Source organism: Achromobacter sp. K91 (assembly GCF_003576205.1).
Taxonomy (GTDB): Bacteria; Pseudomonadota; Gammaproteobacteria; order Burkholderiales; family Burkholderiaceae_B; genus Achromobacter; species Achromobacter aegrifaciens.
On the sequence record NZ_QWFB01000052.1, the window covers coordinates 1 to 114,652 of the forward strand.

A 114,652-nucleotide genomic window follows, 5' to 3' on the forward strand; every position below is an offset into this window, starting at 1 on the left:
GGCCTCGACCAGCGAAGCCAAGTACAAGACCATACGCTACTCGGGCAAGGAGCGTGACGCTGCAGGCCTCTATTACTACGGCATGCGCTACTACCAGCCCTGGATCGGGCGATGGATCAACCCCGATCCGGCCGGCACGGTGGATGGACAGAATCTGTACTGTATGGTGGGGAATAATCCGGCGACGCGCAGGGATGCTGACGGCCTCATGACGAGTGATAGCGGCCGCGACGACGGTCAATATCCGGCGGCGATGGATCAACGTGAACTGGCAAGCAAAAACGATGACACGGAGAGTCGCCGCGAGACGCAGTATACGGTCAAGAATATTAATGACATTCCGGAGGAGGAGCGCTGGAGATATGTCCATACTCCGGATTGGCCAGAGCCTGAAAAAAGGTGGAGCAGTTTTGAAGCCGAAGGTTTCCCTGTGACCGCCTATCGCTATGATAGTCGCAATCCTACTGTCATCGAAAAGGCGGGCTTTGTTGCCCGAGAGGTCCACCCCATGCTAACCCATTCGGCGTGGCCCACCATGCTGTTTGGAAAAGATACAATTTACGCCGCATTTTCCCGCGCAGGTGTAGATAGATTTCTTAAAGAGGATAAAGTTAGTGTATTTAATTCAAGAGAATTTAGCGCAATAGGACCCCAGTGGGATAGCGAAAGAAAAAACCTAGAAAAGGTTGCTGAATTTTTTAAAAACACACCTCGCGCATTCAATGCTGAAGATAAATTGGCACAGAAAAGAATTGCGATTATTGGCAATGAGAGCAAGGAATATCTTTACAAGATAAAATCAGATACAAATAAATTTTATCCATTAAAGGATTTTGCCAGCCTCTATGGCAAGCGTTTCGTTCAAATGATAGTAAATCAGGGGAGGTCATTTAATAATTCCCGTGCAAATGACCCATCCAAACCAATTCCTTCAATAAAAGATGAAAGGACGCTTCTCGACGCGCGTGCGGTTTTGATGGGCGCGCATTCTAACAACGATGAGGTGCACCTGCACGGACCGATAAGTGCCAGAGCAGTCACGATCTCCATTGGGGGACGCCCGCTTACAGCTCTCGGGCGCGATATAAGTTTCGTCAAGCTTGAACACTTGGATTTGGCTGTGCCCCTATGACCGGGCCAATGGCCTCAATCTCCTGACGGCAGCAATCATGTTGTGGAAGACCGTCTACTCGGAACGGGAGGTGAACGTGTTGCGTGGCCATGGCCACGTCGTTGATGACGCCCTGTTGCAGTATCTGTCGCCGCTCGGCTGGGAGCACGTCAACCTGCCCCCGTCCTTGCGACAGAGCTAGCTATCGATCTGAGGGGAAATCTTGGCGGTAGCAAGTTTCGGTCGATCATGGAGCGAACGACATGGGCGTCTGCTATTGTAGAGCAGGCAGATACGGCATATGGGCCCGCACCGGCTCGCCCAATGTCGTAGAGGTGGCGTCGGTGCCTGTGCTGCGGTTCATTTAAAGCTCTCTTTTATTGTGATTGAGCGTATTAAATAACTCTTTAATATGGTTGACCTGCTCCCCCCGAATAGTAGTTCCAGCCTGGAACCGAATTAGGGTTCCCGCAGCAAGATCGTCGACCTGTTTGTTTACCGCGATTTCCTGATGCGCATGAGCGGCTGTGCCCCCGAAATCCAAGGTGATTGTTTAGAGAGAACAAGTCGTGCTCCGGTCGGGGAAGTAGGATGCCCCGATCCTTGTCTCTTCCGCAAATAGGGACTCATGGGCAATTTGTATGTAGGCACCCCCAAAATCACGGTGCGCGACAACCGCGGGCAGACGGTGCGCACGCTGCGCTATAACCGCAGCCGGGCCAGCGACGCGACCACGCAGTACGTGGACGCCCAGGTCTATAACGATCTGGGCCAGCTCACATCCAGCCAGGACGCGCGCTTCTTCGGCACGGGCATCAGCAATTTCGAATACGCGCCGGCGCTCTCCGGTCAGGTGCTGCAGACGATCAGTGCCGACGCGGGTACCTCACAAACGTTTGCCGACATCGAAGGTCGTCAGGTCTGGCGCCAGGACGCCCGCAGCACCACTCAGACGTATGCCTTCGACGCCCTGGGCCGTCCGCGCTCACGTGCCGAAACCCTGGACAGCCAGTCAGCTGAGGTACGTGAGCGCTGGGTCTATGGCGATCTCGCACCACCGCCGAGCACGTACGAGGCGACCGACAAGACCGATCCACGCAATCTGAACCAGCGTGGTCAGGTCGTGCAGCACTACGACACCGCAGGCCTGCTCGATACCGGTGCGATTGGCTATGCGCTGCAAGGGGCCGCGCAACAACAAGTTCGTCGCCTCTTGCCGCCGGAAACCCCCAGCGACTGGACAATCGGCACGGGCGCTGACTGGCAGGCCAAGCTTGCTCAGGGAGATTACCCCACGGCTTGGGCCTACAACGCTTTTGGCCAGGTCCTGGAGCAGACCGACGCCCGGGGGCATAGGCAACGCAGCGCCTACGACGTCACCGGGCGCAAGAGCGCGGGCTGGGTCACGCCCAACGGGGCCGGGGAGCAAAGCGTTACCACGGCGACCACCTACGCCGCAGGCGGCGAGATCGAGACCAAGGCCGATGCCAACGGCATTACTACTGTCTACACCTACGAACCGCAGAACACCCAGCGGGTGCTTGAGATCAAGGTCACCCGGCAGGGCGCACCCACAACGGTGCTGCAGGACCTGAACTACACCTATGATCCGGTGGGCAATGTGGTGGGCATGACAGACAACGCCGCGCAGATCGCCTACTTCAACAATCAGGCGATAACGCGCAGCCGTGCGTACATCTACGATGCGCTCTACCAGCTCCTGAGCGGCAGCGGGCGAGAAAACACGGTGAGTAGCATCCCACGCAATACCGACAATCCCGGGGTCTCCGCGCCACCTACGCCCAACCCTGTGAACTACCGCAACTACAGCCGTAGTTACACGTACGACCTGGGCGGCAACCTGACGGGCATCACACCTGGCAATGGCGCGTCGATTCGCTCGATGACCGTAGCGGCCGCGAGCAACCGTGCCGTGAGCAATCTCAATGCGACGAGTGTGACGGCTGCCACGGTCGAGAACTACTTCGACGCGGCGGGCAACGCCAACTGTCTGGATGGCAACACGAATCAGCCGATGTACTGGAGCGGGCTCAACCAGCTCCAGCATCTGGTGACGATCCAGCGCAATGCCGCCGACCCGGCGCAGGGCGACGATCGCGAGAGCTACGCCTACGGCGGCGACGGCCGGCGCGTGCGCAAGACTGGATATTCCTGGACGGGCAGCATCTGGAACCAGGCCGACGCGATCTACCTGCCAGGGCTGGAAATACGCAGCCGGAGCGCCGGCGAGCAGTTGGAGGTGATCGTTCTCGATGACGGCGCACGGGTACTGAACTGGACGGACAACAAACCAGACGACATCGCCAACCAGCAGATCCGCTACCGCTATGGCGACCGGCAGGACTCGTGTCAGATCGAAACGGACCAGACGGGCGCGATCATTACGCAGGAGGAGTACTACCCGTACGGCGGCACGGCGGTGTGGGCCGCGACGACACAGAGTGAAGCCAAGTACAAGACCATCCGCTACTCGGGTAAGGAGCGTGACGCGGCGGGGCTGTACTACTACGGCTTTCGCTACTACCAGCCCTGGATCGGGAGGTGGATCAGTCCGGATCCGGCCGGCACTGTCGATGGGCAAAATCTGTACTGCATGGTGGGCAACGACCCCGTGATGCGGCAAGATTTGGCGGGATTAATGGGGGCGGACAATGATGATGAGCCTGAGAAGAAGCGCGCAAAACTCGCTCATGTTCCGGGGCATGTCTCGCCAGGTAGCTCGACGGGCGTGCGCATCGCCTCAGTAGACTCTGACGTGGCCGAAATGCTAACGCACCTAAGCGGTTTGCCTTTTTTTGAGTTCGAAGAAAAGAAAGATGAGCGATCACAATCGGCACTTGACCGTCAAGTAAAGATCATCGGTGCCACACCCGACGAGATTGACGCACGTGGATACGAGTTCGACGAGACAAAACGCGGTTCCTACCAATCCTCGGAATTGAGCGACGCTATCGGGAGATATACCTTTAACAGTGGAGTCGTGAATCGCTATCTACGAAGTGGTCCAGAGGAGGGGGCAACGCTTGACGAAATTTCCCAGACCAAGTCATTGGCTATGAAACTGCAAACTGCGCTTGAGACATTACCGGGCGAATCGACGGATGAACCGTCCGTCAAGATCTATCGTGCAGTAACGACCGATACACCCGATCAATACCCTCACTCTGGACTGGAGGTCGGAGATATATTGATCACCAGGGACTTCATCTCATTTACGGAGAGTCCCCACTCATTGTTGGATTTCTCGGAAGTTGACGTACGAGGCAAGATTCGAAACACAACAGCCTACTTCATAGCCGCCTATGCCCCTAGTGCCAAGCCGATTTCTCCGTTTGCCGAGGATGGTGGTCTGGAAGCCGAACGCTTGGTACCAATAGGAGTCGCCTTTCAAGTCGAATCGATCGGTAAGATTGACCACGACGGGCACGAGTTTACGCAAATCATCGTTGGTGAGGTCAGCGGCTTCTCGATTTCTGATGGCCGTTCCCAATCAGGTTTGGAAAGCACTTCCTCTTTGAACGGCAAACGAGCCCTGAAGATCGGTACAGGCGAGCCATACGACATGAATGAAGTTCGGTCCAGGCTCGGTAGTGGCAGTGATCGCATATTGCGGCGATATGCTCCCAGCTAGAAGGCACCGCCGCTACCGACGCAGTACGTGGACGCGCAGGTCTATAACGATCTTGGGCAGCTCAAGGCCAGCCAGGACGCGCGCTTCTTTGCCGAAGGCAAAGGTACTCTCAATTTTCAGTACACCCGGGCGCTGTCCGGCCAGATGCTGCAGACGGTTAGCGTGGACGCTGGCACGAGCCAGGAGTTTGCCGACATTCGACGGCCGTTGTGTGGCCGCGGGATTCTGGAACAGAAGGCCAATATGATGTCTACTACATATCTCGAAATTCCGATCGACGCTGACCTTCATGAGAAGCTTAGGCGTGCTACCGAACTTCAGAGGGGCTCGATGACCGACTTCATCATTTTTGCCCTGAGGGACGCGGCACAGCACGTGCTTGAACAAGGCGAAATCGTCAACCTTACGCTTGCGGATCAACAGTGCGTCGCCCAAGCCTTGTGGTGCAGCCGCCGCAACCCAATGAGGCGTTAGAACGCGCTTTCGCGCGTAGGCATGAGCTCCTAAGTGAAAAATGAATGACGTTCTTGTCCTCACACGAGGACCGTCGTTGAATTCCGCGCTTAGTGAAAGTAGGGGGGAACACAATTCTAGGGCACCTACTGAAGAAAGCCTGGTGCGCCGCCGGTTGGCTATCGAAACGGCTTTCTAAGCCGACCCGTTTTATCCAGAATCCCCGCACGCTGTGCAATGGCACGGGCCAGTTCAGGAGACCCAACCAAATAAGGGTTCGGTGGTCTATGAACCTGAAGCACGGTTTCAAAACGCAACGGACGCGAACGCGTTTCCGGCAACACCAACTGATAAAGAACTAGCTCGCCTCCTTCTGGAAGCGGACGCGTCACTGTACGAATGGTGGTTGGCTTCATACGCGGATTGTGACATGAACGTAGATCTTCAGCTCGAAGAACTGTCCGAACAGCTTCTTGCTGCGCGAGAACCCCTGACTTAACGTCGCATTTAGCGGAGCTGGATGCCTATGCGATGAGCTACAAAGCTATCAATTCTTGCTCGACCAACTTGGCTGTAGTGCTGATGAAGTGCTGTTCGTTGGAGACAACGCTATTGCCGATCTAGAAGGGCCTAGAGGGCCTTCGGCATGCAATCTAGCCTCATAAATCGATCAAGAGGGCAGTTACTTCTAGCTGTTCTGCAAACTGCGCGGTCTTAGCTCCTAAAGCGGGCAGAGACATCTTGGTAAGCAGCTTACCAATTCGCCGTGTGGGATGTCGTGTCCTTGACGAATCGAGTGGAGAGAGCCTATGGTGAATCGTGATAGAGGATGCTCCGCAGCCTGCCAAGATACCTCCCTGTACAGCTCTGAACACCCTGTCTTAAAAAGTGTCGTCGCTTGGAACCAGTGTCTTAGGAAGTGTACGGTGCTTCTCTTAAATAGACGCATTTACTTGCGATTGAACGTGGAAGGCCAATCTCGCTAGATCTATCACTTTACATAATACACATTATGCGTATTAAGCCCGTAGCGCAACTGAACCTTACTTCTGCACAATGGATTCCGATGCCAGGCGGCCGGTTTCGATGCACGAAACAAGGTTGGCCCTTACCAACGTGTCCACAGCGGCGTCTTCACGCTGACTCGCTATTTTCGCGAGCGCACCGCGAGCACTATCGAAGGCCTGCGCCAGATCACTTGCGCTGGGCCATTTGGGCTGCAACGCCGACAAGCTCGACTGGACATTGCCCAAGATGCGATTACTGGCATTTTTCAGCTCGGGGACCAGTCGGCTGGAACCCAGAACCGGACTTGCCGCAGCCACGACACAAGTCAATTGAGCCGCTGCCGCCGAAAAAATGGCGTCCTGCGCCGTCAGGGAATACTGCGCCATTAACAATGCGGAGCCCGTCGCGATGCCCGCTCCCACTGCGGTCGTAGCAACATTGCCGATAATCGCGCCTACGGCTCCCGTCACAGCGCCGCCAATCGCGCCCGTACGCAGCTCAAGCCCCCCGGTCCGCGCCCTTTCCGAACGGTAGCGGTAGTATTCGGTCTGCACTTGCAGCTTCGCAACGACGTCGTCAACGGTGGTTTCGGACGACAGGTCGAATGCCTTTTGCGCATTGGTTTTTTCTCCTGTGTTCGTCTTGCTGGGATCGCTCCAGACGTCCAGAACCGGATAGGCATTTGGCGGTGTCCAGGCGCATCCGGATATACCACCCGCGAAGCTCACCAACGCCAATCTGACGGCTGTTCGGACGATGCAACGAGATGTTGGGTATGACACGCGCCCTCCTCTGTCGAACTCGATGGTCGCGACACCGCCGAGACAACTGAATCACTGATACGCCTTTTTCATTTTCCGAGTTGACCGATCCCTTGTTCGATGACACTGGTACGCACTCGGACGCCCTGCTCCTGCAATGCCAGATTCCGAAGCACAATTGTCAGATTGGGCAGAGGCATACCGGCGGCATCGAACAATTTCAAGTCCGCATTGATATCGAGGTTCAAGTCGCGCACCAACACGCTCGCGATTTCAGGCGGGCAATTGCAGCCCGCAGCGCAATCGGCCGTCCCGGGCGCCGCTTTCTTTGGCGCTTCGCACCACGGGCCCGCGAAGGTCGCAGCCGGCTTTGCCCGTCCATCCTTGCAGGTCCTGCCATGCCCGTTGACGACAGCTTTTGACCCCAGCGTGTCGCACCATGGCGAATGCGCTGCGGCAATATCCACGGCAGACACCAGGCCCCGCCGGTACTTGGACCGAAGGTCCATCGCAATCGCGCGGGCCGACCAGGCCGGCGAATCGAAGATCGCATGCCCGTCCACGTCGCGGTTGCCGTCGTTGCCCTGCGCGTCGGTCGTTCCCCGCCAATAGCTGGCCCCATGTTTCTGGCACCAGTAGTTATTCATTTTGATGCAGCGCTTCGCAACCGCGGCGCACTCGACCGCGTTGCCATTGGCATCTGTCAGCGCTTTCCTGGCTTCTTTGCACCAATTCGAGGCCTCGGCCTGGGGGGGTGGCATCGACTGTGCGCCCACGGAAAAGGACAACACTGCCGCCATCGTGGCAGGCGCAACGAGCAGTGACCAGGATACGAGTTGTCGCATGGCAGGCACCTGAAGAGACGGCATACCCGGCAGCCAGACTTCAGCACCGTTGCGCTTCAGAGAGCGCGGAAAGCTACTGGGAGCATGGATCGTGGGAGCGTTGCTCTCGAATTTTTACCACGCGTGGATTCGTTCAAACACCACCACAACATCCTCCAAATTGAGTATGACGCAGCCCGGTTTTTTCCGGAGGAACGTCACCGCAACTGGAGTCCGCTCAGGGCTGCCCCCCAGTCGCCTTGGCCACATATGCCGCCAATACCTCGATTTCCTGATCCGACAAGCTCGTATAAGCCGGCATCTGGCCGATGCCATTGCGGATGGCCGTCGCCACGCGCGCCGCATCGGGCTTGATTTCGTCGAGCTTGGGACCGATGGCGCCGCTGGATTGCGCGTCGTTCAGGGTGTGGCATATCGCACAGGCTGGCGTCGCGCCGACGAACAAGGCGCGGCCCGCCTCCATGTCGGGCTCGGCCGCCTGCACGGGACCAGACAGGATGGTGCTCAGCAATCCGGCGCTCAACGCGCTCTTCCAAGGCGATGCCGGCGTTTTCGCCGTCATGCCTTGGCCACCACCGTCACGGCGTGATCGCGCCAACTGCTATTGATGTAGCCGCCGGAATTCTGCGGACGCTCTTCTTCCTGCACGCGGCCCTCGGTATCCGTGGCCCGGCTGACCAGCACGTGTTCGCCCGCCGCCAATTCCACCGGCAACGCGAACTGGCGCCAGGCATAGCGCCCGAGGTCCGGGCCGACCAGCTCCGCCTTCTGCCAGTTCTTGCCGCCGTCTATCGAGACCTCGACCTGCTTGATGCCGTTGGTGCCGCCAAACGCCACGCCCTGCACCACCACGCGCCCGGCCTTCAGGGTGGACGCAGCCGGATTGGGCGTATTGATCCACGACTTCACGCCCATGGCCCAGACAGAGGGCTGGCTCGGATTCCCTTTCTGCCCAGGTGGCGCGAGGCGATAGCCGGTCTGCTGGATCGCGGCCGGGCTTTCCTTTTCAGTGAAGGCCAGCCGCTTGATGTATTTGACGCTGTTCACGCCTGTGTAGCCCGGCACGATCAGGCGCAAGGGGCCGCCATGAGCCAGCGGTATCGGTTCGCCGTTGAGCTCCCAGGCCAGGAGCGCATCCCGCATCGCTTCCTTTGGCACCGAGCGCTCGACCATGACCATGTTCGGATCCAGGCCGTCAGGCAGCTTCTCGCCGCCGGTGCCGGTCATGTACACGGCGGCCGCCTCCAGTCCGCCGCAATGCTCGACCAGGACGCTGACCGGCAAGCCGCTCCAGATCACGCAACCGGCCGCGCCGACCTGCCAAGGCGTGCCGCTGGGTTTGTTGGGGAAATAGCCGCGGCCATTGCCCGAGCACTGCAAGACCATCGCCAGCGTCTGCAGGCCCATGCTCTTCAGCTGCCCCACGCTCAGCGACATGGGTTTTGCCACGCCGGCAATTTCAAGGACCCATGCGTCGCGGTCGGCCACGATGGACTCGTCGGGCGGCGGCAGATTGTTGCGCACGTAGAGTTGGCGCAGCGGCGTGACCACCCCGCTGCCGAATGCCTCGCGCCGCGTTTCTATGGTGTTGGCGCTGTGCACGATCATCGCATCGGGCTGCTTCCAGGCCGCGTAGGCCGGCAGCGGCTTGGCGGCGGATGCCGGGGCCGGTGGCGCGGCCGCGGCTGGCGCGGCTTTCTGTTCCGCGGCCAAGGCCGCGCGTCCCAGGCCCGCTGCGGCCAGCGCGCTGGCGCCGCCAGCCAACAGGCGCCGCCGCGCCGCGCTCTCGATCAGGGATGAACGCATTGCAGTCTCCTCGTTGGGTTCCGGAATCGTTGGTGTTCCAGAACCCTGCCGGCCTGCTACGACGTGGCTGTCTACCCCGCACGCACGTGTCCCAGGCCGCCAATAGTTATGACTGCGATGTTGGTTGAGCGATCTTTTCGTGTCAATTAGTTATTTGCAATACCCTGCCCTAGCCCATTTGGATAGGACGAGCCCATGCCAACCAGCGCGGCCTAGGCCCGCCGGGCCAGGCTGTACACCGACGCCGGCGGCAGGTTCAGCGGCACGAACCCGACCTTGCTGGCCTGCAAGCCGCAAGCCTCCAGCACACTGGCGGATATCGGACAACGCACGCCATAGGTGAATAGCGCCATCGAGCCCTCTGCCGGCAGCGCGTCGAACACGGCGGCCAGCAGTTGCTGGTGATGCGCATGGCTCATGTTGCGCAACGGCAGGCCGCAGATGGCGGCGCCGATGCCATCCATCTCGGGATGGCGCTTGCGGCAGAGTTCCTGCGCCGGCACCCGTAGCACCGCTGCCTCCGGAAACTGCGCCTGCAAGCTGCTGCTCATGGCCATGTCCTGTTCGACCAGCACCAGGTTGGCCGGATCCACGCCCCGGCGCAGCATTTCGCGGGTAAAAACACCTGTGCCGCAGCCCAGCTCCAGGACTTTGCCCGCGCCGGGCGGTATGCAGGCGGTGATGGCCGCTGCCAGTGCCGGGCCGGACGGCGCCACAGCGCCTATGGCCGCGGGATTGGACAGCAGCGCCCGGACGAACTGCGTACGCTCCTGCAGCCAGCCCAACGGCGAGCGGCTCGCGGACTGGCGCGGGATAACGGTCTTGTAGGATTGCGTGGAATGCATGGGGGCCTCAGTCTCCTGGATCGGGAATGCCGTGCGACCCCAAAACCTTAACTGCGCAAGCCCCGCCGCACCCGCAACCGTCGGTAAGCACCCTTGTCAATTCGGACATCGACGGAGTGCCTGCCCCATCCGCGCCCGCACGCGGACGGACAGCTTAAGTTGCATGACTCTCCCCTGCGCGGCGCTACTGAGCCTTACCGCCGGCCGGAACTTCAGCCAGATCGTGTTTGGCCGCCGCCAGCACCGCCGGATCCAGCTTCTCGGAATACTTGCGTACGACCGGCAGCGTCTTCTGTCTGATCAATGCCAATTCGGAGGCAGGAATCTCGTTGATCACCATGCCGTCCTGTTTCAGCTGGTCCAGCACTTTGGCAGCCTCCTCGCGGACCAGCCGCCGCTGGAACATGGCAACCTCGCGCGCCGCGCCGCGTACGATGCCGCGGTCGGTTTCGGAAAGCCCATCCCACCATTTCTTGCTGGCCATGACCACGCTCGGGTTGTAGACGTGGTTGGTCAGGGACAGATACTTTTGCACCTCGTTGATCTTGGCGCTCTGAATGATCCCCACCGGGTTCTCCTGCGCGTCGATGGCGCGGGTTTCCAGCGCCGTGTAGACCTCGGTGAACGGCATCGGAACCGCATTGGCTCCCAGCGCCTTGAAACTTTCGAGGAACACCGGACTTTGCATGGTACGTATCTTCAGGCCCGCCAGGTCTTCGGCCCTGACGATGGGACGCTTGGAATTGGTGACTTCGCGAAAGCCGGTTTCCCAGTACGCCAGGCCGACCAATCCCGCACCTTCGAGCTTCTGGAACAACAGCGCGCCGGTGCGGCCGTCGAGCAGCGCATCGGCCTCCTGGTAGTTCGTGATCGTGAAAGGCAGATCGAAGATGGCGAAATCGCGCACCACGCCCACCAGGTTCGATGGCGGGCCGAGCATCATCTGCTGCACGCCCGCCTGCAGCGCCTGCTGCATCTGCGGATCAGATCCAAGCCGGTTGCTGCTGTAGGTCGCAATGGTCAGCCGCCCGGCGCTGCGCTCTTTCACCAGGTCGGCGAATTTCCGGGCGCCTACGGCCAAGGGGTGGTCATCGGCAATGCCCAGCCCGAACTTCAGCTCGGCGGCATGCGTAACCGCGGGCAACAGCGCTGCCAGCGCCAGGCACACGGAAGCAATTCTGGTTTTCATGGTTTTTCTCCAGGGTAGATCATCAATACAGCCAACTTGCCGGCACGGTTACCAGGGCCGGGAACACGATGAAGAGCGCCAGCAGGAATAGCTGCGCGACGAGAAACGGCGTCACCCCCCTGATCGCGCCGGACAGCGGCACCTTGCCCACGCCTGAAACCACGTTCAGAACCGTGCCGACGGGTGGCGTGAGCAAGCCGATGGCGTTGTTCATGATGAAAAGCACGCCGAAATAGACGGGATCTATCCCCGCCTGCTTGACCAGCGGCATCAGCACCGGCGTCAGGATTAGCACCGTGGGCGTGAAATCCAGGGCGGTGCCGACCACCACCACGATCGCCATCATCAGGAACATCAGCAGCATCTGATTGCCGGCATAGGGTTCCAGCAATTCCGCAACCTGCTGCGGAATGTTCGCCACGGTGATCAGCCACGCCGAAACCATGGCCGCGGCCACCAGGAACATGACCACGCTCGAGGTCTTGGCTGCCGCCAGCAATGCCTTGGGCAGCATCGCCCAGGTCAACTCCCTGTAGACGAACATACCCACAAGCATGGAATAGACCGCCGCCACCACGGCGGCCTCGGTAGGCGTGAAGACTCCGAGCTTCATCCCGCCGATGATGAGCACAGGCAGCGCCAGCGCCCATACGCCTTCCCGCAAGGCGCTGAGCAGCCTGGAGATGCGGAACGGCTCGGACCGGTGATGCTTGAATTCGCCGCGGGCGCAGAGCCACCAGGTGACGGCCAGCGCCAGCCCCATGGCCAGTCCGGGCGCGATGCCTGCCATGAACAGCTTGGTGATCGATACCTGGCCGATCACGCCAAACACCACGAAGCCTATCGACGGCGGGATGATGGGCGCGATGATCCCGCCCGCGGCGACCAGCCCCGCCGCGCGCGGCAGGTCGTAGCCCGCACTGCGCATGAGGGGGATGAGTATGGCCGCCAGCGCGGCGGTGTCGGCCACCGCCGACCCGGATATGCTGGCCATCGTCACGGCGGCGATGATCGCCACATAGCCCAGGCCGCCGCGCACATGGCCGACCAGTGCGCTGGCCATGCGGATGATGTTGCGCGACAGTCCGCCCATGTTCATCAATTCTCCGGCGAGCATGAAGAACGGCACGGCCATCAGCGGATAGTTGTCCGCGCCGGCCAACATGTTCTGCGCAAGAATCTGCGTGTCAAAGAGATCGAGGTGCAGCATCAAGGCGATGCCGCAAGCCAACAGCGCAAACGCCACCGGCACCCCCACGGCCATGGCTCCGCACAGGGAAAGCAGGAACACGGCGAGCGTCATGGCCGCTTCTCCGCCATGTCCGCGCGCCCGGCGTCATCGACGCCCGCCCGGCCGGCAACGGCGCGCCACAGGGCCTGTAGAAAAACAAAGGCCATGAACGACGCGCCCAACGCCGCCGACAGATACACCACGCCCAGCGGCAAGTCCGTGACCGGCGCCAGATTGCCCATGCCTGTGATGGTCTCGCGGCATGCGCCCACTGCCAACAGGCCGGAAGCCGCCGCGCCGATCGCGTTGCTGAGCACGCGGCAGACTTGGCGCCCCCGCGGGGGCAGCGCATCGAGCAGGCCGGTCACTCCCAGATGCCCGCCCTCCTTCAACACCAGCGCCGCGCCGGCGAACGTCAGCCAGACAAAGAGAAAACGCGACAACTCTTCTGATATGTCCAGGCCTGAATTGAATCCATAGCGCAGCACCACATTGCCGAACACCAGCAACACCATCAAGCCAAGCGTCAGGATGATCAGCCATTCGACCGCCGTTCTACATTGGTTCGCCATTTTTCTTGTCTCCTGTTGCAATGGGAACGGCGCATGGCTCGCCCTTCCCTGTCCCGATGCGTCGGGTATTCGATTCCCGCTAGGGCAGCGCGCTCGCTGCAAGAATGGCCGCCTGAACCTCGCCTACCGTCAGCGGCCGGCCGAAGTGCTTGATGTGCGGAGATGTCTCCACGCTGATCCGGGCGATCGCCTCTGCGCGTTGGGAGATACGCTCGCGGGGAACGCCCAGCTCCTCGAGCGTCGCGGGCAAGCCGATGCGGCGATAGAACGGCAGCAACTGCGCCAGCATCGCCGCGTTGGCCTCGCGTTCCAGCAGCAGCTGCACGATCAGCCCGAAGGCGACTTCCTCGCCGTGCAGACTTCCCAGTATCTCGGGCACCGCGGATAGTCCGCGCGTCAGGGAGTGCGCCACGGAGAGGCCCGCGTTTTCAAAGGCCAGGCCGGAGAGCAGGATGCTGGCTTCAATCAGCCGCTCGAACGCCGGAGTCGGCCTGCCCGCCGCCTGCGCAGCCAAGGCCGCGTCGGCATCGTTCATGAGCACCTCGAAGCAATTCGCCGAGATCATTTTCGCCAGCATGCCCTGCCGGCCGCCGTAGAAGTTCACGCCGCCTGCCCCTATGCACTGCTCGGCCTCGAAACGCTTGGACAGCGCATCGCCGATACCGGACACCAGAAACCGGCGCGGAGCGCGGGCCAGGAGCTCCGTGTCCACGAGTACGAGATCGGGATTGGCGCGCATCGATCGCACCTCGGAAATCCGGTGGTCATCGCCGTACAGCACCGCCACCCTGCTGGTGGGCGCATCCGTGGACGACACGGTAGGCACGACGAATATCGGTAGTCCAGACTGGATTTGGGCGCCCTTGGCGGCATCGATGGACTTCCCGCCGCCAGCGGCGATCAGCAGGTCATGCCCGCCGGAGCGGCACGCGCCGACAATTGCATCCACTGCCTCGCGCGTGCACTCGCCTTCGAACCGGATCCAGGCGAGTTGCCCGGCCTCTGGCCATGCGCTGCACAGCAGTTCGCGCACGAACGAGTCGGCAACCAGCGCCGGCCGCTTCGCCCCAAGGTCGTCGACAGCCTGGGGCAGTTGACGCAGTGCGCCCGGTCCTTGCACGTAACGGGACAAGGAACCGAAGATGATCGGTACGGTCTGCATGATGCTTCTCACATGGAGGCGGTGAAGCCGCCGTCTACGTAAATAACCTGGCCGTTGACGAAATCGGCCGCTCCCGATGCCAGGAACACCGCTGCGCCGCCCAATTCATGCACCTCGCCCCAGCGCGCCGCTGGCGTGCGCTTGGCAAGCCATCCGGAAAAGTCAGGATCGTCGGCCAAGGCTTGGGTCATTTCGGTTCGGAAGTAGCCTGGACCGATCCCGTTCACCTGGATGTTGCGCGACGCCCATTCCACGCACATGGCCCGGGTCAGCATCTTCAGGCCACCCTTGCTGGCGGTATACGCGCCGGTGGTGCCGCGGCCCAGCTCGCTCATCAATGAGCAGATGTTGATGATCTTGCCCGCGCGCCGTTCGATCATTGCCGGCACGAAAGCCTTGCTGACCAGGAAGGCGGAGGTCAGGTTCGTGTCCAGAACCAGCTGCCACTCCGGCAAGGTGAATTCCTCGAGCTTCCTGCGCACATTGATGCCGACGTTGTTCACGAGGATGTCCACCTGGCGTCCGCTTGCGGCCAATCGCGCGGCGGCGGCATCGATTGCAGCGCAGTCCAGGGCGTCAAAGCCGATCGTGTCCACCGTTACGCCTCGCGCCCTCAGTTCGAGAACCGCCTCCTCCAGGCGCGCCACGTTCCGGTCGTGCAGGATGATCGCCGCGCCGGCGTCGCCCAGCGCCTTCGCCAGCGCCAGGCCTATGCCCCGGCGCGACCCCGTGATCAAGGCCGTGCGGCCTTGCAAGTCAAAGAACCCGGATTTGATTGTTTCGTGTTGCATGTCAAGGATTCGCCCAGTGCGTCGGTTGCCCGGTAGTGAGAATTTCCAGCGCGGCCTGCGCGGCGCCTTCCTGCAGCGCCGCCACGGTCGCCTCGGAGTACCAGCCCATGTGATCGGTCAGGATCACGTTGGGCAGCGCGCGCAGCGGATTGTCCGCAGCCATGGGCTCGACTTCCTGCACGTCGAGGGCGGCGCCCAGCAGCCGTCCGCCGGCCAGCGCCGCGGCCAGCGCATAGGTATCGACGAGAGCCCCCCGCGAGGTGTTTACCAGGCAGGCGTCGCCGCGCATCAGCGCAAGCGCGCCGGCATTGACGACGTGGCGGTTCTCGGGCGTCGATGGAGCATGCAGCGCGACGATGCGCGAGCTTGCGAACAATTCATCCAGACCGGCGCGCCGCACACCGGCGCCAACCAGGGTGGCATCGTCGACGTGGGGATCGTGCACCAGCACACGTCCGATGCCGAACCCACGCATGCGTTGCAGGTAGGCTCGTCCGATGCGTCCGAAACCGATGAGGCCCAGCGTGGCGTCCGCGATGCGGTGTATCGGCTCGCGCTGGCCTATGTCCCAAGCGCCCGCCAGCACCTGCTGGTGACGTGAGACCACCCGGCGCAGCAAGGCCAGGGTCAGCGCCGCGGCATGGTCGGCCACCTCGATGTCGGCGCCGTACTGCGGCACATTGGCGACCCGCACGCCACGCTCGCGGGCCGCCTGCAGATCGATGGTGTCCACCCCCACTCCGTACCGGACGATGCCGCCGCCCATGGGCAGACGCTGGATCGCCTCGCGATCCAGCGGCGTGTCGCGCACCAGCGCCACGGACACCCCGCCGAGCAGCTCCAGCAGGCGCTGCCGGTTTCCGCCCCAATCCAGCTCCCGCACCTCGGCGCCTATCGGTCCGAGGATGCGGCGTTCGATTTCATGGCTGGCGTAGCCAGGCGCCACGATGCCCACCACCGGTGGCAAAGGCGTGACTTTCCCCATTTCTCTTCTGCTCCTGACTCTCAAATTTAGATCGATCTAAATTTATTAGATCGATCTAAATTTTCCCATCTGGTACAAACCCTAGGTAATTGGCGACGGGCTGGCGGCCGGAGCGGGCGAGGTATTTGGGGACGCCCGAAAATGGGCAGAATGGTATCTTCCAGCTTTTCCGGTACCCGCACCCCCATGACCACATTGAAAGACGTAGCCCGCGTCGCGGGCGTGTCCCGCGCCACCGTATCGCTCGTCTGCCGCAACAGCCCCCTGGTCGCCGCGAAAACGCGCGCGCGCGTCGAACAGGCCATGGCCGAAGTCGGCTACGTCTACAACCGCAGCGCCGCCAACCTGCGCTCTTCGCGCACCGACACCATCGGCCTGGTCATCCCCGAAATCGCCAATCCGGTCTACGCGGAGATACTTCAGGGAATCGAGGAGTGCATGGCGCCGCTGGGCAAGCAGGTCGTCATGGCCAGCACCAGCGAATCGCTGGAGGTGCAGGACCGCATCCTGCAACGGATGCTCGAAATGCGCGTCGATGGACTGATCATCAGCGCGGCAACCGGCTCCGCCCCCTCGACCTTCGATGCCTGCATCCGCGCCGGCGTACCTGTGGTGCAGGTATTGCGCTCGGTCGATTCCGCGCGCCTGGATTACGCGGGTACGGACAACCGCGCCGGCGCGGGCCGCGCAACGCGGCACCTGCTATCGCTGGGGCATACCCGCCTGGCCTTCCTGGGCAGTTCCGTGGCCACGTCCGTAAGCCATGACCGCTATCTCGGCTATTGCGACGCGTTGCAGGCAAAGGGGCTGTCCGTGGATCAGGAACTGGTGGCCAGTTGCCTGCCCAAGATCGGCGATGCGGCAGCCGCGGCGCATCGCCTGCTCTCTTCCGCGAATCCGCCCACCGCGCTGGTTTGCTTCAATGACATCGTTGCTTTCGGCGTGACGATGGCCCTGTACGAACGCGGTCAGGAGCCCGGCAGGGATGTCGGCGTGATCGGCTTCGACAACATCGAATGGGCGGAAAACTGGCGCCCCGCGCTCAGCACGATGTCCATCAGCGCACTCGAAATCGGCCGGCATGCGGGCGAACTTCTCAGCCGGCGCCTGCAGGACAAAGAGGAAGCGCCGCAACGCATGATCAGCGAGGCCACGCTGATCGAACGGCGCTCCACGGGCGGCCTGGCCGGGCCGCGATAGCGCGCAGGCTCACCGCATAAGGGCAGCAGAGCACGCGTCTAGCGCCCTCAAGGCGTCTGCCTCTACTCCGCTTTGACCTGCGCGGTGGCGATGACGCCGCCCCATTTCCCCTTTTCGTCATGCACGAACGCGCTGGCCTGGGTTCGGCTTAGCGGCATGACGAAGGTTCCCAGGTCCGCCAGACGGCTCTGCACCTCCGATTCCTGCAGGGCTTTGTTGATGGCCGCGTTCAGGGTGTCCAGAACCAGCGCCGGCGTCCCCTTCGGCGCAAAGACCGCGAACCAGCCCAAGGTCACCATGCCGGGCAAGGTGTCCTTGACCAAGGGAATGCCTTCGAAGCCCGGCAGCGTCCGATCCGCGCTCATCGCAACCGGCACCAGCTTGCCCGCGCGCACCAGAGGCACAAGCGGCGCGACGCCGTCTATGTAGACAGGTATGTCGCCCTTGATCAGGGCTTGCAAGGCTTGCGAGGTGCCGCTGAAGCTGACCTGCCGGAACTCGCGGCCGCCAAGTTGGCCGATCAGGTAGACCGACAGGTTGGGTATCGAACCGCGGGTCGGACTGCCTATCACCAGGTCCGAAGCCTCTCCCCCTTTGGCGGCCGCGATCAGGTCGGCGACCGAACGGTAAGGCGTGCCGGGAGTCGTGACCAGCATCATGGGCGTATAGGCCAGCGTGGCAACCACTTCGGTATCGCGTTCGATGTCGAACTTGGCGGCTTGGTACAGGAACGGCGTGGTGACGGCCGCGGCTGCGTGGAACATGGCCAGTGTGTAGCCGTCCGGGTCGGCGCGGGTCAGCGCGTTCATGCCGATGATGCCATTCCCCCCGGGGCGGTTCTCGACGATGACCTGGTGCCCCCATTGGCGGCCCAGCCTGTCGGCGATCAGGCGCGTGATGATGTCCGGCGCGCTGCCCGCGGCCGTGGGCGCAATGATCCTGACCGGCTTGTCGGGGTACTGCTGCGCGCCTGCAGCGCTGTAAGTCGCGCAACCCAGAACAATAGCCAACCCCGTCAGCCAGCGTGCTGCTTTCATGATGTCTCCTTATGGGCGCGTGCCGGAAAAGGTCCACGGCCGCTTATTAATTGCCACTATATCAATTAAATATAAATTTAATTGATATAGTGTTAAATAAGGGTTTACACCACGCGCTCGCGCACTTGCGCGCCGGAATCGGGGAGGACTATCGGGTGGCCGTCTTGCGTTTGGGCTTGGCCTGCACGCCAGGCTCCCGGGCCCATTGCGCGATGCCGTCGAGCAGGATCCGCAGGCCGGCTTCAAATGCCAATTCGGTACTTAGTCCTGAGAACGCCTCTGCGACGTAGCGGGCTCCGGGATAGCGGTCCGCCGGCATGGCATCCAGCCGTCCGCGGATGAAATCGCGATGGTAGACAGGCAACTGCTTGGACGCTTCGGCACGGCTGCTTGCGACCAGGAATTGCGCCAGCAGGTGGTAGGCCAGGGCCACCTGCTCAGCCGAAAAGCCACCTTGCATGAAGGCCGTGGTCACGTGGTTGAAGAACACCGCGCCAAAATCGGTTTCACCTGAATCCACGTCCTGGAACAGGCGGAAGCGGTTATGGGAGGCGACATAGGTGCTGACGCCGGGATTCTCCACCGCAAAGGCCAGGCTGACTCGCGCGATGGTTTCGATGTCGGCGCGCCAGTCGCCGGTCAGCGCCGGCATCCGTGCCAGCCGCTCCCTGTAGTAGTTGTTGAGCACGCCCGATATCAATTTGTCGCGCCCGCCCAAGTAGTAATGGATCAGGCCGGGCGCGACGCCGAAGTCGCGCGCCAGTTGCACCATGGAGATCTGATCCAGCGAGGTTTCGCGTGCCAGCGCGATCGCGCGTTCGATGATGGCAGCCCGGCTGAGCGTGGCTTCACCGTTGATCGGCGACTCGACCCGGGGTGGACGGCCACGCTTGCGCGGTGCGGCATCGGTGGCGGGCTTTTTTGCGGTGGGCATATCGGCACACTCTGGGAAATCCGGATGACCGGGGCATCCTAAGGTTTTATTGCCTCCCTGGCAAATATCCCGCCCGTCCCGCCTCTTCAGCCATCATGCGTCGTGGCGCCGTGCCGCAACAGCACCTCACGCAAGGAGGCGGGAATGGGCGTGCCCACCCTTGCGTCCTGCCGTACGCAGATGGGGGAAAACACCGCCGCAAATACCGGGCTTCCGTCAGGCCGGGTGGCGTGCGCCCGGATATCGAATGAACGCGTGCGCAGCGCTCCTAGACTACATGCGATATGGACTACGTCTCCCGGCCAGAGCGTACCGGTAAAGTCTAAGGACATGCCCCGGCACGGCGTGCCGACCTCATGCGCCTCGCCCAAGCGCTTCCCTTCCCCGAGATGCTCTGTATACAGCCCCACCGCGCCCAACAGGTAGTCGGTAAAGCGCCCGGTATAGACCACCCCCGCCGGATCGCAATCCCCCCATCGCACCTCGCGCCGGACCACGAAGGGGTCGAGGCTCAGGACCATCTCGGTGGCTTTCATGGTTGTCCCTCGCACTCGGCAGGCATCAGCCCGGCCGCTTCGAATTCCCGCACCAGGGCCGGATATTGCTCACGCAGCCGGCCGACGTCGACGCGCCCGGTGCGCGTCATGAAACGCAGCACGAACTCCCGCGGTCCATACTGATCCATCCAGTCCCGCATGCGCTCGTACCAGTTGAAGGAAGCTTCCGACGCGCCTATCAGCTTTTGCTTTTGCGGCTGGCGCGTGGCGCAATATGAAGCCAGCGCACCAGGAATATCGCCGGGCGAACCATTCAATGCATCGGCCAGCGCGATGGCGTCCTCCATGGCGATACGCGTGCCCGACCCGATGGAAAAATGTGCGCTGCTGAGCGCGTCGCCTATCAGCACCCGGTTGCCCACGCACCAGTTGCGCGCGCGTATGACCGGGAACTGGCGCCAACTGGAATGGTTCGAGACCAATGCGTGCCCGTCCAGTTCGGGCGCGAATACCTGTTCGAACAGCTGCTGCCGCGCCTCGGCACTCATCGCCTCCATGCCCAGGTCCTGCCAACTGCGGTGATCGCATTCCGCGACGAAGGTGCTCATGGATGCCGAATAGGGGTAGTAGTGCGCCACAAAGTAACCCGCGCCGTGCTTGCGGAACACCAGGCTTGGGGATGGGAAGGCCTTTGCGACGCCATACCAGGCGAAATGGTTTGTGAGGCTGTACCGGTGCACGTCGAACCCGCACTCGTCACTGTCACGCACCCGGGAATTGATCCCGTCCGCGCCCACCACCACATCGGCATCGAGCGCCTGGAAATCATCGATCCGTTCCTGGTAGCGCACATCCACGCCCAACCGCCTGGCGTGTACGCCCAGGATGCGCAGCAGCTCGATGCGCGCAATGGCGCCGCCGCTGCCGGGGCGCTGCACCGTGACCGGCGTCTCGTTCGACACGATGACCTGCCGGTCGCTGAAGCGCATGGCGCCGGCGAGCGCGTCGAATACCCCGGGGGAGGCATCCCGCAATCGATCCAGCCCCTTGTCGGCCATGACTACGCCGAAGCCGAAGGTGGCATCGGCCGGGTTCTGTTCATACACGGTGACGGCCGCGGCCGGTTGGCGCTGTTTCAACAGGATGGCAAGAAACAGGCCCGCCGGCCCGCCTCCGATGATGGCGGCTTTCATGCGAGCTCCAGAGGTGCAATGGACAGGACGTCCATGTCGAACTGTTCGATACGGCCGCTCAACCCGCCGGTCAAGGCGCCATACCAGACGGCCGGTTTAAAGCCCAGTTCCTTACGCTCGAACCGCAGCCCAGGATTGCCCAAGATGCACAGATAGCCGTTTCCGGCGGGCTGCGTGGAATAGCCCGCGCTGCCGCGGGCGGCATCCAGCAAACCCTTGAATTCGGGCACGTCCAGTACATAGATGGCCGCCTTGTCCTGCGCCTGCCTGCCCAGCGCGGCGCCCTTGGCCCGCCACACCGGCTCGATGGAGTCAAAGCCGCCCTCCTCCAATGCCATCGCGGCTTCGAGCGTATTCTGGGCGTCCTGCGCGTCTTCCGCGCTGAAGGGCCGCACCTGCCAGGTGATTTCGATGGGATAGCCGTTGGGATCGTTGAAGTAGATGGATTCGATCACCTCGTGGCGGATCTGGTAACGCAAGGGAATCCCGACCGCCTCCACGCGAGCGCGCCATCGCAGCAGCTCGGCCTCGCTTTCGACCCGCCAGGCGGTGTGGGTAGCGCGGTCCTGGTAATGATCCGTGGGCGTCAGGCGCTCGGGACGCTGCGTGCCGATGTAGTAGAAGAAGGCGATGGTGCTGCCATTGCCGCTGTCGAAAAAGAAGTGCAGGAAATCAGGATGGTTCTGCGGGCCCCATCCCTTGGCGGAAATGGCATGCACCAGCGGCAAGCCCAGCAGGTCGCGATAGAAGCGCACGGTTTGCGCGAGCTTCCAGGTCGGCCTGGCCGTGTGGTGCACTCCGTGCAGCCGCACCTTGGGGATGGAAGAAAGTTCAGGCAAGGACGGGCTCATTTGGCGTGTTCTCCATTCGTTTGCTGGCCGCGTTCGGCCTCGAGCGTGGCGGCGATCTGGCCGCGCAACGCTTTTTTGCTCAGCTTTCCAGATGCGGAAAGGGGAAATTCGTCCACGACTTCCAGGCGTTCAGGCCACTTGAACTTCGCTAGCCCGACCTCTTGCAGATAGCCGCAGACCATGGGTAGCGTGAGCGCCGCGCCAGGGAGGCGAGCTATCACGAAGGCACAGACGCGTTCCCCGTAGACCGGATCCGGCATGGCCACCACGGCCGAGGCCAGGATGGCCGGATGCCCGTTAAGCACGTTCTCGACCTCCTCGGCGTTGATCTTTTCGCCGCCGCGGTCCACCACGTCCTTGATCCGCCCGCAGAAGTAGTAGTAGCGCCGGCCGTCGTGCACTTCGCAGCGCATCAGGTCGCCCGAGCGGTAGAAGCCGTCGGCCGTGAAACGACCGACGTCCTCCGCCTCCGACTTGTAGTAACCGCGTATGGTGTAAGGCCCCTTGAACAGCGCTTCGCCGGTTTCACCTACAGGCACTTCGGTGTCGGTGCCGGGCGTCACGATCCGGACCTCGTCGTGGCCCGAAACCGGCCGGCCGACCGAATTTTCGAGCACGTTCGCGCTGTCGCCCTCCTTGGCGAACATGATGACGCCCTCGGTCATGCCGAAGATATGGAATGCGGGCGATCCGGTGGTTCTGGCCAGGCCCGCGGCGTTGCGAGGCGTAATGAAACGGCGGCGCGCCTTTACGCTGGCGTCCGCGCGGTCCAGCTCGGGCAGGATGCGGGTCAGGATCGGGCCCGCCACGCCGAACCAGGTGGGCCGGTAAGTCCGCACCAAGCCCTGCAAGGTGGCTTCGTCCAGGCTGCGGCATACGGTGACCTGAGCGCCGCTCAACAGGAATGGACCGAAGAAGCAGCCCATGTTCAGGTTGTGCATGTAGGGCGTGGGAAAGAACAGCACGTCGTCGCTGGTGTAGCGGTTCCAGGCTGCCACCGCCCGCATGTTGTAGAGATACTCGGAATGAAAGCGCGGGATGATCTTGGGCACCCCGGTCGTACCGCCCGACAGCTGGAACACCGCCACCTGGAACGGATGCGCCTGCACTTGCGCAAGGCGCGCGCGGGCGGCTGCCAGCGGCGTGGCCGCGATCAGGCCGTCTATCGTGACGGCACATCCGCGAGCGGACCCGCGCGCCTGTACGACATGCGCCAACGTCGGCACATGCCGCTGCATCTCTTCTGCGAAGGCCACGTCGTCGAACTTCGGATCGTCGCCCTGGACAAGGTGCAGCCGTGCTTGCGCCAGGTTTCCCAGATATTCGATCTCCAGTTTGCGGAAGGCCTGCAAGGAGCAGATGGGGATGATCCCCGCCTTCAGGCAGGCGCAGAACGCCACCAGCAGTTCATGGCTGTTGCCGCACTGGAAGATTGCGCGGTCCAGCGGCCGCAGGCCCAGATCCAGCAGCGCCGCGCCCAGCCTGTCGCTGCGCTGGTCCAGCTCACGGTAGGTGTAGTGACCGTCCGGCCCTACCAGCGCCAGCCTGTCGGCGTGAACGGCAAAGGCATCGCGCAGGCCGCCCGCCAGGGTTTCCCCAGTAAGCACGCCCTGGCGCACATACTCGCGCACCCTGTCTTCATCCGGGTAACGCACGCCCAGCAGGCGCTCGGCCGGCAAGATCCTTTCCAGACTCGTCATTGATCGTTCCTCTTGCGCCCGTGGCGGGCGTGTCTACGGATTGCCCGGTCAGAAATGCGCGCGCAACCACGCTTCCAGGTGTTGGGCCGCTACCGTCCTGCCGGCGGGCTCGTCCTTGGCCAGCGCCATGCCATGGTGGTTGCCGCGCACCCGCACATGGGTCTTGGCCTGTGTACCGATCTGGCCGTGGATGGCGACGATGTCGGCCGGGAACGTGCATTGGTCTCCGGTGTACTCGATCAGCAGCGTCGGCTGCCGCACGGCCGGCAGGGTCTGCTCCAGCGCGGCATTGGACGAGAGTCCCGACCAGGTCGACAGCCAGGACTCCGGCGTTACTATCCGGGCAAAGCCCACGCTGCCCCAGTTGGACACGAAGGGATCCTTGCCCCAAAGCGAGCCGGTCTTGCGGTCCGAAGGATCCAGCGTGATATCCCAGGCCCTGGGGTCCGCATCCGTGCGCCAGACGTGAAAGATCGGCGCGAATGCGGCCTGCTGCCGGTCCAGCGGCTGCAGCGAACCGGCCTTGACCTTGCCGCGGGCATCCTGCTTGGCGGCGAGCAAGGCGCGCGCTTGCTGGTCGATGCGCCGCACACGCTCGACCTGCGCGGCACGATACTTATCGAGAAACGCCTGGTCGTACCGCGCCTGCCCCGTCCGCGCGTCATAGCCGTTCTCGGCGCTGAACGGATCCAGCGCCGGATCGGTACGCATCGGATCGGCTTCGTCAACGACCGAGGGATCCAGACCAGACATGAGCAGCCTGCCTTGCCCCGGATGCGGCGACAGCAACACCAGTCCGTCCACCACCGGCATGGCGAGTTCGTTCAGCTTGGTGGGGCGGCCGGCAGGCGTTTTGCCGATACGGGAATCCGGCGCCAAAAGGGACTGCTGGTTGTACAGCGCATACAACCCGGCGCCGCCCGAATTGCCCAGGAGGACGATGCGCTCGTAGCCAAGATCCCGCAAGTGCTGCATGCCCGCCGCCACATCGAACAAGGCGATCTCATGCTCCAGCCTGAGGTCGTTGCCGATCGAGCGCGGCCCCTGCACCCAGCAGGCGCAGCCCGCATCGAGCACCGTCGGCACCATATAGTGCGTAACGGACATCTCGCGCGGATGCATCAGGGATACGACCGTACGCTCCTTGCCTGTCGCCGTGAACAGGAAGCCCAGGGTCCGCTGGCCGTCGGCCGTGCCCAAGGCGTAAGGCACAACCTTATAGGGCCGCTGCATCAACTCGGCATCCCAGGATGCCCCCCGCATGCCTGCCGTCACTGCGGCCATCTCTTTCTCAGCCACGAGCCTCTCCAATTAATTAACACCCAGGCAATTAATTTATGAGATATTTATCTGGGTGTCAATTAATTCTCGATAAGGCCAGCGCGGCGCATAAAAAAGCGCCGGCAGACGCCAATTATTGGCGCTTGCCGGCGTGGTCTTTCCTGGCCCTCTCCGTCAGCGCTGTACCGGACGCAGATTCAAGGTACCCGCCTTCTCGCTATCCACCTTGGCGCGGCTGAACGCCATGGGGAAATACTCGCCCGTTGCCCAGTCCTTGAGCAGGTTCTGGTAATACGGGCTGCGCGGGTCGGCGGATTGTCCCGGCACGTTCTGCATGCGCGAGTTGTCCCAGTCGGCCACGTCGATCACCTGGCGGTATGACGCGCCGCTGGTCTGGCGGAAGTCGCTGGCGCGGAAGGTGGCGCGGTGCACGGTGTCGTTGTCGCCGCTGACAGGGTAGCGCGGCGTGCCGTAGGCATTGGCGGTGGCCTCGGGCAACAGGCTGGCCAGGCTGTGCTCGAACTGGATGTGATGCAGCTTGCCCCACTGCCATTGCGAGGAATCCGGTCCCAGCTTGGCGCGCAGCTTCTGCAAGCCGTCGTTCAGCGCCTGCAGCAGCAGCGCGTCACGGCCCTGCTGCGGCTGCGCACCGAAAGCGCTGTCCGGCGTGGCCAGCTTTTCCAGCGTTTTGGCGGTGGACAGACTGCCGAAGACGGCCCGGCCGTTGGCAGGCACGTAGAGTTCAGTCACGCGCTTGACGACCTCGGGCAGCCAGAACTCGTACACCGTGGCCGCGCGCGATTCCGTTCCCACCCGGGCGTCCCAGTCCTTCAGCATGCTCAAGGCCTGCGACGTCGCGGGATCGGCCGAATTCAGCGACTTCGCGTAGCCCGTCAGCGTGCGCGCCGGAATGGACAGGTTGTCGTACTGCAGCGCCTGCGAACTCTGGACCGTCTGCCCCTTGCTGTCGGCCAGCACCTCGCGTATGCGCTGCACGCGGTAGGGTTCGGCCCAGGTGCGGGCGGACATGTCCTTGTAGCGGTAGTCGGCCGGCAGGTTGTATTCGTTGGCGGTGGCGACATAGCCCTCGGGAGGGTTGTAGGCGCGGGGCAGCGCGCTGCCCGGCAGGACGCCGCGCCATTCGAACTCGCCATTGCCGGGCACGGGGAGCATGCCGGACCAGTCCGCGCGCGGGCGTATCGGCGCGATGCTGCCGCCGAACCAGCCGATGTTGCCGTCCACGTCGGCATACACCATGTTCTCGCTGGGCGTGTAGTGCTTCTCCATGCCGGCGACGAATTCGTTCCAGTTCTGCGCCTGGTTCAGCCGCAGGCTGGCCAGATAGGCCGCGGTTCCGGGGAATTCCAGGTAGGCCGCGCGCAAGGCATAGGCCTTGCGCTTCACCGGATCCACGTAGATCACGGGGCCGTGGCGGGTGAACTTCAGCTGGCGCGTTGCCGCTGCCTGTCCGCGCACGGGGATCGACTCATCCACCTGGCGCATCTTTTCCCAGCGGCCGTTGTAGCGGTATTCGTCCGGCCTGGCTGGATTGGTGTCGTAGACGTACAGGTCTTCTTCGTCGCCAAAGGCGAAGATCGTCAGCCCGAAAGCGATGCGGTCGTTGTGGCCCATGGACACGCCGGGCAGCGCGGGCTCGCCCGCGCCGATCACGTTCCAGCCCGGCGCGTTCAGGTGCACCATGTAGCGCAGCGACGGCATGGTGATGGACCGGTGCGGATCGCCCGCGAGGATGGGCTTGCCGCTGGCCGTATGCTGGCCGGCTATGGTCCAGTTGTTGCTCTCGTAGCGGGTCGCCATGGGGTCGAACGCCGGATCCAGCGACGCCAGCAGATTCGCGGACAATTCCTGCGCAAGTTTTTCGCGCTCGGCGGCCGCGAGCGGGCTGCGCGGGAAGTCGGCGGCGACGAATTTCTGGCCGTTGCGCGCCAGGTTGTAGTCGCCCAGGACCTTGCTGTCGACGTCGCGCACGTCCAGTCCGGCAGGCACCTGCAGCGCCAAGGGCGGCTCGAAGGTGCTGAGTCCCTGCACGGCGTTCAGGCCCAGCGCCGCGACGCGTTGCGCCATCCGCACCTCTTCGTTGAGATTGCGGGTCAGGCCATAGATGCGGATGAGCGAGGTCTCGGGGCTCCAATAGCCGGGCTCGGTGCCGGTCAGCTTGAATTCCGGCGGCATCTGATCGGGATTCGCCTTGACCCAATCGATGTAGGCATTGATGCCCGCCGCGAAGGACGTGAGGATCGCCTTGCCCTGCGGGTGGTAGCTGGCGAATTCGGCCTGCATGTCGCCGCGGTACAGGAACAGGCGAGCCGCGCGGTCCTGCTCGACAAAGCGCGGACCGAATTGTTCGGCCATCTTGCCCTCGCCCTGGCGGCGCCAGAGGTCCAGTTGCCAGAGGCGGTCGCGCGCCGCGTTGAAGCCTTGGGCGAAGAACAGGTCATCCTGGTTCTGCGCGTAGATGTGGGACACGCCGTGGCGGTCGCGCACGATCTCCACTGGCTGGGACAGCCCCTTCATATCGACGGTTTCTTTCTTGCCTCCGGGCGACGCGCAGCCTGCCAGCACTGCAATCAGCCCGCTCGCCAGGAATGCCGCGGCCCTGCGATTGAACGTACGCATTGACTCCTCCTCGGGTTTATTTGTCTTCTATGTGCCTGCCGGCATCGAGGGGGCCATGCCGCCCGACGCGACAGCTAGCAATATGTACAGCGAAATTCCAAAGGCGGCGAACGCTGTTTCATTTGAACAGGCTTGCCAGAATCGGTAACGTCTGCGCCAGGTCCGTGTTGAAGCCCGATGGCAGAGCGGCACGCCTCTTGCGCAAGCATGCTTTCAAGCCTAAATTGATCTGGTCGCCTGGCGCTTGGCCATTGCAAGCGAACTGCGCGCATGGCGTTCTGGTTGTTTTTCTGTCTTTTGTTCCACCAAGGAGCGATATGATGAAAGTGAAACACCTGTTAGGCCCGGCAGCCCTCGCGCTGTCACTGCTGGTCGCCGCGCCGGTGGTAGCGGCGCCTACCGACCCGGCGCCCATCATCACCGGCAAGCAATGGTCGGAGTCCGACGCGAATCTGAAGAAGGCCTACCTGCTGGGCATGGCGAACCTCATCCAGGTGGAGCAGGCCTATCAGCAGCGCCGCGCGCCGGCGGACAACCAGACGCTGATCCCGCGTTTCGCCAAGGGTTTGCAGAGCCATACGCTCGATTCGGTGCGCGAACGGCTGGATAGCTGGTACGCGGCCAATCCGACCCGGATGGACCGCCCCGTGGTCGAAACGCTCTGGTTCGAAATCGTCGCGCCCGCGGCGCCGGCCACGCCGGCCGCTCCCGCCAAGCGCGCCCGCTAGGAGTCAACCATGAAAGTCATCCGATCGATCGCCATAGGCCTCATGATGGGGTCGCTGGTAGCCTGCACCAACATGAGTTCCAAGCAGCAAGGCACCCTGTCGGGCGCGGCCATCGGCGCCGCTGCCGGCGCGGGCATTGCCGCCATCGCGGGCGGCAGCGGCTGGACTGGGGCCGCCATCGGCGCCGCAGCCGGCGGCATTGCCGGCAATATCTACGGCGACAAGCACTAAGCCTCTGCCCTTGCGCAATGGCCAGTCCCGGGCCGCGGCCCGGGACTGCGGCTACAGATTGCCGGTGGACTTGCCGATCCGCCAGTACACGCCTCCTCCCGTCATGCCGCCGTCGACCGGCAGGTCCGCGCCGGTGATGAACGAAGCCTCGGGCCCCAACAGGAACATTACCGCCGCCGCGATCTCGTCGGCATCCGCGCCGCGCGACAGCGGCGTGGCGTCGCGGTTGCCTTCATAGAACAGGCGCGCCCGGCCGGCGTCATGCACGGCATTGGGCTGCATGATCATCGGAGTTTCCACCAGGCCGGGGCATACGGTGTTGACGCGTATGCCCCGCCCCGCCAGTTCCAGCGATGCCGCCCGCGTCAGGCCGCGCAGGGCCCACTTGCTGGCGGTGTAGGCTGCGCTGAAGTAGCCGGTAAGCCCCGCCGTCGACGACGTATTGACGATGGCCGCGCCCTGCGGCATCAGTGCGGCCAGGTTGCGGATGGCGAGGAATGGCCCGTCCAGATTGATGTCCAGCAGGCGCCGCCATTCCGCGTGCGTGGTCTCGGTCACGGTTTTGCGCAGGGTCACGCCGGCGTTGTTGACCAGGCCGTAGAGCGGCACGCCCGCAGCCGAAATCTCGTCGGCCAACGCCAGCCAATCGGATTCGCGGGCCACGTCCGCGACCCGGATGCGCAGCCGTTCGGCATCCGCGCCCGCCGCCGCGCGCAACTCCGCCCAGGTCGCATCGCTTTCGGGCAAGACGTCCAGCGCGTAGACGGTTGCGCCGGCCTGCAACAGGCGCAGCGCCTCGGCCGCGCCCTGCCCTCTGGCCGCGCCCGTCACGACGGCCGCCTTGCCGTTCCACCACGATGCCACGTCCTTGTCGTCGCTCATGTCTTGGACACTCCGCCGTCGACCATCAGCACGTGACCAGTGACATAGCCGGATGCCTGCGAAGCCAGATACAGCGCCGCGTCGGCGATCTCGGACGGCTGGCCCACGCGGCGCGCCGGCAGGCGTTCCACGTATTCGGCAAAGGTGGCGGCGTCGGCGTGCATCCAGCTGCTCATCGGCGTTTCGATGAAGCCGGGCGCAATGGCGTTGACGCGCAGCCCCTTGGGGCTCCACTCCAGCGCCAGGCATTGGGTCAGATGGGCCACGCCGGCCTTGGCAGCCGCATAGTCGGCGCAGTTCGGGCGCGGCTTGACGCCGGCATAGCTGGACAGGTTGATGATGGCGCCGCTGCCTTGCGCGATCATGTGGCGCGCAGCCGCCTGCGCGCCGAAGAACGTGCCTTTCAGGTTGATGTCCATGGTGCGTTGCCATGCGGCTTCGTCCAGGTCCAGGGCGGGCATGCGGGCCATGAAGCCGGCGTTGTTGACCCACACGTCCAGCGCGCCGTACTGGGCAGCCACCGCGTCGGCCAGTGCGCGTACCGCCTGCGCTTGCGTGACGTCCAGTTGGCGGCAATCCGCGTCCACGCCGGACAGCGCCTCAAGGTCCAGGTCGGTGGCGACCACGGTCGCGCCCTGCTGGCGGAACGCCGCCGCCATGGCGCGTCCAATACCGCCCCCGGCCCCCGTGACAACCGCGATTTTCCCTGCCAGATCCGGATAGTTCATTTTGCTCATGTGATGATGAAAAAATTGGAGTTCAGTTGAATGCCGCGCGCTTGGCGGCCTTGTTGACTGCGGTGTTGCCGGCTTCCTCGCCCGGCAGGCGGATGTCGTTCAGGTCCATGCCCGCCGTCTCCTTGATGAGGAAGGCGCCGGCAAACGCCATCAGCCCCAGCGCCCCCACGTAGGCCGTGTAGACCCAATCCAGCCCTTGGGCGCCCAGCCAGGCATTGATGTAGGGCGCGGTGCCGCCAAAGATCGCGACCGACAGCGAAGAGATGAAGCCCACGCCCATGGCGCGCGCGCCGGTCGGCACCTGTTCGGCCACCACGGCGGGGAAGATCGCCGCCAGCAGCGCCCAGACCAGGAGGCCTATCAGCTGCCCCACGAACAGCGTCCAGGGCTGGTCGGTCACGATGTGCGATACCGGGAACACCGCCAGCGCCACGCCCAGGCCGAAGGCCATCACCATGGGCTTGCGGCCGTAGCGGTCCGCCAGCCAGCCGCAGACCGGCAGCCACAACAGGCACACCAACTGCGCGATCAGGCTGGCCGTGTAGGCGCCCGCCGGATCCATGCCCTTGGTCGCGATGGCCGTGGCCGGCGCGAAGGTGACCCAGGTGTAATACGTGGCGTTGGACGCCGCGGCGATCATCACGATGTTGCGGGCGATCTTCAAGGCCTGCCGTGCCGACACCTTCTGCGTGCCGCCCTGCTCCGCGCTGTGTTCGAAGACCTCGCTTTCGCTTGCGCTGCGGCGCAGGAACAGCGCGTAGACGCCCAGCAGCGCCCCCACGCCAAAGCCCACGCGCCAGCCCCAGGCTTCCATCGCGGGCTTGCCCAGCCAGGACGTCAGCAACGCCGCCAGCGCGGTCGCGGCCATGACGCCGATGGTCACGCTGACGAACACCGAACTCGACCACAGCCCGCGCCGCGCGGGCGGCGCGATTTCGGCAACATAGGTATAGGCCACCCCGGACTCGCCGCCATGCGCCAATCCCTGCATCAGGCGACAAATGAAGAGCAATACCGAAGCCAGCACCCCGGCCTGCTCATAGGTGGGCAGCAGCGCGATTGCCAGGCTGGTCAGGGCCAGCAGGCACATGGTCAGAACCAGCGTGAACTTGCGGCCGTAGCGGTCGCCGATGCGGCCAAACAGCCAGCCGCCGATCGGCCGCGCCAGGAATCCGCCCGCGAACACGGCCAGCGTGGCCAGCAGCGCCGAACCGCGGTCGGACGGGTCGAACAGGTTCATGGCCAGATAGGCCGAGAACGTGCCGTACAAGGTCCAGTCGAACCATTCCAGGGCATTGCCCACGGCCGCCGCGCGCAGCGAAGCGTGGCGGCGTTGGCGGTCCTGTGTCTCCATCATTATTGTCGTCGTCATTTTTTTATCCGTGCTGGTCTTGGCCGAGGTGCCGCGCGAACCAATTGGCCGCGGCGTTGCTGGTGCGTTCGAAATGTTCCGTGTAGACCGAGTAATGGCCGCCGGGCAGCAGCAGCAACTCCTTGGGCTGATGCGCCGCGTTGAAAGCGTCCTGCTGCAGATCGGCAGGCGTCAGGCCGTCGCCGGTGGCGATGATCATCAGGAGCGGCGTAGGCGCGATGCGGCGCACGTACATGCCGGGCTCATAGGCGCGGGCCAATTCCAGCGACCGCAACGTGACCTCATTGACCCAGCTTGGGCAGCGGCGCGCTTCGCCCGTCATGTAGTTGTAGGAGTCCGGGCCCGGATAGGCGACTGGCGCGTCGGGATCGGCATCGACCATGCGCAGCATCGCAGGCGGCTGGCCCGCGTCGCGTGCCTCGCGGTCGGCTTCGAACGCGGCCTGCAGCGCCTGCGCCTTGTCGTAGCGCACGCGCCGTTGGGCCGCGGAGAAACCGCTGGTGGTCGGAACCTGGCTGACCACGCACTTGACGCGGCGGTCGATGGCGGCCACCGTCAGCGCGTGGCCGCCGCTGTAGCTGCTGCCCCAGATGCCGATGCGCTCGCGGTCGACTTCCGGACGTTGGCGCAGATAGGAAATTGCCGAACGGAAATCCTGGATCTGCCGCTGCGGATCGATCTCCTGGCGCGGCATGCCCTCGCTGCGGCCGAGATTGCGGAAGTCGAAGGTCAGCGCGGCCAGGCCCCGGGCCACCACAGCGGCCGCGTACTCTTCCAGGTCCCCGCCGGCGACCATGGACCAGCCGTGCGCGAGCGCGACCGCGCCGACCGGGCCGCTGGCCTGCTCGGGCCGGTAGAAGGTACCGCGCACCAGATCCCCTTCGACCAGGAATTCAATCGGTTCTGCCGATCCTTTTGGACCTGATCGTTCTGGCATAGATGAACTCATGCCTGTCTCCTTATCGCTCATCAATGAGCTAAGCTTGTGTGAACAGGTCGAATTCTGCCCATCGGGCCTGGCGCGAACAAGCGCTATTATTCAAGCCATCAATCGTTAATCCCGATTGATATAAGAACGACTACTACGCGCACGGAAGGTGCCCCGGAGCCATGGATCTACGCCAATTCGATTGTTTTCTGGCCGTTGCGGACAAGCTGCATTTCGGCCGCGCGGCGGAAGCGCTGCACATGAGCCAGTCATCCGTATCGGAAGCGGTCAAGGCGTTGGAAAAGACGCTGGGCGCCCCCTTGTTCGAGCGCAGCAGCCGCCGCGTCGCGCTTACGCCGTTGGGCGAAACCCTGAAGCTGGGCGCGGGACCGGCCGTGGTCATGCTGAAAGCCGCGCTGGACGACTGCAAGCGCCAGGCCGCGGGCAAGCCGCGCCATCTGCGCATCGGCTTCCTGGGCGGCGGTTTCTACGAGCTATACCGCCCGCTGGTCTCGGAATTCAAGGCCGCGCATCCCAACGTGGAGCTGGAGTTCGTGGAACTGACCTACGTCACCCACTACGCGGCGGTGGCCGACGGCTCGGTCGACATTGCGTTCTGCCGTTTGCCGCTGGGCGCGGACGGCCTGTGCCATGGGCCCATCGTGTTGCGGGACCAGCGCATGCTGTGCGTCCCGCTTGATCACCCGTTTGCCGCGGCGACCCTGCTGGACCCCGAGCTGCTGGCCGAGGAACGGCTGGTGCGCATGGTGCCGGGATCGGTCAACCAGGAATGGCAGGACTACCACTTTCCGCGCCACACGCCCAAGGGCAAGCCCATCGGCGACGGCCCGGTGGTGCGCACGATCCGCGAGGGCATCGCGGCCGTGAACACGCGCGAAGGCCTGCTGATGCTGACCAAGCGCGCCGCCAGTTATTACGCGACGCCCGAGATCGCATTCGTCGAGATCGACCTGCCCGCCATGCCTTCTGCCCTGGTCAGGCGGGTGGACGACCACCGGCCCATTCTCCAGGAACTGGAAGCCTTGCTGCTGCGCATCGCCGAGCGGCATGGCGTGGCGGCTTGATCCGGGCCGCGAGGCCCGGGCCTCCGCTTATATCGAAGCGGATCAGCGCTGCGAATCCAGGACTTCGTTGTTCTTCACCACTTCCTGCGCCTTGGAGTAGCTTTCGATCAGCAACTGGTAGGCCGGGAACACCTTGGTGTAGACCTCGGCCCACTGCATGGCGTCTTCGCGGTTCCAGGTCTTCTGCAGTTCCGAGGCCACGGCGGCAGTGTCCATCGGCACCACGCCGGCCTGCACCACGCGCGCCAGCGTGATTTCCTGGGCCATCTTGGTGTACGTGCCAGAGGCGTCGATCACCGCGAACACCTTGTAGCCGTCGGCGACGGCGCTGATGGCCGGGAACGCCATGCACACGCTGGTGATGGTGCCGGCGATGATGAGCGTCTTGCGGCCGGTGGCCTTCACGGCGGCAACGAATTCGGGGTTGTCCCAGGCGTTGATCTCGCCCTTGCGCGCAATGTATTGCGCATGCGGGGCGTTGGCGTGGATCTCGGGAATCAGCGGACCATTCGGGCCTTGCGGCACGGAAGCCGTGGTGATGACGGGCATCTTGGCCAGCGTGGCCATCGACGCCAAGGCGCCAGCGCGGGCACGCAGCTCCGGCATAGGCATGTCGCCCACGGTCTGGAACAGGCCGCTCTGATGATCGATCAGCAGCATGACGGCGTCGTCGGCGTCGATAACAGGACGTTGGCCGTTGAAGTTGGCGGGTGCGGACATGGTGTACTCCTAATTTGAAAGGTCGACGGCTTGTGGCCGAATCAGAAGCCTTATGGCTGCACAAATATTAAAAATAGAACAAAATTGTCGGAAGACCGATTTTTTGCTTTCAGCGTTCTATTTTTTGAACCAAAGGGATGCCCATGCAGGATCTCAACGACCTTTTCTATTTCGTGCAGACCGTCGAGCACCAGGGCTTTGCCCCCGCGGGACGTGCGCTGGGCATGCCCAAGTCCCGCCTCAGCCGCAGGCTGGCCCTGCTGGAAGAGCGCCTCGGCGTGCGCCTCATCCAGCGCTCGACCCGGCATTTCATGGTCACGGACATAGGCCAGACCTACTACGAGCGCTGCAAGGCCATGCTGGCCGAAGCGGAAGCCGCGCAGGAAGTGATCGACGCGGCCCAGGTCGAGCCGCGCGGCGTGGTCAAGCTGACCTGCCCGATCGCCCTGCTGCATACCCATGTGGGCGGCATGCTCGCCGACTTCATGATCAAGTACCCGCGCGTGGTCATACAGTTGGAGGCCACCAACCGCCGGGTCGACGTGCTGGGTGAAGCCGTGGACGTGGCGATCCGCGTCCGCCCGCCTCCGCTGGAAGACAGCGAACTGGTCATGCGCGTGCTGTCGGACCGCGGCCAGAGCCTGATCGCCAGCCCGGGCCTGACGGCCCAATGCGGCCAGCCCGCAACCCCGGACGACCTGGGCGCCTGGCCCAGCCTGGCGCTGGGCTCGCCCAACCAGGCCTATCGCCTGGAGCTGTACAAGCAGGACGGCCAGCAGGCCACCGTCTCGCTTGCCCCCAGGATGATCACCACCGACATGATCGCCTTGCGCAACGCGGCGGTGGCCGGCGTGGGCGTCGTGCAACTGCCCACCATGATGGTGCGCGAACAGCTGCAGGCGGGACAGCTGGTCCGGCTGCTGCCTGACTGGGCCCCGCGCCGCGAGCTGATACATGCGGTGTTCCCGTCGCGGCGCGGCCTGCTGTCGTCGGTCAGGGCCTTGGTGGATTATCTGGCGGAGCGCTTCGGGAAGTTGCAGGAAGACTAGCCCAGCGTTCCGTTTTCAGGACAGCCAGGGCTAAAAATGGCGACTACCGACGCCATTGTCCTTAATCTATCTTGCCGCCTGGTCACTTCTACCGCTGTCGACGCTTGCACGCGTCGGCTGCAGCCCAGGCAACTTGAACTTCCACAGACTCGCAATCCTCCCGCTGGCCGCGCTGGCAATCGGCGCCGCGCAGGCCGCCGGGTCCGCGCTGCCGCCCATCGATCCCTGGCGTTATACCGAGGACTACAGCTACCTGGACGACCCGACCAAGCGCACGGGCGCCTGGGGCGAAGCCGGCAAGTGGATCCGGCTGGGCGATTCCTCCGCGCTGACCCTGGGCGCCGAGCTGCGCGCCCGCTATGAGCGCTACCGCAACAACGAATTCGGCGACGCGGCCGTACCCGACGAGGGTTACCAGCTGTACCGTTTCCTGCCCTATGCCGACCTGCAGCTGGGCCGGCAGGTGCGCGCCTTCGGCCAGTTGAACCTGACCCATGCCGAACGCGACACCGGCTCCATCGGACCGCCCGACGACACCGGCAGCGACGTGCTGCAGGCTTTCGTCGACGTCTCCCTTGCCGGCGCTGCGGGCACCTGGACCGCGCGCGCGGGCCGCCAGGTCATGGCCTATGGCAGCGAACGGCTGATCTCGGCGCGCTACGGTCCCAACGTGCTGCGCTCGTTCGACGGCGGCGCGCTCAGTTGGCAGAGCCAGGAACTGCGCGTGGACGGTTTCCTGGTGCGCCCGGTGCGCAACGATCCGGACGATTTCAGCGACCGCGCCGACTCCCAGCGCCGGCTCGGCGGCCTCTACGGCACCTGGTCCGCGCCCGGCGGCCTGGGCGACACCGGCCTGGATGCCTACCTGCTGTCGCTGTCCAGCGACTCGGCCACCTACAACCAGGGCAGCGGCCCCGAAACCCGCAACGCGCTGGGCGCGCGCCACTTCGGCCAGCACGCCTCCTGGCGCTGGGACCTGGAAGCGGTCTACCAATACGGCAGCTTCGCCGGCGCGCCGGCGCGCGCCTGGTCGCTCGCCAGCGACGTGAGCTACACCTTCCGCGGCACGCCATTGCAGCCGCGCGTAGGCCTGAAGGCCAACATCATCAGCGGCGACCGCAATCCGGACGATCCCAAGCTCCAGACCTTCGCCGTCTTCTTTCCCAAGGGCAAGTACTTCGGCGAAGCGGGCCTGATCGGCCCTTCCAACCTCATCAATCTGCATCCCTCGCTCACGCTGGACCTGGGTTCCGGCTGGACGCTGGGAACCGCGGCGGTCTTCTACTGGCGCCAGAGCCTGCAGGACGGCGTGTACGGCGTGGCCGGCAATCTGCTGCGCCCGGCCGGCGCCAGCCGCGCGCGCTACATCGGCACGCAGGCCGACGTGGTGCTGGGCTGGGAAGTGTCGCGCCACCTGAGTTTCGAAGCCGCCTACTCGGTGTTCCGGCCCGGAAGCTTCATCCGCGATACGGGGCGCGCCGAAACCGTCCATTTTTTTGGCCTGGAAGCGCTATGGCGCTACTGACCCCCCTCGATGACCGGAGACTACACATGAGAAGAACCACGGCGCTCGTCCTCGCATTGGCAGCCGCGCTGCCCTGCGCCGCCCACAGCCGCGACGCCGACCTGGTGCTGCGCAACGGCCAGATCATCACCATGGATCCCGCCGCGCCGCGCGCCACTGCACTCGCGATCCAGGGCGAACGCATCGTGGCGGTGGGCGGGGACGGCGATGTCGAGCAACACGTCGGACCGGCCACGCGCCAGTTGGACCTGCAGGGCCGCACGGTGATACCCGGCCTCATCGACACGCATATCCACGCCATCCGCGGCGGCCAGACCTATGCGTTCGAAACCTACTGGTACGACGCGCCCAGCCTGGCAGACGCGCTGGGTCGGTTAACCCGCGACGCCGCGCAACGCCCGCGCGACCATTGGGTCGCGGTGGTCGGATCCTGGCATCCGCGGCAATTTCGCGAGCGCCGCGCGCCCACCCGCGCCGACCTGGACCAGGCGGTCCCCGGGCATCCCGCCTATGTCCAATACCTGTACGACTACGCCCTGCTCAACAGCCGCGGCATCGAAGCCCTGGGCCTGGACGGCCCGCAGCCGCCGGAACTGCACGGCATCACGGTCGAGCGCGACGCGCAGGGCCGCGCCACCGGCAGGCTGCTGGGCGGCATCGGCCCGTTCAACGCGCTGTTCGCCCGCCTGAGCCATACCGCCGACCGCCCCGCCGGGCTGCAAGCCTTTCTGCGCGCCATGAACGCGCGCGGGCTGACGGGCTTCATCGATCCGTCGGCCGGCGGCGCTGAAGCCTACGAGCCGCTCTACGCGCTGCGCGACCGTGGCGAACTGACCGTGCGCGCGGGTTACCGGATCTCGGCCATGCGCGCGGGCGGCGAGGCGCAATGGTTCCGCGACATCATGGTCTTCCGTCCGCCGCGCCATGACGACGGCAAGCTCGCGTTCCTGGGATTGGGTGAAAACCTGGTATCCGCCATGAACGACGGCGTGCGCATGGGCCCGGGATTCAACCCGCCGGCCGAAGCGCGCCAGGAACTCGCCCGCATCGCCCGCTACGCGGCCGAACGCCGCATCCCGCTGGAGATCCACGCCTACACCGACGATGCCGCCAGCGCCATCCTCGACGTGTTCGAGGAAGTCGGCCGCGACCACGACCTGCGCCCGCTGCGCTGGTCCATCGCCCACCTGAACACCGGCTCGCGCCGCACGCTGGAACGCATGGCGCGTTTGGGGCTGGCCTATACGGTGCAGATGGGTCCGTACTTCGAGGGCGAGGCGATACGCGAGGCCAATCCCAAGGGGGCGGAGCAGGATTCGCCGCCGGTGCGCACGGCGCTGGACCTGGGTCTGCCGGTCGCGGGCGGCACCGATTCGACCCGCATCGGCGTGGCTGGCGTCTGGCAGGCCGTGGAGTACCACGTGCAGGGACGCGCCATCGGCGCCACCGTGCTGCGCGAGCCCGGCGCCTTGCTCACGCGGGAGGAAGCGCTGGCGCTCTACACGCGCCAGGCCGCCTGGCTGGCATTCGACGAAGACGACCGCGGGCAACTGAACGCCGGCAAGCTGGCCGACCTGGCGGTGCTGGACCAGCCCTACCTGACGATGCCGGCGGACCAGATCCACGCCATCAATTCGGTGCTCACGCTGCTGGGCGGCAAGCCGGTGCATGATTCCGGGGTGTTGCCGGCGGCGCCTGCCAAGGCGGTCCAATAAAAAATTGCGGCCCCGCACTGAGCGGGGCCGCAGCGCATCACGCTCAGAACGAGTGGCTGATCCCGACCTGGAAGCCCTTCGAGTTCGCGCCCGGCACGCCTTCCGGCGCGACGTCCCCGGTCACGAAGGCGGCATTGCCCTCGTTCTTGATGAAGGACGCCGCCGTGTACAGCACCGTGCGCTTGCTGAGCGCGTAGGTGTAGCCCAGCGCAAACTGCTGGGCGTCGTCGCCTTCGTACTGCCCGCTCTGGGTGGAACGGGAGTACGACAGCTTCACGTGGCCGCCGCCCACAGGCACCGACGCGCCCGCCAGGGCCACGTGCTGCTTGTCCGACCCGATCTTCTGCCGCAGGTAGTTGGCAAACAGCTTCACCACGCGGAAGTCATAGCTGGCGCCCAGGGTCGCGGTTTCGTAGTGCTCGCCGCCGCCCATGGAGGTCCTGCCGTACGCGGCGGCGACGTTGAGCGGACCAGACTGGTAGCCCAGACGCCCGCCGGCATAGTCGGCGCCGCGCAGGTCTTCTTCGCGCGCATAGTTCAGCTGCCCATAGATCCCGCCGAGTTTCTTCGGCAGGAAGTACGCCACCATGTTGCTGGCGCGCGAGAGCGTGGTGGCGCCCTCCATCCCCAAGGGCCAGCCCTTGATGATGTTGCTGCTGCCGCCCACGCCCACGGTGCCGAAGGGCGAGAACGAGGACACGTTCCAGAACGCCGCGGTGTAGTCCCGCCCCAACCGCAGCTCACCATAGCGCTCGTTGCTGAGGCTGATGGTCGAGCGCCGCGTCCAGTTCAGGCCCTGCGGCCCGCCGCTATTCGGCAGGATCGGCGCTTCCAGCCAGAATCCCACCGAGTTGCCGTTGCCCAGGTTCTCGGTGCCGCGCATGCCGATGCGGCTGGGCAGCATGTAGCCGCCCTGATCCATGCCGATCTTGGACGTGCTGCCCGCGGTGGCGCTGGTCACGTTCAAGTCGATGTGGCCGAACAGCGTCAGCGACGACGATTGCGCCAGCGCCGGCCCTGCCAGCGCACAGGCTCCCAACAGCCCGATTCCTCTAATTATTGACATATTCCCCCCAGCCCCCCGGCTCAATTGCCGACACGTATGCCGGCGCCGCGGATCAGGCTGCCGGTGCTTTCCATTTCCCGGCCGATCAGCTCGGCGAATTGCTGCTGCGGCATGGGCGCGGGCTCAGCCCCCAGGTTGTCGAAGCGCTCGCGCGTGGCGTCCGAGCGGAGCGCCTGTTCGGTGCCGGCATGCAGCTTGGCCAGGACCGCCGGCGGCGTCGCGGCCGGCACGAACATGGCCACCCAGAACAGCTGGTCCACGTCGCGGTAGCCAGCCTCTGCCGTCGTGGGGACGTCCGGCAGCGCGGGCGAACGGTGGTCGGCGCTGATCGCCAGCGCGGTCAGCTTGCCGGCCTTGACCATGGGCAGCGCCAGCGGCAGCGGCAGGAAGAACCAGTCGACCCGCCCGGCGATCACATCGTTGACCGCCTCCGGCGTGCCGCGGTACGGCACGTGGATGGCCTGGATGCCGGTCGCGGCCCTGAACTTTTCGCCCGCGATGTGCGCGCCGCTGCCGCTGCCGGACGAGCCGTAGGTGTATTGGTCGGGTTCGGCGCGGGCGCGCTCCACCAGATCCTTCAGCGACTTGAAGTTGCGCGCGTTCGACGCCACGATCACGTTCGGCATCGAGGCCAGCATGGTCACGGGCGTGAAGTCCTTGAGGGTGTCGTACTTGAGGTTGGCGTAGAGCGACTGGTTGGCCACGTGGGCGGCGGAATGCACCAGCACCGTGTAGCCATCGGCCGCGGCGCCCGCCACCATGGTGGCGCCCAACACGCCGCCTGCGCCCGGCCGGTTCTCCACCACCACCGGCTGACCGAGCGTCTTCTCCAGCTGCTCGGCCACCGTCCTGCCGATGACGTCGGTGGTCGACCCCGCCGTGAACGGCACCACCATTCTGATGGGACGCGCCGGATAGTCCGGCTGGGCCTGCAACGTGGCGCTAAGCCCCACGACGCCGGCCAGGGCCGTCGCGTATTGAAGAAAATGTCTGCGGTGCAGTGTCATGGTTTGTCTCCTTTTATGCTTCTGCTGCGCGAAAAAAAGCCGATCGCCCATGACGGACAGGCGATCGGCCGGATAAAGCGGGTCGCGGATCAGGGCGCGAGGACGGGCCGGTCCTGCGCGCCTTCCAGCACCTTGATGTAGGCCTCGCGGGCTTGCGCCAGCGGCACCACGGCGGCCGGACTGACCGGGAAGGACTGCAGGCTGCCGTCCTCGAAGCCGGGCAACAGCTCGCGGAACACCGCCGCGCAGCGGGCCGAGTCCAGCTTCAGGCTGTCCACGCCGATCAGTTGGAGGTCGCGGCGGTAGAAGGCCTGGATGTCGAAGGGCACGTTGCGGTCTGGCGTGGAAATGACGATTTGCCGGCCGCCCACCTTCAGCGATTCCAGCGCCGCGGCGAAGTACGGCGAGCCCACCGTGTTGTAGGCAATGTCCGCGCCCGTCTGGCTGGTCAGCTCCATGACACGCTGGGCGATCCCGTCGCGGCTGCCATCGATGACCGACACGCCTGAAACCGCATGGCCGACGTAGCCTTCGCCGCCGCGCTCCACCCCGATCACCCGGGCGCCGGCGCGGCTGGCCAGCTGGATGGCGGCCTGCCCGACCTTGCCGTTCGAGCCGAACACCACCACCGTCTGGCCCGGGCCAGACAGGCCGGCGCGGCGCAGCCCTTCATAGGCGGTGACAAACGGCACGCCCGCCATGGCGGCGCTGGCCGCGGCGATGTGGGCAGGCCTGCGCACCAAGGCGGCCACAGGCAGCACCAGGTAGCGCGCGTGGGTCCCGTCGCGCGTAATGCCCAGGTCGCCGCCCGTGCCCCACACCTCCTGCCCCATCCATTCCGCGGGTCCGGCTATCACCTTGCCCGCGTAGTCGCGTCCGGGCGTGCGCGGCCAGATCGCGTAAGGCATCATGCCCATCGCCGCCTTGACGTCGCTGGGATTGATCCCGGCCGCGCTGACTTCGACCACGGCATGGCCTTCCGGCGCCTGCGGCACGGAGATGTCGACCAGGGCCGGCCGCAGCTCGGCGACGGTGGAAACGCGTTCGATCACGCGCAGGGCTTGGATTTTCTTGCTCATGTCTGTCTCTGGTTCTGGTTGTTGCGGGCAAAGGCTGCCCAAGGCGCGGCAAGCCGCGCCGGGATTGAGGTCGAAAGCGGGGAAAGCCGGATCAGGAAAGCGGCGGCTTGGGCATGCGCGTTTCGCCCGGCTCGAGCTTGAGCTCCACGTCCAGGCGGTAGGTGCCGTCGCCCGTCGCTTCGAACTTCCGCAGCAGCGACCCCACCGCGCCGAATGCCGCATCGCTATACGCGTAGGCGTCGTTGGCGTCGAAGATCTGGGTGGTCAACACCTTGTGGCCGGGCGCCGAGGCGATGAAGTGCAGGTGCGCGGGCCGCATGTGGTTGCGCTGCTGCAGCGCCAGCAGGTCGCCGCAGGGGCCGTCGATGGGCACGCCGTAGCCGGCGGGCTTGACGCTGTCGAACCAGAAGCGGCCGTCCGCGTCAGTCATGAACACGGCCCGCAGGTTCATGTCTTCCTGCTCGGGATCCTGGTTTTCGTACAGGCCGCTGGGCGCGGCCTGCCAGGTTTCCAGGCGCGCGCCGGCCAGCGGCTGGCCATCCAGCGTGCAGATGCGCCCCGTCACCAGCAGCCGATCGCCAGTCGTATCCTCGGTGGCGATCTTGGAACCGTTTTCGAGTACGGGCTGGTTGGCGCGCCAGAACGGCCCGATCAGCGCGGGCTCCGTGCCGCCGGCCTCCAGCACGCCCTCGGCGTCCATCAACAGGACCAGCGTGGCCACGCCCAGGATGTCGGCCAGCAGGATGCCTTCGTGCCGCAGCGGATTGGTGGCCTGGCCCACTCGCACCATGAAGTCCAGGCCCTGGTGCAGTTCCTCGTAGCTCAGTTTCACGTCCGCCGCAAACGCGTGCAGGTGGCGGATCAGGGAATCAAGAACCTCGCGGGTGCGCGGATCCGTGGCCTGGTTGGCCGCAAGAACGGCTTGCAGCAATGCTTGCGGCGTGGCGGGTATGGCGCGCTGTTCGCCGGCGGCGCGCGTGTCCGCGCAGGAATTGGCATGACTCATAAACATTCAACCCTGTAGTCTGACTAATGAAATTTGCGTGCCGCGCTTCAGTCGGCGCTTATTCCCGCCTGGGCCGCCACGGCAGCCCATTGCGGGACCTCCTGCGCCACCCTGGCCTTCAGCGCCGCTGAAGAACTGGCGATGACGCGAAATCCGAGCCCGTCGAGCTGCCTGCGCACCGGCTCCTTGCCCAGCGCTTCGGCCACCGCCTTGTTGATGCGTTCGACCGTGGTGGCCGGCGTGCCCGCCGGGGCGAACAGCGCCTGCATGGTTTCCGAGCGGAAATCGGCGAAGCCGGCTTGCGCGATCGTCGGCACGCCGGAAAGCGCCGGCCAGCGCTCTTCCCCGCCCACGGCCAAGGCCCTGAGCCGGCCGTCGGCGAGAAACGCCTGCGCCGCGGGCAGCGCGGCAAAGGCGCAGTCGACCTGGCCTCCCAGCGCCGCCAGCACTGCGGGCGCCGCGCCCGAGTACGGGACGTGCAAAGCCTTGACACCCGCGCGCCGCCACAGCAGTTCGGCAGCCAGATGCACGCTGTTGCCGTTGCCCGGCGTGGCGTACGTGAGCGTGCCGGGATCCCGGGCGGCAGCGTCCAGCAGATCCTTGAGCGTGGCCATGCGGCTTTCGGCGCGGACCACGATGACGTCCGGGGAACTCACCGCCAGGCTCACCGGCGCGAAGTCGCGCACCGGATCGTAGGCGGGCCGTTCTGCGGCGATGGCAGGATTCGTGACGAACGAGGACGACACCAGCAGCAGCGTGCCGCCGTCCGCCTGCGCCCGGGCGACCGAGGCCACGCCGATATTGCCGCCTGCGCCTGGGCGGTTCTCCACGATCACGCTCTGCCCCAGATAGGCCGGCAGCTGCGCGGCCAGCAGGCGCGCGACGATGTCCGTGGAGCCTCCGGGGGCGAACGGCACCACCAGGCGCACCGGCGTGCGCGAACTCCTGCCGAAGAACGGAACGAGCTGCTTGGCCTGGCCCATCGCAGGCACCGCGCAAAGCGCGCCCGTACAGGCGACGGCCCGCAACACGCGTCTTCTTGCAATCAGCCGGGATACGCCATAGTCATCGCTCATTCCATGTCTCCTCTGTTGTTCTCTTTGTTATCGATGGCGCCGCACCTGGCCGGCGCAGGCCATCGTCCGGCATCAGCTTTCCGCTTTCTCTTTCAGGAAGCCGTCGGTGCCGTAGACCAGGCCGGTGTTCTCGGCGGCGCGCACCACGTCGGGATGCCAGGCGATGCGCCCGCATTCCTCGTCGGTGCCGCCGACGACGGAATAGACGACCAGGGCATGCGGGTTGGGATTGCGGAATCCGCGCATCACGCCGATGGGGCAGGAAATCACGTCCCACTGGTTCAGCATCACCGAGTGCTCGCCCTTCTCGCCCCAGATCACTTCCATCTGGCCGTTCAGAGGGCAGAAGACTTCCTCGGTCTTGTGCGCATGCAGGCTGGCGCCCTGCCCCACGGGAATTTCGATGAAGGTCACGCCAAAGCGGTGGTTGCCGGGGATGGCTGGCTCCACGCCTTTGTTCTCCAGCACGCCGCGGTTCATGATCTTGTAGATGTTCTTCTTCATGCCGGGCAGGCGGCTTTCGATGAAGGTCTCGCGGTAGGGTTCGACCTTGCCCCAGCGCGCGATGCGGGTGGCTTCCATTTCCTGAGCATTGATATCCATGTCATTCCTTTTTCTGATGAGCTTTAAAGAGAGAGGTGCTGCGGCTTTTCTCGCGGCTGATGCAAGTTAAAGCTCACCCCGATGCAGCGTCCACTACCATTTTCTTACCGCTCCCATATAATTTTGTTATGACTCAATCCGCCACATAGGGCTGCTACGGAAATGGATCTGCGGCAACTTCGCTACTTTGTCGTTCTGGCCAACCAGGGGCATTTCGGCCGCGCCGCAAGCGTCCTGCATGTGGCGCAGCCCGCGCTTACGCGCCAGATCCAGCTGCTGGAAGAAGAGCTCGGCGTCCAGCTCTTCGTGCGCCATTCGCGCGGCGCGTCGCCCACCGAAGAAGCCGCCTTCCTGCTGGAACGCGCTTCTTTCCTGCTGCGCTACGCCGAACAGCTCAAGCAGGACATGTCTGCCCTGCAACGCCATCCCAGCGGCCCCGTCGTCATCGGTCTTTCTCCCGGACTCGCAATGACGCTGGCCGTGCCCCTGACTCGCGCCGTGCAGGAACAGCTCCCCGAAGTCCGGCTGCGCTTCGTTCAAGCCTTCTCTCCCACGCTGCACGAAATGCTGCTCAAGGGCCAGGTGGACCTGGCCATGCTCAACGGTCCGGTTCCCGTCGCCAACCTGCTCACCTATCCCTTCCTGACCGAAGGCATGTGCCTCATCGGACCGCCCTCACATCGCAAGGCCCGGCCCGCGCGGATCGGCGTGCGCGACCTGGCCGAGCTGCCGCTGGTGATGACCGGCCTGGCCAAGTCCGGCGTGCGGCTCGAGCTCGAGGCCCAGGCGGCGCACGCCGGGGTGCATCTGAATCCGGTGGTGGAAGTCGAAACCATGGAAGTCGCCAAGCGCCTCATAAAGGAAAAGGTCGGCGTGACCGTGCACTTCGCCGCAACCGTGCTGGAAGACATCGAGGCAGGCCGCCTGTCCGCCCAGCCCATCGACGGCCTCAGCCTGCGCCGCATCCTGGCCCACCCTTCGGATCGGCCGGCCTCGCGCGCCACCAAGGCGGCGGTCGAGATCCTGCGCCAGGTAGCGCGCGAGCTGGTGGCGACGAAGCGCTGGCCCCACGCCACGCTGGACTTCTGAACCCGCCCCCGCAGGTTGCGGCATTTTTATCATCGTCCCGCGTTCCAGACGCGGGACGCAGCGTACGGTTGCCGCGCCTTCCAAAAGACCCCGCGATCGGGCAGGCATGAACCGCCGCGGCGCGGCTCTCGGCATACACTGCTACGCGCCAAGCCTGTCCCGGACCCCGCCATGCACACGCTCAATCCATGATGTACCTACTGTGGTCGCTACCCGCCCTGGCCGTCATCGGCGCCATCGCCAGCGGACGCCTGAACACCACGGCCGCCGCCTTGCTGGGCCTGCTGGCCGCCGTGCCCATCGCCCTGTATGCGGCGCCCGCCTCCTTCACCACCGGCCAGCTCGGGGTGGCGCTGGAACGCGGCCTCTGGATAGGCGGGATCATCACGCCGTACATCCTGGGCGGGCTGCTGTTCTGGAACATGGCGGCACAAGGACGCGCGCCGCACGCGGCGGCGGACGGCGCAAACACCGCACTGGCCCATCCGCTGGCGCGCCGCCGGCTGCTGTTCTTTGCCTGTTTCCTGGTCGGCCCTTTCGCCGAAGCGGCCACCGGCTTCGGCGTGGGCATGCTGGGAACGGTGCTGCTGATCCGGCCTTTGAATTTGAAGCCGCGCGAAACCATGGTGTTCGCGCTGCTGAGCCAGACCCTGATCCCTTGGGGCGCCATGGGCAGCGGCACGCTGCTGGCGTCGGCCTATGCGCGCGTCCCGGCCACGGAGCTGGCGCTGTACGGCATGGCGCCGGTCGCCTTGCTGACGGTATTGTGGATGCTGCTGTACTGGCGCACCGCCAGGCGCGCAGGCTTGCGCGCTGAACCCGCGGAGCATGTGCGCGAAGCCGTCTGGATGATCGCGAGCCTGGCCGCCCTGAGCGCCGCGACAGCGCTATTGGGACCGGAAACCGCGCTGCTGTCGGCCTACGGCCCGCTCATCGTGCTGCGCTTCCTGCTGGACCGTCGGCCCGACCGGCCCCGGATGATGGCGGCGGCGCGCAAGGCGCTGCCCTATATCCTGATGATTGCTTGGCTGGTGGCCACGCGCTTGCTGCCAGGCTTGAACGGCGGCCTGGCCGGACTGGCTGCGTTCAAGCCGTTCCCGGACCTGCCCGGCTGGATGCCGCTGCTGCATGCCGGCAGTTGGCTGATCGTGGGCGCCGTGCTCATGGCCGCCATTTGCCGCCAGCGCGACCTGCTCGCGACGCAGGCGCGCGCGGCCTGGACCACGGGACGGCACGCGGTGTACTCCGTGTTCCTGTTCGCCATGATGGCCGAAGTCCTGGCCGGCGCCGGCATCTCGCAAGCGTATGCCGACGGCCTGTTCGCCAGCCTGAAGGACTGGACCATATTGATCACGCCGCTGCTGGCCGGCGTATTCGGCATCCTGGCCAACAGCGGCAACGCGCCCAACAGCCTCTTCATGCCTGCGCAACTGTCGCTGGCCTTGAATGCGGGCCTGAGCGTGCCGGCTGCGGCCGCGCTGCTGCATGTGTCGGGCACGTCGATGGGAATTTTTTCACCGGTGCGGATGTCGATCGCGGCTGGCCTGGCGCATGGCCGCGGCGAAGAGCGCGGCGTGTATGTGCAGTTGCTGCCCTACGCGCTGGCGGCGTTCGGACTGCTGCTGTGCCTGGCAGTGCTGGTGGTGCTGGCGGGAGCGTAAGCCACGCCGGCGCCGAGCCTCAGGCATTTGCGCACTGCGTCAGGGAGCCATGGCCGATTGCGTCCTGGCTTTGTGCGTATTGGCCAAACGCGTCCAGCGGCATGGGCCGCCCATGGTAGTAGCCCTGGGTCACCTGCACGCCCAATGCGCGCACCATCTCGTGCTCTTCCCTGGTTTCGATGCCCTCGGCGACCACCGTCATGTCCAGCGATCGCGCCATCTCGACGGTGCATGCCAGGATGCTTTGGGCATAACCCAACCGGCCGGCGCTGGCGATCAGGCCGCGGTCGATCTTGAGTTCATCGAAGGGCGCGCAAAGCAGCCGGTCGAGCGACGAGTCGCCGGTGCCGAAATCATCGATTGCGCAACTGAACCCTCGCAGACGCAGTTGCGTGATGGCGCCGGCCAGCGCCCCATTGGAACGCGCGCCGCCGTCCTCGGTGATTTCGATGACGATGCGGGCCGGGTCCACGCTGGCGTGCACGGCGCGGTCGGCGACGTCCTGGGCCCAGGATATCGAACTGGCGACTGCCGCCGGCACATTGATGCTGATGATTCGATCGGGCCTATTGCCAAGTGCGCGCTGCGCCTCAAAGGCACGCTCCAGCATATAGTCGGTAAACGGCTCCAGCAGGGCAGCGGATTCGAAGGCCGGCAGAAAGGCAGCGGGGGAAACCGCGACGCCCTCGCTGCGGATCCAGCGAGCCAGCATTTCGGCACCGCGCAGCTCGCCCGTCGACGCGCAATGCTGTGGCTGAAAATAGGCAACGATCTCCCGCCGCGCCAGGGCGGCGCGCAGGCGAGACCGGCTCAAACCGCTCCGCATATCGCCGTGGCCCTGCGTCGCCACGCGGATGACGGCCGGCTCGTCCGCAAACACCGCGCCGAGCAGCGACTCGATCGTCGAAATCAGGCGGGCCGCTTGCAGCGGTTTGCCCAGCGCGGCGATGATGGGTACGCCGCGGTCCCTGGCGTACGTCGCCGCCGCCTGCAGGATGCGGGAAGGATAGTTGCTGGCAATCGCGATGCCGCCGCAACCTCCAACTTCGGCCAACGCATCGATCATCTGCAACCCGGTGCGGTCGGCCATGTCCAGATCGACGATGACCAGGTCCCATTGCCGCCGCCGGATCGACGCCAGGGCCGACGCGCCGTCATGCGCCGCGTCCACCTCCGCCACGCCGATCTGCGCCAGCATCCTCACGAGCGAGCAACATTGGAGTTCGTCTTGATCTACAACCAGGGCGGATTTGAGCATGGTGCTCCCGATGAGCGTAGGGGCCTGGAGCTCCGCCGTCCAGCAATGAAAGCTGGCGACAGAGGCGGCAGATTGCCGACGAATTCATTGTTCCACCGGCCACCACGAACGGAAATCAGCCCAGTCCTATTTTGCTGAGTGCAAGCGCAAGAGACGCGCGGCAACGCGGTCGGCCATTCCGTTGCAGGCAACGCCATGCTGCTTTCGCTTGCGCGGCGGCCGGCGTATAACGTCGTCTTGGCCGCCTGCCCGGGACGACAGACCCGGCCGGCGTCGCGTCAACCCGCAACCAGGTGTCACCCCGCATGAAGGCATACTTCCACGACGACCAGAAACTGCACCATCCGCAGACCTATTTCTCGCGCGGCAAGATGCGCACGCCCCAGGAAGTGCCATCGCGCCTGGACGCGTTGGCCGAGGCCGCGCGCAAACTGGGCTTTGACGTGCAGGCGCCGCCCGACCAGGGCGCGGGCGCGATCTCGGCGGTCCACACGCTGGACTACCTGCGTTTCCTGCAAGGGGCGCACTCCGCCTGGAAGCAATTGCCCGACGACTGGGGCGACGAGGTCGTCTCCAACGTCTTCGTGCGCCAACCCAACGCCTTGCGCGGCGTGCTGGCCCAGGCCGCGCGTTACCTGGCCGACGGCAGCTGCCCGGTCGGCCAGCACACCTGGCACTCTGCCTACTGGTCGGCGCAATGCGCCATCGCCGGCGCCGATGCGCTGTTGGCGGGCGAGCGCCACGCCTACGCCATCTGCCGTCCGCCCGGACATCACGCGCGGCGCGACGCGGCCGGCGGCTTCTGCTACCTGAACAACGCCGCGATCGCCGCGCAGCGCCTGACCTCGCGCTTTCCGCGCGTGGCGATCCTGGACACCGACATGCACCACGGCCAGGGCATCCAGGAGATCTTCTACGAACGCAGCGACGTCCTGTACGTGTCCATCCACGGCGATCCCGAGAACTTCTATCCCGTCGTCGCGGGCTACGAGGACGAGCGCGGCGCCGGCCCGGGCTACGGCTACAACATCAACCTGCCCATGCCCCATGGCTCGCCGGAATCGGTGTTCTTCGACAAGCTGGGAGAGGCGCGCCGCGCCATCGAACTGTTCCAACCCGACGCCCTGGTGCTGTCGCTGGGCTTCGACATCTTCGAGAAGGACCCGCAGGCCATGGTCGCCGTCAGCGAAAACGGCTTCGAACGCCTGGGCCGGGAAGTCGGCGGCCTGGCGCTGCCCACCCTGATCGTGCAAGAGGGCGGCTATTACATCGAAGGCCTGGAATCGAACGCCTCGCGCTTCTTCGGCGGACTGGCTTCGGGCTGACCCCGCGCGCCGCCGGCGTCCCGCCGCGGACGCCGGCCGCAAGTCCGCTGCCGTGGCGCAAAAGCCGCGCTAGTGGTTTTCCCTAGAAATGGAAAAGCCCGGTTCACAAGCCGGGGCGCCTCCGGTACATTTCGTCCAGTGGCCTGACCACTGGGCCACCAGATATCCAGGCACCCTCGGTGATCGCCCGGGGGGGCACGCAAGACAAAGCCCGGGCAGACCCATTACCCTCTACATCCCGACCATTCATCCAAACGCAACAATGACCTCTCTCCAGGCCGTCGCCTCCACCCGCCTCTACCGCATGATTGCCGACCAGATCGCCGCGCGCATCAAGGCGGGCGACTTCCCCGCGGGCGGGCGGCTGCCGGCAGAGCGCGAACTGGCTGAACAGTTGCAGGTCAGCCGCGCCTCGGTGCGCGAGGCGCTGATCGCGCTGGAAATCGAAGGCTATGTGGAAGTGCGCGTAGGCACGGGCGTGTTCGTGAACCCGGCGCGCGAAGACGGCCAGTACCTGTCGCCGCAGCAGGCGCCGGTTGCCGCCAACGGCGTCGAAGCCACCGACATCGGCCCCTTCGACCTGCTGGAAACCCGTTTGCTGCTGGAACCCGAGTGCGCGGCCCTGGCGGCGCAGAAGGCATCGCCCGCCCAGATCGCGGCGATCCGCGCCGCGCACGAAGGCATGTCCCTGACCGAATCGCCCAGCGTGCACGACCGCGCCTTCCACAGCGCGATCGGCGCGGCCTGCGGCAACGCCGCCCTGGCGGCGGCAATTTCCCATATCTGGCACCTCAGCACGCTGAGTCCCGTATTCAACCGTCTTGAAGAGCACTTCGTGACCACCAAGGTGTGGAGCGAAGCCCAGCAGGAACACGAACGCATCCTCGCGGCCATTTCCGACCGCGATCCCATCCGCGCGCGCCACGCCATGCACGACCACCTGGTCGGCATCCTGGCCCGCCTGCGGGAAGACTTCGGCAGCGCTGGGATCCGATGATTTGATGAACGCCTGAACCCCGGCCTGAACGCCAGGCCCCTCCCCTTACCGACGGAACAAGCACCGCCGGCGCAGAACGCGCCGCCTGCGGCAAGGGGAGCGGCTTGCCCGCCGATACGCAAACAGCAGTTCCGCAGTACCCGTAAGTCCCATACCTAAAACACATCAAGGTGAAAACATGCAGCTGACCCGTACCGTGAAGCTTTTGAGCGCGGCGCTATTGGCGCTTGGCGCCCATGCCGCCCAGGCCAACAAGGCTGACAACTCCCTCAACATCGCGTTCGACGCGGCGCCCGCCACGCTGGACGCCTACAAGGAATCGGACCGTCCCGGCCTGGCGCTGGCGCGCATGGTGTTCTCGGGACTGCTGCAGAAGAACCAGGACACGGGCGAATTCGGTCCGGCCATCGCCACCGGCTACAAGTTCGTGGACGACACCACGATCGAACTGCCCATCCGCAAGGACGTGAAGTTCCATGACGGCTCGTTGCTCACCATCGACGACGTGCTGTACACCCTGAACCTGGTGTCATCCGAAGGCTACAAGGCGCGCTTCCAGAACCAGGTGGCCTGGATCGCCAAGGCCGAAAAGGCTTCCGACGATACCGTCCGCATCAAGATGAAGACGCCGTACCCGCTGGCGCTGGAAATGCTGTCGGAAAACCTGCCGATCTATCCGCGCAAGTACTACGAGGCCAACCAGTCCGACATGGGCGCCAAGCCCATCGGCACCGGCCCCTACCGCCTGGTGGAAAGCCAGCCCGGCAGCCGCTACGTGTACGAGCGCTTCGAGGACTACTTCGGCCCCAAGCCCGCCGTGCAGAAGCTCGTGGTGCGCGTGCTGCCGGACGCCAATACCCAATACGCCGAGATGTTGTCCGGCGGCCTGGACTGGATCTGGCGCGTACCGCCGGACGTGGCCAAGCGCATGGAAAAGCAGCCGGCCGTCACAGTCAAGAGCAGCAGCATCATGCGCATCAGCTACATCTCGCTGAACCCGCGCGCTGACGACGGCAAGTCGCCGCTGGCCAAGCAGGAAGTGCGCCAGGCGATCAACTACGCCATCGACCGCGAAGCCATCCGCAAGGCCCTGGTAGGCGGCGCCTCCAAGGTGATCAACGCGGCCTGCAACCCGGCGCAGTTCGGCTGCGCCGCTGACGTGCAGTCCTACAAGTTCGACCCCGCCCGCGCCAAGCAGCTGCTGGCCCAGGCCGGCTACCCCAACGGCGTGACGCTGGACCTGGTGATCTCTGCCCCGCCGCGCGCCATCCTGGACGCCGCCGCCGCGCAGATGGCGCAGGCCGGCATCAAGCTGAACCTGGTCGAACAGCAGTACGGCACCGCCATGACCAACTGGCGCGAAGGCAAGATCGCCATGCTGTCGTCCAACTGGGGCTCCTACGGCATCGCCGACGCGGCGCTGTCGACCAGCAACTTCTTCCGCGGCGGTCCGGACGACCAGGCGCGCAACCCGGAAGTCATCAAGTACCTGGAAACCGCCGACACCTCCGTGGACCGCGAGCTGCGCGCCAAGAACTACGCCGCCGCCCAGAAGATCGTGGCCGAACAGGCCTACTGGGTGCCGCTGTGGAACCACTCGCTCAACGCGGTGCAGTCCAAGGACCTGAACTTCTCGGTCGACGGCGACGAGTTCCCGCGTTTCTACAAGGCCCGCTGGAACTGACCGGCGCCGCCGGCGCGGCCCCGTTCCCACGCCCGGCCGGGCGGGAGCGGCGGCCTCTCCGGCGCATTCCGTCATAGGTAGCCCCATGATTGCATTCCTGTTCCGCCGCCTGATTGTGTCCGCGCTGCTGGTGGTGTTCGTCTCGCTGATCAGCTTCTCGCTGGTGTTCGCTTCCGGCAACCCGGCGGCGCGCCTGGCCGGTGAAGGCAGCGCCGCCGACGCGGCCCGCCTGGCGCAGCTGCACGGCTTCAACGACCCCATCCTGGTCCAGTACGGCCGCTGGCTGGGCGGCGTCGCCCGCGGCGACTTCGGCGACAGCCTGTACTTCAGCCGCCCGGTGGCCGAACTGCTGACCCAGCATTTCCCCGCCACCGCCAAGCTGGGCCTGGCCGCCATGCTGTTCGCGCTGCTGCTGGCGATACCGCTGGGCGTGGTCGCCGGACTGCGCCGCGGCTCGCTGATCGACCGCGCCACCATGCTGCTGTCGGCCTGCGCCCAGGCCATGCCGCCGTTCTGCCTGGCCTTCCTGCTCATCATCCTTTTCAGCGTGCGCAACCAATGGCTGCCGGCCTCGGGCTTTGACAGCTGGAAGCACTACGTGATGCCGGTGACCGCGCTGGGGCTGTTCGCCATGCCGGCAATGCTGCGGCTGATGAAATCCGAAATGGAAACCGTGCTGGCCACCGACTACATCCGGACTGCGCGGGCCATGGGCCTGGGCGGCCCGAGCGTGGTGCTCAAGTACGCGCTGCGCAACGCCTTGCGGCCGCTGGTGTCGCTGGCCGCGGCCCAGATGGGCACGCTGCTGGCCGGTTCCGTCGTCATCGAGACCGTGTTCGCCATCAACGGCGCGGGCCTCCTGGCCTGGACCTCGATCCTGCGCGGCGACTTTCCCACGATGCAGGCGCTGATCCTGATCTTCGCCCTGATCTACATCGTCCTGACCCTGGTCGCCGACCTGATCAACGGTTGGCTCGACCCCCGCGTGCGAGTTTCCTCATGAGCAGCGTCATCGCCTCCTCCTTTCCCGTCCGCTCGCGCGGCGCACGCGCGGCCCGCCTGGGCCGCAACCTGGGCCTGGCCGTGCTGGCGCTACTGGTGCTGGCCGGCCTGCTGGGCCCCTACCTCGTCCCGCACGACCCGTACACGCAGGACCTGCTGGCGCGGCTGCAAGAGCCCGTCTGGGGCGAAGACGGCAACTGGAACCACATCCTCGGCACCGACCAGCTGGGCCGCGACGTGCTGGCGCGCGCGCTGTACGGCGTGCGCGTGTCGGCGCTGATCGGCCTGTCGGTCGCGCTGATGGGCGGGCTGATCGGCACCACGCTGGGCGTGGCCGCCGGCTACTTCGGCGGCGCGGTGGATCGCGCCGTGTCCTTCCTGATCACCGCGCGCCTGGCGCTGCCCATCATCCTGGTGGCGCTGGCGGTGGTGTCGGTGGTGGGCGCCTCGCTCACCGTGGTGGTGCTGGTGCTGGGCCTGTTGCTGTGGGAACGCTATGCGCTGGTGGCCCGCACCATGGCGGCCGGCCTGCGCAACGCCGAGTTCGTCACGGCCTCGCGCCTGCAGGGCTGCACCCATCTGCAGATCATCTGGCGCGACATCCTGCCCAACCTGGTGGGCAACCTGCTCATCATCGGCACCGTGGACGCCGCCATGGCGATCACGCTGGAAGCGTCGCTGTCGTTCCTGGGCCTGGGCGTGCCGGCGCCGATGCCGTCGCTGGGCCTGATGATCGCCGAAGGCAAGGAAAACATGCTGTTCCAGCCCTCGCTGGTGGTGATCCCCAGCGTGGTGCTGTTCGTGCTGGTGCTGTGCGTGAACCGCGCGGGCGAATCGCTGCGCGCCGTGCAAATGAAGAAGGGCTGACCCCATGACCGATACCAGCCATCCCCTGCTGCGGGTCCAGGATCTGCACATCGACATCCAGACGCCCACCCACGTCAAGCACGTGGTGCGCGCGGTGGACTTCAGCCTGGAGCGCGGCAAGACACTGTGCATCGTGGGCGAATCGGGTTGCGGCAAATCGTTGACCGCGCTGGCGCTGCTGGACCTGCTGCCGGCGGCCGCGCGCCGCCGCGTGGCGAAGCTGGAGTTCGCCGGCCAGGACTTGGCGGCGCTCACGCCCGCCGAACTGGCGCAGCTGCGCGGCGCGCGCATCGCCATGATCTTCCAGGATCCGATGACCTCGCTGAACCCGGTGTTCCCCATCGGCACCCAGCTGGTCGACGTGCTGCGCCGGCACAAGCGTGTCAGCCGGCGCGCGGCAGAAGAACGCGCCGAATACCTGCTGCGCCGCGTCGGCATCGCCAATCCCCGCGACCGCATGCGGCAGTATCCCTTTGAACTTTCGGGCGGACTGCGCCAGCGCGTCATGATCGCAATGGCGCTCATGTGCGGTCCCGAGCTGCTGATCGCCGACGAGCCCACCACCGCGCTGGACGTCACCGTGCAGGCCGAGCTGCTGGACCTGCTGCGCGACATCCAGGCCGAGTTCGGTCTGGGCATGGTGTTCATCTCCCATGACATGGGCCTGGTGGCGCGCATCGCCGACCATGTCATCGTCATGTACGCGGGCGACATCGTCGAAGGCGGCAGCGTGCGCGACGTGCTGGAGCAACCCAGCCATCCCTATACCGCGATGCTGCTGAACTGCATCCCCCAGCCCGGACGCACCGCGCCGCGCGCCGACCTGCCCACCATCGCCGGCGCCGTCCCCTCGCTGGACACCGCCATCCGCGGCTGCGCCTTCCGCGAGCGCTGCCCGGCGGCCGAAGCCCGCTGTGCCCAGCCCTTCCCCGCGCGCGTGCAGGGCGGACACCGCTGCCTGTGCATCAAACCCGGCGCCTTGCGCCTAGGAGCCACGGCATGAGCAGCCCGACCGCCACTTCCGCCAGCATCAGCCTGAACGCGCTGTGCTTCCAGTATGGCCGCGCCGGCCTGTTCTCGCGCCGGCCCGCGCCGCGCATCCTGCATGACATCGACTTGCACGTGCCCGCCGGCCAGACCATCGGCCTGGTGGGCGAATCCGGCAGCGGCAAGTCCACCATCGCCAAGCTGATGCTGGGCCTGTTGGCGCCGACCCAGGGCCAGGCGCTGCTGGACGGCAAGCCGCTGGCCGCGATGCCGGCCCGCGCCCGCGCCCGCCGCATCCAGATGGTGTTTCAGGATCCTTATTCCTCGCTCAACCCGCGCCGCACCATCAGCGAGATCCTGACCGCGCCGCTGCGCACGCATGGCATCGGCAATGCGGCCTCCCAGGCCGCGTCGGTGCGCCGCATGATGGACGCCGTGGGCCTGGTGCCGGCCTTCGCCGCGCGCTATCCGCGCGAGCTGTCCGGCGGCCAGCGCCAGCGCGTGGCCATCGCGCGCGCCCTGATGCTGGAGCCGCAGTTGCTGATCTGCGACGAACCCACTTCGGCGCTGGACGTATCGGTGCAGGCGCAGATCCTGAACCTTTTGATGGAGCTGCAGCGCGAACGCGGCCTGGGCTATCTGTTCATCAGCCACAACCTGGCCGTGGTGCAGCACATTGCCGACGAGATCGTAGTGCTGCAAGGCGGCCGCGTGGTCGAACGCGGTCCTGCCAGCCAGGTTTACTTCGAGCCGGTCCACCCGTACACGCGGCAGCTCATCGGCGCCACCCTGGCGGTACCGCAGGCGCAGGAGCTCGCGGCATGACCACACCCGCCACCCGCCACCTGCTGCTGGTCGGCAACGACCAGAAGGTCACCTGGGACGACGGCCAGATCCGTTTCCTGGCCCCAGGCAATGACAGCCTGTGCGTCTACGACGCCGGCGCGAATCCCGCCGCGCCGGAATTGGTCGCCACCTTGTCCCTGCCCAACTCCCTGTTCGGCCCGCCGGTCAACCTGGCCGTCACGCCCGACCAGCGCCTGGGCCTGATCGCGGATTCGATGGATTGGCCCGCGCGCGCCGACGGCGCCGGCTGGCAGCCCAAGCCGGGCCGCGGCCTGTACGTGATCGACCTGCAAGCCAGCCCGCCCGCCATTGTGCAGCGGCTGGAGGTCGGGTTGCAGCCCTCCGGCCTGTCCATCAACCGCGCCGGCACGCTGGCGCTGGTGGCCAACAAGGCCGGCCGCTCGGTGTCGGTGCTGCGCATCGCGGGCAAGCGCGCCGAGGTCTGCGGCGAAGTGGACGTAGGCACCCCTGTGGTGGCCGTTTCATTTTCCGCGGACGGCCGCCGCGCCTTCGTGGTCAAGACCGACACCCATCGCCTGGGCGTGCTGCGCATCGACGAGAGCGGCGCGGCCCCCATCGTGACCCACGATCCGGCCGAGGACCTGACCACCGGCCTGGTGCCGTTCAACCTGGTAGTGTCGCCCGACGGCGCGCTGGCGCTGGTGGTGGACATGGGCAGCCCGACCGCGTCGGACGGCCACGCGGATTCGGTCAGCGTGGTGGACCTGCGCGCCGATCCGCCGCGCGTGATCGACCGCGTCATGGTCGAGGACGGCCCCGAAGGCATCGCCATCAGTCCCGACGGCCGCCATGGCGCGGTCGCCATCGTGCAAGGTTCCAACAACCCGTCCAGCGTCTGGTTCCACCACCCGCGCGGACAGATCGTATTGCTGCGCATCGACGGGCAGTCCGTGACCCGCGCCGGCGCCATCGAAGTCGGCGCGCTGCCCGAGGGCCTGGCCTTCAGCCCCGACAGCCGCTACCTCTATGTCGGCAATTTCCTCGATGCCGAAATGCAGATTCTGGCCGTGGGCGACCACGGCCTGAGCGACACCGGCACCCGCATCGCCCTGCCCGGACGGCCCGCTTCGATGCGCGCCCAATCCTACTGACCCTACCCATCCCCCCTGCTCCCGGAGTTCCGCCATGACCACCGCTCCTCAAAAGAAACCGGCCCTGCTGGCCGCCGCCCTGCTCGCCCTCGCCGGCCTCGCGCCGTTGTCGGCCCACGCCCTGGATATCAAGCTCGGCCACGTGCTGGCGCCCAGCCACAGCTGGAACAAGGCCGCCGAAGGCTTTGCCGCCGAGGTCAAGGAAAAGACCGCCGGCCGCGTCAATTTCGTGCTGTTCCCCAGCGGCCAGCTGGGCAATGAAAAGACCATGCTCGAAGGCCTGCAGATCGGCAGCCAGGGCGCGGCCATCATCGGCTCGGGCTCGCTGCAGCCCATCGAACCCAAGTTCGGCGTGGTCGAGCTGCCCTATACCTGGTCGACCTCGCAACAGGCCTACAAGGCCTTCGACGGCGAACTGGGCGAGGCGTTGGCCAAGCTGGCCGACAAGAAGAACCTGACCATCATCTCGTGGTGGGAAAACGGCTTTCGCCACGTCACCAACAACCGCGGCGCGGTGGCCAAACCCGCCGACCTGGCCGGCCTGAAGACCCGCGTCACGCCCGACAAGATGCGCCTGGACACCTTTACCGCGCTGGGCGCCAACCCCGCGCCGCTGGCCTTCGGCGAACTGTATTCGGCCCTGCAGCAGAAGGTGTTCGACGCCCAGGAGAACCCGCTGTCCATCATCTACACCTCGTCCTTCTTCGAGGTGCAGAAGTACCTGTCGCTGACCGGCCACGTCTGGGGTCCGGCCAACCTGATCATCTCCAAGCCGGTGTGGAACCGCCTCTCGGCCGAGGACAAGAAGATCGTGCAGGCCGCCGCCGACAAGTGGCGCGACGCCCAGCGCCAGATGATCACCGACGGCGACCAGCAATACATCGCCCAGCTGAAGGACAAGGGCATGCAGGTCAACGAGGTCGACAAGGCCGCCTTCGCCGCCGCGGTGGAGCCGGTGTGGAAGACCTACTCGGTCACCTACGGCCCCGAGCTGATGGCGCTGGTGCAGAAGTACCGCGAGGCCAAGTAATGCTCAACCGACTGTCCGCGATCCTGTCGGGCATCAGCAAGGCCTTCGCCGCCCTGGCGGTGGCCTTGCTGGCGATCCTGATCTCCTACGTGGTGTTCGCCCGCTTCGTCACCCACACCACGCCGCACTGGGCCGAGGAACTGCCGCGGCTGGTGCTGGTGTGGTCGGCCTTCATCGGCGGCGTCGTCTGCAGCCATGAGCGTTCGCACCTGATGGCCGGGCTGCTGCCCTTCGTGGTGCGCAATCCCCGGATCCTCAACGCCTTTGAACGCATCAACCAGGCGCTCATCATCGTCGGCCTGGCGGCGCTGGGTTATGCCGGCTGGCAGCTGGCCGAGCTGACCATGGACCAGACCCTGCCCGCGCTGGACGTGTCCGCCGGCACCGTCTACCTGGCGCTGCCTTTCGCCTGCGCCATCACCATCGTGGTGCACCTGGCGCAGCTGTTCTCTTCCGCTCCCGCCGCTGCAAAGGATTAACAAGATGTCTACGGGTGCTCTCTTCCTGATGGGCGTGTTCACGATCACGGTGCTGATCGACATGCCCATCGCTTTCGGCCTGGTGCTGTCCTGCCTGGCCTATCTGGCGGTCTTCGACTCCGCGCCCATGATGGTGGCGGCGCAACAGTATGTGGTGGGGCTGGACAGCTTCACGCTGCTGGCGATTCCGCTGTTCATCCTGGCCGCGCAGCTGATGAACGGCGCCGGCCTGACCCAGCGCATCGTGCGCCTGTGCGCCGCCATCGTCGGCGACATCAAGGGTGGCCTGGCGGTGGTGGCCGTGCTGGCCTGCCTGATGTTCGGCGCGCTGTCCGGTTCCGGCGTGGCCGACGTGGTCGCCATCGGCAGCCTGCTGCTGCCCGCCATGGCCCGCAGCGGCTACGACAAGGGCTTTTCCTGCGCCCTGGTCGGCAGCGCCGGCGCCACTTCCACCATCATCCCGCCCAGCATCGTGCTGATCGTCTACGGCACCATCACCGACACCTCGGTGGGCAAGCTGTTCGTGGCCGGGATCATTCCGGGCATCCTGCTGGGGCTGTCGCTGATCGGCGTGGCCGTCTGGCAGTCGCGCAAGCACAACTGGGCCGGCGGCCAGCCATTCAGCTGGCCGGAACTGCGCGCCGCCGCCATCGACGCGCTGCCTGCCCTGATGGTGCCGGTGCTGATCATCGGCGGCATCCGCTTCGGGATCTTCACCGCTACCGAGGCCGCCTCCAGCGCCATCATCTACGCCTTGCTGATCGGCTTCTTCTGGTATCGCACGCTGAGCCTGAAGTCGCTGTGGGACAACCTGAAGTCCACCGGCGAAAGCAGCGCGTCCATCCTGCTCATCATCGGCGCGTCGGGCCTGTTCGCCTGGGTGCTGGTGGCCGAGCAGGTGCCGCAGGCGCTGTCCACGCTGCTGGTCGAATGGACCGACAGCAAGACCGCCGTGCTGCTGGTGCTGACCGTGGTGCTGCTGCTCCTGGGCACCTTCATGGAAGCGATCCCGGTCATCATCATCGTGGCCCCGGTCGTGATGCCGGTGCTGGCGCACTACAACATCGATCCGGTGCACTTCGGCATCCTGCTGTCGATCAACATGGCCATTGGCGCCAACACGCCGCCCGTCGGGGTCGACCTGATGGCCGCGTGCAAGATCGGCGGCATCAACATGATGCAGACCCTGCGTCCTCTGTCCTGGATGATGCTGGCCATGACCGCGGTCATGCTGCTGCTGACTTTCGTACCTGAACTGGTGCTGTTCCTGCCGAGGCACGTGCAATGACCCCTATCACCCCCTCCCGCCGTCCCCCCTTCCTGCGCCGCAGCTGGATGTTCGTGCCCGGATTCGACCCCAACGCCCAGGCCGACGGCCTGGCCAGCGGCGCCGATGCGCTGGTCGCGGACCTGGAAGAGTTCACCGCCCCGGCGGACCGGCCAGCCGCGCGCCCCATCATCGCCGAACTGTTCGGCCGCTGCCGCGCCCTGGGCGTGGTGGCCGCGGTGCGCATCAACAAGCTCGAAGACGACGGCCTGGCGGACCTGCGCGGCGTGATGCCGGGCGCGCCGGACGCGGTGTTCCTGCCCCACGCCGAAAGCGCGGCGCAGATCGCCGCGCTGGACCAGGCGATCACCGCGCTGGAAGCCGAACTGGGCCTGCCCGCGGGCAGCACCGAGATCGTGCCCACGCTGGAGTCCGCGCTGGGCGTGCACCGCGCCTATGACATCCTGACCGCCAGCCCGCGCGTGTCCGCCTGCCTGCTGGCCGCCGAGGACCTGACCGCCAGCCTGGGCGCCGAACGCGGCAAGGACGGCATCGAACTGCATCACCTGCGCGCCCGCTTCCTGCTGGATTGCACGGCGGCCGGCTGCCTGCCCATCGACTGCCCCTTCAACTACCGCGACATGCCGGCGCTGGAAGCCGATGTGCGCTGGGCCCGCCGCATGGGCCTGAAGTCCAAGTGCGCCACCGTGGCCGACCAGGTCAAGCTGATCCACGCGGTGTTCACGCCCGCCCCGGACGAAGTCATGGCGGCCCATGATTGCGTCGCCCGCTATGAAGCCCAGCGCGCCGGCCGCCACGACGCCGAGCGCATCGATCCGCCTGTCTACAACACCGCGCGCCGCCTGTTGGCGCGCCATCACCAATTCGAACGATGGGCCGCCGAGCGCCGCGCGCAGGCCGTCCCGCAACAAGGAGACTCCGCATGACGTCAGCAGCAATTCCCGAACGCAATGGCGGTCAGATCCTGATGCAGCAGCTGCGCATCCATGGCGCGCGCCGCGTGTTCATGATCCCCGGCGAAAGCTATCTGCCCTGCATCGACGCGCTGAACGACCACACCGATGCCATCGAGGCCATCGTCTGCCGCCAGGAAAGCGGCGCGGCCTACATGGCCGAAGCCTATGGCAAGCTGACCGGCGAACCCGGCATCTGCTTCGTCACGCGGGGCCCGGGCGCCACCAACGCCAGCATCGGCGTGCATACCGCCTTCCAGGACTCCACCCCGATGATCCTGTTCGTGGGCCAGGTGGGCAACGACTTCATGGAGCGCGAAGCCTTCCAGGAAATCGACTACCGCCGCATGTTCGGCCAGATGGCCAAATGGGTGGCCCAGATCGACCGCACCGACCGCATCCCCGAGTACATCTCGCGCGCCTTCGCAATTGCCACCAGCGGCCGTCCCGGCCCCGTGGTGCTGGCGCTGCCCGAGGACACGCTGTGGGGCCGCGCCCGCGTGGCCGACCTGCCGCGCTACCCGCGCGTGCACAGCCATCCCGGCGCCGCCGACCTGGCCCGCATGACCCAATTGCTGGACGCTGCCGAACGTCCCTTCCTGCTGCTGGGCGGCAATGGCTGGCACCAGACCGCCATCGACCAGATCGCCGGCTTCGCCGAACGCTTCGAGCTGCCGGTAGGCACGGCCTGGCGCCGCCTGGAGTGCTTCGACCAGCGCCACCCCAACGCCGCCGGCCACGTCGGCTGGGCCATGACGCCCGAGCTGCGCCAGCGCCTGCACGACGCCGACCTGGTGCTGGCCGTGGGCACGCGCATGGGCGAGGCCACGACCGAAGGGTATACCGTCATCGAAAGCCCGCTGCCGCGCCAGCAACTGATCCACGTGTATCCGGACGCCGCCGAACTGGGCCGCGTGTTCTCGCCCACCCAGGCCATCGTGGCGGACGTGGCCAGCTTCGCCGCCAGCGTGGCGGGCCTGGTCCCCGGCCACAAGACGGCGCGCGGCGAGGCGGTGCGCGCCGCGCACCAGGAACTTGTCGATAGCCTCAAGCCGCTGCCATCGCCCGGGCCGATGAGCCTGGACCAGGCCGCCGCCTACGTCGACGCGCACGTGCCGGCCGACGCCTGCATCACCGTGGGCGCGGGCAACTATGCGCTGTACCCCCACCGCTACCGCCGCTATGCCGGCCCCGGCACCAGCCTCACGCCCACCGTGGGCTCCATGGGCTACGGCCTGCCGGCGGCGATCTCGGCGAAGCTGGAAGACCGCAAACGCACGGTGGTCTGCTATGCCGGCGACGGCTGCTTCCAGATGAACATGCAGGAACTGGGCGTGGCGCTGCAATACCGCCTGGGCGTGGTGGTGCTGGTGTTCAACAACGGCATCTGGGGCACCATCCGCGCGCACCAGGAACGCGAGTTCCCGGCGCGCACCATCGCCCTGTCCTTCGAGAACCCGGATTTCACGCAGATCATCCGCGGCTACGGCGGCTACGGCGAAGCCGTGGAAGACACCGCCAGCTTCGGTCCCGCATTCGAACGCGCGCTGGCCTTTGCCGAACGCGAGAACATGCCGGCCCTTCTGGAAATCCGCTACGACGCCAATGGCATTTCGCCGGGCGAAACCCTGATGGGCATCCGCGAAGCCGCACTGGCCCGCAATGCCACCGCCAGCCACTGACACAGAGGAACTCCAACATGACGACGATATCGATCAACGGACAGCGGCTGTGGCAGTCGCTGATGGACCTGGCGCAGATCGGCGCCACGGCCAAGGGCGGCAACTGCCGCCTGGCGCTGACCGCGCTGGATGGCCAGGGCCGCGACCTGGTCACCGGCTGGATGCGCGATGCCGGCATGACGCTGCGCGTGGACCAGGTGGGCAACATCTTCGCCCGCCGCGCCGGCCGCAACAATGACCTGCCGCCGGTCATGACCGGCAGCCATATCGACACCCAGCCCACCGGCGGCAAGTTCGACGGCTGCTATGGCGTGCTGGCGGGCCTGGAGGTCATGCGCAGCCTGAACGACCACGGCGTGGTCACGGAGGCGCCGCTGGAAGTCGCCATCTGGACCAATGAGGAAGGCTCGCGCTTCGTGCCCGTGATGATGGGCTCGGGCGTATTCGCCGGCAAATTCCCGCTGGAAGTGGCGCTGACCGCGACCGACCGCGACGGCAAGTCGGTGGCCGACGAGCTGGCAGCCATCGGCTATGCCGGCACGGACCCCGTGGGCGGGCGCCCGGTGGGCGCCTATTTCGAGGCCCACATCGAACAAGGCCCGATCCTGGAGCATGAAGAAAAAGTGGTTGGCGTGGTGACCGGGTCGCTCGGCCTGCGCTGGTACGACGTGACCGTGACCGGCATGGAAATGCATGCCGGCCCCACCCCCATGCCGATCCGGCGCGACGCGCTGTACGCCTCCAGCTTCCTGCTGCAGGCGGTGGTCGACATTGCCAACGATAACCAGCCGCATGGCCGCGGCACCGTGGGTGAAATCCACGCGCACCCCGGTTCGCGCAACGTCATCCCGGGCCAGGTGCGTTTCACGGTGGACCTGCGCCACGAGGACGAGGCCACGCTCACCCGCATGGACCAGCGCTGGCACGAAATCTGCGCCGAAATCGCCCAGCGCCACAACGTGGAAGTGGACGTGAAGCACGTGCAGTACTTCCCGCCCACCCCGTTCGACCCGGACCTGGTCGGCAAGGTGCGCGACGGCGCCGCGCGCCGCGGCCTGGCCGCCATGGACATCGTCACCGGCGCGGGCCACGACGCGGTCTACATGGCCGCCGTCACCCCAACCGCCATGATCTTCGTGCCGTGCAAGGACGGCGTCAGCCACAACGAGATCGAGGACGCCAAGCCCGCTGACCTGGAAGCCGGGTGCAACGTGCTGCTCGACGCCATGGTGGCGCGCGCCAACGCCCAGGAGGTCCGCTCATGACCCAGGACGCCGCCTACTGGCGCGCCCGCGCCGCCGCGCTCGCCTTCAATGGCCAGGCCTACATCGACGGCGCCTATTGCGACGCGGCCGATGGCGCCACCTTCCCCGCCACCAGCCCGATAGACGGGCGCAAGCTGGCCGACGTGGCGTCTTGCGGCGCGGCCGACGTGGACCGCGCCGTGCAGGCCGCCCGCCGCGCCTTCGAAGCCGGCGTCTGGAGCGCCTTGGCGCCGCGCCAGCGCAAGCAGCATCTGCTGCGCCTGGCCGCGCTGATCGACGAGCACCGCGAGGAACTCGCGCTGCTGGAAACGCTGGACATGGGCAAGCCCATCCGCGACGCGCTGGCCTTCGACGTACCCGAGACGGCGCGCTGCTACGCCTGGTACGCCGAGGCGATCGACAAGATCTACGACGAGGTCGCCCCCACCGGCCCGGACGCGCTGGCCACCATCACGCGCGAAGCGCTGGGCGTGGTCGCGGCGGTGGTGCCGTGGAACTACCCGCTGATGATGGCCGCCTGGAAAGTCGCGCCAGCCTTGGCCGCCGGCAACAGCGTCATCCTCAAACCGGCCGAACAGGCCTCGCTGTCGGCCATCCGGCTGGCGGCGCTGGCCGAGGAAGCAGGCATCCCCGCCGGCGTCTTCAGCGTGGTGCCCGGCCTGGGCGCGCAGGCCGGCCAGGCGCTGGGCCTGCATCCCGATGTGGACTGCATCGCCTTCACCGGGTCGACCGCCACCGGCAAGCGCTTCATGGAGTATTCGGGACAATCGAACCTGAAGCGCGTGTGGCTGGAGTGCGGCGGCAAGTCGCCGCACATCGTGTTCGAGGACTGCCCCGACCTGGACCGCGCCGCTCAGGCTGCGGCCCTGGCCATCTTCTCCAACCAGGGCGAAGTCTGCATCGCAGGCTCGCGCCTGTATGTGCAGGACGGCATCTACGACGCCTTCATGTCCAAGGTCGCGGACTACGCCGCTGCCCTGCAACCGGGCGATCCGCTGGATCCCGCCACCGCCATGGGCGCCATGGTCGACGAACGCCAGATGCGCGGCGTGCTGGCCCGCATCGAAGCGGGCTCGGCCGAAGGCGCGCAGTTGCGCATGGGTGGGCGCCAGGCCCTGGGCGCCACCGGGGGCTACTACATCGAACCGACGATTTTCGATTGCGCCAGCCAGGACAGCAGCCTGGTGCGCGAGGAGATCTTCGGCCCGGTGCTGGCCGCGCAGCGCTTCGCCACCGAGGACGACGCGGTGCGGCTGGCCAACGATTCGATCTACGGCCTGGGCGCTGGGCTCTGGACTGCCAACCTGTCGCGCGCGCACCGTCTCTCGCGCCGCCTGCGCGCGGGCCTGGTGTGGGTCAACTGCTACGCCGACGGCGACATCACCGTGCCTTTCGGCGGGGTCAAACAGTCGGGCTTCGGCCGCGACAAGTCGCTGCACGCGCTGGACAAGTACAGCGACCTGAAGACGACCTGGATCAGCCTGACGGCTTGATCCCCTGGGCGGACGCCCGCGCGGCGTCCGCCATCCTTGCCATTTCGCGTTATCTGCTTGGCCGCCAGCGCCATTGAAGGCGGTGGGCCCTTGTGCGACCTTGAACGGCGACGGGCTGCCCACCGCGGTTCCGTTGCGGGCAGGCGCAGGCGCTCTCCCGCCATCAGAACAATGACTGGAGACTACGATGCGCAATGCGACAAGGCGAGCCGCGCTGGCCGCCATGCTGGCCGCCACAGCCTGGGCCGCAGCCGGGCCGGCTTGGGCGCAAGCCCCCTATCCCTCCAAGCCCGTCACGATCCTGGTCGGATTCCCGCCCGGCACGGCCACCGACACCGTCGCCCGCATGGTCGGCGACCGCCTGGCGCAGCGTCTGGGCCAGCAGTTCATCGTCGAGAACAAGCCTGGCGCGGGCGGCTCCATCGCCGCCGGCCTGGGCGCGCGCGCCAAGCCCGACGGCTATACGCTCATGATCGGCGCGTCCGCGCCGCAAGCCATCAACCCGCATGTCTATCCCAACCTGAACTACGACGCGCGCAAGGATTTCGCGCCCATCGGCCTGCTGACCTGGCTGCCCTACCTGTTCGTCGTCAGCCCCGACAATCCGGCCAACAACCTGCAGGACTTCCTCGCTGCCGTGAAGGCCAAACCGAACCAGTACACCTACGCCACCACCGGCGTCGGCACCACCAGCCATCTGGTGACCTCGGTGCTGCTGGCCAAGGCCGGCGCCAGCATGATCCACGTGCCCTACAAAGGCAGCAGCCAGGCGCAGACCGATATCGTCGGCGGGCGGACCTACGCCACCTTCGACACCATGGTGTCCTCGCTGGCCCTGGTTAAAGCCGGACGCCTGAAGGCGATCGCCGTCAGCACCCCTGAGCGGGTCGCGAGCCTGCCGGAGGTGCCCACCGTCGCCGAACAGGGCTACCCCGGTTTCGACATGGGCGCCTGGCTGGGCCTGATCGCGCCCGCCGGCATCCCGCCCGAGATCCAGCAGAAGCTGGCCGTCGAGGTCAACGCCGTGCTGGCAGACCCCGCCGTGCGCGACAAGCTGGCGGACCTGGGCGCCCAGGTCCGCACCACCGCCACGCCCGCCGAGTTCGGCGCGCTGATGAAATCCGAATACGAATCGTGGGGCAAGGTGGTCCGCGATTTCAACGTCAAGGCCAGCGACTGAACCGGAGACCCGAACCATGCAAAAAGCCATGAGCCCCGCGGAACGCGACACCCGCATTCAACTGGCCGCCTGCTACCGGCTGGTGTCCCACTTTGGCATGAGCGATCTCATCTACAACCACATCACCGCGCGCATACCCGGGCCCGAGGGCCATCTGCTGATCAATCCCTACGGCATGATGTACGACGAAATCACCGCTTCCAGCCTGATCAGGATAGACCTGGACGGGAACGTGCTGGACAATCCCGGCGAGTACGGCATCAACGCTGCGGGCTACGTGATCCACAGCGCCGTGCACGGCGCGCGCCACGACGTGCAATGCGTCATCCATACCCACACGCGGGCCGGCATGGCGGTATCGGCGCTGCAATGCGGCCTGCTGCCGCTGACCCAGACCGCCATGCGCTTCGCCAAGATTCCCTACCACGACTATGAGAGCGTGGCCATCGACCTGGACGAGCGCGCGCGCCTGGTGGCGGACCTGGGCCAGTCCGAGGCGATGATCCTGCGCAACCACGGCCTGCTAGCCGCCGGCCCGAGCATCGCGCAGGCATTCAACACACTGTATTGGCTGGAGATGGCCTGCAAGGCGCAGGTCGACGCCCTGGCCGCCAACCGCGAACTATGCGTGCCGCCGCCAGAGGTCGTCGAGAAGACCTGGCACCTGTATCAGCCGACAACGCGCCGCCCCTTCGGCGAACTGGAATGGCCGGCCATGGTGCGTCTGATGGACAGGAAGGATCCTGGCTACCGCGATTGAGCCCCTGCCTGGTCTCGCCCCAGAAGGTCGATGCCGGCCGCGCTGTCCGCGCCGTCCGGCAGGATCGCGGCGAGGCTGGTCTTGACCTCCACGAAGTACGGCGCGGCCGAGGCCAGCCCGCGGGCGATGGCCGCGGCCACCTGGTCCGGATGGGTGACATACTCGGTCTGCATGCCGAAGGCGCGCGCCATCATCGCGAAATCGGGACTTGCCAGATTGGTGCCCGCGTAGCGCCCGGGATAGGTGCGCGCCTGATGCAGGCGGATGGAGCCATAGCAATTGTTGTTGGAGACGATGAAGAACACCGGCAGTCCGCGCTCGGCCGCGGCCATCATCTCGTTGCCCGTCATCATGAAGCCGCCGTCGCCAACCAGGCACACCACCTTGCCATGCGGATTGCGCAGCTGCGAGGCAATCGCCGCCGGCGTGCCGTAGCCCATGGCGCCCGATTGCGAGGCCATCAGCCGTTGCGGGTAGACGAAGGGAAAGTGGCGATACACCGGCGCCGCGAAGGTGCCCGCGTCCAGGCAAACCATGAGGTCCGGCGGCGCCTGTTCTGCCAGCGCTCGCACCACCGACACGAAGGGCACGCCATCGTCGGCCTTTGGATCGGGCCAGGCGGCGGAGCGCTCGCGGATCGCGCGCAAGGATTCCGCCCAGTCCTCGCGCCCGCCACGGTCCGCCGCCGGCAGCGCGGCCAGCGCCTGCGCCGTGGCCACCGGATCCGCGATGATGCCCACGTCCGCCGCAAAGTGCTGGTTCACGAAATGCGCGTCGGCATGGCAATGCACCAGCGTCTGCGACGGCCTGGGATAGGCCGGAAACGTGTAGCCCTGGGTGGTGATGTCGCCCAGGCGCGTGCCCAGGGCCAGGATCAGATCGCTGGAATCGAACGCCTCCACCTGCGCGGGCTGCGTCGCCAGGTCCAGGTCGCCGGCGTACAGCGGATGCGTGTTGGGGAACAAGTCATGCTGGCGGAACGATACTGCCACCGGTATGCCGTGCCGCTCCGCCAGCTGCCGCAGCGCCTCGCGGCCGCCCGGCGCGTTGAAGGCGCCCCCGGCAATGATCAGCGGCTTGCGGGCGGCGTCCAGCAAGGCTTGCAGTCGCGCCAGCGCGGCGGGCGCCGGCTGCGCGGGACTGGCCGGCTCGGCCACCCAGTCCGGTTGCGGCACGCAGGCCTGCTGGACGTCTTCCGGCACCACCAGCACCACTGGCCCTGGCGTACCCGAAGCGGCCACGCGCAAAGCCTTGAAAGCGGCCCAGGCCACGTCCTCGGGCGCCGCCACCTCATGCACCCATTTGGCGATCGAACCGAACATCTTCTGGTAATCGATCTCCTGGAAGGCCTCCTTGCGCAGGTCCTTGCGCGGCACTTGCCCGATCAGCAGGATCAGCGGCACGCCGTCCTGCTGCGCGGCATGCACGCCGATGGCTGCATTCGCCGCGCCCGGTCCCCTGGACACCATGACCACGCCCGGGCGGCCCGTCAACCGGCCATCGGCGCACGCCATGAATGCCGCGCCCCCTTCGTGCCTGCAGGTCACCACGTCGATGCCGGCGAAATCGTGCAAGGCGTCGAGCACGCCCAGATAGCTTTCGCCAGGGACCAGGAAGACCCGGTCGATGCCGTTGCGGGCGAAGACCCCGAGCAAGGCGTGGGAAGACGTGTTCAGTTCGGCAGCAGGTGTCATGGAGGGCAGGAAACCAAGGGCAAGCGCGCAGGCGCGGGTCTGATACGCAGGAATTCTAGGGTGGCTGGCGGCAGGCCATGTAGGCATACTGTGCCTATCAGATATACAAAAAACGCACACAAGGAGGAGCCGCCCGCAAGCGCTGGCGGCGAGACATCGCGATGGACCTGCGCAAGATCGAAAACCTGATCCACGTGGCCGACTCGGGCAGCTTCTCCAAGGCCGCCTCGGTGCTGGGCATCGCGCAATCGGCGCTGGGCCGCCAGGTCAGAAAACTGGAAGACGAATGCGGCTGCGCCCTGCTCTATCGCAACGGCCGCGGCGTGTCCTTGACCCCGGAAGGCGAGAAACTGCTGGATAGCCTGCGCCCCTTGCTGGCGCAAATGGCGCGGGTGGTGACCGAATTCCATGACGAGCAGAAATCGCCCTCCGGCCAGGTCACGCTGGGCCTGACGCCCACGCTGTCCCACATGGTCGGCATGCCGCTGGTGGCGGCAGTCTGGAAGCGCCATCCGCGCATCCAGCTCAACGTCATCACCGGCTACAGCGGCTATGTGCACGAATGGCTGGCCAACGCCCGCGTCGACATCGCGGTGCTGCACGATGCGCGGCGTTCCCAGCACGTGGTGGTCGATCCCCTGGCCGAGCTGGACCTGGCGCTGGTATCGCCCGCACAGAACCTGTCCCCCGCCGCGCGGGCCTTGCCCTCCATCGACTTCGCTCAGCTGGGCGATCTGCCCCTGGCGCTGCCCACGCGCAGCCATGGTCTGCGCCGCACGCTGGAACAGGCGGCAGCGCAGGCCGATGCGCCCCTGAATGTCGTGTTCGAAATGGACGCGCTGGAACTGATGAAGGAAATCGTCTTGAACGGACTGGCCCACACGGTGCTGGCCCTGCCTGCGGTGGTAGGCGAATTGAACAGCGGCCAGCTCGTCGCCCGCAGGATCGTCAATCCCGCCCTGTCCACCCGCCTGATGCTGGCTACCGCATCGAACCGGCCGCTGACGCAGGCGGTGAAGATAGTGCAGGACATCCTGCGTGAATTGCTGCGGGACATGGTGGAGGCGGAGCCTTATCGGTCGTACATGCGGATGGCGGATGCGCGGTCGGCACCGCCATGAGGTTTTGCCGCCTTCCATCCCCCCGCATCACCTCGGCACCGGCAACGGCGGCGCAGGCGTCAGCGGCCCCGTCGGCACGCCGCGCTGCGCCGGCATCGGCGGCAGGCGGGATGGCGCGGGGCTCATCCAGCCGGGCTGGCGGCTCGGTCCGCTGGAGGGCGGCGCGGGCGGGCCAGGCGGCCTGCCCGCGGTGGCGCAACCGGTGCCCAGGCAGGGTTCCTGGGTAGCGCCCGGATTGACCAGCCGGGGACATGATGCGCCGACGCAGGCATCGGGTATGACGCGGGCCGAAGGCGGGGGTTGGGGAACCGCGGGTCCGGCGCCTTGCGCGACGGCTGGCCCGCAGGCCGCCGCCAGCAGCGCGGCGGCGCAAAGAATTTTCATGGCTGCAGCCCCTCTGCCCCTGGTCTGCGGCCGCGCGCGATGTTGCCTGCGCAGCCCGGGCCCGCGTCGCGCCGGGGCCTGGACGGACGCGGGATGATTCCAGTGTGCTCCCGCGCCTGAATGCCTGTCCAGGCAGCCCCGCCGTCAATCCAGCCGGATATCCGCGCTTTTCACCACCGACGCCCAGCGCGCGCGTTCGCTGTTGAAGAACTGCGCCAGTTCGGCGGGATTGCGGGTGACGATTTCAGCGCCCTGTTCGTTCAACTGCGCCTTCACGTCCGGCTGGTTGACGATCTGCGCCATCAGTTCCGACAAGCGGATGGCGACGGGATCGGTCGTGGTCACGGGCGCCATCACCCCTTGCCAGGTGCCGGACTCGAAGCCCGCCACGCCCTGTTCGGAAATGGTGGGGATGTCAGTCACCAGTTGCATGCGTTCGCGCTTGGAGATCGCGATCGGCCGCAGCTTGCCGGCCTTGATGTGGGGCAACGTGGCCAGCAACCCATTCATGATGACCTGGGTCTGCCCGCCTATGGTGTCCGTCACCGCCTGCGAACCGCCCTTGTAGGGCACATACTCCCATTGCGCGCCCGTCGCCTGCTGCACGGCGACCGCGGCCAGATGCGGCGCGCTGCCGATCGCCGTGACCGCGAAGTTCAGGCGCTGCTTCTTCGACAGGGCCACCAGTTCGGTCACCGTCTTGGCCGGCACGTCGGGATGCACGGCCAGCACGTGCGGCGAATAGGCCAGCATGCCGACCGCGCGCAAGTCCTTGGACGGATCGAAAGACAGCTTGGTGTACACGGACGGACTGATCGCCAGCGCCCCCACGTCGCACAAGAGCACGGTATGGCCCTCTTGCGCCGCCTGCACCACCAGGCCGGCGCCCAGGTTGCCATTGGCTCCAGGCTTGTTCTCGACCACCACGGTCTGCTTCAGGGCGTCGGCCAGGCGCGGCGCCAGGATGCGCGCGATGATGTCCGACGAGCCGCCGGGCGGGTAAGGCACGATGATGCGGACCGCGCGCGTCGGCCAGTCGCCCGGCTGCGCCCATGCCGGCAACCACGGCGACAGGCATAGCGCCGCAGCGCCGCCCAGGAATTGTCTCTTGCTCGGGTTCATGCAGTCTCCTCTGGAATTATCTTGCGCGCGGACGCCGTCCCCGGCGCACTGCCGCAGCCTTTTGGGAACGGCCGCCGCGCGCACCTGCGCCAGCTTCGTCCGGCTAGACCATAGTCATCGTACAACTATGAAATTATTATTGGAAAGCAAAATATATCCCTATCGGGTATGCACCTATCCCGGCGCCTACGGCAATGAATTTTCCTTGAATGGCGATATTTCATGTTGTACGATGACTTACCACTTAAACAGGCTGCCGGCAGACTTTGCCGTTCGATGGCGCCCCATACGGATCAACGCAACATGACCACCCCGCAGGAACTCAAGCACATCGTTTCGGAAGGCTTGCTGTCTTTCCCCGTCACCGATTTCGACCAGAACGGCGACTTCAACGCCAGGAACTATGCGCAGCGCCTGGAATGGCTGGCGCCCTACGGCGCGACCGCCCTGTTCGCCGCCGGCGGCACGGGCGAGTTCTTTTCGCTGGCGCCAGAGGAATACGCCGACGTCATCCGCACCGCGGTGCAAACCTGCGCGGGCAAGGTTCCCATCCTGGCCGGCGCGGGCGGTCCGACCCGCACTGCCATCGCCTACGCGCAAGAAGCCGAGCGCCTGGGCGCCAAGGGCATACTGCTGCTGCCCCACTACCTGACCGAGGCTTCGCAACAGGGCATCGCGACGCACGTCGAGCAGGTCTGCAAATCCGTGAACATCGGCGTCATCGTCTACAACCGCGCACAGTCGCGCCTGTCGGCCGACAGCCTGGCGCAACTGGCCGAACGCTGCCCCAACCTGGTGGGTTTCAAGGACGGCGTGGGCGATATCGAAGCCATGGTGCGCATCCGCCGCAAGCTGGGCGACCGCTTTTCCTACCTGGGCGGCCTGCCCACGGCCGAGGTCTATGCCGCCGCCTACCGCGCGCTGGGCGTGCCGGTCTATTCGTCGGCCGTGTTCAATTTCGTGCCGCGTATGGCCATGGACTTCTACCGCGCGATCGCCGCGGGCGACCATGAGACCACCAACCGCCTGCTGGACGATTTTTTCCTGCCGTACCTCGACATCCGCAACCGCGTGCCGGGATATGCCGTCAGCATCGTCAAGGCCGGCGCCAAATTGGTCGGTCACGATGCGGGTCCCGTACGCGCGCCTCTGACGGACTTGCGGACTGAAGAACTGGAGATGCTGGACGCCTTGATCCGCAAGCTCGGCCCGCAGTAAGAGACGCTCCCTGGCGGTGGTATATATAGACCCGTCCAGCCACACCAGGGAGTCCGACCATGGCGCGTCGACGCAGCCTCGCGTTTCTGCTCAGCATGCTTGCCGCGCCCGCGGGCGCAGACGTGATCTACGACAACCATGGACTGGTGGTCGAAGCCGCCACCGGCAGCCGCAGCGACTGGAACACCGGCCAGCGACAGACCACCCGCGCCACCACCATCACCTACCGGGGCCAGCCACTTTGCGGCAAGGACGTCGGCGCCCTGCTCTATCCCGATGGCCAGCGCATCGAGGCCCGCGCCTTCTTCTGCGCGTCCACCGCCAAGGCCTTGGAAACGGATGCCGTGCTGGCCTACTTCACCAGTTCCAGCGCCAATACCGTGCTGGCGCAACTGCGTGTGGCCAACGGCGCGCTGCGGGTCGAGCGCCTGGCCTTGTCCGCCAAGCCCGAGCGCGACCGCATCTCCACGACCCGCTTCGAAGACGCGCGCCTGCCCGGCTGGACACGCGTCCAGACTTCCTGGAACGAAACCGTGATGATCCGCCACGCGCCGCTTGCCGCCCTGAACCTGGGCCCGGGCAAGCTGCTGGACGTGGCCGACGGCGTGGCCTTCCTGGCCGTGCCGCCAGGCAGGGACGTGATCGAGATCGAGCCCACCAAGCGGGTCAAGGATGCCGATGGCTATCTGCAGATCGTGCCGGCCATCACCAAGTTCGTGGACACTCCGGTGGCGTTCCGCGCGGTGCGCATGAGCGACGGGCGCGAACTGGCCCGCCTGGATTTCAAGGACCCTTGCCTGCGCCTGCCCGCGATCCAGTTCGACCGGCCGGACGCGCTATCCAAGACGTCGGCAGCGCCCGACGTGGCCTTCGACGACGTGCCGGCCTGGCGCGCCGCCACCCTGCAGCTGACGCAGGCGGCGCAGGGGCGCACCGCGCTGCGCCTGCAGCCGGGCGTGGCCCTGCCGCGCAAGCCTGGCTGCGCGCCGGGTTGATCTCGCCCGCTCAGATCAGGAACTGGCGATAGGCCTCGTTGGCGGTTTCTTCGGTATGGGCGTAGCCCAACTGCCGCAGGAATGCGTCCAGCGCGGCGCTGTCCGCCAAGGGAGCCTGGATGCCGACCAGCGCCGAGCTGAACTCCGTGCCCTGGTTGCGGTAGTGGAACAGGCTGATGTTCCAGTTGGGCGCCATCTCGGACAGGAACTTCATCAGGGCGCCGGGACGCTCAGGAAACTCGAAGCGGAACAGGCGCTCGCCGGCTGCCAGCGGCGAGCGGCCGCCCACCATGTAGCGGATGTGCTGCTTGGACACTTCGTTGTTGCTCAGGTCGCCGACGGAGAAACCCTGCTCCTGCAGCGCCGTCATGATTTCCGCGGCGTCGCCGCGCCGCGAGATCTGCATGCTGACGAAGATGTGAGCGGTACGCGCATCGGCGATGCGGTAGTTGAATTCCGTCACGCTGCGCTGGCCGATCACGCTGCAGAAGCGGCGGAAGCTGCCGCGCTCTTCCGGCACCGTCACGGCAAAGACCGCCTCGCGGGCTTCGCCGACCTCGGCGCGGTCCGCCACGAAGCGCAGGCGGTCGAAGTTCATGTTCGCACCCGAGGTCACCGCCACCATGGGCAGGCCTTGCACGCCTTCGCGTTCCACGTACTTCTTCAGCCCGGCCACCGCCAGCGCGCCGGCCGGCTCCAACACGCTGCGCGTGTCCAGGAATACGTCCTTGATCGCCGCGCAGACCGCGTCCGTATCCACCAGGATGATCTCGTCCAGGTGTTCACGGCACAGGCGGAAGGTCTCCTCGCCCACCAGCTTGACCGCCGTGCCGTCCGAGAACAGGCCCACCTCGGGCAGGTTGACCCGTTCGCCCACCTGCATGGACAGCGACATGGCGCAGGAATCCTCGGTCTGCACGCCGATGACCTTGACGCCCGGATCCACCGCCTTGATGTAGGTCGCCACGCCCGCGGCCAGCCCGCCGCCGCCGATCGGCACGAAGACAGCATGCAAGGGGCCCGCGTGCTGGCGCAGGATTTCCATGCCCACCGTGCCCTGGCCGGCGATCACATAGGGATCGTCAAAGGCCGGGATGAAGGTCAGGTCCTGCGCGCTGGCCAGCTTCTGGGCGTGGCCGTAGGCATCGCTATACGAATCGCCCGCCTGCACCACCGTCACCGTGGGGCCGCCATGCGCCTTGACCGCATCCACCTTCACCTGCGGCGTGGTCTGCGGCACCACGATGATGGCGCGCACACCCATCCTGGCCGCCGAGATCGCCACGCCCTGCGCATGGTTGCCGGCGGACGCCGTGATCACGCCGCGATCCAGCGCGGCCTGCGGCGTATTGCGCATCTTGTTGTAGGCGCCGCGCACCTTGAAGGAGAAGACCGGTTGATTGTCCTCGCGTTTGAAGTAGACCGGATTGCCCAGCCGGGCCGACAGGCCGCGGGCGCGGTCCAGCTCGGTTTCGCGGGCGATGTCGTAAATGCGGGCGGTCAGGATCTGCCTCAGGTATTCCATCGGCGTAGCCCGGCCGTCCTGGAATGCGGTCGGCGTGGCGGTTTGCTGGCTGGCTTGCGGGGTGTGGTGCATCTGGCTCTCTGCTTCGGTGTGCTTGCCCGGCAGAGGCGGCCACAAAAAACCCGCCTCGTGGGGCGGGTGGCTGTGACTGTTGCGGTCGCGCGCTAACCCACCATTCCAGGAATGATGGTAATAATCAGCGAAATGCGGACGGCGCGGAAATTCATGGGGACGTAGCTTCCTCCTTGTGCGGCGCTTTGTCAAACGGGCAATCGGCCATGGCGCGCCTGATTTAATATGTCCCCGTTTAATTTGGCGCCATTATGGCCACATCCCGGCCGAATCCGCGGGTTTTTGCTGCGCAGCAGGCGTAGCGCGGTATTACAATGGAAGGTTCGTGGCAGTCGCACTTCCCCAAATCAAAAAAGGGCAGGCGCCAGCCATGTTGGGTATACGCCTTCCGACCAGGTCCTGGACGCGTCCGCGTGCTTGCCCATACGAACCCACTCTCCGACAACATCTACCGGCTTCTGGCCGCATAGCATGTTCGGGTTTGCGCCTAGCGCCTGCCGAACAGATTCAAGGATCATGTCTCTTACTCCGAAGATTATCTATACCCTCACCGATGAAGCTCCGGCGCTTGCAACCCGTTCGCTGCTGCCCATCGTCCAGGCTTTCGCAAAGCCCGCAGGCATCACGGTCGAGACCCGCGACATCTCGCTGGCCGGCCGCATCATCTCGGTCTTCCCCGACTACCTCGAAGACAGCCAGAAACTGGGCGATGCCCTGTCGGAACTCGGCGCCCTCGCCGTGCAGCCCGAAGCCAACATCATCAAGCTGCCCAACATCAGCGCGTCCATGCCGCAGTTGAAGGCCGCCATCAAGGAACTCCAGGACCAGGGCTACAAGCTGCCCGACTACCCGGACGCCCCCGCCAACGACACCGAGCGCGACGTCAAGGCCCGCTACGACAAGGTCAAGGGCAGCGCCGTGAACCCGGTCCTGCGCGAAGGCAACTCCGACCGCCGCGCCCCGCTGTCCGTCAAGAACTACGCCCGCAAGCACCCGCACAAGATGGGCGCCTGGTCGGCTGACTCCAAGTCGCACGTCGCCCACATGAGCGAAGGCGACTTCTACGGCACCGAAAAGTCGGCGCTGATTTCGGAAGCCGGCGACGTCAAGATCGAACTGACCGCCGCCGACGGCGCGAAGACCGTCCTGAAGGAAAAGACCCCGGTCAAGGCCGGCGAGATCATCGACGCCGCCGTGCTGTCCACGGCCAAGCTGAAGTCCTTCCTGCAAGCCCAGATCGACGATGCCCGCGCCACCGGCGTGCTGTTCTCGGTGCACCTGAAAGCCACGATGATGAAGGTCTCCGACCCGGTCATCTTCGGCCACGTCGTGTCCGTGTTCTACAAGGACGTGCTGGCCAAGCACGCCGACGCGCTCAAGCAAGCGGGCTTCGATCCCAACAACGGCATCGGCGACCTGTACGCCAAGATCCAGTCCCTGCCCGCTGACAAGCAGGCCGAGATCACCGCTGACATCGACGCCGGCTACAAGACCCTGCCGCAGCTGGCCATGGTGAACTCCGACCGCGGCATCACCAACCTGCACGTGCCCAGCGACGTCATCGTCGACGCGTCCATGCCCGCCATGATCCGCGACTCGGGCAAGATGTGGAACGCCGAAGGCAACCTGCAGGACGCCAAGGCCGTGATCCCCGACCGCAGCTACGCCGGCGTCTACCAGGCCGTCATCGAAGACTGCAAGCGCAATGGCGCCTATAACCCGGTCACGATGGGCAGCGTGCCCAACGTCGGCCTGATGGCCCAGGCCGCCGAGGAATACGGCTCGCACAACAAGACCTTCGTCATCCCGGCTGCCGGCACCGTGCGCGTCACCGACGCTTCGGGCAAGGTGCTGCTGGAACAGGCCGTCGAAGCCGGCGACCTCTGGCGCATGTGCCAGACCAAGGACGCCGCCGTGCAGGACTGGGTCAAGCTGGCCGTCACGCGCGCCCGCGCCACCAAGACGCCCGCCGTGTTCTGGCTGGACGAAAACCGCGCCCACGACGCGCAGATCATCGCCAAGGTCAAGCACTACCTGAAGGACCACGACACCAGCGGCCTGGATCTGCGCATCCTGAGCCCGGTGGAAGCCACCAAGTTCTCGGTCAAGCGCATCCGCGAAGGCCTGGACACCATCTCGGTGACCGGCAACGTGCTGCGCGACTACCTGACCGACCTGTTCCCCATCATGGAACTGGGCACCAGCGCCAAGATGCTGTCGATCGTGCCGCTGGTCGCCGGCGGCGGCCTGTTTGAAACGGGCGCGGGCGGTTCCGCCCCCAAGCACGTGCAACAGTTCCTGGAAGAAGGCTTCCTGCGCTGGGATTCGCTGGGCGAGTTCATGGCCCTGGCAGAATCGCTGGACCACCTGGGCCGCAGCTACGGCAACGCCCGCGCACAGGTCCTGGCCAAGACCCTGGACCTGGCGACCGCCAAGTTCCTGGACGAGAACAAGTCGCCCGAGCGCAAGGTCGGCGGCCTGGACAACCGCGGCAGCCACTACTACCTGGCCATGTACTGGGCCCAGGCCGTGGCCGCGCAGACTGACGACCGCGAACTGGCTGCCCTGTTCGCGGCGCCGGCCCGCGCGCTGGCCGACGGCGAGGACAAGATCCTGGCCGAACTGAAGGCTGCCCAGGGCAAGCCCGTCGACATCGGCGGCTACTACCAGCCCAACGAAGCCCTCGCCAGCCAGGCCATGCGCCCCAGCGCCACGCTGAACCAGGCCCTGGCCTCGATCGGCTAAGCGCCTGCCGCGCATAGCGGCAAGTAAAAGGCCGGCAGCCCTCGGGCAGCCGGCCTTTTTTCATGCGCTCGGGTTCAGGGCCTGGGCTGCGGCATTGGGGTCGGATTGGCGGACGGCAGACCGGCGCACGCACGCTGGCGGAACGCCGCGTCCACGTCGATGCGCCAAATACTCCGCTTCTCGCTTGCAAGCCGCGCGGCCACGCCGTTGAGTACGGGATATCGTCCGCCGTCCTCCTTCTGGCCCCAGATCCAGAAACGCGCCCCGTCGGCGGCCTCGCACATGCGCAGACGCAAGTCCTGGTCGTCGATCAGCACGCGCTTGCCCGTGGCCGGATCGAATTGCGCCGCGTCGTACAGCTCCTTGCGCCAGTTGTCCCGCTTGGGGATATCGGGGTTCCGCCAGTCGTCGACGATCCAGGCGGGCTCGCGGGCCCGGGTATAGAAACCCAGGTCGAAGGGCAAGGCATGCAGCGCGACCTGTATGTCTTGCGGCTGCATTTCGCCGCGCAGTTCCCGCGCCTGCGGCCCCGCGCTGCCGCGCGGATTCGATGCCCCGACGATGACCGCGGCCACGCAGATCACGGCCGACACCCCGGCGGCGATCCAGACGCCCCTGTGCTTGCCCGCCGCCCAGGCAGGCGCGATACGCTCGCTGACCAGGAACGCCAGCGGCGGAAACACCGGCAGCACATAGCCGATCAGCTTGGAATGCGGGATGGAAAAGAACACAATCACGACCGCCATCCAGATCGCCGCCAGGCGGCGCAGGCCCTGCGGATCGGCTTCGCGCCAGTAAGACGGCCTGAAGACCGACGCGCCCCAAATCGACCACGGCAGCGCCAACCCCGCCACGATGGGCAGGTAGAACCAGAACGGCTGCGCGTTGTTGAAGCCTCCCTGCGAAAAACGCTCGAACTGCTGGTAGACGAAGAAGTACTGGTAGAAGCCGGGATAACGCAGCTCCATCAGCCAGAACCAGGGCACCGCCACTGCCGCGAACGCCAGCAAGGCTGGCACCCACAGCAAGGCGCGCACGCCGGGCCAGTCGCGGCGCAGCAGCAGCCAGGCCAGCACGATGGCGCCGGGCAGCGCCACTCCGATCAGTCCCTTGGCCAGCACCGCCAGCGCAGCCAGCACGCCCGTGGCCACCGACATCGCGCGGAACGGCCGCCCCGCGGCGCGGCGCAAGACGGCGTCGGCGGCTGCCAGCACGCACAGCGTGATCATGCTGGCCACCAGCATGTCCATATTGGCGAACTGGGCGGCGCCGAAGAACAGCGGCATCATGCCCAGGATCACCACGGCCCAACGCGCTTGCGCGGCATTGCGGTAGCGCGCCACGAAGGCATAGAGCCCGGCGCCCGCGCTCCAGGCGCCCAGCAGCGACGGCAGCCGCGCACTGAATTCGTGCACGCCGAACAGCACATAGCTGATCTGGGCCAGCCAGTAATACAGCGGCGGCTTGTGGAAGTACGGCATGCCGTCAAGCAGCGGCACCATGGGCGAGCCGCTGCGCAGCATCTCCCAGGCCACTCCGGCGTAACGGCCTTCGTCGGGCAAGGTCAGCCAGCGGGCCCAGGCCAGCGCGCCCAGCCAGAGAGCCAGGCACGCCAGCACCAGCCAGCCTGGAAAGGCAGCGCGGCGCGCCGCAGGCGCCATCGATGCGGTCATGGAAACGCTCATGCCCGGCGCTCCGGCAAGGCGCGCGCAGAGAGGCGGCGCTGAGCGGAAGCAAGCTGCTGCGGGGGCGCCGCGGAATGGGAAGCAAAAGGCATGGGGATCCGGGAAAGGTTCAGGAAAATGCAAGATTTCGCGCAGTATCGCCAAGCGCGCGTCAAGCTTTCATGAAATTTCCGGAAAAGCCGCCGCTTCCTAGGACGGATGCAGCCGGTCCAGCCTGAGCCGCCCGCGCTCGTCGGTCAGGCGGCGCATGGCGCCGTAGGCTGCGGCGATCGCCGCCATGCCGCTGGCGCCGCACAGCAGGAACATCAGCAGGATCTGGTACTTGGCGGCCTCGATCGGATCCATGCCGGCGATGATCTGCCCGGTCATGATGCCCGGCAGCGTGATGATGCCGGCGGCCGACATCTGGTTGATGCTGGGCACGATGCCGCGCCGCACGGATTCGCGCAGCAAGGACGAAAATGCCTCGTGCACGGTCGCGCCCAGCGCCAGCCTCGCCTCGATCGCCAGCTTTTCCCGGCGAGCGCCGGACAGCACCCCGTCCAGCGCCAGGCTGGCGGCGTTGAGCACGCTGCCCAACACGATGCCGATCAGCGCGATGGTGTAGCGCGGGTCGTACCAGGGGTCCGGACGCAGCGCCGTGTTCAGGATGAACAGCACCGTGATGACCGTGGTCCCCGCCACTGCCATCGCGCCGACCCAGCCGTTGCCGCGTTGCGTCAGCCTGGCCTTCGGGCGCGCGGCGACCTCCCTGGCCGCCAGCGCCATCATCACCGCCACCACCAGCGCCGTCAGCCAGGGGGCGGCGTGCGCGAACACGATGCGCAGAATGTGGCCGACCAGCAGCAGCTGCACCACGGTGCGCAGCGCGGCCCACAGTACCTGTCGCTGCAGGTTCAGGCGCAAGGCGAAGGAAATGCCGGCGCTGAGCAGCACCAGCAGCGAGGCTATGGCCAGGTCCGAGGCCTGCAGCTTGATCACGTCCATAGCGGCTCCAACCTGCCTTGTTCCATGCGCCAGGAACGCCGCGCAAGCCGTTCGGCCTGGGCTGGACTATGGGTCACCATCAGGATCCCCGCCCCGCCCTCCAGGTAGCGCCGCAGCTCCGCTTCGACCTGGTCCGTGGCCGCCTGGTCCAGCGCCGCGGTCGGCTCGTCCAGCAGCAGCACGCGCGGCGCCAGCGCCAATGCGCGCACCAGGCCCAGGCGCTGGCGTTCGCCCGTGGACAGTTCATGCACCAAGGCGTCCAGCTTGTCCGCGGACAGCCCCAGGCGTTGCATGATGGCCAAGGCCCGGGCGCGGTCCGTGAAATGCCGCGCGACCAGGTCGTCCCACCAGCCGGCCTCGGCCTGGCAATACATGACCTGCCGGCGCCATTCGTAGCCCCGCATGCCCGAGCGCGGCCGGCCATCCAGCAAGGCCTCGCCATGCCCAGGGTCCAGATCGGCGGTCTGGCGCAGCAACAGGGATTTGCCTGAGCCCGAAGGACCCATGATGGCTGCGCACTCGCCCGCGGCGAGATCCAGGCTGACGGGAGAGAGGCGTTCGCTGTAAATACCGCGCAGCCTGAGCAGCGGGTGGGCGTCGATGGTGGTGTTCGGCATGGATAGAGATCTTAGCGCCTGGCGCCGCCCTGCTCCTGGAGCCACATCGGCGATGCGTTACTCTCAAGTACCCCTGGGCTGCCGCGTAACATGCGGCGATGGCGCGCCGCGCATTGCAGCCTGTCTGCCTTTTCAGGAGTATCGATGGAAGTTTCCTTGAGTTGCAGAATGGGCGGTCCCGAGGCCGGAGCCGCCTGGCTCGCCAGCATCGTCCAGCTTCGGCCGAAGCTGAAGTCCGCGTTGGCGGACCTGTCCGTCAACGGCCTGGGAACCATCGACATCGAGTTGTGGATCGGCGGCAGCATCACCGACTACGGACCAGAAGGCTTTTCCTCCACCGCCAGGTACTACGCGAAAAAGGAGTCCTTGTTGCTTGCCATCTCCGTACCCAAGACGGTGGCGGCGGCCTCCCCGCAAGAGCGGCCGGAACATACCGTGGAGGACTGGCTGGCCGACGGCTTCCGTTCCGCCCAGCTCCCGCGCAGCGCCCAGAAGCTGCCCTTTGCGCTCATCGCAGAGACGGTCTGCTCTTCCCTGGGCACCTCCCGGCAATGACAAGCACCGCTGAGAAATGAAAAAGCCCGCCTGAGCGAGCCTTGTCCTGCAACGCAGACGCCTCAGAGCATATGCGCCAGGAATTCGCGGCTGCGCGCCTCTTGCGGGGCGCGGAAGAAATCCGCCGAAGGCGCTTCCTCGATAATGCGGCCTTCGTCCATGAAGATGACCCGGTGCGCGACTTCGCGCGCAAAGCCCATTTCATGAGTGACGACCAGCATGGTCATGCGTTCGTCGGCCAGCTGCTTCATGGTGCGCAGCACTTCGCCGGTCAGTTCCGGGTCCAGTGCCGAGGTGGGCTCGTCGAACAACATGATGTCCGGCTCCATGGCCAGCGCGCGGGCGATCGCCACGCGCTGCTTCTGGCCGCCGGACAGGCGCGTCGGATAGTTGTCGCGCTTGTTCAGCAGGCCGACCTTGCGCAGCAGCTCTTCCGCCTTGGGAACGATCTGGGCGCGGCTCATCCCCTTGACGGTGATGGGCGCCTCGATGATGTTCTGCAGCACGGTCATGTGCGGGAACAGGTTGAACGACTGGAACACCATGCCCATCTTGCGGCAGATACGGCGCACGTCGGCGTCGCTGGCGTACTGGCTGCGTCCGCCCGGCACGGCCCGGGCCATGGCCTCGCCTTCGACCTCGATGCTGCCCTCGTCGATGGTTTCCAGATGGTTCAGGCAGCGCAGGAAGGTGCTCTTGCCGGAGCCGGACGGTCCGATCACCGCCACAACTTCGCCCTGGCCCAGGGTCAGCGACACGCGGTCCAGCACGCGGTTGGAGCCGAACGACTTGATGATTTCGCGGGCCTCGATCATGACGGGACGCGCGGACGGAGAATTACTGGTCATATTTGGCATAGCGCTTTTCCATGTGCTGGAAGAACCACGTCAGGATCAGCGTCATGATGAGATAGAAGGCGGCGGCAACCAGGAACGGCGTGGTCGTGAAGTCGCGCTGCACGATGCCGCGCGCGGTGCGCAGAATGTCGTTGAGCGCCAGTACGTAGATGAGCGAGGTGTCCTTGACCAGCGTGATGGTCTCGTTGCTCATGGGCGGCAGCACCCGCTGCACCATCTGCGGCAGCACGATGCGGCGCAGGGTCTGCAGATAAGTCATGCCCAGGACCTTGCTGCCCTCGTACTGGCCGCGGTCCACCGACTGGATGCCGGCGCGGAAGATCTCGGCGAAATAGGCCGCGTAGTTCAGCGCGAAGGCCACCACGGCGGCGGGAAAGTCCGGCAGACGGATGCCGATCACAGGCACGAACGGCAGCGCGAAGTAGATGAACAGCATCTGCAGCATCAGCGGCGTGCCGCGCATGAGCCAGATGTAGCCGTTAACCAGGCTGCTGGCCAGCCGCCATTTGGAAATCCGCACCAGCGCCAGCACCAGGCCCAGCGGGACGGCCAGCGCCAGCGTGATGAAAAACAGCGTCAAGGTGACTTTCGCGCCTTGCGCCAGTGGCCCCAATAGGGAGAGTACGTAGTCCATGCTTGGGTTCGCGCCGTCAGCGTCCGCGGACGCCAGGGCAAGATCGTTTCATGAGTAAGCCCGCCTGGCGCATGGCGCCGCGGCGGGCTGCGAAATACAGGCCGGGACGCCCGGGCCCAATGGCCGCGGACGCCGCCCGCCCCTTACTTGATGATGTTGGCGCCGAACCACTGGGTGGCGATGCGGCCGGCGGTGCCGTCCTGCTTCATCGAATCCAGGGTCTTGTCCAGCTTGCCCAGCAGCTCGGTGTCGTCCTTGCGCACGCCGACGCCGTAGTCTTCGGTGCCGAAGTTCTCGTCCAGGACGCGGTATTCGCCGGCGCGCTTGCTGATCAGGTAGCGGCCCACCACTTCGTCCACCACGATGGCGTCCAGGCGGCCGGCGGCCAGGTCCATCAGCGCGGTGACGTTGTCGCCGAACTTCTTGACTTCCTTGATCTGGGCGGCGACTGGGTCCTTGGCGATGGCGTCGGTGGCGCTGCTGCCGTCCTGGGCGCCCACGACCTTGCCCGCCAGGTCAGCCTTGAGCTTCACGGGCGAGGCGTTGCCGACGATGATGATCTGGTGGTTGGCCATGTAGGGCGCGGTGAAGCTGATGTTCTTCTTGCGCTCTTCGGTGATGGTCAGGCCGTTCCACAGCACGTCGACGCGCTTGCCGTTGAGTTCGGCTTCCTTGGCGCTCCAGTCGATGGGCTTGAACTCCACTTCCAGGCCCAGGCGCTTGCTGGCTTCCTTGGCCATGTCGATGTCAAAACCGACGATCTGGTTGTTCGAATCGCGGAAACCCATCGGCGGGAAGTTGTCATCCAGGCCAACCACGACCTTCTTGGCGGCGGCAGGCGCCTGCGCGCTGGCGGCGGGCGCATTGTCGCTGGGACCGCAAGCGGTCAGCAGCGCGGTTGCGGAAGCGAGGAGTACAGCTGTCAGTTTTTTCATCGTTATGGATGCGCCGGGCGCAAGAATGAAGAATGCCGGAATGGCCAGTCAAAAAGCCGCGAGCCGGTATTTTAGCCTCCCCCGCGACCGCGGGCGCGGACCCGGGCTGGCGTGCGCTATTGCGCCGGGTGGAAACGCTCCAGCAGGCGCAGGAACAGTTCCACGGCGCGCGAGCCCGGGCGCGACACCTCGGTGATCGCGCAGAGGGTGTTTTCGTAGGTGGGTCCGCCCGGCAGGCGGGTCAGGGCGTGGCGGCGCGAGACCGAATCTGCGTAGTGGGCGGGTAGCAGGCCCACGCAGTGACCGGACGACACCAGCATGGCGATGGCCTCCAGCCCGGTGGCCTCCGGCCCGCGGGCAAAGCCGTAAACGCCCAGCGCGTCGTGCACGAATGGGTGCGAACGGTAGACCAGCGGCAGGTCGCGGGCCTGGCGCACGCTGCCGCGCGCCACGAAGATCTGGTGGCGCTCGATGAACAGCCGCTGATAGTTGAAGCCGCTTTCCCGCCGGTACATGCCGCGGATGGCGACCTGCACCCGCCGCTCGCGCAGCGCCTGGTCCAGCTCGTTGAAGGTCATGACGGTGAGTTCGACCTTGACGTCGGGCGCCTCGACGCGCATGGCCGCCAGGGCTTCCGGGATATGGCAGTCGGCGTCGGTGATGACGTGCTCGACCATGCCGATGGACAGGGTGCCCGACAGCACGCCGCGCACCGCGTCGATTTCGGGACGGATCCGCTCCAGCGATTTCAGGGCATCGCGGGCCAGCTCCAGGGCGACCTTGCCGGCTTGCGTGAGTTCAAAGCCCGAGGGGCCGCGGTCGCACAGCCGCACGCCCAGGGTTTCCTCGACCTCGCGCACGTGCCGGCTGATGGACGCCTTGGACATGTGCAGCTGTTTTTCCGCCGCCGCGAAGCCGTTGGCCTGGGCCACGGCGCAGAAGATCCGCAGGGAACGCAGGTCGCGTTCGGTGAACTCGGGACGGGACAAGGCGGCGGCTCTGAAAAGGTATCGGTTTTCGAAACCATACCACTAAAAAAATCATTTTTCACAACCCAACCCCGCAGATACAGTGGGTCCAGCACTGGCGTCCAGGGGCGCAGACCCCGGCACATTCCGCAAGGGATATCCGCCGGCCCAGTGCCGGAACCATGACGACATACAAGGGAAAAATCATGCAGAACCTGTCCAGAAGGCGTTTTGTCGCGACCACGCTCGCAGCCGGGGCCGCGCTGGCCCTGCCCTCGCTGTCCTACGCCGAGGGCGGATCGCTGGCCGACATCAAGAAGCGCGGCAAGCTGACCGTGGGCACAGAAGCCGCCTACGAACCGTTCGAATTCGTCGAGAACGGCAAGGTCGTGGGCTATGGGCACGACGTGCTCCAGCTGATGGCGGCCAAGCTCGGCGTGCAGCTGGAACAGATGAACCTGCCGTTCCAGGGTCTGTTGCCGGGCCTGATGTCGCGCAAGTTCGATTTTGTCGCGACCAGCGTGGGCATCACCCCCGAACGCGCCCGCCGCTTCGCCTTCACCCAGCCCGTGGGCGTGGTGCGTTCGGTGCTGATGGTGCGGGTGGACGATGCGTCCATCAAGCAGGACATGGATATCGCCGGCAAGATCATCGGGACCCAGATGGGCTCGTCTTCCCAGCCGGTGGCCGAAGAATTCGAAAAGCGGCTGAAGGAAAAGAACGGCAAGGGCTATGCCGACACCAAGCTGTTCCAGGCCTACCCGGACGTCTCCAACGCCTTGGCCAACAAGACCGTGGACGTGGCGCTGATGCCCTCGAACATCGCGGCCGTGCAGATGCGCAAGCAGCCGGGAGCGTTCCGCATCGCCGGCGAGATCGGCCAGGCCAAGCTGCTGGCATGGGTCGCCAACCCCAAGGACCTGGAGATCCGCCAGTTCATCAACGACACCTTCGACGAACTACGCGCCAGCAACCAACTGCTGGAGCTGCAGAAGAAGTGGTTCGGCGCCCCCATGGACACGCCGCGCGCCAACTACCTGCCTGACGGCGCGATCTAGGCGGACCTCCCATGCTGGATTGGTTGAATCAGAACGGCGCCCTGGCGCCGTTCCTGCACGGCGTCGTCTCGGGCACGGCGATCACCCTGGCGGCATCGGTGGCGGCGTTCGCCATCGGCATCTGCCTGGGGGTCGCGCTGCTGCTGGCGCGCCTGTCCCCCTACGCGCCCTTGCGCGGGCTGGTCATGTTCTGGGTCAGCGCCATACGCGGCACGCCCGCGCTCATCCATATGCTGATCGCCTACTACGTGGTGCCGCCCCTGCTGGGCATCTCCGTGTCGCCGCTGGCGGCCGGGATCGGCGCGCTGGCCTGTAACACCAGCGCCTACATCGTCGAGATCCTGCGCGGGGCGCTGGGCACGCTGTCGCCCGGCCAGGTGGCGGCCGCGCGCGCGCTGGGCATGCGCAGCCGGCAGATCTGGCGCCACGTGCTGCTGCCGCAGGTGTTCTACCGCGCCATCCCGCCCCTGACCAGCGAACTCACCATACTGCTGAAGGCCTCGTCGCTGATGTCCATCATCGCCGTTCCGGAGCTGGCCACCGTGGCGCGCAACGCCACGCTGCAAAGCGACCTGCCGCTGCAGGTGTTCACCGTGACGGCCGCGGTGTACTTCATCATTCTTTTCTGCCTGTCGGCCGCCTCGCGCCTGTGCGAGCGCCGCGTGTCCAGGATGCTGCCCAATGCCCATTGATCTCTCCATCGTCGGGCAGTCCGTCCCGGTCCTGCTCAAGGGCCTGCGGATCACCGCCCTGGTCAGTCTCATCGGAATTCCGCTGGGCATCCTGATCGGCACGATCGCGGCCTATGCCGCGCAGTCGCGCAGCCTGCTGCGGCCAGTGGCCCTGGCCTACGTCGAACTGGTGCGCAACATCCCGTACCTGATCCTCGTGTACCTGTCGTTCTTCGGCCTGCCCAAGCTGGGGGTGCCGGCCTCGGCGATGTCGGTCGCCATCGGCTGCACCGCCTTCTACACCGGCGGCTACTTCTGCGAGGTGCTGCGCGCCGCGTTGAAGAGCGTGCCGCGCGGCCAGACCAGCGCCGCCCTGTCGCTGGGCATGACCTACTGGCAGACGCAGCGCCACATCGTCGTGCCCCAGCTGTTCGGCTTTCTCATCCCGCCCACCACCAGCCTGGTCATCATGATGTTCAAGGACTCGGCGATCTTCTCGGTGATGAGCCTGCCGGAAATGACTTACCAGAGCAATCTGCTCACGGCCAACACCTTCGCCTACCTGGAAGTGCTGGGCACCACCGCCCTCATCTACTGGGTGTGCAGCGTGCTGATGGCCGGCACGGGCCGCCGCCTGGAAACCCTGGTCCGCCGCAAGACGCGCCAGGCCTGATCCTCCCACCATCAAGGAAACGAGAACATGAGCACCTATACGGTCCCTCCCCGCACCGGCCACCCCACCCTGCTGTACTCCACGCTGGCGCTGGACCTGGAAAACCTGCAGGCCGATGTCGCCGTGCTGGGCATGCCCTACGGCTCGCCCTATTCGGCCGCGGACTTCAGCAACGACCAGACCAATGCGCCCACGGCGATCCGCCAGGCGACCGACCGCGTGGTGCGCCGCCCAGGGCACTACGATTTCGACATCGACGGGCCGCTGCTGCAAGGCCGCGACGACATCCGCTTCGTGGATTGCGGCGACATCATCCCCGACCTGTCCAAGCCCCGCGGCGAACACTATGAACGCGCCGAGGCCGCGGTGCGGCGCATCGCCGCCGCGGGCGCCGTGCCCATCGTGCTGGGCGGCGACCACGGCATCACCACGCCCGTCCTGCGCGGCCTGGACCAGCAGGGTCCGATCACGCTGGTGCACATCGACGCCCACCTGGACTGGCGCGACGACGTCAACGGCGTGCGCGACGGGTTGTCCAGCCCTATCCGGCGCGCCTCCGAAATGGCGCACGTGGACCGCATCATCCAGATCGGCCTGCGCGCCCAGGGCAGCGGCCGCCCCGAAGAGCTGGAAGCGGCGCGCGCCTATGGCGCCGAACTGGTCACCGCGTACGAACTGCATGACATCGGCATGGACGCGGTGCTCGAGCGCATTCCGGACGGCGGCAATTACTACCTGACCATCGACGCCGACGGCATGGATCCCGCCACCATGCCGGCGGTCGCCGGCCCGGCCCCGGGCGGCGTCACCTTCGTCCAGGCCCGCAAGCTGATCCACGGCCTGGTGCGCAAGGGCCGCGTGGTGGGCATGGACATCGTCGAAATCCAGCCCGAAAAGGACCTGAACCAGATTTCCTGCATCACGGCCGGCCGGCTGATCCTCAATCTCATCGGCGCGTCCATCCGCGCAGGGCATTACGACAAATGAACGCGCCCGCCCCCATCATCGAAATCCGCGGCGTGGACAAGTTCTACGGCAGCCACCAGGTGCTCAAGCAATGCTCGACGCGCGTGAACCGGGGCGAGATCGTGGTGGTCTGCGGGCCGTCCGGCTCCGGCAAATCCACCCTCATCAAGACCGTCAACGCGCTCGAACCGATCCAGGCAGGCGACATCCTGATCGACGGCGCCTCGGTGACGGGCGCCACCGACCTGCCCAAGCTGCGCACCAAGGTCGGCATGGTGTTCCAGCACTTCGAGCTGTTTCCGCACCTGGACATCATGCGCAACCTGACCCTGGCGCAGCAGATCGTGCTAGGACGGGATATCGGCTCGGCCCGCGCCAAGGCCGGCGCGCTGCTGGAACGCGTGGGCCTGTCCGCCCATGCCGGCAAGCATCCGGGCCAGCTGTCCGGCGGCCAGCAGCAGCGCGTAGCCATCGCCCGCGCGCTCTCGATGGATCCGATGGCCATGCTGTTTGACGAACCGACCTCCGCGCTGGACCCCGAGATGGTCAATGAAGTGCTGGACGTGATGGTGGAGCTGGCCGAGGAAGGCATGACCATGATGGTCGTCACCCATGAGATGGGCTTTGCGCGCCGCGTGGCCAATCGCGTGGTCTTCATGGAAGACGGCGCCATCATCGAGGACTGCCCCACGGACAGCTTCTTCCGCGACGCGGCCAGCCCCCAGGCGCGCCGTTTTCTTTCCAAGATCCTTCCCCACTGACGGCCGGATAGCCGCCAGATCCATCCGCCCGCATCAGGACTCAATATGGCCCACACCCGCATCCGCAAATTCAATACTCGCCAAACCTATCCCGAACAACGCCTGGACAACGACCTGTGCCAAGCCGTGATCGCCGGCAACACCGTGTTCCTGCGCGGCCAGATCGGCCAGGACCTGGACACCCGGGAATCGGTGGGCGTCGGCGACGTGGCCGCCCAGGCCGAAAAAGCCATGGCCAACGTCGCCATGCTGCTGCAGGAATGCGGCAGCGAACTCTCGCACATATGCAAGCTCACCGTCTATCTGGTCGACGTGCGCTACCGCGAAGAGGTCTACAACGTGGTTGGCCGCTGGCTCAAGGGCGTGTTCCCCGTCTCCACCGGTATCGTGGTCTCGGCCCTGGCACGGCCCGAATGGCTGGTGGAAATCGACGTGACCGCGGTCATTCCGGGCTGAGGCGGCAACGCCATGCCTACCGCTTCCGAGGCGCTGCTGGCGCGCCTGATCGCCTTCGACACGGTGACCCTCACGCCCAACCTGGCGCTGATCGAGGCCGTGCGCGAACTGCTGGCGGCGCACGGCATTGCCTGCACGCTGGTTCGCAGCGACGACGGCACCCGCGCCAACCTGCACGCGTCCGTCGGCCCCGCCGATGTTCCGGGCGTGCTGCTGTCGGGACATACCGACGTGGTGCCCGCCGCCGGACAGGCCTGGACCGTGCCGCCCTTCGCGCTGACCGAGCGCAACGGGCTCTTGTATGGCCGCGGCGCAGCGGACATGAAGGGCTTCGTGGCCTGTGCCGTCAACGCGATGCTGCTGGCCAGCAACCGTCCGTTGCGGCGGCCGCTGCAGCTGGCGCTGTCCTACGACGAGGAGATCGGCTGCGTCGGCGTGCGCCGGCTGCTGGACGTCATGGAAATGGCGCCCACCCGGCCCGCGCTGTGCATCGTGGGCGAACCGACCTCCATGCAGATCGCCACCGGCCATAAGGGCAAGATGGCCTTGCGCGCCGTCTGCCAGGGACTCGAAGGCCATTCCGCGCTGGCGCCGCGGGCGCTGAACGCCATCCATCTGGCGTGCGACATGGTCGGCGCCATGCGCGCCCTGCAGGACGAGCTGCAAGCCCATGGCGCGCGCGACCCGGCCTATGAGGTGCCCTATGCAACCGTCCACGCGGGCTGCATCCACGGCGGACGCGCCTTGAACATCGTGCCCAACGAATGCGCGGTCGACTTCGAGATCCGGCATCTGGCCCAGGACGATCCCGACGCGCTGCTTGCGCCCTTGCGCCAGGCGGCCGAGGACATCCGCGATCAGGCGCGCCTGCGTGCGCCCGCCGCGGATATCCGGATAGAGCAGATCAACGCCTATCCGGGGCTGGACACGCATCCGGCCAGCGAGGCCGTGCGTTTCGTGGAATCCCTGCTGCCCGCCGGGACCGGCAAGACCAAGGTGGCTTTCGGCACCGAGGGCGGGCTGTTCACCCGGCACCTGGACGTCCCCGTGGTGGTGTGCGGTCCGGGATCCATCACGCAAGCCCACAAGCCCGACGAATTCATCTCGCGCGCGCAACTCGCCGAGTGCGATGCATTCCTGGAACGGCTGTTGGCGGCGCTATAGCGCCGGCCCCGGCGTTTCCACGTCCCGGGACGCCACCCGCGGCGGCGCCGGGACGCGTGCTCAATCCGGCTTGATGCCAGCGGACTTGATCAGGGTTTCATAGCGGCCGGCCTCTTCCTTCATGGCAGCCAGCGTGGCCTGGGGCGTGGAGCCGCGCACCAGCAGGCCACGCGCTTCGTAGGTCTGGCGAAACGCCGGATCCGCCGTGACCGTCGTCACCGCCTGGTTGATCCGCGCCACCAGCTCGTCCGGCGTCTTGCCGGGAGCGAACAGGGTAAAGACCGTGGACGGGATGCTGCCGGCCTTGCCGCCCGCTTCCTGCAGCGTCGGCACGTCGGGCATCATCGCCGCCCGCTGCGAAGCGCCGGCGACCAGCACGCGGATCTTGCCGGCCTTGTACTGTTCCGACACCGCCAGGCCGCCAGCCATGACGCTGTCCACGTCGCCAGCCATGGTCGCGGTCATGGCCGGCGCCACGCCCTTGAACGGCACATAGGTGAACTGCACGCCTTCGGCGCTGGCCAGCATGGCCATGCCCAGATGGTTCACGTGGCCCTGGCCGCCGGTGCCGACGTTGATGCGTTGCGGATTGGCCCGGGCGTAGTCGATGAATTCCTTGTAGGTCTTGGCCGGAAAGGCATTGCTGACCGCCACGTACAGCTGCACCTGGCCCAGGTCGGTGACCGGCTTGAAATCCTCCTGCCACCGGTACGGCACCTTGGCGTACAGGAAGGGATTGGTCTCGAGCGCCAGGCGGTCGACCATCAGCAAGGTATTGCCGTCACCCGCCGCCTTGGCGACGTAATCGCTGCCGATGATGGCGTTGGCGCCGGGGCGGTTTTCCACCACCACGGTCTTGCCGCTCTCTTTGAAGAGGCGGTTGCCCAGGTCGCGCGCCAGCACGTCGGGTTCGGTGCCGGGCGGATACGGCACCACGATCTTCACGGTGTCCGACGGCCAGGACTGGGCCGCGGCCTGGCCGGCCGGCACTAGCGCCAGCGCGGCCCACAGGACGGGTTGCAAACAACAACGGTACGGCGATCCCATGGTACTTCCCCTTGTATATGTCGTTTCCCGGAATAGTCCGGCGACTGAGTTGCCGCTCCGGGCCAGGACGGACCCGGGCGGCTGGAAATCCAGATCAGGACCGGTCCGCTTCACCAGCGGCCGATCAGAATGCCCATCATCCGTTCGTGCGCATGCGTGCGCTCGCGTACTTCCTCGTCGGTCTCGGTGGCGCGGCGCTTGAGGCCTTCATGCCAGTCCAGCAGCGCCGAGCGCATCCGTGCCGCCACCGGCGCCATGCCCGGATCGGCGCCCAGGTCATGCAGCTCGCCCGGGTCGTCGCGCAGGTCGAACAATTGCGCGGGATAGCCCTGCCAATGCAGGTACTTGTAGCGCTCGTCGCGCACCATCAGGCCGGTGCACTCGCGTTCGCCGCGTCCCAGGAACAGGCGCGCCTCGCGGTAGGCGTAGTCCAGGCTGCCCACCACGTACTCGCGCGCGGACGGCGCGGACTCCGACACGCCGCGGATGCCCGGCAGCAGCGAGCGGCCCTCGATGCGGTGTTCCTGGCCCGGCAGCGCCAGCGCCTCCAGCACCGTCGGGACGACGTCTATGCATTCGACGAATGCGTCGCTGCGGCTGCCGCGGGTCGCGTCGGCGGCCGGCGCCGGGTCATAGACCAGGCAAGGCACGCGCATCGCGCTGTCGTAGAAGTACTCCTTTTCGCCCAGCCAGTGGTCGCCCAGGTGATCGCCGTGGTCAGAGGTGAAGAGGATCAGCGTGTCCTTGAGCCGGCCGCTGCGCTCCAGGAAGTCCAGCACCCGGCCGATCTGGTCGTCGATCTGCTTGACCAGCCCCATGTAGACCGGCCGTACGCTGCGCCAGACTTCGTCGCGGGCGAAGGACTGCGACTCTTCCAGCCGCTGGTAGGCGCCATGCACAGGATGGGGGCGCTCCCGCTCCGCCTGCGAGCGCACGGGCGCCGCGCAGTCTTCCGCGCCGTACATGGCGTGGTATGGCGCCGGCGCCTTGTACGGCCAGTGCGGCTTGATGTAGGAAAGATGCAGCGCCCAGGGCTTGTCGCCCTGCCCCTGCATGAAGTCCAGTGCGCGGTCCGTGAGATAGGCCGTCTCGGAATCCGCCGCGTCCACGCGGGCGGGCAGCGGCGCGTTGCGCATCAGCCAGCCGCTGGCGATGCTACCGTCGGCCGCCTGGCTGCCCACCACGTAGTCTTCCCAGGGGCATTCGCTGTCGTAGCCGCGTTCGCGCAGGTAGCGGCGGTATGGGCTGTCCTTGGCCAGTTCGAAATGGCCGTCGTAACGCTCGATCGGCAGGAAGCCGCCTTGCAGGAAACGTTGCTCGTCCTCGGCCGCATAGCCTTTGCCCCGCAATCCGGCGCGGTCGGGCACGAAGTGCGTCTTGCCCAGCAGGTGCAGCGGCAGTCCGGCCTGGGCCAGGTATTCGCCCAGGCACCATTCGTCCACCGGATGCGGCACCCGGTTCCAGGTGACGCGGTGCGACAGCGGATAGCGGCCGGTGTAGTAGGACGCGCGCGACGGGCCGCAGACCGCGGACGTCACGTAGGCGCGGTCGTACTGAACGCCCATGCGTGCCAGCCGGTCGATGTGGGGCGTGCGCAAGGCGCCGGCTCCGCCATAACAGGAAAGGTGATCCGCGCGCAGTTGGTCGCACATGATGAACAGCACGTTGCGGACCGGGTTGCCCGCGGGCTGGACCGGTGCGTTCATGGCTGCGCTCCGTTCAGGATCGCCCCGGGCGCGTGCGACGGCTTGCCTGTCGGCTGCGCGGCCATTTGGGTTGCCCCGGGTACGAAGCGGGCGGCGAAGCGACCCAGGGCGTCGGCGGCGTCCGCGCTGCGGCCCAGCGCCGCGACGTAGCGGTCCGGCCGCACCAGCACCCAGTCCGCGCGGGTGCGCTGGAACCAGAAATGCAGCGCGTTCTCCGTATCCTGCAACACGGGCAAGGCGCCGGCTTGCAGTTCGTCGGGATCGCAGCCGCTGCGCGCGCGCTGCGCCGCCACGTAGCGGCAGCCCAGCTTGTCCAGCTGCGCCCGCAGGGCCGGCGGCAGCCCTGCGCGCGGATCGCGGCGCCAGCCTATCAGCGCGAAGCCTGCGCCCAGCGCTTCGTCCAGGCGCAGCGTGGCGCCGTTCTCGCATTCAACCAGCGGCTGGATGAACATGCGGCCGATGCACTCGCGCTGCGTCTTGTCGGCGCTGTCGCCCACCACGCCGCGGCTATAGCGCGGCATGGGTTTGAACTTCATTTGCAGCACATAGTCGCGGATCTTCGGAATATTCCGGATCGACAGGAAGAACGTGTCGCGCAGCGCCGCCAGTACCGGGTTGGTCTGCGACAGCATGGCGCCGAACATGTCGGCCAGCGAAATCATGGCGCGGGCATGGCTGTGGCGTTCGTCGTGGTAGCTCTGCAAGGCGGCCGGGTCCAGGCGGCCCTGCACGATCCAGGCCACCTTCCAGGCCAGGTTGAAAGCGTCGCGCAGACCGGCGTTCAGGCCCTGGCCGATCCAGGGCGGGGTCAGGTGCGCGGCGTCGCCCGCCAGACAGACGCGGCCCGAGACGAAAGTACGCGCCACGCGGGAATTGTGGGTATAGACGCGGGCGCGGATGACGTTCAACCTGGCCGGGTCGGCCACGTGATGGCGCAGCAGTTCCTGCACCTTTTCCGGCTGCAGCATCTGCTCGCCGTCCTCGCCCGGAAACAGCATGAACTCCCAGCGCCGCAGGCCGTAAGGCAGGCGCAGGCAGACATAGGGGCGGCGCGGCTCGCAATGCAGCGCGGTATAAGGGGCGTCCAGCGGGTCCTGGTCGCATTCGATGACCACCCATTTGCGCGGATGCGTATTGCCGTCGAAGGGCAATTGCAGAAGGCGTTCGCGCACTGTGCTGCGCCCGCCGTCGGCGGCCAGCAGGTATTGCGTGCGGATCTCGCGCTCGGCGCCCTCGGCATCGCGCACCCGCACCGTGACGCCGCGCTCGTCCTGCGCCAGCGACAGCAGCTCGCTGCCCAGTTCCAGCGTCACATGGGGAAAGCGCCGCAGACCGGCGCGCAGGGTGCGTTCGCCCAGCGGCTGCGAAAACAGATTGCGGCGATACCAGCCGAACTCGCGCGTGGCCGGCAGGATCTCGGCAAAGCAGCGCTTGGTCCGCGTGTACATGCGCATGGGCACGTTCTGGATCATGTCGCGCAGCATTTCATCGGCCAGGCCCGCGCTCTGAAAGGTGCGCATGGCTTCGTCGTCCAGGCCCACCGCGCGCGGATAGTCCAGCACGTCCTGGTTGCGTTCCAGCACCAGCGTTTCCACGCCATAACTGCCCAGCAGATTGGCCAGCGTCACGCCGACCGGCCCGGCGCCCACCACCAGCACCGGCACTTCTACGATATGCGCCATCTCGGCTCTCCCTTGGATTCTTGTCTTTTGCCTGACGGGTTGCGCTCAGACACCTCAGGCGCGCCGCAGGAACCCGCCGACGGCCTGCTCGAAGGCGGCCGGCTGATCGTCATGGATGTAATGGCCGGCGCCTTCTATCTCGACCCATTCCACGTTCGGATTGCGCGCCGCCATGTCGCGGGCGGTCTGGGCCTGCAGGTAGTCCGAACGCCCGCCGCGCACGACCAGGGTCGGACAGCCCAGCGCCTGGACCTGCGGCCACAGGTCCACCACGCGCGCCGGATCGGGGTCCAGCCGGGTCGCGGCGATGCCCGCATGGTCGTGGCGCCAGGTCCAGCCGCCTGCTCCGTCTTCCTTCAACATGTGGCGCAGCCGTTCCTCGCGGGCGGCTTCGGTCACGCTGGGCCGCAGCGCGCGCAGGTACTCGCGGGCCGCGGCGATGTCGGGAAAGAACTCGGGCGTTTCGCGCAATTCGCGCTGGATGCGCGCCGCGCCCGCGCTGCCTTCGAAGGCGGCGGGTCCGGCATCCTCGATGATCAGGCGCCGCACGCGCTGCGGATGGCGGGCGGCAAAGACGATGGCGGCGATGCCGCCCATCGAATGGCCGAGCAGATCGAAGCGGTCCAGGCCCAGCGCGTCGGCCACGCCCGCCAGGTCATCCACGTAGGCGTCGGTGTAGTAATTGCGCTGCGGATCCCAACTGCTGGCGCCGCGGCCGCGCTGGTCATAGGCCAGGACGCGGAAATCCGGCTGCAACGCCTGCGCGATGCCGGCGAAGGTCTCGGCATAGCCGCGGATGCCGTGCAGCATGAATAGCGGACGCCCCGCCTGGGGGCCCCACTCGGTCAGATGCAAAGTCATGCCGTTGACGGCGATAGCGGTGTCGCGGCGTTGCATATCGGCTTCCTTTCAGCAGAGTCCGTCTTTGCCCTGGATTTCGCTGGCGGGGATGCCGCCCAGGCGCGCATGCAGGCGCCCGCGCGTGGCAAACGCGAAGGCGATCAGCACTTCGTCGCGGTTGGGCGCGTCGCCGAACAGCGCGGTCACGCTGTCGTAGTGCGAACGGACATAGAGCGCGTCCTTGTGGGCAAGCGGAATGTCGATGACGGTGCCGGGACCGCCGCGCTTGCCGGTGGAAGGCACCCAGGCCTTGCCGCCGCCGAGCGCCGCGCGCACGGGTTCGGCGAAGATGGTGGTCAACAACGCGTTGCCGTGCTCGTATTCGCCGTCCGTGCCCACCACGCAGGCCTTGCCGTAGCTTTCCAGCGGCTGGCCGCCGGCCGCGGCGATGATGCGCCGGCCGAACTCCTCGCCCAGCATGCCCGAGGGTTCGACATAGCCCGACAGGTCGCGTTCGAAGCGCCCGGCATAGGGATTGTGCAGCGCGGCCGCGATGACGATCTTGCGCAGCGGCTCGCCGTCGGCCGGTTCGCCGGTTTCAGTAGTGAGGGTGTCGTCGATCTGCAAATACCACTTGCGGATGCGGTAGGGACCGAAGTTGGTGCTGCTCATGGATGCTCCAGAAAATGTGGGATCAGGAAGGGGTGCGCCGTGCGGGCGGTCAAAGCGGGTCCAGCGTCATGGGGACGCTGGGCGCGTTGTGGTCGTGCAGGACCTGCTTGCCCTCTTCGTCGCCGTGCACGATTTCGCAGAAGAACTCGAAGCGGTGGCCGTCGGGGTCGGTGAAGTACAGCCCGTAGCCGACTTTGTGATCGGTGATTTTCACGACGTCCACGCCCTTGGCCAGCAACATGCCGTAGAGGCGGCGCAGCTCGTCCACGTCGCCCTCGATCTCCAGCCCGTAGTGCTGCATGTTGACGGGGCCGCGGGCGGGCTCGCCTTCGGCCGCGCGGATCAGGGCGATGTCGTGGTGCTTGCGCCCAAAGGACAGGAACACCCATTGCTCGCCGCGCGCGGTCTCCTGCATGCCGAGCACGGATTCGTACCAGGGCGCCGACGCGAACGGGTCGCGCACGAACAGGGCCAGGTGGGTGCGCGCGATGCGCGGCCGGCGGTCTGCCGGCGCAAGCGTGGTGTTGGTGGACATGGCGGTCTCGGGCGGGTTGTCAGTTGATGGACTGGGGGTGCGCGGTCACGGGCGCGGCGTACGGCGTCCAGGCCACGGCGGTGATTTCGCTGAAGTCGCGCCATTCCTTGAACCAGCTGCGGCCTCCGTCGGTGGAACGGAACAGATGGCCGTACTTGGTGCCGGCGAACGCCAGTCGCGGGTCGGCTGCGTGCACGCCGAAGGCCCAGAAGGTGGAATTTGGCGGCGTGTGCAGCAGCGCCGGCTGCCAGTTGCGGCCGCGGTCGGACGAACGGTAGATCCTGCTGCGCGTGCCTGGCGTGCCGTCGCCGATGGCCAGCAGCAGCGTGTCGGGATCGTCCGGCAGCGCCTGCACCGTGCGGGTGTAGTACATGCCGTCAAAGCGCGACTTGGAAGCAACGCCATTCCAGCGCCGGGCGTCGTCCTCGCTGAGATAGACGGAGTTCACCGTCAGCACCATGGCGGTCTTAGGCGCGGCGGCCGTGGCCGGCAGGACAGCTACGCAATGGATGTCGGGGTTGGCGATGGCATCGGCATTGCCTTCATCGTCCTCGCGCGACCAGGTATCGCCGCCGTCGCGGCTGCGCCACAAGCCCCCTTCTTCGACGCCGAACCAGACCTCGCGGCCGTCGTCCGGATCCACGCAGACCGACAGGATGCGCGGGCGGTTCACGCCGCGGCAGAACTCCGGCAGTTCGGGCGACAGGCGCTGCCAGCTGGCGCCGCCGTCCACCGAACGGAACATCGCTGCGCGCGACGGCGCGCCGGTGCCCGCGTACATGCGCCGCGGATCCGTGGGATCGATGGCCATGGCCCAGACGGTCATGCCGTTCATGGGGCTGTCCACCCGCGTGAAATGCGCGCCGCCGTCGGTGCTGACACACATGCCGGCGTCGGCCCCGGCAAAGACGCGGCGCGGGTCGGCCGGGTCCACGGCCAGGCTGCGCACCGTGCCGTCGAACTCGATGGCTTCCTTCAGCCCCAAGCGGTGCCAGGTGGCGCCATCGTCCACGCTGCGCAGTATTCCTTGGCCGGCGGTGCCGACCAGTATCGTGCCTTGCATATCCAGACTCCCCGAATGAGGTTCAGCGGTTCAAAGAAAGATGCCGCGCGTGATGCCGCCATCCACCCCCAGCGATTCGCCGGTGATGGCCCCTGCCCGCGGCGATGCCAGGAACAGCACCGCGTCGGCGATCTCCGCCGGCTGCAGCACCCGGCGTATGGGCGTGGCCTTGGCATAGTTGGCCTCGACCTGGGCGGGGGTCAGCCCCTGCTTGGCGGCTTCCTTTTCGTACAGTTCATGGATGTGGGGCGTCTCGACCACGCCCGGATGGATCACGTTGACCGTGATGCCATGCGGACCCAGCTGGTCCGACAGGGTCTTGGTCATGTGGCAGATGGCCACGTTGCGCATGCCCGAAAGCTGCTTGCTGCCGCGCCCGGTCAGGCCGCCGATGTTGACGATGCGGCCAAAGCCGCCCTGGCGCATGTGCGGCGCCGCAGCCTTGGCGCAGCGCATGTAGCCCACCACCTTGATGTTGATGTCTTCCAGCAGGCCTTCGGGATCGGCCTCGTCGATCTCGCTGCGCACCAGGCCGCCGGGATGGGCCGCGCCATTGACCAGGATGTCGATGCGGCCAAAGTGTTCGGCCACGCGCTGCATCATCGCGTTGACCTGGGCGGTGTCCGACACGTCGGCCGCCACGCCCAGCACTTCCACGCCCGTGGCCCGGGTGATTTCAGCCGCCACTTCGTCCAGCTGCGCCTGGCGGCGCGCCACGATGGCCACACGCACGCCCTCGGCGGCCAGCGCTTCGGTCACCGCGCGCCCGATGCCCAGGCTGCCGCCCGTGACCACCGCGACTTTCCCCTTGAGTTGCAAGTCCATGCTTTGATGCTCCTTATATATATGGCGGCGCCTACAGCGCCATCTCGATCAGGACCGGGCCCGGCTGGCGCAGCGCCGATTCCAGCTGCGTGGCCAATTCTTCCGAGGTCGCGGCGCGGCTGGCCTGCACCCCGTAGCTGGAGGCCAGCCCCACCCAGTCGATGCGCGGGCGGTCCAGCGCGGTCAGTTCGGCCGCGCGTTCGCCCAGCACGGCGTTGCCGCGGCGCAGCTCGTTGCGCAGGATGGCGTACTGGTGGTTGGCGGCGATCAGCACCGTGACCGGCAGGTTTTCATGCGCCAGCGACCACAATGCCTGGATCGTGTATTGGGTGCTGCCGTCGGACAGCACGGCCACCACTCGGCGCTGCGGGCAGGCGATGGCGGCGCCCATGGCGACCGGCAAGCCCTGGCCGATGGCGCCGCCGGTATTGGTCAGCACGGTGTGCGGCGCGGCGCCGGCGGACGCGGCATACAGCGGATAGCCGCAGGTGCCGCCTTCGACCGAAACGATGGCGTCTTCGGGCAAGGCCCGCGCCACCACTGCGGCAATCGATTGCGGCGTCAAGGCGCCCGGCGCAGGCTCGGGCAGTAGCGCGGCGGCGGGTTCGAAAGCCGGCGCGCCCGCCAATTCGGCCAGCGCCTCCAGGCGCGAGGCCGCATCCTGGCCGGGAGCCGCCAGTTCCAGCAGGCGTTCCGCCGGCACCAACCGGCTGGGGTGACCGGCATAGCCGAAATAGGTCACGGGCGGCAGCGCCCCCACTAGCACCACCAGGTCGGCAGCGTCCAGGGCAGCGCGAGCGGGTTCCGGGAAATACGGCAGGCGGTCGAAGTCCGGCAAGTCCCGGCCGCGTTCCGATCTGGCGGGAAAGGTCTCGGCGTAAGCCTTGCCGCCCAGGGCGGCGCACAGGCGCGCGGCCGCAATCTGCGCGCGGCGTCCCAGGCCGCTGGCGGGACCGCCCCCGCCCAGCAGGAACAGCGGCTTTTGCGCGCGGCTCAGGCGCTGCCATGCGGCGGCGGCGTCGAAGGTCTCGGGCTGCGCAGCGGCCTCGGCGGCAGCATCCGCGGAATCCGGCGTCACGCTTTCCGCCTGGAAGTCGGCGGGAAAGATCAGCGTCGCGCCCTGGCCGCCATCGGCCAGGCTGGCCTGCACGGCGGCGCGGGCGGCGCCAGCGGCGTCCTGGGCGGACGCGATGCGCTCCACCCAGCCGGAGACTGGGCGCGCCAGCGACTCGATGTCCGAAGTCAGGGGCGCGTCGCATTCCAGGTGCCAGCTGGCGTGGTCGCCGATGATGTTGACGATGGGGGTGCGGGCGCGCCGCGCATTGTGCAGATTGGCGATGCCGTTGGCGAAGCCCGGCCCCAGATGCAGCAGGGTCGCGGCCGGCTTTCCAGCCAGCCGGCCATAACCGTCGGCCGCGCCGGTGCAGACGTTCTCCTGCAGGCCGACCACGCAGCGCATGCCGCGCACCTCCTCCATCGCACGCACCAGGTCCAGCTCGGTCGTGCCGGGATTGGCGAAACAGACTTCCACGCCCTGCTTGCGCAGAGCCTCCAGCAAGGCACTAGCTCCGGTCATGATTACCGCCTCCTTTTTTCGCTACTTTATCGTAATTTGATAAATGTGCAATTTCTTTTGGCGGATTGATGCTGGATAATTTATTAGAATTATCTATTTGATAGTTCTGCGCGGATCTCCTATACGCGCGTGCACGCTGCGCGCGCGGCAGCACGATTTGCCAATACGCGCCCCTTGGTGCACCCTCGCAGCACGTCAGCCTTACAACACTTCACGCACATGAACAGTCTTCGCCGCATGCTCGATGTCCTGGACCTCTTTCAGCCCGACCGGCCGGTCCTGGACGTCGATGCCATCTGCCAGCTGCGCGGCTACGCGCCCGCCACCGCCTACCGCTACGTGCGCGAACTGTGCACCTGCGGCCTGCTGGTGCGCCTGCCAGCCGGCTACGCGCTGGGTCCGCGCATCATCGCGCTGGATCTGCAGATGCGGGAGTACGACCCCATGCTGACGGTCAGCCGCGACCTGATCGAGGAACTATCCAGCCAGACCGGCCTGGACGTGCTGCTCAGCGCGCGCTACGACGACAAGGTCATCAACGTGCACCAGCAGGCCGGGCGCAATACCCAGGCCCTGAACTTCGGCCGCGGCCGGCACATGCCGCTTTTGCGCAGCGCGACCGCCCGCGTGATCCTGGCCAATCTGGGGCCGCGCCAGTTGCGCCGCGTCTACGACGAACACGCCGATGCCCCCGACATGCAGCGGCTGGGCCAGGACTGGAAGTCCTTTTCCCGGGCCATGCTGCAAGTGCGCAAGGGCGGCTATTGCATCTCGTCGGGGGAACTGGATTCCGGCAAGACCGGCATCGCCGCGCCGATCTTCGATGAAGAGAACCATGTGCTGGGCAGCATCACGCTCATCGGCATGCAGGACGCCTTCGCGGCCTTCCGCGAGGACTACCTCGCCGGCCTGACCTGCCGCGCCGCCACCGAAATCACCCGCCGCATCGCGCAGGCGCCGGCCAAGCTGCAGCAGGCAGCCTGATCCCCGCCGCGCCAGTTCCAGATTCACGCATGACGCCCGCCATCCGTATCGGTCCCCTCGTCTTTCCCTCGGACCTGCTGGTTCTCATCGTTGCCGCCGCTATCGGACTGCTGGCCGCCAGGCTGCTGACCCGCGGGCAGGAGTCCCGGCCCGACACCAGTACGGTGTTGTGGCGCGCGCTCATCATCGGCCTGGTCGTCGCCCGGCTCGGCTTTGTCTGGCAGTTCCAGGCCCACTTCATCGAGAATCCGCTCCGGATCCTGGACCTGCGCGATGGCGGCTGGGCCGGCATGGCCGGGCTTGCCGCGGCATGGCTCTACACGCTGTACGCGGCCTTGCGCCGCCAGGCGTCGCGGCCCGCGCTGCTGGGCGCGCTGGCGCTGGCCAGCGCGGTCTGGATAGGCGGCGGGCGGTGGCTGGCGCCCGCGCCGCAGGCCCTGCCCGAACTGTCCGCGCTCGCCTTGCGCCTGCTGGACGGCACGCCCGCGGCGCTCGCGGCCTACCAGGGCAAACCTACCGTCATCAATCTATGGGCAAGCTGGTGCCCGCCTTGCCGCCGCGAAATGCCCGCATTCACCGAGGCGCAAGCGGCGCATCCCGATGTGAATTTCGTCTTCCTGAACCAGGCCGAAGCGCCGCCGGACGTGACGGCGTTCCTGGCGCAGCACGCGCCGTCGCTGCGCAACGTGCTGCTCGATCCCGCAGGCGCGGCCTCGCGCCAGATGAGCAACCGCGGCCTGCCCGCCACGCTGTTCCTGGACGCCCAGGGACGGCTGGTGGACCTGCGCGTGGGCGAGTTGTCCGCGGCTTCGCTGGCCCAGCGCCTGGAGGCGATCCAGGCGCCGGCCAGCGGCGATTGACGCGTTGGCGCTTCAGATCTGCGGTTCGGCCGCGACGCGGGCCCAAGGCAAAGGCTGCCCGTCCGTATCGCGTTCGAATAGCCACAGGCGCTGGCCCGCATGGGCGGGCGGTTCTTCCAGCCGCACGACCAGGACCGGTCCCGCGGGCAGCGCCCGGACCGTGGCGATGACTGCGGCAGGCGCACCGTTCCGCGACGGCAATTCGGTCCAGGCCTGCAACTCGGCCTGTTCCACCGCCGCCGCGCGCGCCTGTCCATGGCCGCAAGCCGGGCACCACAGCCGCATGGGATAGACCAGATGGCCGCAGCTGCAACATTGGCTGACGTCGACGCTCATGCTTCCTCCCGCGCCAGCACGGCCGCATTGGCGCACATCCCGTAACGCAGCTGCACCATGCCGTAGCCGGTAGCCACGCCGTGACGCGCGCCGCGCACCTGCCGTTCCCCTGCCTGCCCCAGCAATTGGCGCGCCACTTCGACCAGGCCATGCATGCCGCCGGCGGTGCCCGCCTGCCCGGCGGACAGTTGGCCGCCTGCGGTGTTGACCGGCAAGTCCCGGGTGGCCAGGCGGCGCGCGATGAAGCCAGGCAGGTCATCGATGCTGGCGAAGCCCAGATCGCATAGCTGCGCCAGCGCCATGGCGGGATAGTCGTCGTACACGCTGAGCACATCCATGTCTTCCGGTCCCAGGCCAGCGCGCTGCCAGAGCGCTGGCGCGAACGCCGCGATGCCGGTCTGCAATCCGTCGCCTTCCTGCTGATCGTCGTTGTAGCGCGCATCGCTGGCCAGCAGCCGCACGCTGATTCCCGCCGGACGCGCGCTCAGCACCAGCGCGCATGCCCCGCTGACCACCGGCACGCAATCCAGGCGTCCCAGCGGCGGCGCGACCATGGGCGCGGCCAGGTATTGCGCCAGGCTCAATGGATCGCGATACGCGGCGTTGGGGTTGCCTGCTGCCCATAGCCGCTGCGCGACGCATAGCGCGCCATAGTCCTCGCGGGCAAGACCGGAGCGCGCCATCTGCCTTTGCGTGAGCATGGCGAACAGGGGATTCGGCCCCTCGCAGCCCAGGGGACTGAGATAGTCCTGCGCGCTGCGGTTGTAGCCGCGTACCAGCCCTGCGAAATCGGCGCCCGTGAAATGGTCTCCCGCGACCAGCACGATCGTCTCGGCCTGCCCGGCCTGCAACGCGAGCCAGGCCTGGCGCAACAGGTTGATGGCGCTGGCGCCGCCCATTTCGTCCTGCATGCACCAGTTCAGCCGCAGTCCCAGGCGCCACGCCAGATCGATCGCGCGGTCGGGGCGCAGCGTGAATGAAGCCACGCCCAGGCCGTCCACATCGCCGGGCTTCAACCCTGCGCCGCGCAGCGCCTGCGCGATCGCCTCGGCCATCAGGCCGGCCGTGCTGGTTCCCGGGCCGGGATGGCGCAGCGAAGGCGTTTCGCCCACGCCGACGATGCCCGGGCCGCGCGCCGCGCTCACGCCGACTCCTGCCTTGGGGGTTCGCGCGTCAGCAGCAAGGTGATCACGGTGACCGCGGCCATGCCCACCAGAAACCACGCCACCGGGGTCGCCGATTCATACTTGCGCAGCAGCGCCATGGCGATCAGCGGCGACAGGCCGCCGGCGAATACAGAAGCCAGTTCATGCCCCAGCGCCAATCCGGTGTAGCGGACCTCTGCGGGAAACAGTTCGGCGAAATACGCCGGCTGGGTGCCGATCATCGCGGCATGGCAGACCGTGTTGCCCAGGAAGAAGGCCAGGAATATCCACACCGGCTCCTTGGTCTGCACCAGCCAGAAGAACGGGAATGCCACCAGCACCAGGCCGGCCGAACCAATCAGGTACACCGTCCGCCGGCCGATGCGATCGGACAGGTGGCCGAACCAGACCAGCGTGCCGAGCTCGATGAACATCGACACCAGCACGCCGCCCAGCATGACGTCGTTGGGTATGCCAAGGAATTTGCCGTAGGCCAGCGCAAACGCCAGGAAGATGTACGACCCGCCGTTCTCGGCCACGCGCAATCCCATCGCGGTAAAGACCTGGCGCGGATAGCGGCGGAACACTTCGACTGCCGGCATGCCACGCTTGGCGGTCTTGGCGGCCTGCACGAATTCATCGCTTTCGGGGATGTGCTTGCGGATGTAGAGGCCCACGCCGAAGATCAGCACGCTCAAGAGGAACGGCAGGCGCCAGCCCCAGCTCATGAAGGCTTCCTGCGGCAGCTGCTGCGCCAGCATGAAGACGCCCGACGACAGCACGAAGCCGCCCGCCACTCCCAATTGGCTGAAGGACGAGAAGTAGCCGCGGCGCTTGCCCCCGACCGCCTCGCTGATCAGCAGCACGCCCCCGCCCCACTCGCCGCCCGCGGCCGCGCCTTGCAGGATGCGCAACACCACCATGGCAACCGGCGCCCAGAAGCCGACCTGATCATAGGTAGGCAACAGCCCGATCAGGAAGGTGGCGGCGCCCATCAAGCCCAGGGTCCATTCCAGCGCCAGCTTGCGGCCGTAGCGGTCGCCGATATGGCCGAAGATCACGCCGCCCAGCGGCCGCGCCAGGAAGCCGACCGCAAAGCCGGCAAACGCCCCCATGGTGCCCAGCAGCGGGTCGGTGCCCTTGGGAAAGAACAGTTCGCCGAACACCAGCGCCGCCGCCGTGCCGTAGATGAAGAAGTCATACCATTCCATCGCGTTGCCCGCGACGGACGCCATCACCACGCGCCGCGTGCGTTTTCTGCGCGCATCGTCGCCGGCGGCCGCGGCCGCCCCCTTGTATGCCATCGTCATTGCCGCCCCTAGTCTGTTTGAATGGATTGATGACGCTCAGCGCGCCACGCGATAGCCGGCGGCGTCGCGGTCCCAGGCGTCGCCGGTAATGCCCTCATCCCGCAAGCGGAACTTGCGGATCTTGCCGTTCTCGGTGCGCGGCAAATCGTCCAGTACGCGCAGATAGCGCGGTACGGCGAAATACGGCATACGGGGCTGGCAGAAGTCCAACAGCGTCTCGGGCGCGATGGCCTGCCCGGTCTTGTAGACCAGCGCCGCCATGACCTCGTCTTCCGCCAGATCGGAACGCACCGCATAGACCGCCACGGCGGCAACCGCCGGATGCGCCAGCAGCACCTGCTCCACCTCGTACGAGGAAATGTTCTCGCCGCGTCGGCGGATGGCGTCCTTCGTGCGGTCCAGGAAGCGGAAATAGCCGTCCGCATCGCGCACCACCCGGTCGCCCGTGTGGAACCAGAGATTGCGCCAGGCTTCCACCGTCTTGTCGTCCATGCCGAAATAACCGGTGGCGATGGCGTATGGGATGTGCGAGCGCAACAGCAATTCGCCCGGCGTGCCGTCTGGCACCGCCGCGTCGTGCTCGTCAGCCGCCATCGCATCGAATTCGGGCGCGACGCGCCCCATCGTGCCCGGCCGCTGCTCGTCCAGCGTGCCGCCCAGCGCGAAGTTGGTTTCGGTCGAGCCGTAGCCTTCCAGCAGCGCGATGCCCGTGCGTTCGGCGAATGCCGCATGGAAGCGTTCGGGCACCCCGGGCGCCAGCGCAATCCGCGCGCGCTGACGCCGTTCGGCTGCGGCAGGCGGCTGCGCCAGCAGCATGGGCACCATGGCGCCCAGCAGATAGGTCACCGTGGCGCCCGTGGCCTCCAGCCGGTCGAAATAGCGGCTGGCCGAGAAGCGCTCGTCGCAGATGATGGTCGCGCCCGTGACCAGCGCCTGGAAGCAGGCGTTCAGGGCATTGGTATGGAACAGCGGCAGGCTCGTGTAGAGCACGTCGCTCTCGGCGATTTCCAGGTTGCGCGCGGCGATCCTGCCCCACCAGTAGAACTGCGCGTGCGGACAGCACACGCCCTTGGACAGTCCGGACGTGCCCGAGGTGTACAGGATGGCCAGCGTATCTCCGGGACCGAGGTCGGCCGCCGGCGGCAGCGGCGTATCCGGCACAGGAGGCGGCGGACACGCGTGCACCGGCAGCGCGTCGGCGTTGCCGTCCAGGAGCCAAATGCGGTTCAAGGCCAGGGACTGCATGTCCAGTGCAGCCAGCGCGGGACAGGACGCGGCATCGGCCACCAGCAAGCGGCAACCGCTGTTGGCCAGGATGTGCTGCAACTGCATGCCGCGCGACGCCGTGTTGATGGGCACCACCACCGCCCCCAGCCAGCCGCAGCCCAGCACGATGGACAGGAATTCATGCCGGTTGCCGGCCATCAGCCCGACCCGGTCGCCCCGGGCGACGCCGGCCGAAGCCAGGCGCGCGGCCCAGTCCGCTGCATGCCCGGGAGCATCGCCGTAGCGCAGTGCGCCGCCTGGCGCCTGCACCCATGTGCGCTCGCCCCATCGGGCGCCCTGCTCCAGCAACAACGACGGCAGTGTCAACGCATGCATGGCGGTGCTTCCCCTGTGTTGCGGCCATCGGCAAGCGTTGCCCCAGCCTTATGAAATTAGTCTAGGAATCAACTATTTATATGTCAAATTTATGGATATTATTTATCTTATAAATCAAGCTGATATGAGAGGCATGCGTGGACTTCGACCTGAACCTCATGCGGGTTTTCCTGACCGTGCTGCAGGAACGCAGCGTCACGCGCGCGGCGCAGCGCCTGAACCTGACGCAGCCCGCCGTGAGCTACGCGCTGGCGCGCTTGCGCGAAAAATTCGACGACCCCCTGTTCGCGCGCACGGCGTCCGGCATGCAGCCCACGCCGGTCGCGTTTGCCCTGGCCGACCCCATAGAGCGCGGCATGAACAGCTTTGCGGAAGCGGTCAACCTGCGGCAGCGCTTCGAGCCCGCAAGCAGCACCCGGCGCTTTCGCCTGTCCATGTCCGATATCGGTGAAATGGTGTTCCTGCCGTCATTGATGGAACGCGTGCACGCCCTGGCGCCGCGCCTGCAGGTGGAAGTATTGGAGATCCCGCTGGAACGGCTGCCGCAGGCGCTGAAAGACGGCGAGGTCGATCTCGCCATCGGCAACCTGGCCGGGCTGGGCAGCGAGACCTGCCACGCGGAACTGTTCAGCGAACGCTACACCTGCATGGGCAGGCGCGGCCATCCGGTGTTGTCGGCGGGCCTCACCCGTAGCCAATACAAGCGCCTGGACCACATCCTGGTGGCCTCGCGCGCCAGCGCCCACCGCTTGCTGGACGATGTGCTGAGCGAGGCCGGCCTGCCGCGCAGGCCATATCTGACCTTGCCGCATTTCTCGGCGGCCGCCGAGATCGTGCGGCGCACCGATCTCACCATGACCCTGCCGCTGCGGGCCGCGATCTGGTTCAACCACGACGACGCGTTCCAGATACGCCCGCTGCCCATCGCGCTGCCGCCGCTGTCCGTGACGGTGCATTGGCACGCGCGCTTCGAAAGCGATCCGGGCACCGTCTGGCTGCGCCGCCTGGTGGTGGAGACGCTGGCGGACCCGGCCTGAGCCCGCGCAGGCGCGGCGCTTATCGCATCGCGGCCAGCATCAGGTCCAGGTTCTGCACCGCCGCGCCCGACGCGCCCTTGCCCAGGTTGTCGAACACCGCCGTCAGCAGCACCTGGCCGTGCTGCGCATTGCCGTACACGGCCAGGCGCAGATCGTTGGTGCCATTGAGCGCCTGCGGATCCAGGTGCGTATGGGCGGCCGCGTCCTGCGGCGCCACGACCTGCACGTGGCGCGCGCCCTCGTAATGCTGCTGCAGGCAGGCGTGCAGGCGTTCCATGTCGACGCCCGCCGGCAGCAGGCGCAGCTGCAGCGGCACGGTCAGGACGATGCCCTGGCGATACGCGCCGTAGGCCGGCACGAACACCGGCCGCTGCGTCAGGCCCGCATGCCGCTCGATCTCGGGCGTGTGCTTGTGCGCCAGGCCCAGGCCGTAGAGCTGGAACGCCGGTCCCGGCGCGCCGTCCGCGGCTTCGTAGGCGTCCACCGCCGCGCGCCCGCCGCCCGAATAGCCTGATACCGCGTGCACCACCACCGGATAGTCGGCCGGCACCAGCCCGGCCCGCACCAGCGGACCCAGCAACGCGACCGCGCCCGTGGGATAACAACCCGGGTTGCTGACCCGCAGCGCCTGGGCGATCAGTCCGGCCTGCTCCGCGTTCATTTCCGGAAAGCCATAGACCCAGCCGGGCGTCGTGCGGTGGGCGGAACTGGCGTCTATCACCCGTACCGCGGGATTGACGATGGACGCGGCAGCCTGACGCGCCGGTTCGTCCGGCAGGCAGAGAATGGCGATGTCGCAGCCGTTGATCGCCTGCGCACGGCGTTGCGGGTCCTTGCGTTCCGCCTCGGGCAGCGTCAGCAGCCGCAGGTCCGTGCGCCCATGCAGGCGTTCATGGATCTGCAGGCCGGTGGTGCCCTGGTCGCCGTCGATGAAAACTAGAGGTTGGGTCATGGCGCTTGCGTCCTGGATCAAAGGCGCGCCGGAAGGGGTTCCGGGCGCAGGACTCCATCATCGGCTGGACTGGCAGATAACAAAAGTCGAATATCATGACTATCCAATTCAGCTTTCCTGAACGACACCGCCATGCGTGAAATCAGCCTGGACCGCCTGCGCACCCTGGTTGCCATTGCCGACCTGGGCTCGTTCGCCGACGCGGCGCGCGCGCTGCATCTGGCCCCGCCCACCGTCAGCCTGCATGTGGCCGACCTGGAGGAGCGCATTGGCGCGCCGCTGCTCACGCGCAAGCGCGGCCAGGTCCGCCCCACCGCCATCGGCGAAACCCTGCTGGAACGCGCGCGCCGCCTGCTGGCCGACGCCGACCAGGCGCTGGACGACGTGCAGCGGCAGGTGCAGGGCTTGTCCGGGCGCGTGCGGCTGGGCGCTTCCACCGGCGCCATAGCCCACTTGCTGCCGCAGGCCCTGGAAACGCTGGGGCGCAACCATCCCGGCATTGACGTGCAAGTGGCTGTGCTGACTTCGCAGGAAACGCTCCTGCGCCTGGCCGACGGTTCGCTGGACGTGGGCCTGGTGGCCCTGCCCCAGCCGCCGCTGGAAGGCCTGGTGTTGCGCCCCTGGCGGCGCGACCCGGTCATGGCCTTCCTGCCCGCCAGCTGGAAAGCGCCCGCGCGCCTGACGCCGGCCTGGCTGGCCGAACGGCCGCTGATCCTGAACGACGCCAGCACGCGGCTGTCGCGCCTGACGGGCGAATGGTTTGCCGCCGCCGGCCTGAACCCGCGCGCCCGCATCCAGCTGAATTACAACGACGCCATCAAGAGCCTGGTGGCCGCGGGCTACGGCGCCACGCTGCTGCCGCACGAGGCCACCGCGCCGCAGCCGGATCCGCGCATCGAGATGCGCGCGCTGCGGCCGGCCCTTTGGCGCCCGCTGGGCATCGCGCACCGCGCCGGGCAGGTGGAGCAAGCCACCCGGCACGTGCTGGACGTGTTGTGGGAGCTGCGCGCCTCACCCGCCCGCTGAAGGCGTGCGGCGGAAATACGCAGTGCGCTGGCTTTCCTCGCGCAGCCGCCGCGCGCGCGAGCGGAACAGGTCCTTGCGCCCCACGATGCCTACCAGCCGGCCGTTGGCCCGGTCCAGGATGGGTATGCGGCCGGCGCCGGTCAGCGCCATGCGGTCGGCGATCTGGCTGGCCAGTTCCTCGGGATGGCCGTACACCAGGTCGCGGCCTTGCAGGGCCTCGGCCAAGGTGCGCCCGGTCTGCTCGTCGTCGATGGCCCAGGCCAGCGTATCGGCGCGCGTGACTTCGCCTACCACCGCGCCTTCGGCATCCAGCACCGGATAGCTGGTATGCACCGGCTGCGCCGTCATGAAATGCGCGATGGCCTGCGCCACCGTCCAGTCGGCCGGCAGCGTCTGGACCGGCGTGGTCATCACCTGGCTGACCCGGAGCAGGTCGAAGGGATCCACGCGGTATTCGCGGCTGATATGGTGGCCTCGCCGCGCGATCTTCTCGGTCAGGATGGAACGCTTGAGCAGCAGCACTGTCATCCCATACGCGAACACGCAGGCGGCCAATACTGGCAGCAGCGCGCCCATGTCGCCGGTCAGTTCCACCGCGAACAGGGTCGCGGTCAGCGGCGCGCGCATGGTGCCGCCCATCATTGCGGCCATGCCCAGCAGCGCCCAGAAGCCCGGATCGGCCTGCGGCAGCAACGGCGTGGCCAATGCCCCCAACGCGCCGCCGAATATCAGCAGCGGCGCCAGCACCCCGCCCGAGGTCCCCGAACCCAGCGCGACGGACCAGATGATGACCTTGACCGCCAGAAGCAGCAGCACGGCCTGGAACGCCAGATCACCCGCCAACAGATGGCGGATGTTGTCGTAGCCCACGCCCAGCGCCGCCGGCTCGATCAAGCCGCCCAGGCCGATCACCAGGCCGCCGAAGGCCGGCCACCACATCCAGTGCAGCGGCAGTTTCTCGAACAGGTCCTCGGCCGCATAGACCATGGAGGTCAGCACGCCCGATCCCAGCCCGGCCAGCACGCCCACGGCGGCGCAGGCCAGCAGATGCGCGGGCGTGAACGCCAGTGAACCCGAATACGCGAATATCGGTCCGCCATCCAGCACGAAGGCGCGCGTGGCTGCCGCCACCAGCGCCGCCATCGCCACCGGCAGGAAGCTGCGCGGCTTCCATTCGAACAGCAGCAGCTCAACCGCCAGCAGCACCGCCGCCAAGGGCGTGGCAAAGATGGCCGTCATGCCCGCGGCCGCGCCGGCCACCAGCAGGGTCTTGCGCTCGCCGTCGTCCAGGTGGATAGTCTGCGCCAGCAGCGAGCCGATGGCGCCGCCCGTCATGATGATCGGGCCTTCGGCCCCGAACGGACCGCCCGTGCCGATGGAGATGGCGGAAGACACGGGCTTCAACACCGCCACCTTGGGCTGGATGCGACTCTTGCCGATCAGGATGGCTTCCATCGCCTCCGGAATCCCGTGGCCGCGGATCTTTTCCGAACCGTAGCGCGCCATGAAGCCGATGATGAGGCAGCCCACCACCGGAATGGCGACTGAAGCCAGGCCCAGGTGGCCTGTCGTGATGGGCTGGTCCTTGAACGAGAACTGCTGGTGGTACGCCAGATTGGTGCACAGCGCGATCAGCCGCAGCAGGGCCCAGGCCGCGGCTACGCTGGCCAGGCCGACCGGGATGGCCAGGCCCATGAGCAGGACCACGCGTTTGTCCGTGGTGAAGTCGCCCAGGCGCAGCGCGGCCCGGGCGGAGGAAGAAGTGGGAGGCATGTTCGAAGACGGGAAGAATTGCGCAGGGATTTGCGAAATGTCATATATATCGTATCACGACATATATTAGAATCGCCCAGGTGAAACCGCCCTCGCCCCCACCCCAGCTGACCGCCACGGACTACGAGCTCCTGGCCGACTTCCGCTATGCGCTGCGCCGCTTTGCCGCCTTCAGCGAAAACGCCGCCGCCGGACTGGACCTGATGCCGCAGCAGCACCAGGCCCTGCTCGCCATCAAGGGCACGCGCAAGAACGTCCCTGGCCGCCGCGGCCTGTACGTGGGCGAAATCGCCGAACGCCTCCTGATCCGGCCCCACACCGCCGCCGAACTGGTGGGCCGGCTGGCGCGCCTGGATCTGGTCAGCCGCGAGGCGGACCCCGAGGACGGCCGCCGCGTAGAGGTCGTGCTGACCGCGAAGGCCGAGCGCATGCTCGAAGACCTCTCGGCCTCGCACCTGGAAGAACTACGCGCCATGCGCCCGCTGCTGACGCGCCTGCTGACCCGCATCGGCGACGACTCCGGCAACGCCTGATCCACGCCCTGCTGCATAAGCTTATGCAGCGCAGCTTTGCCTCGCGTGATAAATTGTCGCCCCGCGACATATCGATGCGCGAGGAGATCGTTTTGGGTGTAGCAATCAAGCGCTGGCTGGGCTCGTTCGCGCCAGCGCCGGTGGGCGTCAACGGACGCGAGAAGCTCTACGGCGTGCTGGGCGCGCTGCTTGGCCTGTTCTGCACGGAATGGGTGGGCCGCCACGCGCTGGGCGACGCCAGCCCCTGGTTCATCGCCCCCATGGGCGCGTCCGCCGTGCTGCTGTTCGCCGCCCCAGCCAGTCCGCTCGCCCAACCCTGGTCCATCATGGCCGGCAATCTGGTATCGGCCCTGATCGGCGTCTTCTGCGCCCAGTTCATCCCTGTGCCCGGCGTGGCTGCCGCCGTGGCGGTGGCGCTGGCCATCGGCGCCATGTTCTCTTTGCGCTGCCTGCATCCGCCCAGCGGCGCAGTGGCGCTGACCGCCGTGCTGGGCGGCCCCGCGGTCGCCAGCCTGGGCTACGGCTTTGCGCTCTGGCCCGTGGCGCTGAACTCCGCCATCCTGCTGTGCATCGCCGTGGTCTTCAATGGCGCGCTCAAGCGCAATTATCCGCGCCGCCACGCCGACCCGGCCGCTGGCCACAACACCCGCGACCTCGCGCCCAGCGCTCGCCTGGGCTTCAGCCTGGCCGACCTGGACGATGCGCTCACGCAGCGCGGCGAGCTGCTGGACATCAGCAAGGAAGACCTGGAAGAAATCGTCCTGGCCGCGGAAATGCGCGCCAGCGTGCGCCGCTTCGGCGACGTGCATTGCGCCGACATCATGTCGCGCGACGTAGTCACGGTACAGGCCCAGGACCCGCTGGACTACACCGTGCGCCTGTTCGACAAGCATCGCCTGCAGGCATTGCCGGTGCTGGATTCGGCCGGCCGCTACGCCGGCATGGTCAGCCAGGGCGACGTGCTGGCGCGCCGGACCCGGCTGGCTGCCGTCGCCGCCGATGCGGATGCCGCGCCCGACCTGCTGGTGGCCGACTGCATGCGCAGCGAAGTGCCCTTCGCCACCCCCGGCCTGCCCGTCATCGAGCTGGCCCGCCCCATGTCGGACAGCCTGCATTGCGTGCCGGTGCTGGATGAAGCGCGCAACCTGGTCGGACTGGTGACGCAATCGGACCTGGTGGCGGCGCTGTACCAGATCGCGCTCGCGGCCAGTTCGCAGGCGCCGGACCCGGACGCCCAGCGGCTGGCGGCCTGAGCGCCCACCCCTCCGTAGCCCTACGGATTCCTGCCCGCGTTGGCCGCAAGGCATAATTTCAGGCGTGAATCCCCTATCGCGCGCTCGCGCCTTCTTCTGCTGGCTGGTCCTGTTCACCTTCGGCGCCCTCTGGATCGGGCGGCAGGACTATGTGGACCAGTACGAACGCTTCACCCAGAGCACCAGCGTGGCGCAGCGCATGCTGAGCCAAAAAACGGTGCAGCATGAAGCCGTGCTGGCGACGCTGGCCGCCCTTTCCCATCCCCCTGCTCCGGAACGCCTTTATCCCAGCCTGCGGCCGGCCATGCCCCAACTGCTGGGGCTGGGCTACCTGCCTGGCGGCGCCTGGAGCGGCAGCGTGGCGGAACCTCCGGGCCTTGCGGCCGCCGTCGAACGCGCGCGCGGCCTGGGCCGGCCGGTGACGCTGCCAGTGGATAGCGCCCGCTACTGGCTGGTGGCGCCCTCGGGCTGGAGCCTGCTGCTGGACGCCAGCCAGCTGATACCCGCGGCCGACTTTCCTCCCG

At 66.5% G+C, this 114,652-nt stretch carries 104 protein-coding genes and 2 pseudogenes (1 of these 106 cut by a window edge); 49 read left to right on the plus strand and 57 right to left on the minus strand.

Translation table 11 applies throughout. From position 1 onward, the window contains the following. The 4 genes and pseudogenes from DXK93_RS32550 to DXK93_RS32400 all read left to right on the plus strand — a co-directional run. Nucleotides 1–1,132, plus strand: a 1,132-nt coding sequence (locus DXK93_RS32550) for an RHS repeat-associated core domain-containing protein (RefSeq protein WP_147400275.1), incomplete at its 5' end; no start/stop codon positions are given. Between the two features lies 1 nt (nt 1,133). Continuing rightward, nucleotides 1,134–1,289: pseudogene (locus DXK93_RS24885) on the plus strand (Tn3 family transposase); the annotation flags it as partial. Nucleotides 1,290–1,739: 450 nt separating this feature from the next. Continuing rightward, nucleotides 1,740–4,763 carry an RHS repeat-associated core domain-containing protein gene (locus DXK93_RS32395; protein ID WP_119451467.1) on the plus strand — a complete coding sequence of 1,008 codons (3,024 nt, stop codon included), beginning with the start codon at nt 1,740–1,742 and terminating at the stop codon, nt 4,761–4,763. A 27-nt stretch (nt 4,764–4,790) separates the two neighbouring features. Then, on the plus strand, nt 4,791–5,237 hold the full coding sequence (locus DXK93_RS32400; protein ID WP_233564610.1) for a DUF1778 domain-containing protein: 447 nt from the start codon (nt 4,791–4,793) through the stop codon (nt 5,235–5,237). A gap of 1,022 nt (nt 5,238–6,259) precedes the next feature. On the opposite strand, the gene DXK93_RS24900 is transcribed toward DXK93_RS32400, so the two are convergent. From DXK93_RS24900 to DXK93_RS24950, 11 genes are all read right to left on the minus strand, one after another. Further along, complete coding sequence (locus DXK93_RS24900; RefSeq protein WP_147400276.1) at nt 6,260–7,006, minus strand: hypothetical protein; 747 nt, start codon at nt 7,004–7,006, stop codon at nt 6,260–6,262. Nucleotides 7,007–7,074: 68 nt separating this feature from the next. Next, nucleotides 7,075–7,830: a hypothetical protein gene (locus tag DXK93_RS24905; RefSeq protein WP_147400277.1), complete on the minus strand. Its 756-nt coding sequence runs from the start codon at nt 7,828–7,830 to the stop codon at nt 7,075–7,077. Nucleotides 7,831–8,047: 217 nt separating this feature from the next. Continuing rightward, a complete protein-coding gene (locus tag DXK93_RS24910) occupies nt 8,048–8,392 on the minus strand; it encodes a cytochrome c (RefSeq protein ID WP_054454435.1) in 345 nt (114 codons plus the stop codon). Beyond that, nucleotides 8,389–9,636: a sulfite oxidase gene (locus DXK93_RS24915; RefSeq protein WP_054454437.1), complete on the minus strand. Its 1,248-nt coding sequence runs from the start codon at nt 9,634–9,636 to the stop codon at nt 8,389–8,391. The genes DXK93_RS24910 and DXK93_RS24915 overlap by 4 nt, the downstream gene beginning before the upstream one ends. A gap of 212 nt (nt 9,637–9,848) precedes the next feature. Further along, nucleotides 9,849–10,481, minus strand: coding sequence for a class I SAM-dependent methyltransferase (locus tag DXK93_RS24920; protein ID WP_119451470.1), 633 nt, complete (start codon nt 10,479–10,481; stop codon nt 9,849–9,851). 184 nt (nt 10,482–10,665) lie between these two features. Continuing rightward, nucleotides 10,666–11,670 (minus strand): TRAP transporter substrate-binding protein, encoded by a 1,005-nt coding sequence (locus tag DXK93_RS24925; protein WP_119451471.1) that lies wholly within the window; start codon nt 11,668–11,670, stop codon nt 10,666–10,668. A 22-nt stretch (nt 11,671–11,692) separates the two neighbouring features. Next, complete coding sequence (locus DXK93_RS24930) at nt 11,693–12,973, minus strand: TRAP transporter large permease subunit (RefSeq protein ID WP_119451472.1); 1,281 nt, start codon at nt 12,971–12,973, stop codon at nt 11,693–11,695. Next, nucleotides 12,970–13,473: a TRAP transporter small permease gene (locus DXK93_RS24935; RefSeq protein WP_119451473.1), complete on the minus strand. Its 504-nt coding sequence runs from the start codon at nt 13,471–13,473 to the stop codon at nt 12,970–12,972. Before DXK93_RS24935 ends, DXK93_RS24930 begins: the two co-directional genes overlap by 4 nt. 79 nt (nt 13,474–13,552) lie before the next feature. Then, a complete protein-coding gene (locus DXK93_RS24940) occupies nt 13,553–14,635 on the minus strand; it encodes a glycerol dehydrogenase (protein WP_119451474.1) in 1,083 nt (360 codons plus the stop codon). An 8-nt stretch (nt 14,636–14,643) separates the two neighbouring features. Beyond that, nucleotides 14,644–15,426 carry an SDR family oxidoreductase gene (locus DXK93_RS24945; RefSeq protein ID WP_119451475.1) on the minus strand — a complete coding sequence of 261 codons (783 nt, stop codon included), beginning with the start codon at nt 15,424–15,426 and terminating at the stop codon, nt 14,644–14,646. 1 nt (nt 15,427) lies between these two features. Continuing rightward, complete coding sequence (locus DXK93_RS24950; protein WP_119451476.1) at nt 15,428–16,411, minus strand: C-terminal binding protein; 984 nt, start codon at nt 16,409–16,411, stop codon at nt 15,428–15,430. Between the two features lie 186 nt (nt 16,412–16,597). On the opposite strand from DXK93_RS24950, the gene DXK93_RS24955 reads away from it, so the two are divergent. Further along, nucleotides 16,598–17,611, plus strand: a complete 1,014-nt coding sequence (locus tag DXK93_RS24955; RefSeq protein ID WP_158598575.1) for a LacI family DNA-binding transcriptional regulator — start codon at nt 16,598–16,600, stop codon at nt 17,609–17,611. 62 nt (nt 17,612–17,673) lie between these two features. Here the strand turns inward: DXK93_RS24955 and DXK93_RS24960 are convergent, their stop codons facing one another. The 8 genes from DXK93_RS24960 to DXK93_RS24995 form a co-directional block, all read right to left on the minus strand. Continuing rightward, entirely contained in the window at nt 17,674–18,648 is a 975-nt protein-coding gene (locus tag DXK93_RS24960; protein WP_119451478.1) for a tripartite tricarboxylate transporter substrate binding protein, read from the minus strand. A gap of 148 nt (nt 18,649–18,796) precedes the next feature. Next, a complete protein-coding gene (locus DXK93_RS24965; RefSeq protein ID WP_119451479.1) occupies nt 18,797–19,582 on the minus strand; it encodes a TetR/AcrR family transcriptional regulator in 786 nt (261 codons plus the stop codon). Nucleotides 19,583–19,668: 86 nt separating this feature from the next. Beyond that, nucleotides 19,669–20,118: a thioesterase family protein gene (locus DXK93_RS24970; protein ID WP_119451480.1), complete on the minus strand. Its 450-nt coding sequence runs from the start codon at nt 20,116–20,118 to the stop codon at nt 19,669–19,671. After that, nucleotides 20,115–21,272 carry an FAD-dependent monooxygenase gene (locus DXK93_RS24975; protein ID WP_119451481.1) on the minus strand — a complete coding sequence of 386 codons (1,158 nt, stop codon included), beginning with the start codon at nt 21,270–21,272 and terminating at the stop codon, nt 20,115–20,117. Before DXK93_RS24975 ends, DXK93_RS24970 begins: the two co-directional genes overlap by 4 nt. After that, nucleotides 21,269–22,123, minus strand: coding sequence for a VOC family protein (locus tag DXK93_RS24980; protein ID WP_119451482.1), 855 nt, complete (start codon nt 22,121–22,123; stop codon nt 21,269–21,271). Before DXK93_RS24980 ends, DXK93_RS24975 begins: the two co-directional genes overlap by 4 nt. Further along, on the minus strand, nt 22,120–23,823 hold the full coding sequence (locus DXK93_RS24985) for an AMP-binding protein (protein WP_119451483.1): 1,704 nt from the start codon (nt 23,821–23,823) through the stop codon (nt 22,120–22,122). Before DXK93_RS24985 ends, DXK93_RS24980 begins: the two co-directional genes overlap by 4 nt. A gap of 48 nt (nt 23,824–23,871) precedes the next feature. Continuing rightward, a complete protein-coding gene (locus DXK93_RS24990) occupies nt 23,872–25,056 on the minus strand; it encodes an alpha/beta hydrolase (RefSeq protein ID WP_119451542.1) in 1,185 nt (394 codons plus the stop codon). 222 nt (nt 25,057–25,278) lie between these two features. Further along, nucleotides 25,279–27,741: a penicillin acylase family protein gene (locus tag DXK93_RS24995; protein WP_119451484.1), complete on the minus strand. Its 2,463-nt coding sequence runs from the start codon at nt 27,739–27,741 to the stop codon at nt 25,279–25,281. 320 nt (nt 27,742–28,061) lie between these two features. Here DXK93_RS24995 and DXK93_RS25000 point away from each other — a divergent pair, with 320 nt between their 5' ends. Together DXK93_RS25000 and DXK93_RS25005 are read left to right on the plus strand one after the other, a co-directional pair. After that, nucleotides 28,062–28,469 (plus strand): hypothetical protein, encoded by a 408-nt coding sequence (locus DXK93_RS25000; RefSeq protein ID WP_082401051.1) that lies wholly within the window; start codon nt 28,062–28,064, stop codon nt 28,467–28,469. Nucleotides 28,470–28,478: 9 nt separating this feature from the next. Next, a complete protein-coding gene (locus DXK93_RS25005; protein ID WP_013393765.1) occupies nt 28,479–28,700 on the plus strand; it encodes a YMGG-like glycine zipper-containing protein in 222 nt (73 codons plus the stop codon). A 51-nt stretch (nt 28,701–28,751) separates the two neighbouring features. On the opposite strand, the gene DXK93_RS25010 is transcribed toward DXK93_RS25005, so the two are convergent. The 4 genes from DXK93_RS25010 to DXK93_RS25025 are packed head-to-tail and all read right to left on the minus strand — an operon-like array spanning nt 28,752 to nt 32,628. Beyond that, nucleotides 28,752–29,582, minus strand: a complete 831-nt coding sequence (locus tag DXK93_RS25010) for an SDR family NAD(P)-dependent oxidoreductase (RefSeq protein ID WP_225591363.1) — start codon at nt 29,580–29,582, stop codon at nt 28,752–28,754. Beyond that, complete coding sequence (locus DXK93_RS25015; RefSeq protein WP_225588726.1) at nt 29,579–30,319, minus strand: SDR family NAD(P)-dependent oxidoreductase; 741 nt, start codon at nt 30,317–30,319, stop codon at nt 29,579–29,581. Before DXK93_RS25015 ends, DXK93_RS25010 begins: the two co-directional genes overlap by 4 nt. 22 nt (nt 30,320–30,341) lie before the next feature. Continuing rightward, complete coding sequence (locus tag DXK93_RS25020) at nt 30,342–31,673, minus strand: MFS transporter (RefSeq protein ID WP_054454873.1); 1,332 nt, start codon at nt 31,671–31,673, stop codon at nt 30,342–30,344. Between the two features lie 22 nt (nt 31,674–31,695). Continuing rightward, nucleotides 31,696–32,628 (minus strand): alpha/beta hydrolase, encoded by a 933-nt coding sequence (locus DXK93_RS25025; RefSeq protein ID WP_370127603.1) that lies wholly within the window; start codon nt 32,626–32,628, stop codon nt 31,696–31,698. A gap of 173 nt (nt 32,629–32,801) precedes the next feature. Here DXK93_RS25025 and DXK93_RS25030 point away from each other — a divergent pair, with 173 nt between their 5' ends. After that, nucleotides 32,802–33,704, plus strand: coding sequence for a LysR family transcriptional regulator (locus tag DXK93_RS25030; RefSeq protein WP_054454448.1), 903 nt, complete (start codon nt 32,802–32,804; stop codon nt 33,702–33,704). A 42-nt stretch (nt 33,705–33,746) separates the two neighbouring features. Here the strand turns inward: DXK93_RS25030 and DXK93_RS25035 are convergent, their stop codons facing one another. Further along, on the minus strand, nt 33,747–34,424 hold the full coding sequence (locus tag DXK93_RS25035) for a hydrolase (protein WP_054454449.1): 678 nt from the start codon (nt 34,422–34,424) through the stop codon (nt 33,747–33,749). Nucleotides 34,425–34,567: 143 nt separating this feature from the next. On the opposite strand from DXK93_RS25035, the gene DXK93_RS25040 reads away from it, so the two are divergent. From DXK93_RS25040 to DXK93_RS25050, 3 genes are all read left to right on the plus strand, one after another. Continuing rightward, nucleotides 34,568–35,473: a LysR family transcriptional regulator gene (locus DXK93_RS25040; protein WP_119451544.1), complete on the plus strand. Its 906-nt coding sequence runs from the start codon at nt 34,568–34,570 to the stop codon at nt 35,471–35,473. 133 nt (nt 35,474–35,606) lie between these two features. Next, nucleotides 35,607–36,998: an alginate export family protein gene (locus tag DXK93_RS25045; protein WP_158598576.1), complete on the plus strand. Its 1,392-nt coding sequence runs from the start codon at nt 35,607–35,609 to the stop codon at nt 36,996–36,998. A 26-nt stretch (nt 36,999–37,024) separates the two neighbouring features. After that, entirely contained in the window at nt 37,025–38,713 is a 1,689-nt protein-coding gene (locus DXK93_RS25050; RefSeq protein ID WP_119451488.1) for an amidohydrolase, read from the plus strand. A 43-nt stretch (nt 38,714–38,756) separates the two neighbouring features. On the opposite strand, the gene DXK93_RS25055 is transcribed toward DXK93_RS25050, so the two are convergent. From DXK93_RS25055 to DXK93_RS25080, 6 genes are all read right to left on the minus strand, one after another. After that, nucleotides 38,757–39,779, minus strand: coding sequence for a porin (locus DXK93_RS25055; protein ID WP_119451489.1), 1,023 nt, complete (start codon nt 39,777–39,779; stop codon nt 38,757–38,759). A 20-nt stretch (nt 39,780–39,799) separates the two neighbouring features. After that, nucleotides 39,800–40,786, minus strand: a complete 987-nt coding sequence (locus DXK93_RS25060; RefSeq protein ID WP_119451490.1) for a tripartite tricarboxylate transporter substrate binding protein — start codon at nt 40,784–40,786, stop codon at nt 39,800–39,802. An 89-nt stretch (nt 40,787–40,875) separates the two neighbouring features. Further along, nucleotides 40,876–41,865: a zinc-binding alcohol dehydrogenase family protein gene (locus DXK93_RS25065; RefSeq protein WP_119451491.1), complete on the minus strand. Its 990-nt coding sequence runs from the start codon at nt 41,863–41,865 to the stop codon at nt 40,876–40,878. 91 nt (nt 41,866–41,956) lie between these two features. Beyond that, the gene (locus DXK93_RS25070; RefSeq protein WP_119451492.1) at nt 41,957–42,871 is read right to left on the minus strand and encodes a dioxygenase; all 915 of its coding nucleotides are present in this window, start codon (nt 42,869–42,871) and stop codon (nt 41,957–41,959) included. Between the two features lie 47 nt (nt 42,872–42,918). Next, a complete protein-coding gene (locus DXK93_RS25075; protein ID WP_119451493.1) occupies nt 42,919–43,947 on the minus strand; it encodes a tripartite tricarboxylate transporter substrate-binding protein in 1,029 nt (342 codons plus the stop codon). A 72-nt stretch (nt 43,948–44,019) separates the two neighbouring features. Then, on the minus strand, nt 44,020–44,550 hold the full coding sequence (locus DXK93_RS25080; protein ID WP_054454462.1) for a cupin: 531 nt from the start codon (nt 44,548–44,550) through the stop codon (nt 44,020–44,022). 162 nt (nt 44,551–44,712) lie between these two features. Here DXK93_RS25080 and DXK93_RS25085 point away from each other — a divergent pair, with 162 nt between their 5' ends. Continuing rightward, nucleotides 44,713–45,639: a LysR family transcriptional regulator gene (locus DXK93_RS25085; protein ID WP_054454464.1), complete on the plus strand. Its 927-nt coding sequence runs from the start codon at nt 44,713–44,715 to the stop codon at nt 45,637–45,639. 188 nt (nt 45,640–45,827) lie between these two features. Next, nucleotides 45,828–47,300, plus strand: coding sequence for a hypothetical protein (locus tag DXK93_RS25090; protein ID WP_119451494.1), 1,473 nt, complete (start codon nt 45,828–45,830; stop codon nt 47,298–47,300). Nucleotides 47,301–47,319: 19 nt separating this feature from the next. Here DXK93_RS25090 and DXK93_RS25095 read toward each other — a convergent pair whose 3' ends face one another. After that, entirely contained in the window at nt 47,320–48,558 is a 1,239-nt protein-coding gene (locus DXK93_RS25095) for an EAL domain-containing protein (protein ID WP_082401002.1), read from the minus strand. Between the two features lie 305 nt (nt 48,559–48,863). Between DXK93_RS25095 and DXK93_RS25100 the strand changes: the two genes are divergently transcribed. The 17 genes from DXK93_RS25100 (at nt 48,864) to DXK93_RS25180 (ending at nt 67,508) form a co-directional block, all read left to right on the plus strand. Further along, nucleotides 48,864–49,883, plus strand: coding sequence for a histone deacetylase family protein (locus DXK93_RS25100; RefSeq protein ID WP_119451495.1), 1,020 nt, complete (start codon nt 48,864–48,866; stop codon nt 49,881–49,883). A gap of 262 nt (nt 49,884–50,145) precedes the next feature. Beyond that, nucleotides 50,146–50,880 (plus strand): FadR/GntR family transcriptional regulator, encoded by a 735-nt coding sequence (locus DXK93_RS25105; protein WP_054454472.1) that lies wholly within the window; start codon nt 50,146–50,148, stop codon nt 50,878–50,880. Nucleotides 50,881–51,058: 178 nt separating this feature from the next. Continuing rightward, complete coding sequence (locus DXK93_RS25110; protein ID WP_054454475.1) at nt 51,059–52,564, plus strand: ABC transporter substrate-binding protein; 1,506 nt, start codon at nt 51,059–51,061, stop codon at nt 52,562–52,564. An 85-nt stretch (nt 52,565–52,649) separates the two neighbouring features. Beyond that, nucleotides 52,650–53,567 carry an ABC transporter permease gene (locus tag DXK93_RS25115; RefSeq protein WP_119451496.1) on the plus strand — a complete coding sequence of 306 codons (918 nt, stop codon included), beginning with the start codon at nt 52,650–52,652 and terminating at the stop codon, nt 53,565–53,567. Continuing rightward, complete coding sequence (locus DXK93_RS25120; RefSeq protein ID WP_119451497.1) at nt 53,564–54,433, plus strand: ABC transporter permease; 870 nt, start codon at nt 53,564–53,566, stop codon at nt 54,431–54,433. The genes DXK93_RS25115 and DXK93_RS25120 overlap by 4 nt, the downstream gene beginning before the upstream one ends. Before the next feature lie 4 nt (nt 54,434–54,437). Then, a complete protein-coding gene (locus DXK93_RS25125; RefSeq protein WP_119451498.1) occupies nt 54,438–55,436 on the plus strand; it encodes an ABC transporter ATP-binding protein in 999 nt (332 codons plus the stop codon). Beyond that, nucleotides 55,433–56,245 (plus strand): ATP-binding cassette domain-containing protein, encoded by an 813-nt coding sequence (locus tag DXK93_RS25130; RefSeq protein WP_054454483.1) that lies wholly within the window; start codon nt 55,433–55,435, stop codon nt 56,243–56,245. Before DXK93_RS25125 ends, DXK93_RS25130 begins: the two co-directional genes overlap by 4 nt. Then, nucleotides 56,242–57,378, plus strand: a complete 1,137-nt coding sequence (locus DXK93_RS25135) for a YncE family protein (RefSeq protein ID WP_119451499.1) — start codon at nt 56,242–56,244, stop codon at nt 57,376–57,378. Before DXK93_RS25130 ends, DXK93_RS25135 begins: the two co-directional genes overlap by 4 nt. A gap of 34 nt (nt 57,379–57,412) precedes the next feature. Continuing rightward, nucleotides 57,413–58,408 (plus strand): DctP family TRAP transporter solute-binding subunit, encoded by a 996-nt coding sequence (locus DXK93_RS25140; RefSeq protein ID WP_054454487.1) that lies wholly within the window; start codon nt 57,413–57,415, stop codon nt 58,406–58,408. Further along, nucleotides 58,408–58,887, plus strand: coding sequence for a TRAP transporter small permease (locus DXK93_RS25145; RefSeq protein ID WP_054454489.1), 480 nt, complete (start codon nt 58,408–58,410; stop codon nt 58,885–58,887). Before DXK93_RS25140 ends, DXK93_RS25145 begins: the two co-directional genes overlap by 1 nt. A 4-nt stretch (nt 58,888–58,891) precedes the next feature. Then, nucleotides 58,892–60,175: a TRAP transporter large permease gene (locus DXK93_RS25150; protein ID WP_054454491.1), complete on the plus strand. Its 1,284-nt coding sequence runs from the start codon at nt 58,892–58,894 to the stop codon at nt 60,173–60,175. Further along, nucleotides 60,172–61,101, plus strand: a complete 930-nt coding sequence (locus DXK93_RS25155; RefSeq protein ID WP_054454493.1) for a CoA ester lyase — start codon at nt 60,172–60,174, stop codon at nt 61,099–61,101. The genes DXK93_RS25150 and DXK93_RS25155 overlap by 4 nt, the downstream gene beginning before the upstream one ends. Next, nucleotides 61,098–62,810 carry a thiamine pyrophosphate-binding protein gene (locus DXK93_RS25160; RefSeq protein ID WP_119451500.1) on the plus strand — a complete coding sequence of 571 codons (1,713 nt, stop codon included), beginning with the start codon at nt 61,098–61,100 and terminating at the stop codon, nt 62,808–62,810. Before DXK93_RS25155 ends, DXK93_RS25160 begins: the two co-directional genes overlap by 4 nt. A 17-nt stretch (nt 62,811–62,827) precedes the next feature. Next, complete coding sequence (locus DXK93_RS25165; protein ID WP_119451501.1) at nt 62,828–64,075, plus strand: Zn-dependent hydrolase; 1,248 nt, start codon at nt 62,828–62,830, stop codon at nt 64,073–64,075. Next, entirely contained in the window at nt 64,072–65,568 is a 1,497-nt protein-coding gene (locus DXK93_RS25170) for an aldehyde dehydrogenase (protein WP_119451502.1), read from the plus strand. The genes DXK93_RS25165 and DXK93_RS25170 overlap by 4 nt, the downstream gene beginning before the upstream one ends. A gap of 187 nt (nt 65,569–65,755) precedes the next feature. Then, nucleotides 65,756–66,748 carry a tripartite tricarboxylate transporter substrate binding protein gene (locus DXK93_RS25175; RefSeq protein WP_119451503.1) on the plus strand — a complete coding sequence of 331 codons (993 nt, stop codon included), beginning with the start codon at nt 65,756–65,758 and terminating at the stop codon, nt 66,746–66,748. A 16-nt stretch (nt 66,749–66,764) separates the two neighbouring features. Further along, nucleotides 66,765–67,508, plus strand: a complete 744-nt coding sequence (locus tag DXK93_RS25180; protein WP_054454502.1) for a class II aldolase/adducin family protein — start codon at nt 66,765–66,767, stop codon at nt 67,506–67,508. Here the strand turns inward: DXK93_RS25180 and DXK93_RS25185 are convergent. Then, on the minus strand, nt 67,496–69,202 hold the full coding sequence (locus tag DXK93_RS25185) for a thiamine pyrophosphate-dependent enzyme (protein ID WP_054454504.1): 1,707 nt from the start codon (nt 69,200–69,202) through the stop codon (nt 67,496–67,498). The two genes, DXK93_RS25180 and DXK93_RS25185, sit on opposite strands and share 13 nt — an antisense overlap. Nucleotides 69,203–69,363: 161 nt before the next feature. Here DXK93_RS25185 and DXK93_RS25190 point away from each other — a divergent pair, with 161 nt between their 5' ends. Next, the gene (locus DXK93_RS25190) at nt 69,364–70,323 is read left to right on the plus strand and encodes a LysR family transcriptional regulator (RefSeq protein ID WP_054454505.1); all 960 of its coding nucleotides are present in this window, start codon (nt 69,364–69,366) and stop codon (nt 70,321–70,323) included. 27 nt (nt 70,324–70,350) lie between these two features. Here DXK93_RS25190 and DXK93_RS25195 read toward each other — a convergent pair whose 3' ends face one another. After that, nucleotides 70,351–70,707 (minus strand): hypothetical protein, encoded by a 357-nt coding sequence (locus DXK93_RS25195; RefSeq protein WP_082401004.1) that lies wholly within the window; start codon nt 70,705–70,707, stop codon nt 70,351–70,353. A 144-nt stretch (nt 70,708–70,851) separates the two neighbouring features. Beyond that, a complete protein-coding gene (locus DXK93_RS25200; protein WP_119451504.1) occupies nt 70,852–71,829 on the minus strand; it encodes a tripartite tricarboxylate transporter substrate binding protein in 978 nt (325 codons plus the stop codon). A 303-nt stretch (nt 71,830–72,132) separates the two neighbouring features. Here DXK93_RS25200 and kdgD point away from each other — a divergent pair, with 303 nt between their 5' ends. Both kdgD and DXK93_RS25210 read left to right on the plus strand, forming a co-directional pair. Continuing rightward, nucleotides 72,133–73,047, plus strand: coding sequence for a 5-dehydro-4-deoxyglucarate dehydratase (gene kdgD, locus DXK93_RS25205; protein WP_119451505.1), 915 nt, complete (start codon nt 72,133–72,135; stop codon nt 73,045–73,047). Nucleotides 73,048–73,106: 59 nt separating this feature from the next. Beyond that, complete coding sequence (locus tag DXK93_RS25210; RefSeq protein ID WP_119451506.1) at nt 73,107–74,042, plus strand: hypothetical protein; 936 nt, start codon at nt 73,107–73,109, stop codon at nt 74,040–74,042. Nucleotides 74,043–74,052: 10 nt separating this feature from the next. Here DXK93_RS25210 and ilvA read toward each other — a convergent pair whose 3' ends face one another. Further along, a complete protein-coding gene (gene ilvA / locus DXK93_RS25215) occupies nt 74,053–75,639 on the minus strand; it encodes a threonine ammonia-lyase, biosynthetic (RefSeq protein WP_119451545.1) in 1,587 nt (528 codons plus the stop codon). Between the two features lie 516 nt (nt 75,640–76,155). On the opposite strand from ilvA, the gene DXK93_RS25220 reads away from it, so the two are divergent. Then, a complete protein-coding gene (locus tag DXK93_RS25220; protein ID WP_054454512.1) occupies nt 76,156–78,384 on the plus strand; it encodes an NADP-dependent isocitrate dehydrogenase in 2,229 nt (742 codons plus the stop codon). Nucleotides 78,385–78,458: 74 nt separating this feature from the next. On the opposite strand, the gene DXK93_RS25225 is transcribed toward DXK93_RS25220, so the two are convergent. The 3 genes from DXK93_RS25225 to DXK93_RS25235 all read right to left on the minus strand — a co-directional run bounded on the left by DXK93_RS25225 (nt 78,459) and on the right by DXK93_RS25235 (nt 81,673). After that, nucleotides 78,459–80,069 carry a glycosyltransferase family 39 protein gene (locus DXK93_RS25225; protein WP_119451507.1) on the minus strand — a complete coding sequence of 537 codons (1,611 nt, stop codon included), beginning with the start codon at nt 80,067–80,069 and terminating at the stop codon, nt 78,459–78,461. Between the two features lie 189 nt (nt 80,070–80,258). Next, nucleotides 80,259–81,056: an iron export ABC transporter permease subunit FetB gene (gene fetB / locus DXK93_RS25230; RefSeq protein ID WP_054454515.1), complete on the minus strand. Its 798-nt coding sequence runs from the start codon at nt 81,054–81,056 to the stop codon at nt 80,259–80,261. Then, nucleotides 81,047–81,673, minus strand: a complete 627-nt coding sequence (locus DXK93_RS25235; RefSeq protein ID WP_119451508.1) for an ATP-binding cassette domain-containing protein — start codon at nt 81,671–81,673, stop codon at nt 81,047–81,049. Before DXK93_RS25235 ends, fetB begins: the two co-directional genes overlap by 10 nt. 144 nt (nt 81,674–81,817) lie before the next feature. On the opposite strand from DXK93_RS25235, the gene DXK93_RS25240 reads away from it, so the two are divergent. Beyond that, nucleotides 81,818–82,228, plus strand: coding sequence for a hypothetical protein (locus DXK93_RS25240; RefSeq protein ID WP_147400278.1), 411 nt, complete (start codon nt 81,818–81,820; stop codon nt 82,226–82,228). A 62-nt stretch (nt 82,229–82,290) separates the two neighbouring features. Here DXK93_RS25240 and DXK93_RS25245 read toward each other — a convergent pair whose 3' ends face one another. The 4 genes from DXK93_RS25245 to DXK93_RS25260 form a co-directional block, all read right to left on the minus strand. After that, on the minus strand, nt 82,291–83,043 hold the full coding sequence (locus tag DXK93_RS25245; RefSeq protein ID WP_054454542.1) for an amino acid ABC transporter ATP-binding protein: 753 nt from the start codon (nt 83,041–83,043) through the stop codon (nt 82,291–82,293). A gap of 22 nt (nt 83,044–83,065) precedes the next feature. After that, a complete protein-coding gene (locus DXK93_RS25250) occupies nt 83,066–83,719 on the minus strand; it encodes an amino acid ABC transporter permease (RefSeq protein ID WP_054454544.1) in 654 nt (217 codons plus the stop codon). 143 nt (nt 83,720–83,862) lie between these two features. Further along, nucleotides 83,863–84,654: an amino acid ABC transporter substrate-binding protein gene (locus DXK93_RS25255; protein ID WP_054454547.1), complete on the minus strand. Its 792-nt coding sequence runs from the start codon at nt 84,652–84,654 to the stop codon at nt 83,863–83,865. 116 nt (nt 84,655–84,770) lie between these two features. Then, nucleotides 84,771–85,643, minus strand: coding sequence for a LysR family transcriptional regulator (locus DXK93_RS25260; RefSeq protein ID WP_054454549.1), 873 nt, complete (start codon nt 85,641–85,643; stop codon nt 84,771–84,773). A 185-nt stretch (nt 85,644–85,828) separates the two neighbouring features. Between DXK93_RS25260 and DXK93_RS25265 the strand changes: the two genes are divergently transcribed. From DXK93_RS25265 to argE, 7 genes are read left to right on the plus strand one after another with little or no spacing between them, the layout of a single operon-like run. After that, entirely contained in the window at nt 85,829–86,680 is an 852-nt protein-coding gene (locus DXK93_RS25265) for a transporter substrate-binding domain-containing protein (RefSeq protein ID WP_119451510.1), read from the plus strand. A gap of 11 nt (nt 86,681–86,691) precedes the next feature. After that, the gene (locus tag DXK93_RS25270) at nt 86,692–87,372 is read left to right on the plus strand and encodes an amino acid ABC transporter permease (protein WP_054454554.1); all 681 of its coding nucleotides are present in this window, start codon (nt 86,692–86,694) and stop codon (nt 87,370–87,372) included. Then, nucleotides 87,362–88,024: an amino acid ABC transporter permease gene (locus DXK93_RS25275; protein ID WP_088140317.1), complete on the plus strand. Its 663-nt coding sequence runs from the start codon at nt 87,362–87,364 to the stop codon at nt 88,022–88,024. The genes DXK93_RS25270 and DXK93_RS25275 overlap by 11 nt, the downstream gene beginning before the upstream one ends. A gap of 27 nt (nt 88,025–88,051) precedes the next feature. Then, a complete protein-coding gene (locus DXK93_RS25280) occupies nt 88,052–89,011 on the plus strand; it encodes an agmatinase (RefSeq protein WP_054454560.1) in 960 nt (319 codons plus the stop codon). A gap of 14 nt (nt 89,012–89,025) precedes the next feature. Continuing rightward, nucleotides 89,026–89,751, plus strand: coding sequence for an amino acid ABC transporter ATP-binding protein (locus DXK93_RS25285; RefSeq protein WP_054454887.1), 726 nt, complete (start codon nt 89,026–89,028; stop codon nt 89,749–89,751). 45 nt (nt 89,752–89,796) lie between these two features. Beyond that, complete coding sequence (locus DXK93_RS25290) at nt 89,797–90,207, plus strand: RidA family protein (RefSeq protein WP_119451512.1); 411 nt, start codon at nt 89,797–89,799, stop codon at nt 90,205–90,207. Nucleotides 90,208–90,219: 12 nt separating this feature from the next. After that, nucleotides 90,220–91,371, plus strand: a complete 1,152-nt coding sequence (gene argE / locus DXK93_RS25295) for an acetylornithine deacetylase (protein ID WP_119451513.1) — start codon at nt 90,220–90,222, stop codon at nt 91,369–91,371. 60 nt (nt 91,372–91,431) lie between these two features. On the opposite strand, the gene DXK93_RS25300 is transcribed toward argE, so the two are convergent. The 9 genes from DXK93_RS25300 to DXK93_RS25340 form a co-directional block, all read right to left on the minus strand. Next, nucleotides 91,432–92,394 carry a tripartite tricarboxylate transporter substrate binding protein gene (locus DXK93_RS25300; RefSeq protein ID WP_233564611.1) on the minus strand — a complete coding sequence of 321 codons (963 nt, stop codon included), beginning with the start codon at nt 92,392–92,394 and terminating at the stop codon, nt 91,432–91,434. 134 nt (nt 92,395–92,528) lie between these two features. Continuing rightward, complete coding sequence (locus DXK93_RS25305) at nt 92,529–94,124, minus strand: sulfatase-like hydrolase/transferase (RefSeq protein WP_119451514.1); 1,596 nt, start codon at nt 94,122–94,124, stop codon at nt 92,529–92,531. Further along, on the minus strand, nt 94,121–95,806 hold the full coding sequence (locus tag DXK93_RS25310; protein WP_119451515.1) for a bifunctional 3-(3-hydroxy-phenyl)propionate/3-hydroxycinnamic acid hydroxylase: 1,686 nt from the start codon (nt 95,804–95,806) through the stop codon (nt 94,121–94,123). Before DXK93_RS25310 ends, DXK93_RS25305 begins: the two co-directional genes overlap by 4 nt. Nucleotides 95,807–95,860: 54 nt before the next feature. After that, entirely contained in the window at nt 95,861–96,703 is an 843-nt protein-coding gene (locus DXK93_RS25315; protein ID WP_119451516.1) for an alpha/beta fold hydrolase, read from the minus strand. 12 nt (nt 96,704–96,715) lie between these two features. After that, the gene (locus DXK93_RS25320; RefSeq protein WP_119451517.1) at nt 96,716–97,318 is read right to left on the minus strand and encodes an amino acid synthesis family protein; all 603 of its coding nucleotides are present in this window, start codon (nt 97,316–97,318) and stop codon (nt 96,716–96,718) included. A gap of 49 nt (nt 97,319–97,367) precedes the next feature. Continuing rightward, the gene (locus DXK93_RS25325; protein ID WP_119451518.1) at nt 97,368–97,853 is read right to left on the minus strand and encodes a VOC family protein; all 486 of its coding nucleotides are present in this window, start codon (nt 97,851–97,853) and stop codon (nt 97,368–97,370) included. 19 nt (nt 97,854–97,872) lie between these two features. After that, on the minus strand, nt 97,873–98,916 hold the full coding sequence (locus tag DXK93_RS25330) for a glycosyl hydrolase (protein ID WP_054454580.1): 1,044 nt from the start codon (nt 98,914–98,916) through the stop codon (nt 97,873–97,875). A gap of 30 nt (nt 98,917–98,946) precedes the next feature. Beyond that, nucleotides 98,947–99,741, minus strand: coding sequence for an SDR family NAD(P)-dependent oxidoreductase (locus tag DXK93_RS25335; RefSeq protein WP_054454582.1), 795 nt, complete (start codon nt 99,739–99,741; stop codon nt 98,947–98,949). 31 nt (nt 99,742–99,772) lie between these two features. Further along, a complete protein-coding gene (locus DXK93_RS25340; protein WP_119451519.1) occupies nt 99,773–101,317 on the minus strand; it encodes an acetolactate synthase large subunit in 1,545 nt (514 codons plus the stop codon). Between the two features lie 219 nt (nt 101,318–101,536). Here DXK93_RS25340 and DXK93_RS25345 point away from each other — a divergent pair, with 219 nt between their 5' ends. Both DXK93_RS25345 and DXK93_RS25350 read left to right on the plus strand, forming a co-directional pair. Then, on the plus strand, nt 101,537–102,301 hold the full coding sequence (locus DXK93_RS25345; protein WP_233564612.1) for an IclR family transcriptional regulator: 765 nt from the start codon (nt 101,537–101,539) through the stop codon (nt 102,299–102,301). Nucleotides 102,302–102,330: 29 nt separating this feature from the next. Then, nucleotides 102,331–103,161: a prolipoprotein diacylglyceryl transferase family protein gene (locus DXK93_RS25350; RefSeq protein ID WP_119451521.1), complete on the plus strand. Its 831-nt coding sequence runs from the start codon at nt 102,331–102,333 to the stop codon at nt 103,159–103,161. Nucleotides 103,162–103,173: 12 nt separating this feature from the next. Here the strand turns inward: DXK93_RS25350 and DXK93_RS25355 are convergent, their stop codons facing one another. The 4 genes and pseudogenes from DXK93_RS25355 to DXK93_RS25370 form a co-directional block, all read right to left on the minus strand. Beyond that, a complete protein-coding gene (locus DXK93_RS25355) occupies nt 103,174–103,497 on the minus strand; it encodes a hypothetical protein (RefSeq protein ID WP_054454590.1) in 324 nt (107 codons plus the stop codon). Continuing rightward, a complete protein-coding gene (locus DXK93_RS25360; RefSeq protein ID WP_119451522.1) occupies nt 103,494–104,642 on the minus strand; it encodes a thiolase family protein in 1,149 nt (382 codons plus the stop codon). Before DXK93_RS25360 ends, DXK93_RS25355 begins: the two co-directional genes overlap by 4 nt. Then, nucleotides 104,639–105,952, minus strand: coding sequence for an MFS transporter (locus DXK93_RS25365; protein ID WP_054454595.1), 1,314 nt, complete (start codon nt 105,950–105,952; stop codon nt 104,639–104,641). Before DXK93_RS25365 ends, DXK93_RS25360 begins: the two co-directional genes overlap by 4 nt. Nucleotides 105,953–105,988: 36 nt before the next feature. Continuing rightward, nucleotides 105,989–107,569 (minus strand): annotated as a pseudogene (locus tag DXK93_RS25370) (ATP-dependent acyl-CoA ligase); the annotation flags it as partial. Between the two features lie 122 nt (nt 107,570–107,691). On the opposite strand from DXK93_RS25370, the gene DXK93_RS25375 reads away from it, so the two are divergent. Continuing rightward, nucleotides 107,692–108,591: a LysR family transcriptional regulator gene (locus DXK93_RS25375; protein WP_233564613.1), complete on the plus strand. Its 900-nt coding sequence runs from the start codon at nt 107,692–107,694 to the stop codon at nt 108,589–108,591. A gap of 19 nt (nt 108,592–108,610) precedes the next feature. Here the strand turns inward: DXK93_RS25375 and argC are convergent, their stop codons facing one another. Next, nucleotides 108,611–109,543, minus strand: coding sequence for an N-acetyl-gamma-glutamyl-phosphate reductase (argC, locus tag DXK93_RS25380; RefSeq protein ID WP_119451547.1), 933 nt, complete (start codon nt 109,541–109,543; stop codon nt 108,611–108,613). 132 nt (nt 109,544–109,675) lie between these two features. On the opposite strand from argC, the gene DXK93_RS25385 reads away from it, so the two are divergent. Then, nucleotides 109,676–110,569, plus strand: a complete 894-nt coding sequence (locus DXK93_RS25385) for a LysR family transcriptional regulator (protein ID WP_119451524.1) — start codon at nt 109,676–109,678, stop codon at nt 110,567–110,569. Here the strand turns inward: DXK93_RS25385 and DXK93_RS25390 are convergent. After that, on the minus strand, nt 110,555–112,342 hold the full coding sequence (locus tag DXK93_RS25390; protein ID WP_119451525.1) for a chloride channel protein: 1,788 nt from the start codon (nt 112,340–112,342) through the stop codon (nt 110,555–110,557). The two genes, DXK93_RS25385 and DXK93_RS25390, sit on opposite strands and share 15 nt — an antisense overlap. 80 nt (nt 112,343–112,422) lie before the next feature. On the opposite strand from DXK93_RS25390, the gene DXK93_RS25395 reads away from it, so the two are divergent. The 3 genes from DXK93_RS25395 to DXK93_RS25405 all read left to right on the plus strand — a co-directional run. Continuing rightward, on the plus strand, nt 112,423–112,875 hold the full coding sequence (locus DXK93_RS25395; protein WP_054454602.1) for a MarR family winged helix-turn-helix transcriptional regulator: 453 nt from the start codon (nt 112,423–112,425) through the stop codon (nt 112,873–112,875). 92 nt (nt 112,876–112,967) lie between these two features. Then, a complete protein-coding gene (locus DXK93_RS25400; protein WP_370127593.1) occupies nt 112,968–114,128 on the plus strand; it encodes an HPP family protein in 1,161 nt (386 codons plus the stop codon). Between the two features lie 64 nt (nt 114,129–114,192). Continuing rightward, nucleotides 114,193–114,652 carry the 5' portion of a sensor histidine kinase gene (locus tag DXK93_RS25405; protein WP_119451526.1) on the plus strand. The gene runs 974 nt beyond the window's last position, so only the first 460 of its 1,434 coding nucleotides appear in the window; it begins with the start codon at nt 114,193–114,195; its stop codon lies beyond the right edge, outside the window.

Coding starts and splice junctions, on each gene's coding strand:
- DXK93_RS32395 (WP_119451467.1), top strand. CDS start 1,740: ATGGGCAATTTGTATGTAGGCACCCCCAAAATCACGGTGCGCGACAAC.
- DXK93_RS24905 (WP_147400277.1), bottom strand. CDS start 7,830: ATGCGACAACTCGTATCCTGGTCACTGCTCGTTGCGCCTGCCACGATG.
- DXK93_RS24910 (WP_054454435.1), bottom strand. CDS start 8,392: ATGACGGCGAAAACGCCGGCATCGCCTTGGAAGAGCGCGTTGAGCGCC.
- DXK93_RS24915 (WP_054454437.1), bottom strand. CDS start 9,636: ATGCGTTCATCCCTGATCGAGAGCGCGGCGCGGCGGCGCCTGTTGGCT.
- DXK93_RS24920 (WP_119451470.1), bottom strand. CDS start 10,481: ATGCATTCCACGCAATCCTACAAGACCGTTATCCCGCGCCAGTCCGCG.
- DXK93_RS24925 (WP_119451471.1), bottom strand. CDS start 11,670: ATGAAAACCAGAATTGCTTCCGTGTGCCTGGCGCTGGCAGCGCTGTTG.
- DXK93_RS24930 (WP_119451472.1), bottom strand. CDS start 12,973: ATGACGCTCGCCGTGTTCCTGCTTTCCCTGTGCGGAGCCATGGCCGTG.
- DXK93_RS24935 (WP_119451473.1), bottom strand. CDS start 13,473: ATGGCGAACCAATGTAGAACGGCGGTCGAATGGCTGATCATCCTGACG.
- DXK93_RS24940 (WP_119451474.1), bottom strand. CDS start 14,635: ATGCAGACCGTACCGATCATCTTCGGTTCCTTGTCCCGTTACGTGCAA.
- DXK93_RS24945 (WP_119451475.1), bottom strand. CDS start 15,426: ATGCAACACGAAACAATCAAATCCGGGTTCTTTGACTTGCAAGGCCGC.
- DXK93_RS24950 (WP_119451476.1), bottom strand. CDS start 16,411: ATGGGGAAAGTCACGCCTTTGCCACCGGTGGTGGGCATCGTGGCGCCT.
- DXK93_RS24955 (WP_158598575.1), top strand. CDS start 16,598: ATGACCACATTGAAAGACGTAGCCCGCGTCGCGGGCGTGTCCCGCGCC.
- DXK93_RS24960 (WP_119451478.1), bottom strand. CDS start 18,648: ATGAAAGCAGCACGCTGGCTGACGGGGTTGGCTATTGTTCTGGGTTGC.
- DXK93_RS24965 (WP_119451479.1), bottom strand. CDS start 19,582: ATGCCCACCGCAAAAAAGCCCGCCACCGATGCCGCACCGCGCAAGCGT.
- DXK93_RS24970 (WP_119451480.1), bottom strand. CDS start 20,118: ATGAAAGCCACCGAGATGGTCCTGAGCCTCGACCCCTTCGTGGTCCGG.
- DXK93_RS24975 (WP_119451481.1), bottom strand. CDS start 21,272: ATGAAAGCCGCCATCATCGGAGGCGGGCCGGCGGGCCTGTTTCTTGCC.
- DXK93_RS24980 (WP_119451482.1), bottom strand. CDS start 22,123: ATGAGCCCGTCCTTGCCTGAACTTTCTTCCATCCCCAAGGTGCGGCTG.
- DXK93_RS24985 (WP_119451483.1), bottom strand. CDS start 23,823: ATGACGAGTCTGGAAAGGATCTTGCCGGCCGAGCGCCTGCTGGGCGTG.
- DXK93_RS24990 (WP_119451542.1), bottom strand. CDS start 25,056: ATGCAGCGGCCCTATAAGGTTGTGCCTTACGCCTTGGGCACGGCCGAC.
- DXK93_RS24995 (WP_119451484.1), bottom strand. CDS start 27,741: ATGCGTACGTTCAATCGCAGGGCCGCGGCATTCCTGGCGAGCGGGCTG.
- DXK93_RS25000 (WP_082401051.1), top strand. CDS start 28,062: ATGAAAGTGAAACACCTGTTAGGCCCGGCAGCCCTCGCGCTGTCACTG.
- DXK93_RS25005 (WP_013393765.1), top strand. CDS start 28,479: ATGAAAGTCATCCGATCGATCGCCATAGGCCTCATGATGGGGTCGCTG.
- DXK93_RS25010 (WP_225591363.1), bottom strand. CDS start 29,582: ATGAGCGACGACAAGGACGTGGCATCGTGGTGGAACGGCAAGGCGGCC.
- DXK93_RS25015 (WP_225588726.1), bottom strand. CDS start 30,319: ATGAGCAAAATGAACTATCCGGATCTGGCAGGGAAAATCGCGGTTGTC.
- DXK93_RS25020 (WP_054454873.1), bottom strand. CDS start 31,673: ATGGAGACACAGGACCGCCAACGCCGCCACGCTTCGCTGCGCGCGGCG.
- DXK93_RS25025 (WP_370127603.1), bottom strand. CDS start 32,628: ATGCCAGAACGATCAGGTCCAAAAGGATCGGCAGAACCGATTGAATTC.
- DXK93_RS25030 (WP_054454448.1), top strand. CDS start 32,802: ATGGATCTACGCCAATTCGATTGTTTTCTGGCCGTTGCGGACAAGCTG.
- DXK93_RS25035 (WP_054454449.1), bottom strand. CDS start 34,424: ATGTCCGCACCCGCCAACTTCAACGGCCAACGTCCTGTTATCGACGCC.
- DXK93_RS25040 (WP_119451544.1), top strand. CDS start 34,568: ATGCAGGATCTCAACGACCTTTTCTATTTCGTGCAGACCGTCGAGCAC.
- DXK93_RS25050 (WP_119451488.1), top strand. CDS start 37,025: ATGAGAAGAACCACGGCGCTCGTCCTCGCATTGGCAGCCGCGCTGCCC.
- DXK93_RS25055 (WP_119451489.1), bottom strand. CDS start 39,779: ATGTCAATAATTAGAGGAATCGGGCTGTTGGGAGCCTGTGCGCTGGCA.
- DXK93_RS25060 (WP_119451490.1), bottom strand. CDS start 40,786: ATGACACTGCACCGCAGACATTTTCTTCAATACGCGACGGCCCTGGCC.
- DXK93_RS25065 (WP_119451491.1), bottom strand. CDS start 41,865: ATGAGCAAGAAAATCCAAGCCCTGCGCGTGATCGAACGCGTTTCCACC.
- DXK93_RS25070 (WP_119451492.1), bottom strand. CDS start 42,871: ATGAGTCATGCCAATTCCTGCGCGGACACGCGCGCCGCCGGCGAACAG.
- DXK93_RS25075 (WP_119451493.1), bottom strand. CDS start 43,947: ATGAGCGATGACTATGGCGTATCCCGGCTGATTGCAAGAAGACGCGTG.
- DXK93_RS25080 (WP_054454462.1), bottom strand. CDS start 44,550: ATGGATATCAATGCTCAGGAAATGGAAGCCACCCGCATCGCGCGCTGG.
- DXK93_RS25085 (WP_054454464.1), top strand. CDS start 44,713: ATGGATCTGCGGCAACTTCGCTACTTTGTCGTTCTGGCCAACCAGGGG.
- DXK93_RS25090 (WP_119451494.1), top strand. CDS start 45,828: ATGATGTACCTACTGTGGTCGCTACCCGCCCTGGCCGTCATCGGCGCC.
- DXK93_RS25095 (WP_082401002.1), bottom strand. CDS start 48,558: ATGCTCAAATCCGCCCTGGTTGTAGATCAAGACGAACTCCAATGTTGC.
- DXK93_RS25100 (WP_119451495.1), top strand. CDS start 48,864: ATGAAGGCATACTTCCACGACGACCAGAAACTGCACCATCCGCAGACC.
- DXK93_RS25105 (WP_054454472.1), top strand. CDS start 50,146: ATGACCTCTCTCCAGGCCGTCGCCTCCACCCGCCTCTACCGCATGATT.
- DXK93_RS25110 (WP_054454475.1), top strand. CDS start 51,059: ATGCAGCTGACCCGTACCGTGAAGCTTTTGAGCGCGGCGCTATTGGCG.
- DXK93_RS25115 (WP_119451496.1), top strand. CDS start 52,650: ATGATTGCATTCCTGTTCCGCCGCCTGATTGTGTCCGCGCTGCTGGTG.
- DXK93_RS25120 (WP_119451497.1), top strand. CDS start 53,564: ATGAGCAGCGTCATCGCCTCCTCCTTTCCCGTCCGCTCGCGCGGCGCA.
- DXK93_RS25125 (WP_119451498.1), top strand. CDS start 54,438: ATGACCGATACCAGCCATCCCCTGCTGCGGGTCCAGGATCTGCACATC.
- DXK93_RS25130 (WP_054454483.1), top strand. CDS start 55,433: ATGAGCAGCCCGACCGCCACTTCCGCCAGCATCAGCCTGAACGCGCTG.
- DXK93_RS25135 (WP_119451499.1), top strand. CDS start 56,242: ATGACCACACCCGCCACCCGCCACCTGCTGCTGGTCGGCAACGACCAG.
- DXK93_RS25140 (WP_054454487.1), top strand. CDS start 57,413: ATGACCACCGCTCCTCAAAAGAAACCGGCCCTGCTGGCCGCCGCCCTG.
- DXK93_RS25145 (WP_054454489.1), top strand. CDS start 58,408: ATGCTCAACCGACTGTCCGCGATCCTGTCGGGCATCAGCAAGGCCTTC.
- DXK93_RS25150 (WP_054454491.1), top strand. CDS start 58,892: ATGTCTACGGGTGCTCTCTTCCTGATGGGCGTGTTCACGATCACGGTG.
- DXK93_RS25155 (WP_054454493.1), top strand. CDS start 60,172: ATGACCCCTATCACCCCCTCCCGCCGTCCCCCCTTCCTGCGCCGCAGC.
- DXK93_RS25160 (WP_119451500.1), top strand. CDS start 61,098: ATGACGTCAGCAGCAATTCCCGAACGCAATGGCGGTCAGATCCTGATG.
- DXK93_RS25165 (WP_119451501.1), top strand. CDS start 62,828: ATGACGACGATATCGATCAACGGACAGCGGCTGTGGCAGTCGCTGATG.
- DXK93_RS25170 (WP_119451502.1), top strand. CDS start 64,072: ATGACCCAGGACGCCGCCTACTGGCGCGCCCGCGCCGCCGCGCTCGCC.
- DXK93_RS25175 (WP_119451503.1), top strand. CDS start 65,756: ATGCGCAATGCGACAAGGCGAGCCGCGCTGGCCGCCATGCTGGCCGCC.
- DXK93_RS25180 (WP_054454502.1), top strand. CDS start 66,765: ATGCAAAAAGCCATGAGCCCCGCGGAACGCGACACCCGCATTCAACTG.
- DXK93_RS25185 (WP_054454504.1), bottom strand. CDS start 69,202: ATGACACCTGCTGCCGAACTGAACACGTCTTCCCACGCCTTGCTCGGG.
- DXK93_RS25190 (WP_054454505.1), top strand. CDS start 69,364: ATGGACCTGCGCAAGATCGAAAACCTGATCCACGTGGCCGACTCGGGC.
- DXK93_RS25195 (WP_082401004.1), bottom strand. CDS start 70,707: ATGAAAATTCTTTGCGCCGCCGCGCTGCTGGCGGCGGCCTGCGGGCCA.
- DXK93_RS25200 (WP_119451504.1), bottom strand. CDS start 71,829: ATGAACCCGAGCAAGAGACAATTCCTGGGCGGCGCTGCGGCGCTATGC.
- kdgD (WP_119451505.1), top strand. CDS start 72,133: ATGACCACCCCGCAGGAACTCAAGCACATCGTTTCGGAAGGCTTGCTG.
- DXK93_RS25210 (WP_119451506.1), top strand. CDS start 73,107: ATGGCGCGTCGACGCAGCCTCGCGTTTCTGCTCAGCATGCTTGCCGCG.
- ilvA (WP_119451545.1), bottom strand. CDS start 75,639: ATGCACCACACCCCGCAAGCCAGCCAGCAAACCGCCACGCCGACCGCA.
- DXK93_RS25220 (WP_054454512.1), top strand. CDS start 76,156: ATGTCTCTTACTCCGAAGATTATCTATACCCTCACCGATGAAGCTCCG.
- DXK93_RS25225 (WP_119451507.1), bottom strand. CDS start 80,069: ATGAGCGTTTCCATGACCGCATCGATGGCGCCTGCGGCGCGCCGCGCT.
- fetB (WP_054454515.1), bottom strand. CDS start 81,056: ATGGACGTGATCAAGCTGCAGGCCTCGGACCTGGCCATAGCCTCGCTG.
- DXK93_RS25235 (WP_119451508.1), bottom strand. CDS start 81,673: ATGCCGAACACCACCATCGACGCCCACCCGCTGCTCAGGCTGCGCGGT.
- DXK93_RS25240 (WP_147400278.1), top strand. CDS start 81,818: ATGGAAGTTTCCTTGAGTTGCAGAATGGGCGGTCCCGAGGCCGGAGCC.
- DXK93_RS25245 (WP_054454542.1), bottom strand. CDS start 83,043: ATGATCGAGGCCCGCGAAATCATCAAGTCGTTCGGCTCCAACCGCGTG.
- DXK93_RS25250 (WP_054454544.1), bottom strand. CDS start 83,719: ATGGACTACGTACTCTCCCTATTGGGGCCACTGGCGCAAGGCGCGAAA.
- DXK93_RS25255 (WP_054454547.1), bottom strand. CDS start 84,654: ATGAAAAAACTGACAGCTGTACTCCTCGCTTCCGCAACCGCGCTGCTG.
- DXK93_RS25265 (WP_119451510.1), top strand. CDS start 85,829: ATGCAGAACCTGTCCAGAAGGCGTTTTGTCGCGACCACGCTCGCAGCC.
- DXK93_RS25270 (WP_054454554.1), top strand. CDS start 86,692: ATGCTGGATTGGTTGAATCAGAACGGCGCCCTGGCGCCGTTCCTGCAC.
- DXK93_RS25275 (WP_088140317.1), top strand. CDS start 87,362: ATGCCCATTGATCTCTCCATCGTCGGGCAGTCCGTCCCGGTCCTGCTC.
- DXK93_RS25280 (WP_054454560.1), top strand. CDS start 88,052: ATGAGCACCTATACGGTCCCTCCCCGCACCGGCCACCCCACCCTGCTG.
- DXK93_RS25290 (WP_119451512.1), top strand. CDS start 89,797: ATGGCCCACACCCGCATCCGCAAATTCAATACTCGCCAAACCTATCCC.
- argE (WP_119451513.1), top strand. CDS start 90,220: ATGCCTACCGCTTCCGAGGCGCTGCTGGCGCGCCTGATCGCCTTCGAC.
- DXK93_RS25305 (WP_119451514.1), bottom strand. CDS start 94,124: ATGAACGCACCGGTCCAGCCCGCGGGCAACCCGGTCCGCAACGTGCTG.
- DXK93_RS25310 (WP_119451515.1), bottom strand. CDS start 95,806: ATGGCGCATATCGTAGAAGTGCCGGTGCTGGTGGTGGGCGCCGGGCCG.
- DXK93_RS25315 (WP_119451516.1), bottom strand. CDS start 96,703: ATGCAACGCCGCGACACCGCTATCGCCGTCAACGGCATGACTTTGCAT.
- DXK93_RS25320 (WP_119451517.1), bottom strand. CDS start 97,318: ATGAGCAGCACCAACTTCGGTCCCTACCGCATCCGCAAGTGGTATTTG.
- DXK93_RS25325 (WP_119451518.1), bottom strand. CDS start 97,853: ATGTCCACCAACACCACGCTTGCGCCGGCAGACCGCCGGCCGCGCATC.
- DXK93_RS25330 (WP_054454580.1), bottom strand. CDS start 98,916: ATGCAAGGCACGATACTGGTCGGCACCGCCGGCCAAGGAATACTGCGC.
- DXK93_RS25335 (WP_054454582.1), bottom strand. CDS start 99,741: ATGGACTTGCAACTCAAGGGGAAAGTCGCGGTGGTCACGGGCGGCAGC.
- DXK93_RS25340 (WP_119451519.1), bottom strand. CDS start 101,317: ATGACCGGAGCTAGTGCCTTGCTGGAGGCTCTGCGCAAGCAGGGCGTG.
- DXK93_RS25345 (WP_233564612.1), top strand. CDS start 101,537: ATGAACAGTCTTCGCCGCATGCTCGATGTCCTGGACCTCTTTCAGCCC.
- DXK93_RS25350 (WP_119451521.1), top strand. CDS start 102,331: ATGACGCCCGCCATCCGTATCGGTCCCCTCGTCTTTCCCTCGGACCTG.
- DXK93_RS25355 (WP_054454590.1), bottom strand. CDS start 103,497: ATGAGCGTCGACGTCAGCCAATGTTGCAGCTGCGGCCATCTGGTCTAT.
- DXK93_RS25365 (WP_054454595.1), bottom strand. CDS start 105,952: ATGACGATGGCATACAAGGGGGCGGCCGCGGCCGCCGGCGACGATGCG.
- argC (WP_119451547.1), bottom strand. CDS start 109,543: ATGACCCAACCTCTAGTTTTCATCGACGGCGACCAGGGCACCACCGGC.
- DXK93_RS25385 (WP_119451524.1), top strand. CDS start 109,676: ATGCGTGAAATCAGCCTGGACCGCCTGCGCACCCTGGTTGCCATTGCC.
- DXK93_RS25390 (WP_119451525.1), bottom strand. CDS start 112,342: ATGCCTCCCACTTCTTCCTCCGCCCGGGCCGCGCTGCGCCTGGGCGAC.